This window comes from Pseudomonas sp. JL2 (assembly GCF_031570495.1).
GTDB classification, from domain to species: domain Bacteria; phylum Pseudomonadota; class Gammaproteobacteria; order Pseudomonadales; family Pseudomonadaceae; genus Aquipseudomonas; species Aquipseudomonas rhizophila.
This window is the reverse complement of the sequence record NZ_JAKUDH010000017.1, coordinates 57,672-144,374: the sequence shown is the minus strand read 5'-3', so window position 1 is coordinate 144,374 and position 86,703 is coordinate 57,672. Positions and strand designations below refer to the sequence as shown.

Annotated in this window: 70 protein-coding genes, 1 pseudogene and 1 riboswitch (1 of these 72 cut by a window edge); of the genes and pseudogenes, 37 read left to right on the top strand and 34 right to left on the bottom strand. The window is 61.1% G+C overall.

Features of this window, described 5'->3' with window-relative positions:
• Positions 1-195: 195 nt before the first annotated feature.
• The 3 genes from cpdA to MKS85_RS20750 all read right to left on the bottom strand — a co-directional run bounded on the left by cpdA (position 196) and on the right by MKS85_RS20750 (position 2,195).
• The gene (gene cpdA / locus MKS85_RS20760) at positions 196-1,011 is read right to left on the bottom strand and encodes a 3',5'-cyclic-AMP phosphodiesterase (protein WP_310663119.1); all 816 of its coding nucleotides are present in this window, start codon (positions 1,009-1,011) and stop codon (positions 196-198) included.
• 123 nt (positions 1,012-1,134) lie between these two features.
• On the bottom strand, positions 1,135-1,587 hold the full coding sequence (locus MKS85_RS20755; RefSeq protein WP_047225883.1) for a DUF1249 domain-containing protein: 453 nt from the start codon (positions 1,585-1,587) through the stop codon (positions 1,135-1,137).
• The gene (locus MKS85_RS20750) at positions 1,578-2,195 is read right to left on the bottom strand and encodes an NUDIX domain-containing protein (RefSeq protein ID WP_139048582.1); all 618 of its coding nucleotides are present in this window, start codon (positions 2,193-2,195) and stop codon (positions 1,578-1,580) included. The genes MKS85_RS20755 and MKS85_RS20750 overlap by 10 nt, the downstream gene beginning before the upstream one ends.
• Positions 2,196-2,409: 214 nt before the next feature.
• Between MKS85_RS20750 and MKS85_RS20745 the strand changes: the two genes are divergently transcribed.
• The gene (locus MKS85_RS20745; protein WP_139048583.1) at positions 2,410-3,156 is read left to right on the top strand and encodes a DUF3298 domain-containing protein; all 747 of its coding nucleotides are present in this window, start codon (positions 2,410-2,412) and stop codon (positions 3,154-3,156) included.
• Here MKS85_RS20745 and cytX read toward each other — a convergent pair.
• Positions 3,125-4,417: a putative hydroxymethylpyrimidine transporter CytX gene (gene cytX, locus MKS85_RS20740; RefSeq protein WP_188252206.1), complete on the bottom strand. Its 1,293-nt coding sequence runs from the start codon at positions 4,415-4,417 to the stop codon at positions 3,125-3,127. The two genes, MKS85_RS20745 and cytX, sit on opposite strands and share 32 nt — an antisense overlap.
• Positions 4,418-4,587: 170 nt before the next feature.
• Complete coding sequence (gene thiC / locus MKS85_RS20735) at positions 4,588-6,477, bottom strand: phosphomethylpyrimidine synthase ThiC (RefSeq protein WP_188252205.1); 1,890 nt, start codon at positions 6,475-6,477, stop codon at positions 4,588-4,590.
• A 175-nt stretch (positions 6,478-6,652) separates the two neighbouring features.
• Positions 6,653-6,758: riboswitch (TPP riboswitch) on the bottom strand.
• 154 nt (positions 6,759-6,912) lie between these two features.
• Here thiC and MKS85_RS20730 point away from each other — a divergent pair.
• Complete coding sequence (locus tag MKS85_RS20730; protein ID WP_139048584.1) at positions 6,913-8,352, top strand: TolC family outer membrane protein; 1,440 nt, start codon at positions 6,913-6,915, stop codon at positions 8,350-8,352.
• A gap of 70 nt (positions 8,353-8,422) precedes the next feature.
• Here the strand turns inward: MKS85_RS20730 and waaA are convergent, their stop codons facing one another.
• Both waaA and MKS85_RS20720 read right to left on the bottom strand, forming a co-directional pair.
• Entirely contained in the window at positions 8,423-9,697 is a 1,275-nt protein-coding gene (gene waaA, locus MKS85_RS20725; RefSeq protein WP_188252204.1) for a lipid IV(A) 3-deoxy-D-manno-octulosonic acid transferase, read from the bottom strand.
• 22 nt (positions 9,698-9,719) lie between these two features.
• On the bottom strand, positions 9,720-10,610 hold the full coding sequence (locus MKS85_RS20720) for a LysR family transcriptional regulator (RefSeq protein WP_047225890.1): 891 nt from the start codon (positions 10,608-10,610) through the stop codon (positions 9,720-9,722).
• 104 nt (positions 10,611-10,714) lie between these two features.
• Between MKS85_RS20720 and MKS85_RS20715 the strand changes: the two genes are divergently transcribed.
• The 4 genes from MKS85_RS20715 to MKS85_RS20700 all read left to right on the top strand — a co-directional run bounded on the left by MKS85_RS20715 (position 10,715) and on the right by MKS85_RS20700 (position 14,139).
• Positions 10,715-11,047: a multidrug efflux SMR transporter gene (locus MKS85_RS20715; protein ID WP_047225891.1), complete on the top strand. Its 333-nt coding sequence runs from the start codon at positions 10,715-10,717 to the stop codon at positions 11,045-11,047.
• 107 nt (positions 11,048-11,154) lie between these two features.
• Positions 11,155-12,330, top strand: coding sequence for an FAD-binding oxidoreductase (locus tag MKS85_RS20710; protein WP_047225892.1), 1,176 nt, complete (start codon positions 11,155-11,157; stop codon positions 12,328-12,330).
• On the top strand, positions 12,327-13,139 hold the full coding sequence (locus tag MKS85_RS20705; protein WP_047225893.1) for an aldo/keto reductase: 813 nt from the start codon (positions 12,327-12,329) through the stop codon (positions 13,137-13,139). Before MKS85_RS20710 ends, MKS85_RS20705 begins: the two co-directional genes overlap by 4 nt.
• 34 nt (positions 13,140-13,173) lie before the next feature.
• On the top strand, positions 13,174-14,139 hold the full coding sequence (locus MKS85_RS20700; RefSeq protein ID WP_188252203.1) for a metal ABC transporter ATPase: 966 nt from the start codon (positions 13,174-13,176) through the stop codon (positions 14,137-14,139).
• A 152-nt stretch (positions 14,140-14,291) separates the two neighbouring features.
• Here MKS85_RS20700 and hldE read toward each other — a convergent pair whose 3' ends face one another.
• The 5 genes from hldE to MKS85_RS20675 all read right to left on the bottom strand — a co-directional run bounded on the left by hldE (position 14,292) and on the right by MKS85_RS20675 (position 20,674).
• Positions 14,292-15,713 (bottom strand): bifunctional D-glycero-beta-D-manno-heptose-7-phosphate kinase/D-glycero-beta-D-manno-heptose 1-phosphate adenylyltransferase HldE, encoded by a 1,422-nt coding sequence (hldE, locus tag MKS85_RS20695; protein WP_047225895.1) that lies wholly within the window; start codon positions 15,711-15,713, stop codon positions 14,292-14,294.
• Between the two features lie 99 nt (positions 15,714-15,812).
• Positions 15,813-16,409: an adenylyl-sulfate kinase gene (gene cysC / locus MKS85_RS20690; protein WP_139048590.1), complete on the bottom strand. Its 597-nt coding sequence runs from the start codon at positions 16,407-16,409 to the stop codon at positions 15,813-15,815.
• A gap of 42 nt (positions 16,410-16,451) precedes the next feature.
• Entirely contained in the window at positions 16,452-18,242 is a 1,791-nt protein-coding gene (gene msbA, locus MKS85_RS20685) for a lipid A export permease/ATP-binding protein MsbA (RefSeq protein WP_409078021.1), read from the bottom strand.
• 129 nt (positions 18,243-18,371) lie between these two features.
• Positions 18,372-19,568: an O-antigen ligase family protein gene (locus MKS85_RS20680; protein ID WP_188252201.1), complete on the bottom strand. Its 1,197-nt coding sequence runs from the start codon at positions 19,566-19,568 to the stop codon at positions 18,372-18,374.
• Positions 19,562-20,674 carry a capsular biosynthesis protein gene (locus MKS85_RS20675; protein WP_139048593.1) on the bottom strand — a complete coding sequence of 371 codons (1,113 nt, stop codon included), beginning with the start codon at positions 20,672-20,674 and terminating at the stop codon, positions 19,562-19,564. Before MKS85_RS20675 ends, MKS85_RS20680 begins: the two co-directional genes overlap by 7 nt.
• A 282-nt stretch (positions 20,675-20,956) precedes the next feature.
• Here MKS85_RS20675 and MKS85_RS20670 point away from each other — a divergent pair, with 282 nt between their 5' ends.
• A complete protein-coding gene (locus tag MKS85_RS20670; protein ID WP_188252200.1) occupies positions 20,957-21,589 on the top strand; it encodes a toluene tolerance protein in 633 nt (210 codons plus the stop codon).
• Positions 21,590-21,606: 17 nt separating this feature from the next.
• Here MKS85_RS20670 and MKS85_RS20665 read toward each other — a convergent pair whose 3' ends face one another.
• From MKS85_RS20665 to glnE, 11 genes are all read right to left on the bottom strand, one after another.
• On the bottom strand, positions 21,607-22,893 hold the full coding sequence (locus MKS85_RS20665) for a capsule biosynthesis protein (protein WP_139048595.1): 1,287 nt from the start codon (positions 22,891-22,893) through the stop codon (positions 21,607-21,609).
• Complete coding sequence (locus MKS85_RS20660) at positions 22,890-23,792, bottom strand: glycosyltransferase family 2 protein (RefSeq protein ID WP_188252199.1); 903 nt, start codon at positions 23,790-23,792, stop codon at positions 22,890-22,892. Before MKS85_RS20660 ends, MKS85_RS20665 begins: the two co-directional genes overlap by 4 nt.
• A complete protein-coding gene (locus MKS85_RS20655) occupies positions 23,785-25,533 on the bottom strand; it encodes a carbamoyltransferase (protein WP_139048597.1) in 1,749 nt (582 codons plus the stop codon). Before MKS85_RS20655 ends, MKS85_RS20660 begins: the two co-directional genes overlap by 8 nt.
• 252 nt (positions 25,534-25,785) lie before the next feature.
• Positions 25,786-27,225, bottom strand: a complete 1,440-nt coding sequence (locus tag MKS85_RS20650) for a lipopolysaccharide kinase InaA family protein (RefSeq protein WP_188252198.1) — start codon at positions 27,223-27,225, stop codon at positions 25,786-25,788.
• A complete protein-coding gene (locus tag MKS85_RS20645) occupies positions 27,225-27,977 on the bottom strand; it encodes a lipopolysaccharide kinase InaA family protein (protein WP_139048599.1) in 753 nt (250 codons plus the stop codon). Before MKS85_RS20645 ends, MKS85_RS20650 begins: the two co-directional genes overlap by 1 nt.
• Positions 27,974-28,708, bottom strand: coding sequence for a lipopolysaccharide kinase InaA family protein (locus tag MKS85_RS20640; protein WP_076382932.1), 735 nt, complete (start codon positions 28,706-28,708; stop codon positions 27,974-27,976). Before MKS85_RS20640 ends, MKS85_RS20645 begins: the two co-directional genes overlap by 4 nt.
• The gene (gene rfaP, locus MKS85_RS20635; RefSeq protein ID WP_047225907.1) at positions 28,708-29,514 is read right to left on the bottom strand and encodes a lipopolysaccharide core heptose(I) kinase RfaP; all 807 of its coding nucleotides are present in this window, start codon (positions 29,512-29,514) and stop codon (positions 28,708-28,710) included. Before rfaP ends, MKS85_RS20640 begins: the two co-directional genes overlap by 1 nt.
• Positions 29,511-30,635, bottom strand: a complete 1,125-nt coding sequence (locus tag MKS85_RS20630; protein WP_139048600.1) for a glycosyltransferase family 4 protein — start codon at positions 30,633-30,635, stop codon at positions 29,511-29,513. Before MKS85_RS20630 ends, rfaP begins: the two co-directional genes overlap by 4 nt.
• Complete coding sequence (waaC, locus tag MKS85_RS20625; protein ID WP_188252197.1) at positions 30,635-31,693, bottom strand: lipopolysaccharide heptosyltransferase I; 1,059 nt, start codon at positions 31,691-31,693, stop codon at positions 30,635-30,637. Before waaC ends, MKS85_RS20630 begins: the two co-directional genes overlap by 1 nt.
• A gap of 1 nt (position 31,694) precedes the next feature.
• On the bottom strand, positions 31,695-32,729 hold the full coding sequence (gene waaF / locus MKS85_RS20620; protein WP_107321432.1) for a lipopolysaccharide heptosyltransferase II: 1,035 nt from the start codon (positions 32,727-32,729) through the stop codon (positions 31,695-31,697).
• 327 nt (positions 32,730-33,056) lie between these two features.
• Positions 33,057-35,996: a bifunctional [glutamate--ammonia ligase]-adenylyl-L-tyrosine phosphorylase/[glutamate--ammonia-ligase] adenylyltransferase gene (gene glnE / locus MKS85_RS20615; RefSeq protein WP_188252196.1), complete on the bottom strand. Its 2,940-nt coding sequence runs from the start codon at positions 35,994-35,996 to the stop codon at positions 33,057-33,059.
• A 383-nt stretch (positions 35,997-36,379) separates the two neighbouring features.
• Between glnE and aceE the strand changes: the two genes are divergently transcribed.
• The 5 genes from aceE to msrA all read left to right on the top strand — a co-directional run bounded on the left by aceE (position 36,380) and on the right by msrA (position 46,001).
• On the top strand, positions 36,380-39,025 hold the full coding sequence (aceE, locus tag MKS85_RS20610) for a pyruvate dehydrogenase (acetyl-transferring), homodimeric type (RefSeq protein ID WP_047225912.1): 2,646 nt from the start codon (positions 36,380-36,382) through the stop codon (positions 39,023-39,025).
• Positions 39,026-39,036: 11 nt separating this feature from the next.
• A complete protein-coding gene (aceF, locus tag MKS85_RS20605; protein WP_310663118.1) occupies positions 39,037-40,680 on the top strand; it encodes a dihydrolipoyllysine-residue acetyltransferase in 1,644 nt (547 codons plus the stop codon).
• A gap of 311 nt (positions 40,681-40,991) precedes the next feature.
• Complete coding sequence (locus MKS85_RS20600; protein ID WP_188252194.1) at positions 40,992-42,386, top strand: alkaline phosphatase D family protein; 1,395 nt, start codon at positions 40,992-40,994, stop codon at positions 42,384-42,386.
• Positions 42,387-42,580: 194 nt separating this feature from the next.
• A complete protein-coding gene (locus tag MKS85_RS20595; RefSeq protein ID WP_047225915.1) occupies positions 42,581-45,274 on the top strand; it encodes a bifunctional diguanylate cyclase/phosphodiesterase in 2,694 nt (897 codons plus the stop codon).
• A gap of 79 nt (positions 45,275-45,353) precedes the next feature.
• Entirely contained in the window at positions 45,354-46,001 is a 648-nt protein-coding gene (gene msrA, locus MKS85_RS20590; protein WP_047226186.1) for a peptide-methionine (S)-S-oxide reductase MsrA, read from the top strand.
• A 118-nt stretch (positions 46,002-46,119) separates the two neighbouring features.
• On the opposite strand, the gene MKS85_RS20585 is transcribed toward msrA, so the two are convergent.
• The 3 genes from MKS85_RS20585 to MKS85_RS20575 form a co-directional block, all read right to left on the bottom strand.
• Positions 46,120-46,959 carry a 23S rRNA (adenine(2030)-N(6))-methyltransferase RlmJ gene (locus tag MKS85_RS20585; RefSeq protein WP_076382940.1) on the bottom strand — a complete coding sequence of 280 codons (840 nt, stop codon included), beginning with the start codon at positions 46,957-46,959 and terminating at the stop codon, positions 46,120-46,122.
• 94 nt (positions 46,960-47,053) lie between these two features.
• Complete coding sequence (locus MKS85_RS20580; protein ID WP_188252193.1) at positions 47,054-47,788, bottom strand: DUF4123 domain-containing protein; 735 nt, start codon at positions 47,786-47,788, stop codon at positions 47,054-47,056.
• A complete protein-coding gene (locus MKS85_RS20575; RefSeq protein ID WP_188252192.1) occupies positions 47,785-49,842 on the bottom strand; it encodes a type VI secretion system tip protein VgrG in 2,058 nt (685 codons plus the stop codon). The genes MKS85_RS20580 and MKS85_RS20575 overlap by 4 nt, the downstream gene beginning before the upstream one ends.
• A gap of 266 nt (positions 49,843-50,108) precedes the next feature.
• Here MKS85_RS20575 and MKS85_RS20570 point away from each other — a divergent pair, with 266 nt between their 5' ends.
• Positions 50,109-50,603, top strand: coding sequence for a DUF2165 family protein (locus MKS85_RS20570; RefSeq protein WP_076382946.1), 495 nt, complete (start codon positions 50,109-50,111; stop codon positions 50,601-50,603).
• Positions 50,604-50,694: 91 nt separating this feature from the next.
• Here the strand turns inward: MKS85_RS20570 and putP are convergent, their stop codons facing one another.
• Positions 50,695-52,179 carry a sodium/proline symporter PutP gene (putP, locus tag MKS85_RS20565; protein WP_047225920.1) on the bottom strand — a complete coding sequence of 495 codons (1,485 nt, stop codon included), beginning with the start codon at positions 52,177-52,179 and terminating at the stop codon, positions 50,695-50,697.
• A 466-nt stretch (positions 52,180-52,645) separates the two neighbouring features.
• Between putP and putA the strand changes: the two genes are divergently transcribed.
• Together putA and MKS85_RS20555 are read left to right on the top strand one after the other, a co-directional pair.
• Complete coding sequence (gene putA / locus MKS85_RS20560) at positions 52,646-56,599, top strand: trifunctional transcriptional regulator/proline dehydrogenase/L-glutamate gamma-semialdehyde dehydrogenase (protein ID WP_076382950.1); 3,954 nt, start codon at positions 52,646-52,648, stop codon at positions 56,597-56,599.
• A gap of 375 nt (positions 56,600-56,974) precedes the next feature.
• Positions 56,975-58,777, top strand: coding sequence for an acyl-CoA dehydrogenase (locus MKS85_RS20555; protein ID WP_188252191.1), 1,803 nt, complete (start codon positions 56,975-56,977; stop codon positions 58,775-58,777).
• 164 nt (positions 58,778-58,941) lie between these two features.
• On the opposite strand, the gene MKS85_RS20550 is transcribed toward MKS85_RS20555, so the two are convergent.
• On the bottom strand, positions 58,942-59,244 hold the full coding sequence (locus tag MKS85_RS20550) for a cell division protein ZapA (RefSeq protein ID WP_188252190.1): 303 nt from the start codon (positions 59,242-59,244) through the stop codon (positions 58,942-58,944).
• Positions 59,241-59,471: a hypothetical protein gene (locus MKS85_RS20545; RefSeq protein ID WP_047225924.1), complete on the bottom strand. Its 231-nt coding sequence runs from the start codon at positions 59,469-59,471 to the stop codon at positions 59,241-59,243. Before MKS85_RS20545 ends, MKS85_RS20550 begins: the two co-directional genes overlap by 4 nt.
• A 258-nt stretch (positions 59,472-59,729) precedes the next feature.
• On the opposite strand from MKS85_RS20545, the pseudogene MKS85_RS29020 reads away from it, so the two are divergent.
• From MKS85_RS29020 to selO, 5 genes and pseudogenes are all read left to right on the top strand, one after another.
• A pseudogene (locus MKS85_RS29020) lies at positions 59,730-60,452 on the top strand (MCP four helix bundle domain-containing protein); the annotation flags it as partial.
• Positions 60,453-60,482: 30 nt separating this feature from the next.
• Complete coding sequence (locus tag MKS85_RS29015) at positions 60,483-61,355, top strand: methyl-accepting chemotaxis protein (protein ID WP_370695185.1); 873 nt, start codon at positions 60,483-60,485, stop codon at positions 61,353-61,355.
• 291 nt (positions 61,356-61,646) lie between these two features.
• Positions 61,647-63,389, top strand: coding sequence for a potassium/proton antiporter (locus tag MKS85_RS20535; RefSeq protein WP_188252188.1), 1,743 nt, complete (start codon positions 61,647-61,649; stop codon positions 63,387-63,389).
• A gap of 34 nt (positions 63,390-63,423) precedes the next feature.
• A complete protein-coding gene (gene mscK / locus MKS85_RS20530; RefSeq protein WP_188252187.1) occupies positions 63,424-66,786 on the top strand; it encodes a mechanosensitive channel MscK in 3,363 nt (1,120 codons plus the stop codon).
• Between the two features lie 37 nt (positions 66,787-66,823).
• A complete protein-coding gene (gene selO, locus MKS85_RS20525) occupies positions 66,824-68,287 on the top strand; it encodes a protein adenylyltransferase SelO (protein ID WP_107321425.1) in 1,464 nt (487 codons plus the stop codon).
• Positions 68,288-68,411: 124 nt separating this feature from the next.
• Here selO and MKS85_RS20520 read toward each other — a convergent pair whose 3' ends face one another.
• From MKS85_RS20520 to MKS85_RS20505, 4 genes are all read right to left on the bottom strand, one after another.
• Entirely contained in the window at positions 68,412-68,813 is a 402-nt protein-coding gene (locus MKS85_RS20520) for a type II toxin-antitoxin system HigA family antitoxin (protein WP_076382957.1), read from the bottom strand.
• Positions 68,810-69,106 carry a type II toxin-antitoxin system HigB family toxin gene (locus MKS85_RS20515; protein WP_188252186.1) on the bottom strand — a complete coding sequence of 99 codons (297 nt, stop codon included), beginning with the start codon at positions 69,104-69,106 and terminating at the stop codon, positions 68,810-68,812. The genes MKS85_RS20520 and MKS85_RS20515 overlap by 4 nt, the downstream gene beginning before the upstream one ends.
• A gap of 165 nt (positions 69,107-69,271) precedes the next feature.
• A complete protein-coding gene (locus MKS85_RS20510; RefSeq protein ID WP_047225931.1) occupies positions 69,272-69,553 on the bottom strand; it encodes a hypothetical protein in 282 nt (93 codons plus the stop codon).
• Between the two features lie 166 nt (positions 69,554-69,719).
• Entirely contained in the window at positions 69,720-70,625 is a 906-nt protein-coding gene (locus MKS85_RS20505) for a LysR family transcriptional regulator (RefSeq protein ID WP_188252209.1), read from the bottom strand.
• Positions 70,626-70,781: 156 nt separating this feature from the next.
• Between MKS85_RS20505 and ycaC the strand changes: the two genes are divergently transcribed.
• Together ycaC and trxC are read left to right on the top strand one after the other, a co-directional pair.
• A complete protein-coding gene (gene ycaC / locus MKS85_RS20500) occupies positions 70,782-71,408 on the top strand; it encodes an isochorismate family cysteine hydrolase YcaC (RefSeq protein WP_047225933.1) in 627 nt (208 codons plus the stop codon).
• A 173-nt stretch (positions 71,409-71,581) separates the two neighbouring features.
• Positions 71,582-72,004 carry a thioredoxin TrxC gene (gene trxC / locus MKS85_RS20495; RefSeq protein ID WP_171061286.1) on the top strand — a complete coding sequence of 141 codons (423 nt, stop codon included), beginning with the start codon at positions 71,582-71,584 and terminating at the stop codon, positions 72,002-72,004.
• 122 nt (positions 72,005-72,126) lie between these two features.
• On the opposite strand, the gene MKS85_RS20490 is transcribed toward trxC, so the two are convergent.
• Entirely contained in the window at positions 72,127-72,897 is a 771-nt protein-coding gene (locus MKS85_RS20490; RefSeq protein ID WP_047225935.1) for a ParA family protein, read from the bottom strand.
• Positions 72,898-73,255: 358 nt separating this feature from the next.
• Here MKS85_RS20490 and MKS85_RS20485 point away from each other — a divergent pair, with 358 nt between their 5' ends.
• The 15 genes from MKS85_RS20485 to MKS85_RS20415 form a co-directional block, all read left to right on the top strand.
• Entirely contained in the window at positions 73,256-73,975 is a 720-nt protein-coding gene (locus tag MKS85_RS20485) for a beta-ketoacyl synthase chain length factor (RefSeq protein WP_076386490.1), read from the top strand.
• Positions 73,951-74,760, top strand: a complete 810-nt coding sequence (locus tag MKS85_RS20480; protein WP_047225936.1) for a 1-acyl-sn-glycerol-3-phosphate acyltransferase — start codon at positions 73,951-73,953, stop codon at positions 74,758-74,760. The genes MKS85_RS20485 and MKS85_RS20480 overlap by 25 nt, the downstream gene beginning before the upstream one ends.
• The gene (locus MKS85_RS20475; RefSeq protein WP_047225937.1) at positions 74,741-75,001 is read left to right on the top strand and encodes a phosphopantetheine-binding protein; all 261 of its coding nucleotides are present in this window, start codon (positions 74,741-74,743) and stop codon (positions 74,999-75,001) included. The genes MKS85_RS20480 and MKS85_RS20475 overlap by 20 nt, the downstream gene beginning before the upstream one ends.
• Positions 75,002-75,010: 9 nt before the next feature.
• A complete protein-coding gene (locus MKS85_RS20470; RefSeq protein ID WP_030140951.1) occupies positions 75,011-75,265 on the top strand; it encodes an acyl carrier protein in 255 nt (84 codons plus the stop codon).
• Positions 75,262-75,807, top strand: a complete 546-nt coding sequence (locus MKS85_RS20465) for a membrane protein (RefSeq protein WP_047225938.1) — start codon at positions 75,262-75,264, stop codon at positions 75,805-75,807. Before MKS85_RS20470 ends, MKS85_RS20465 begins: the two co-directional genes overlap by 4 nt.
• Positions 75,804-77,483, top strand: coding sequence for an AMP-binding protein (locus MKS85_RS20460; protein ID WP_188252185.1), 1,680 nt, complete (start codon positions 75,804-75,806; stop codon positions 77,481-77,483). The genes MKS85_RS20465 and MKS85_RS20460 overlap by 4 nt, the downstream gene beginning before the upstream one ends.
• A 161-nt stretch (positions 77,484-77,644) precedes the next feature.
• The gene (locus MKS85_RS20455; protein ID WP_188252184.1) at positions 77,645-78,379 is read left to right on the top strand and encodes a glycosyltransferase family 2 protein; all 735 of its coding nucleotides are present in this window, start codon (positions 77,645-77,647) and stop codon (positions 78,377-78,379) included.
• The gene (locus tag MKS85_RS20450) at positions 78,376-79,320 is read left to right on the top strand and encodes a glycosyl transferase (protein WP_188252183.1); all 945 of its coding nucleotides are present in this window, start codon (positions 78,376-78,378) and stop codon (positions 79,318-79,320) included. Before MKS85_RS20455 ends, MKS85_RS20450 begins: the two co-directional genes overlap by 4 nt.
• Positions 79,301-80,845: a histidine ammonia-lyase gene (hutH, locus tag MKS85_RS20445; RefSeq protein ID WP_188252182.1), complete on the top strand. Its 1,545-nt coding sequence runs from the start codon at positions 79,301-79,303 to the stop codon at positions 80,843-80,845. Before MKS85_RS20450 ends, hutH begins: the two co-directional genes overlap by 20 nt.
• Complete coding sequence (locus tag MKS85_RS20440; protein WP_188252181.1) at positions 80,838-81,263, top strand: thioesterase family protein; 426 nt, start codon at positions 80,838-80,840, stop codon at positions 81,261-81,263. Before hutH ends, MKS85_RS20440 begins: the two co-directional genes overlap by 8 nt.
• The gene (locus tag MKS85_RS20435) at positions 81,260-81,853 is read left to right on the top strand and encodes an outer membrane lipoprotein carrier protein LolA (RefSeq protein WP_139048617.1); all 594 of its coding nucleotides are present in this window, start codon (positions 81,260-81,262) and stop codon (positions 81,851-81,853) included. Before MKS85_RS20440 ends, MKS85_RS20435 begins: the two co-directional genes overlap by 4 nt.
• Positions 81,837-84,176 carry an MMPL family transporter gene (locus MKS85_RS20430; RefSeq protein ID WP_188252180.1) on the top strand — a complete coding sequence of 780 codons (2,340 nt, stop codon included), beginning with the start codon at positions 81,837-81,839 and terminating at the stop codon, positions 84,174-84,176. The genes MKS85_RS20435 and MKS85_RS20430 overlap by 17 nt, the downstream gene beginning before the upstream one ends.
• Positions 84,177-84,184: 8 nt before the next feature.
• Positions 84,185-85,330 (top strand): sodium:proton antiporter, encoded by a 1,146-nt coding sequence (locus tag MKS85_RS20425; RefSeq protein ID WP_223194561.1) that lies wholly within the window; start codon positions 84,185-84,187, stop codon positions 85,328-85,330.
• The gene (locus MKS85_RS20420; RefSeq protein WP_188252178.1) at positions 85,317-86,564 is read left to right on the top strand and encodes an NAD(P)/FAD-dependent oxidoreductase; all 1,248 of its coding nucleotides are present in this window, start codon (positions 85,317-85,319) and stop codon (positions 86,562-86,564) included. Before MKS85_RS20425 ends, MKS85_RS20420 begins: the two co-directional genes overlap by 14 nt.
• 10 nt (positions 86,565-86,574) lie before the next feature.
• On the top strand, positions 86,575-86,703 hold the 5' end (the start) of the coding sequence (locus MKS85_RS20415) for a class I SAM-dependent methyltransferase (RefSeq protein WP_188252177.1). The gene runs 600 nt beyond the window's last position; only the first 129 of its 729 coding nucleotides appear in the window; the start codon lies at positions 86,575-86,577; its stop codon lies off the right edge, out of view.

Sequence of the window (86,703 nt, the reverse complement as noted above, 5' to 3'; positions counted from 1 at the left end):
CAGGCCGTTACCGGCCCGCACACAAAAAATCTGACACTCCCCCGTAAGGGCGGAACCATAAGCGGCCGTTACCGCAGAAATGGATATGTACCCGATCAACAAAATCCTGGCCGGCTGTCAGGCCGTCATCGCGAGCAAGCTCGCTCCCACAGTTTGATCACAGTACAACCGGGAGAGACAGGCCGGCTGTAAGCCTTAGTAACCGTTGGAGCCATAGTCAGGAGTGAACGCAAAACCAACCACCCGCTCAACCCCCGTCTCCAACCGCCCATCCGGCAAGAGCCGCAACCACCGATACCCCGGCGCCTGCCCCCCCACCGCAAAATCCTCACTCCCCGGCTCAAACTGAATACAGGTCGAAGGCGAAGCCAACAAACGAACCCCCTCACGCACCTGATCAACCTCCTGATGCACATGCCCCCACAGAACAGCACGCACCTGAGGAAACCGATCCAACACCGCAAACAGCGCCTCAGGATTACGCAACCCAATCGGCTCCATCCACGCACACCCAATCGAAACAGGATGATGATGCAGGCACACCAGGTGATGTCGCTCCGGCGCCTCGCTCAAGGCATTGGCCAACAGAATCAACTGCTCCTCAGCCAAAAACCCCGGCACAGAACCTGGCACGGCAGAATCGAGCATCGTCACCCGCCAATTGCCAATGTCCACCACCGGATCGAGCAACGTACTCTTGACCGCCGCCTCAAGCATCACCTCCGGCTCATCATGGTTACCGGGAATCCACCGCGCCGGCGCATCGATTCGCGCAGTCAACTGCCGAAACGCCTCATAGGACTCCAGCGTACCGTCCTGGGACAAATCCCCAGTGGCAAGCATCAGGTCAATGTTCGGCTGCTGCGTGAGCACCAAGTCAATGACCGCCTGCAGGCTGTCGCGGGTGTTCATGCCCAGCAACGAAGCGTCGGCCTCGGCAAACAGGTGACTGTCAGACAGTTGGACCAGCAGCGCCGTATCGGCGGTGGTCAAGGTGGATACGCTCGGCAAATCGCTCTCTCCCAGGCGCGACTACGCCATTGGATGAAGCGGCAATTATGCTGGGGAAGATCGAAAGGGGAAACCCGCGAACCGGAACCGGTTCACAACCAGTGTCCAGTTTTTGACCGGCAGCTACCGAACAACCTCGAATTCGTGGCCCAGCGCCAGGCAATGACTCAGCCATTCCCCCAGAAACAGGTTCAACTGGGCCTTTTCATCCGGTTGGTGCATCGACGCATTGGGATAAGGATAGATGCCGCGAAAACGTCGCGCATGTTCGGCGCTCACGACTTCGGCCATGCGCGCATCGTGATAGACCTGCACTTCCAGTTGCGGCACCGGCAACCAGGGCAGGCTGTGTTCCTGGCGCACTTGCAAGGTGGTGGTGTATGGGCAGGTTTGCAGCACTTCAATGGCCAGCACGCCGAGCATCTGGTCGCCATGGGTCACGGCGATGCGCCGGGGCGCGGGGTCGTTGCGCATGTCCGGCAACAAGCGCATCAGGCGGGCGTAGTTGGCCTCGCAGGCGGCCTGCAACCCGACCAGATCGACGCGATAACGGTCGCGCAGCTTGCTTAAGACCATAGCCCCCTCACTTCATCGCGATTCAAGGCCAGCCATTGCAAGGCAATGATGCTGGCCGCGTTGCAGATCTGCCCGTCGCGCACTGCTTGCAAGGCATCTTCAAAAGCCCAGACCTTCACACGAATGTCTTCGGCTTCTTCCACAAGCCCATGCAGGCCACCGGCCCCCACACTGTCGCAACGCCCCAAATAAAGATGCACGAATTCATTGCTGCCGCCCGGCGATGGAAAATACTTGGTCATCGGCCAGAGCGCAGCGAAGACAAGCCCAGCTTCCTCCTGCGCTTCGCGATGAGCAACTTCTTCCGGTTGCTCGTCCTTGTCGATCAGGCCGGCCACCAGTTCCACCAGCCAGGGGTTGGTGGTCTTGCCAATGGCGCCGACGCGAAACTGCTCGATCAGTACCACCTCATCGCGTTGCGGATCGTAGGGCAGCACGCACACCGCGTCATGACGCACGAACAGTTCACGGCTGATTTCACGGCTCATGCCACCGGCAAATAACTCGTGGCGCAGGTGGACGCGATCGAGTTTGTAGAAACCCTGAAAGCAGTTTTCACGCTTTACGATGTCCACGGCGCTCGGTGTGGCGTTGGCGAAATCGGTCATGACAGTCCTCGTTTGCAGCGGATCGATGCGAGGTTCCAGCCTCGGCTTCGCGCCATCCTAACGCGCCCGTACCGTTTGATGCAGCCCCTTTCCAGTCATCGGGATAGACGGCTGCCCTCAAAGCCACTCTAATGAGCTTAGTGGCGAACTGATTGCCCTGCCGACAGTCGAAGCGGGTAACTTTTCGCCTTTCCCTGTTTCATGAAGGACGCCCATGTCGCTTTTCAAAACCCTTTGCGTGGCCACTATTGCCCTGACCCTGGGCGCTTGCCAAAGCCTGTTCCAACCCAACTACCGCGCTCCGCTGGAAACTACCCGCGATGCCTCGGAACAACTGCAACCAGGATGCGCCAGCGCCGACTGCCCCCTGGTCAACATTGACACCCTGCGCTTTCCCGCCGAGCCGGCCTTGGACGGCATTATCGAGAAACGCCTGCTGCAAATGACCCGCACCACACCGGACGCCCCGCTGGCGCCGACGCTGGCCGCCTACCGCGAGCAGTTTTTGCGCAGCGCCGCGCCACGCAACAGCAGTTACCTGCAAGCCAAGGTACGGGAGCAGCATGACGGCTTGGTGATCATCGAATTGTCCAGTTACCTGGACACTGGCGGTGCGCACGGTACGCCGGGGCGCGGTTTCATCAACTATTCGCGCCAGCAGCACAAAGTATTGACGCTGTCGGACATGCTGCTGCCGGGCCAGGAAGAGGCGTTCTGGAAAGCCGTGCAGGTCGCCCACAACAGCTGGCTGATCAGCACCAAACTGGATCAGGAACCGGAGTTCGTGAAGCAGTGGCCGTTCCAGAAAACCCCGAACGTGGCGCTGACCTACGGCGGCGTGATCCTCAAGTACCAAGTGAGCACCATCGCGCCATACGCCCTGGGCCACATCGAACTGAAGATCGCTTACCCACGCCTCAATGGCATCCTCAAGCCCGAGCTGTTTCCCGGCCGTAGTTGAAAGCCCGGCCCAGTATCAGTTGCAGCAACCCTGCCAGGACCAGCGACGGCAGGGTGGCGCCGATGTCCGGGTAGAAGTTGGCCAGCAGGTGATAGGTGCTCACCCCGCCCAGCCAGGCCAACAGTGCCGGCCAGCACAACGCCGCTGACACGACCCGGCTGGCGCGCTTGCGCAGGATGAAGTGGTCCACCAGCACCACACCGAACAGCGGTGCGAACACCGAGCCGATCAGCAACAGGAAATTCTGATACTGCGCCAACGGCGCGAAGCAGGCGATCAAGGTGCAGACCACGCCAATCGCCAAGGCCAGGTGCTCGACTTTCAACCCCGTCAGCATGCCGCTGGACACCGCCGCCGAGTGGATATCAGCGAAGGCATTTTCCGATTCATCCAGCAAAATCAGCAGCAGCGGGATACCCAACCCGGCGCCCGCCAGGGCCAGCAACAGCGCGTTGACTTCACCGCTCGGCGCGAACGCCAGGGTGTAGGCCACGCCCAGGCTCATCAGCCAGAAATTACCGATAAAGAACCCCAGCGCGGTGCCGCCGAAGACGTTTTTTGCGCGTTTGCCGAAGCGCGAGTAGTCGGCAATCAGCGGCAACCAGGACAGCGGCATGGCTATCGCAATGTCGAAACCGACGGCAAACGGCATCGAACCATCTCCCGCCCGCGCCCACAACGCCGCCAGATCAGCCTTGGCAAACAGGTTCCAGGTCAGCCAGATGCACGCCGCCAGCAGCAGCCAGATGCCCCACTTGCGCAGGACCTTACGCACGAACGTCAGCGGCCCGCTCACTGCCAGCAGGGTCGCCAGTGCGCCGAAAAACAATGTCCACAACAGTGGGTTCGAGCCCAGGCTGCCTTCGCTAAAGGCCCGGGCGCCGAGCAGGCTGGCGGCGTCACGCATGACGATGATTTCGAATGAGCCCCAACCGATCAACTGCAGCAGGTTCAACACCGCCGGCACGCTCGCGCCCTTGCCGCCGAGGCTGAGCTTGAGAGCGGCCATGGCCGACAGGCCGGTGTCGCTGCCGATCACCCCGACGGCCGCCAGCAGCAGGACGCCCACCAGCGTGCCGAGGAAAATCGCCAGCAACGAACCGCTCAGCCCCAGGCCTGGCGCGAGCAAGGCGCCGACCTGCAAGACCATGAGGCCGATGCCGAGGGAGAACCACAGGGAAAACAGATCGCGGGCGCCGAAGACGCGCCTGTCCAAGGGGACGGCGGTGTCGGGGGAGTAGGTGCTGGGTTGGATGTTCAAAGTTGTTATCTCGGAGGGATATTTGTTGTTCTGATGATTGCTATCGCGAGCAGGCTCGCTCCCACAGGAGATTTGCGGCGAACACAAAATTTGTGAACAACCGAGATCCACTGTGGGAGCGAGCCTGCTCGCGATGACGGCGGTGAAGTCACCGCCGCCCTCAGCACCGATCAGACTTTCTTGTACAGCTGACTACCTTCCTTCTTGAACCGCTCAGCCTGTTCCGCCAAGCCCTGGGCGACATCGACATCCACCGCTTCAATGCGCTGGTTGGCCGCGTACTCGCGCACTTCCTGGGTGATTTTCATCGAGCAGAACTTCGGCCCGCACATCGAGCAGAAATGCGCGACCTTGGCCGAATCCTTCGGCAGGGTTTCGTCGTGGTACGAGCGGGCGGTGTCCGGGTCCAGGCCGAGGTTGAACTGGTCTTCCCAGCGGAACTCGAAACGCGCCTTGCTCAGGGCGTTGTCGCGGATTTGCGCGCCTGGGTGCCCTTTGGCCAGATCGGCCGCATGCGCGGCGATCTTGTAGGTGATGATCCCGGTCTTCACGTCATCCTTGTTTGGCAGCCCCAAGTGTTCTTTCGGGGTGACGTAGCAGAGCATGGCGCAACCGAACCAGCCAATCATCGCCGCTCCGATACCGGAGGTGATGTGGTCATAGCCCGGCGCAATATCGGTGGTCAGCGGGCCGAGGGTGTAGAACGGCGCCTCGTCGCAGCACTCCAGCTGCTTGTCCATGTTCTCTTTGATCAACTGCATCGGCACGTGGCCCGGGCCTTCGATCATGCACTGCACGTCATGCTTCCAGGCGATCTTGGTCAGCTCGCCGAGGGTTTCCAGCTCACCGAACTGCGCTTCGTCGTTGGCGTCGGCAATCGAACCCGGACGCAGGCCATCGCCCAGCGAGAAGCTGACGTCGTAGGCCTTCATGATTTCGCAGATGTCTTCGAAGTGGGTGTAGAGGAAGTTCTCTTTGTGGTGCGCCAGGCACCACTTGGCCATGATCGAACCACCACGGCTGACGATGCCGGTGACGCGCTTGGCGGTCATCGGCACATAACGCAGCAGCACGCCGGCGTGGATGGTGAAGTAGTCGACGCCCTGCTCGGCCTGTTCGATCAACGTGTCGCGGAACAGCTCCCAGGTCAGGTCTTCGGCCACGCCGCCGACTTTTTCCAGGGCCTGATAGATCGGCACGGTGCCGATCGGAACTGGCGAGTTGCGGATGATCCACTCGCGGGTTTCGTGGATGTGCTTGCCGGTGGACAGGTCCATGACCGTGTCCGAACCCCAGCGAATGCCCCAGGTCAGCTTCGCCACTTCTTCTTCGATGGACGAGCCCAGTGCGCTGTTGCCGATGTTGCCGTTGATCTTCACCAGGAAGTTACGGCCGATGATCATCGGTTCCAGTTCGGTGTGGTTGATGTTGGCCGGGATGATCGCGCGCCCCCGGGCGATTTCGTCACGCACGAATTCCGGGGTGATGACTTTCGGCACACTGGCACCGAAGCTGTGGCCGGCGTGTTGCTGGTCCAGCAGGCCGGCGGCGCGGGCCACTTCCAGCTTCATGTTTTCGCGGATGGCGACGTATTCCATCTCGGCGGTGATGATGCCTTTGCGCGCGTAGTGCATCTGGCTGACGTTGGCGCCGGGCTTGGCGCGACGCGGGTTGTTCACATGGGCGAAGCGCAGTTTGGTCAGCTCGGGATCGGCCAGGCGTTCCTGGCCGAAGTTGGAGCTCAGTCCCGCCAGGCGTTCGGTGTCGCCACGGGCTTCGATCCACGGTGAGCGCACATCGGCCAGGCCTTTGCGCACGTCGATGATCACATTCGGGTCGGTGTAGGGACCCGAAGTGTCGTACACCACCACGGGCGCATTGATTTCGCCGCCAAAGTCGGTGGGGGTCACGTCGAGGCTGATTTCGCGCATGGGCACGAGAATATCCGGGCGGCTGCCCTGGACATAGATTTTTTGCGAGCGGGTAAAGGGCTGAACCGATTGCTCATCGACCTTGGCCGAATCACTGAGGTTGGTCGCGTTTTTTGATTTTGTCGTCATCACGGGCTCTCCAGACACACATCCAGGCAGTGGATTTTTGTCGGAGCGAACCTGTAACGAATGGACGCGTCCCTGCACGAGAGTGCGGACGCTGTGCTTGCTGCTCGAGGATGCTCGAAAATCGAAAGTCGATTGTCGAACAACATCCCGGACGAAGCACAAGAGGACTCGCCGGGTGACGAGAAATCTTGTTCCCTACGCAGGCGCTAACCTGATCAGGTTCAACGGGATCCGAAATTATTCGATCTCAGCCTCATAGCAAGGCACCCCGACAAGAACCCGGCCAGTCTAGACATAACCACCGCAGAACGCCATCGCGACGGCAAAAGGCGTGATGAATGGCGCATATACAGGATTGTTGCCGTGCGTGCGCGCAACTACACTCGCTACGCCGCGCCTCTTGTGCGCAATCATTTGAGAAGTAGGGAACGCCTCATGCTGCGCAAACTCTCACTGGCCCTTGCCGTGTCTTGTGCGTCCAATGGAATGGCCTGGGCTGCCGAAGCGCCCTTGACCACCAAAACCGATCTGGTGAGCGTGTATCAGGAAGCGGTGGACAACAACGCCGACCTGGCCGCCGCCCGCGCCCAGTATGGCGCCCAGAAAGAAGTGGTGCCCCAGGCGCGCGCCGGGTTGCTACCCAACCTGTCGGCCGGTGCCGACCTGAACAACACCCGTACCGAGCTCGACGAGCCCGCCATGACCGCCTCCCGTAGCGGTACGGTCTACCAGGCCACACTGTCCCAGCCGATTTTCCGTGCCGATCGCTGGTTTCAGTTCCAGGCGGCGAAGTCGGTCAACGAACAAGCATCGCTGCAACTCTCGGCCACTGAACAGAACATGATCCTGCAAAGCGCCGAGAGCTATTTCAACGTGCTGCGCAGCCAGGACAACCTGGCCTCGACCAAGGCCGAAGAAGCGGCGTTCAAGCGTCAGCTCGACCAGTCCAACGAGCGCTTCGACGTAGGCCTGTCGGACAAGACCGACGTGCTGCAATCCCAGGCCAGCTACGACACCGCGCGAGCCAACCGGATCCTGGCCCAGCGTCAGGTCGACGACGCCTTCGAAGCCTTGATCACCCTGACCAACCGTCAGTACAACTCGCTCCAGGGCATCGTCCACACGCTGCCGATCCTGCCGCCGGCACCGAACGACGCCAAGGCCTGGGTCGATACGGCCGCCAAGCAGAACCTCAATCTGCTGGCCAGCAACTACGCCGTCACGGCCGCCGAAGACACCCTGCGTCAGCGCAAGTCCGGGCATGCCCCGACCCTCGATGCGATCGCCCAATACAAAAAAGGCGACAACGATGGCCTCGGTTTTACCAACCCCAGCCCTACCGGCCAGCGTTATGGTGGCGATGCCGAGCAACGCACCATCGGCCTGCAATTGAGCATCCCGATCTACAGCGGCGGGCTGACCAGCTCTCAGGTGCGCGAATCCTACTCGCAACTGACTCAGACCGAACAACAGCGCGAGGCCCTGCGCCGGCAGGTGGTGGAGAACACCCGCAACCTGCACCGGGCGGTGAATACCGATGTGGAACAGGTCCAGGCCCGCCGCCAGTCCATCATCTCCAACCAGAGCGCAGTGGAAGCCACGGAGATCGGTTACCAGGTGGGCACGCGCAACATCGTCGATGTACTCGATGCCCAGCGTCAGCTGTACACCTCGGTGCGCAACTACAACAACGCCCGCTATGACTACATCCTCGACAACCTGCGGCTCAAGCAGGCAGCGGGTACGTTGAGCCCGTCGGATCTGCAGGACCTGTCGCGCTATCTCAAACCCGACTACAACCCGGACAAGGACTTTCTACCGCCGGATCTGGCACAGGCTGCGGCGGAGCAACTGCGCTCGCGGCCGGCGCAGTAACCCCTCGGAGGGAAGCCCCCTCAGCAACCTCCTGTGGGAGCAAGCTTTGCTCCCACAGATATTCAGTCGCTCAGTCGATCAACCGCCCCAACCCCTCCAGTAACCGCTGCAACGCGCCCTGGTTGGTGCGCATCACCGCAAGCCCCGCCTCGGCCATGCGCTGGGCATCGCGGGGCAGTTCGAACAGGCGTTGTACCGCCAGGGCCAGGCTTTCGGCATCTTCGACTTCCGCCAGCGCCCCGGCAGCCCGCAGTTGCGCGGCGATTTCGAGGAAGTTGAACAGGTGCGGCCCGCTGAGCACCGGCTTGGCCAGTGCCGCCGGTTCCAGCAGGTTATGCCCGCCGTTGGGTACCAGGCTGCCGCCGACAAACGCGCTGTCGGCCAGCGCGTAGAGAAACAACAGCTCGCCCATGGTATCGCCCAGCAGCACCGAGGTCTGGGCAGTGACGGGCCGTGCGCTGGAACGCCGCACCGTGGCGAAACCTTCGTTCTCACACAATTGATGCACTGAATCGAAACGCTCGGGATGGCGCGGCACCAGGATCAGCAACGCATCGGGATAACTGGCGAGCAACCGACGGTGGGCGGCCAGCACCACCTCATCTTCGCCTTCATGGGTACTGGCGGCGATCCACACCGGGCGTTCCGTCGCTTGCCACTCATGGCGCAAGGCGCTGGCGTTTTCCAGCAGTTGCGGGTCGATGGTCAGGTCGAACTTGATCGAACCGGTGACCTCGACGGTTTGCGCCCGCGCACCCAACTGGCGCAAGCGCTCGGCCTCGGCTTCGGTCTGGACAGCGAACAGGCTCATCTCGGCGAGCATTGGCCGGGTGAGTTTGGGCAAACGTGCATAACCGCGCGCAGAACGCTCCGACAGTCGCGCGTTGGCCAGGGCAACAGGAATGCCGCGCCTGGCGCATTGATGAATATGGTTGGGCCACAATTCGGTTTCCATGATCACCGCGAGCACCGGGCGAACCCGATCGAGGAAACGGTTGGCCGCGCAGGGCAAGTCGTAGGGCAAATAGCAATGCTGGATGCGTGGCTCGTTGGCGAACAACGCCTGGATGCGCTCGGAGCCGGTGGGCGTCATGCAGGTGACCGTGATCGGCAGCTGTGGATAACGTTGCAGCAAGGCGCGGATCATCGGCGCGGCGGCAATGCTCTCGCCCACCGATACGGCGTGGACCCAGATGCCTCCCGGCACCATCACCGGCAACCCCCAGGAAAAACGCTCGCCGATGCGCCGGGCGTAGGCCGGCGCCTTGCGTGCCCGCAACCAGAGCCGAATCGCTACCAGTGGCAGCCCCAGATAAAACAATGCGCTATAGAGAGTTCTGTTCATGGCGGCGGAGTTTATCGGGTTTTCAGCCGATCGCCTGCAACTGCACGGCAAAACGTTCCGCCAGCCAGCGCGCGGCCGGGCCCAACGGCTCGTCGCGGCGCCAGACCAGCTCCACCACCAGGGCCGGCGGGGTCCACTCACTGTTGAGCTCGACCATATCCCCCAGGTACGCCGGGTACTGCACCACATGCCGTGGCAGCCACGCCCAGCCCAGGCCGCTTCTCAGCCATTCGGCCAAGACGTAGAAACTGTCGGCGCGCCAGACCTGCGGGCTGGCCTGTTCACTCCCAGGGTAGACACTGGACTGGGTCGCCATGAGCAATTGCCGATGCCGGGCCATTTCCAGGCAGGTCACGTAATCATGGCTCGCCAGTGGATGCCCCCTGCCACAGACCGTGACCATCTCGACGCTGCCCAGCACCCGGCGCTCCAGCGCTTCGGGGATCTGGTCGTGATAAAACAACAACCCCAGATCAGCGCGGCGCTCCACCAGTTTGCGCGCCACATCGCCCTGCGCGGCGCTGGCCAGTTGTACCTCGAGGGTCGGGAACCGCTCGGCCAGGGCCGCCAGGCTGTCGATGACCGGCTGATAGGGCATCGCCTCATCCTGAGCCAGACGCAACATCGCCTCCTGACCGCGCATCAGGGCCAGGGCTCGGCCATTGAGACGCTCACACTGGCGCAGCACTTCCCGCGCCTCTTCCAACAAGGCCTCGCCGGCTTCGGTGAGCTTCGGCTGGCGGCCACTGCTGCGCTCGAACAGCGTCACGCCCAGATCGGTTTCCAACAACGCAATCGCGCTGCTAATGGCCGATTGAGCCTTGCGCTGGTCCCGCGCCACGGCGGAAAACGAACGTTTCTCGGCGACACCGACAAACAGCCGCAGCTGCTCCAGATTCCACAGAACACTCATGACCCGACCTATCTCGTATGCAGATAGGTAATGACTTTACCCCATCTGACAGCGCCCTAAAATGTCCACACAGAAAGACGCACCCTTCAAGAGGATTTTCGCCTATGAACGCTTACTACTACCTGGCCATCGCCATCTGCGCCGAAGTGATCGCCACCGTGTCGATGAAAGCGATCAAAGGCTTGAGCACACCCCTGCCTCTGCTGCTGGTGATCGCCGGCTACGGCATCGCATTCTGGATGCTGACCCTGGTGGTGCGCACCGTTCCGGTGGGCGTGGCGTATGCGGTCTGGGCCGGGATGGGGATCGTCATGGTCAGCGTGGCAGCGCTGTTCATCTACGGGCAGAAGCTGGATGTGCCGGCGATGCTGGGGATGGCGTTGATTGTGCTGGGGGTTGTGGTGATTCAGCTCTTTTCCAAGACGGCCGGGCACTGAAGCTGCAAGCTGCAAGCTGCAAGCTGCAAGCAAAGGCTATCCCTCTTGCTTGTAACTTGCAGCTTGAAGCTTGAAACTTGCCGCTTCATTTCCCGCGAGGTCGCTGCATGCCATCCGTTATTTCCACCGACGTTCTGATTGTCGGCGCCGGAGTCGCCGGCCTCTGGCTGAATGCGCGCCTGCGCCGCCAGGGCTTTTCGACTGTGTTGGTGGAAAGCGCCAGCCTCGGCGGCGGGCAGAGCATCAAATCCCAGGGCATCATCCATGGTGGCGCCAAGTACGCCTTGCACGGTGCCCTCACCGGCGCCTCGGAAGCCATCGCCGACATGCCACGCCGCTGGCGCGAAGCCCTGGCTGGCGAGGGCGAACTGGATCTGTCCGGCGTGCGCCTGCTGTCCGAAGCTCACTACCTCTGGTCTCCCGGCACCCTGGCCGGCAATCTCACCAGCTTCTTCGCCAGCAAGGCCGTGCGTGGGCGGGTCGATCAGGTCAAGGGCGAGCAACTGCCGCCGGCCCTGCAAGACAAGCGCTTCAAGGGCAAGGTCTATCGCCTGGCCGAATTGGTGGTGGACGTCCCCAGCCTGCTTGCACGGCTGGCAGATCTGGCCGGCGATGGTTTGCTGGCCGGCAAAGATATCGAGCCGTTGCGCGACGGCGACGAACTGATCGGCCTCAAGGTTGATGGCCGCGAGATCCGCGCCCAGCGTATCGTCCTCAGCGCCGGGGCCGGCACCGCCGATCTGCTCAGTGCCCTGGGCCTGGAGCAACCGGCCATGCAGCGTCGGCCGTTGCACATGGTGCTGGTCAAGGGACCGAGCCTCAAGCCGCTGTACGCCCACTGCCTGGGGGGCGGGCCGAAGCCGCGCATCACCGTGACCACCCACCCGGCCGCCGATGGCCAATGGGTCTGGTACCTGGGCGGCGACATTGCCGAAGCCGACGGCGTGGCCCGCGAGCCCGCCGCGCAGATTGCTACCGCCCAGAAAGAACTTGGCCAATTGCTGCCCTGGGTCGACCTCAGCGCCGCACAATGGGCCACGCTGCGGGTCGACCGCGCCGAACCGCTGCAATCGGGCCTGACCCGCCCGGACAACGCCTTTCTCGCCGAACAGGATCGCCTGCTGGTGGGCTGGCCGACCAAACTGGCCCTGGCCCCGGACTTTGCCGATCGAGTGATCGCCACGCTACAACGCGATGGCATCACCCCCAGCCATCCGGCGCCATTGCCGGACCTGCCGAAACCGCCCATGGGCATCCCGGCCTGGGAGCAACTGCTGCCATGAGCCAACCGACCCTGCACGACTTGCATCGCCCGCTGGGCAATAACGGCCCGCGGGTTTCACCCCTGGGCCTGGGGACCGTCAAGCTCGGCCGCGACCAGGGGGTCAAATACCCCAACGGTTTCCAGATTCCCGATGACGACGAAGCGCGCATGCTGCTCAAACTGGCGCGTGACCTGGGCATCAACCTGATCGACACCGCGCCGGCCTATGGCCGCAGCGAAGAACGCCTGGGCCCGTTGTTGCGCGGCCAGCGTCAGGATTGGGTGATTGTCAGCAAGGTCGGTGAAGAGTTCAGTGACGGCCAGTCGCACCACGATTTCAGTGCCGCCCACACCCGACTCTCGGTGGAACGCAGCCTCAAGCGCCTGGAAACGGACTACATCGACATGGTGCTGGTGCACTCCGACGGCAACGACCTGGCGATCCTCAACGACAGCGAGGTCTACCCAACCCTGGCGGCGCTCAAGCGCGAGGGCAAGATCGGCGGCTTCGGCTTTTCCGGCAAAACCGTCGAGGGCGGTTTGAAAGCCCTGGAGCAAGGCGATTGCGCGATGGTCACCTACAATCTGAACGAACGAAACGAGAAGACTGTCATTGACTACGCAGCCTTGCATGGCAAGGCCATTCTGGTGAAGAAAGCCTTGGCCAGCGGTCACGTCTGCCTGAACCCGGGTGTGGACCCGGTCCGGGCCAGCTTCGAACTGTTGTTTGAACATCCCGGTGTCGCCAGTGCTATTGTCGGCACCATCAATCCGCTGCACCTCGCCCATAACGTCGCGACCGTAGCCAAGGTCCTACGTAAAAACTGACGCCGCCCTGCGCGGCCTTAAGGAAGGAGCCGACATGCCGCGCACGCTCATCAGAAAAAACCCCAGCAACTTCAAGACCCTGCCCCTGTTCGTCGAAGCGACACCCGAAGGCCTGACTTACCAGAGCGTCGGGATGCCATTGAATTTTTCCCAGACCTTGCAGCGGCGCCGTCCGGTGACGGTGGAGGACCCCGAGCGTTTTTCCCTGGAACTGGCAAACCTTGGTGTCTCGGTGCGCCTGACCCTGCACTGGCAGAACCGCGACTATTGGGTGCTGGTGCGCCAGCGTCGACAAGACCGCGGCGACGTGGTGCTCAAGTTGATTTCCGGTTATGTCCCGGCCCATGAGCTTAACCTGCCGCTGCTCACCGCCATCAGTGAAATTGCCGAAGAATGCCTTCTGGAAACCCCCGAGGGCTGGCTTGGTGGACGCTTCAATGACACCTGGTTGCCCGCGCCCTACGCCACCGCCCTGCATTATCGTGAAGCCTTGCCGTTTCGCCTGACGCCGCTGTCCGGTTCGGCCCGCCCAGTGCGCAGCGCCAACCTGCAACTGATCGAGCGACCACGCGCCTACGTGCACCTGCCGACGGCCTCGCTGCAACTGATTTACGATTTGCGCCTGGATGTGCCCAAGGAAGCCAAGTCCCTGAGTCTGTTTCATGTGGATGAGCGCCTGGAGGGAGACCAACTGGTGGCGCGCCTGGACCGCAAGCGACCCGATCTTTACCTGATGCCGCTACAGGACGGCCAACCCTTGCCCGAGCTGTACACCTTGAAGAAGGATCAACTGTACCCGGCCAGCACCCGCGGGCTGTACCTGGCGGAGAGTTTTGCCAGGCAGGACGGCTGGCTGGTACGAGACGAGCGGATTCGCTGGAAGGATTGGCTGCACCAGCAAGGGCTGACGCCACCGGGCAAGGAGTCGGGGCTGACCCGGCTGAGGGGCAAGGCCCGGCAATTGCTCAAGAAGATCGTGCCGCGCAAGGTGGCTCGTTAACGTCATCGAGTTGATGATGGGCCCTATGGGAGCGAGCCTGCTCGCGATGGCGTTGGACCCGTCAGCCTCGATTTGGCTGACACATCGCTATCGCGAGCAGGCTCGCTCCCACAGGTTGGCGCATTGCCTGACACATTGTCACCAGCAAAGGCTCAGTGATTGCGGATCTTTTCCACAATCGCCGTCGTCGAGCTGTTTTCCACCAGCCCCAACACCTTCACAGTGCCGCCGTAGGCCGCGACAATGTCCGCTCCCACGACCTGATCGATCCCGTAATCACCGCCCTTGACCAGCACATCCGGCTTGACCTCGCGCAGCAGGTTTTCCGGCGTGCCTTCGCTGAAGCTGATCACCCAATCCACCGCGCCAAGACCAGCCAGGACCGCCATGCGCCGGTCGACGCTGTTGATCGGCCGCCCAGGTCCTTTGAGACGACTCACGGATGCATCGTCGTTGACCGCGACGATCAGGCGATCGCCCTGGGCCCGGGCCTGCTCGAGATAGGTCACGTGGCCGGCATGCAGGATGTCGAAGCAGCCGTTGGTGAAAACGATTGTCTCGTTGTGGGCACGGGCGTCGTCGACGGCCAGCAGCAATTGCTCCAGGCCCAGCACGCCCCGCTCGGAGCCTTCTTCGCGCTGGATCGCGCGGCGTAGCTCCGGGGCGCTGATGGCGGCAGTACCGAGCTTGCCGACGACAATGCCCGCCGCCAGGTTCGCCAGGGCCACCGCATGGGGCAGTTCCTCGCCGGCGGCGATGGCCGCGGCCAGGGTGGAAATCACGGTATCGCCGGCACCAGTCACGTCGAACACTTCACGGGCACGCGCCGGCAGGTGCAACGCCGGATGATCGGGACGCAGCAGGGTCATGCCATGTTCGCCACGGGTCACCAGCAAAGCGCCGAGGTCGAGGTCTTGCATCAGCTGTGCGCCTTTGCTCACCAGTTCGTGCTCATCGGCGCAACCGCCGACGATGGTTTCGAATTCGCTGAGATTCGGCGTGATCACGCTCGCGCCGCGGTAGATCGAGAAATCCTTGCCCTTGGGGTCAGCCAGTACCGGAATGCCACGGGCACGAGCGGCCTGGATCAGCGCCTGATGGTTTTTCAACGCACCTTTGCCGTAGTCCGACAACACCAGCACCTTGACGCCTTCGAGCAGGTTATCGACCTCCGCCCCGAGGGCCAGGGGATCGGTGGCGAACGGTTCTTCGAAATCGATCCGCAACAGTTGCTGGTGACGGCTCATGACCCGCAGCTTGACGATGGTCGGCTGGTGCGCAACCCGCTGGAAAATCGCCCGCACGCCGGCGCCATTGAGGCTATTGGTCAGGCTGTCGGCGGCTTCGTCGTCACCGGTCACCCCCACCAGAGAGGCCGGCGCACCAAGGGCGGCGATGTTCAAGGCAACGTTGGCGGCACCACCGGGACGGTCCTCGATGTGTTCGACCTTGACCACCGGAACCGGCGCCTCAGGGGAAATCCGTGAGGTACCGCCATGCCAATAGCGGTCGAGCATGACATCGCCGACCACCAATACAGGGGCTTGATCGAATCGCGGCATGGACAACTTCATGGAGCATCCCACATACAAAATGAACAGGGCCGCGATATTAGCACAGGGTTGAGGAAGGCTCTTGCATGGCTGTAAGCGGATGCGACAGCAGTTCTGGAGTCAGCGCTGCAGCAATGCCCACAACCGCTCGCAGGCCTCGCTCAGCGCTAGCTCGCCCGTGTCGATATCGCAATCGGGCTCCAGGGGGGCTTCGTACGGGCTGTCGAGACCGGTGAAATTTTTCAACCGTCCGGCCCGCGCTTCCCGATAAAGCCCCTTGGGGTCACGCAGGGCACAAACCTCGAAAGACGTGCTGACATAGACTTCAAGGAAAGCACCCTCGGGAAACAACTTGCGTGCCGCTTCGCGGTCGGCGCGAAATGGCGAAATGGCCGCAACGATGACAATCAGTCCGGCGTCGACCATCAACCGTGCCACTTCGGCGATACGCCGGACGTTTTCCTTGCGGGCTTCAGACGTCATGCCCAGGTCGCTGCACAAACCTCGGCGCAAGTTGTCGCCATCAAGCAGACAGGTATGAAGACCACTGCCGTGAAGCCGTACTTCCAGCGCATTGGCCAGTGTCGACTTTCCCGCCCCGGAAAGTCCGGTCAACCATATGCATCGCGGCTGCTGGGATTTGATCGCCGCCCGGGCCTCGGGAGAAATCGAGAGCCCATGCGGCTGTTGTAGCGAGACCTTTACCGTTCCATCCATAGCCGAGCCTCTCGCGAATATTGGAATCGCGCAAAACCGAAATCAGGCGAAGGTACCTTTCGTCACGTCGTCGGTGCCATCGATGAAATCCTTCTCATGCAAGCGGGCGTATAAACCGTTCAGTGCCAACAACTCTGAATGAGTACCTCGCTCGACAATACGCCCCTTGTCCATCAGCAGGATCAAGTCAGCCTTCTCGATGGTAGACAAGCGATGGGCGATCACTAGGGTGGTGCGTCCCTTCATCACTTGGTCAAGAGCTCCCTGGATGTGGCGCTCAGACTCGGTGTCGAGGGCCGAAGTGGCCTCATCCAAAATCAACAGGGGAGCGTTCTTGAGCAGGGCCCGAGCGATCGCCAGGCGCTGGCGCTGACCGCCGGAAAGCAGAACACCGTTTTCGCCCACCAAGGTGTCGTAACCCTGAGGCATTTGCTCAATGAATTCGGCCGCGTAGGCGTCTTCGGCAGCCTTGCGCACGTCCTCGAACGGGGCGCCTGCCAGGTCACCGTAGGCAATGTTGTTGGAAACGCTATCGTTGAACAGGGTGACCTGCTGAGTCACCAGGGCGATGTGACGACGCAAGTTAGTCAGCTTGTATTGCTCGACGTCCAAACCGTCGAGCAGGATCTGACCTTTGTCGTGATGATAAAAGCGCGGAATCAGGTTGGCCAAGGTCGACTTGCCGCTGCCTGAGCGCCCTACCAGCGCGATCATTTGCCCTTCTTCTGCGGTAAAGGAAATGTCGTCGAGCACGAGTTTTTCGGTGCCTGGGTACTGGAAGCTCAGGTTGCGCACCTCCAGGCGACCGTTTACACGAGCGATTTCCTGAGTCCCCGTATCCACTTCCGGCTCTTCGTCTAGTTGCTCGAAAATACTGTCCGCTGCCGCCAATCCTTTCTGGATCGTGGCGCTGACTTCCGACAGTTGACGAATGGGCTTGGGCAGCAAACCCGCAGCAGTGATGTAGGCGACCAGCTCACCGGCAGAAGCATCGCCGCGAAGATAAAGCACCAAGTACATCAGTACGGCCATACCAATATAAATCACCAGTTGCAGCATCGGCGTATAGATCGACTGGGTGCGGGTCATGCCCAGGCTGCGGTTCATATTGTCAGCACTGGCCTTGTGGAACCGTTCGATTTCGTAGGCTTCACCGCCAAAACTGCGAACGACACGGTAGCCCTGGATCGTCTCCGAAGCCACATGGGTCACATCACCCATCGCCACCTGGATTTTCTTGCTCTGCTTGCGAAATTTCTTGCTCGCGCTACTGACCATCAACGCGATGAAGGGAAGGATCGCCAGCAAGACGAGCGTCATTTTCCAGTTGCTATAAAGCAGGTATCCGAAAAGGAATACGACGGTCAGGCCTTCGCGGATCACCACTTTGATCGCATCGGTGGCAGCACCGGTGACCATGGTCACGTTATAGGTAATGCGTGAAATCAGGTGCCCCGAGTTATGGTTGTCAAAATAGCGGTTAGGCAGGGTCAGCAAGTTGTCGAACAGGGCGCAACGCAGGTCATGAACCACGCCACGGGCGACCTTGGCCAAATAGTAGTTACCTAGAAATGAGCCTATGCCTTGATAGACAGCAATGAGCACGATCAACAATGGCACGCCAAGCACCAGTGAAATCCCCATAAACTGGGTGTCGCTGGGCTTTTGCAAAGCGTCGAGAAAGTGCTTGAGCATGTCCGCCAGCATCGGTTGACTGGATGCGAACAGCACGAAGCCGATGATACTGATGGCAAAAGCTCCCCAATAAGGGAGCACGTATTTCAGCAACCGCAGGTAAATCTTCATGCTCGATTGCTGGTCGGGATTGGCCATTCGGTGCGCCTCGGACATTTGAAAAGAGAGACAAGCTGCGGATTGTAACAGCGAACCCATTACAACATCGGCTCAGTCAGGACGGCCGCCAAAAGCACAGAGACAGTGTTCGCATCAGCGCCGCAGGCATCAAGAAACGGAAGCGCTTTGCTTGGCGTCTGTAGTTGCCGTTTTCCCACGAGCAGCCAATACGATACTCACGGCGATCGGCAGCCATGTGATCAACCAGTCCGCGTTGGGTTTGAGCCAAAGACCAATGCCATCCGTCAGTAACGATGCCCCGGAAAAAACCCACAGCGCCAGCAACATTTGCCCCAGCGGTTGCGCTCGCGAAATCCAACCACGCCAACCAACCGCCAGCCACAGCCATCCGAATAACAGCAGACCAGGAACACCGAGGCGCACGCCGATATCCAGGAAGAGGTTATGGGGGTGCTTGAATGAACGTCCGATTTCAGGGATCGGGATGAGATATTCATGGAATCCTAGCCCCAACGCCCAGTGTTCCAGTAGCAATTGAACGCCGCCGCTCCATAGCTCCGGACGAAAGGAAACACCACGCTGGAGAAGGATCTGTGGCTTGTACAGAGCAACAGATGCCACGCCCAGGATTACCAGAAAGATCAAGGCGGCCCACAAGCGTGACGGTCGCGCCGCCCCCATTACAAGTAGACAGGCCAACAAACCGATCCACACACCGCGCGTCTGACTGAAGCCAAGGAACAGGGCATACCCCAGGGCCGGAATCAGCAACAACACCATTACGCGGGGGCTGAACCGTTTGGTCTGAAACGTGAAGGCGCCAATAATCGCCAAGGCCCCCACTGCATGCGCAGCCATGATCGCTGCGTCCCACAAGCCTATGGCAATCACCCGAGCGTTGAATGGCTTGACGGACAGTTGATAGAAGTAGACCCACGAAGCCGCTGCAAAAAAACCTCCGACAATCGATGCGTACAGCAGCATGGACTCGAACCGCCACTTACTGTTCTGTGCAGCCAATAATACGCCCAGCAGAGTTAGCGCAGCGTAAAGTGTCACCTTGCTCTTGCCGAAGACGTCATCCCCCCCCTGCAGCGCCAATACCAGTAGGGTCCAGGCCACAAACAGGATGAAGAGCAGACATTCCGGCTGCCTGAGCAATGAGCGAAAATCCCGACGAAACAGCGCCAACAAGGCGGGTAGCCACAATAGGAAAATCAAACTCTGGTGATAAAGCTTGTTACTCGGTAGTACCCATGCTCCACACAGCAGTATCAGAAATCCGGTCGATGCCCACAACGTCAGTACATCTTTGTCGATGAGCCTTCTCACTGCTGCTAGCACTCGGTTTTCCCCAGCATTCTGTTAGCGACCCGCTGCAACTGGGCGTTGTCGGCATTTTTCCAGCCGCCCTTGATGCAATAGTGTTCAGAGAGGTAGTGAAGGAAGTTGCGTCTCAACTGATCGTTGAGCGGCCATTGCGCAAACGCGCGCGCCAGCCCCATTAGCTGCTCGGCATTATCGGCGTGCATCACCAACCCCTCGATATTGAAGAACGCCTGGCCCAAGGTCAGCACCGGCTTACCCAAAAGCAAAGCCTCAAGGCCCACCGTTGAGTTCAGCGTGACCACAAACTGACTGGCCTCGATCAATTGCTGGGTGGAGTTGCCATTGGCGAACAACAGACGAGCGTGAGTGCGTTCATGCAAATCTGGATAGTGCTGGCGGCTGGATGGATGTTCTTTGAAGACCACTGTCAAACCGGTCTCGTCGGCCAGGCGCTCACCCAGGGCAAACATCTCCCGCATGTTCCGAACCCAAGGAGAAAACAACCGAACCTGACTATCGCGGTCATCCTGAAACGGAATAAAGACGAATTGCTCAGGTAATACTATTGGGGGAGGACCGCTGGCACGGGGCTTACGAGGAATCAGGACAGGCGCCGCCTGATGGTCAGGCACGGGATAAGGATAATTGAGATAAAAATCGACCTCACGCGGAACGGCGTTCAGGAAATTCACACCCTGGGGGTCAACGGTCGTGGTGTCGGGTAACAAGCCATTCTCGAAGAAGAACGTCTTACACCCAGGCGCAGCCAACGCCATTAACAGTTGGCAGTATCGATGTCCCCCATTCCAGAATACCAGCACATCGGGACGCTCGCGGTCGAGCAGGGCCTGGACACGCAACGCAACCCAGAGGAGTTCCAGACGTAACAATAAGCGATACAAGCGACCGGTGCTCTTATTCTTGACGCGCCGTTCCTCGCATTTTCTTTCGATCAGGTTTGGGCTGTCGATTCGCGAAAGCACCCTGGATACTCGTAAGGATCTTGGCCAGGGCATCTCTGAAGGAGTAACGACTGTACCTTGTAGCTCGGTCTCATTAAGCAATCGATTGAAATAAAGCCCCTGATGCTTGGCCAGGGAAATGAACAGCATTTTCGTCATAGGGTGTCCAGAAAGTAGGCCGCATTCACCTACCAAAGTGTTTCATAACCGCCGTGCGACCAGTCCGCAGACATTAACATCCCGCTATTCAACGGCCCGCGCATAGGAGACTGCCAACATGAATCAAAAGATAACTAGTCGGTGGCAATGCCCGGGCAGCCCGCGCAAACAGGGGCATGCACCTCCTGAAAATTGGCACGACTATACCACAGCGGTTTTTTGCAGCATGCACACTGCGGTAACATACCCGGCTGCCCACCACGGGCATGCCTTGGAGCCTTGATGCAAACGCTCGATCACATTTCTTACCTCAACATGCGCGAAGACGCTGACGTTCTCGAAGCCGACGGCAAAGGGGACAAAGTTCTGCGTCTTGCCGATGGATCGATACTCAAGCTATTTCGCCGTAAACGCCTGCTGACCTCTGCCCTCTGGGCACCCTACGCCAAGCGCTTCGCCGACAACTGCAGAGCACTGCAGGAACGAAAAATCGAGTGTCCGAAAATTCGCCGGATTTATCGCATCCCCAGTATCGAGCGCGATGCAGTGCATTACGACCCATTGCCTGGGCGAACCCTGCGTCAGTTACTCGGCGTCGAGGGGAATGATGATCTTCGCGCACGGCTGGGCGAATTCATTGCCGGCCTACATGAAACCGGCATCTACTTTCGCTCCGCACATCTGGGCAACGTGGTATTGACGCCCCACAACACGCTTGGACTGATCGATGTCGCAGACCTGCGCTCTCAATGCAAGCCTCTGCGCAAAGGCCTTCGCCTACGCAACTTCAAGCATATATTGCGCTATCGCCAAGACCGCGAATGGCTGCTCAAGGACAACCAATTTCTTGAGCACTACCTGAACAATCAACACGTCTGCAGCGAGCGTGAACTGAACCAGGTGCTCAACCCCTGAGCCCCCAGCCGCCGACGTCAGCCAGCGGCGGCTAACTTGAAGGTTTCGAAGTTGCACGCAGGATCGGAGCCGCGAAGCAGGTCATCAACCAGCTGGGTGGTCTTCAGCAGTCCTTGGGAACCGTGTACCAAATGATAATCGGCAAAGCGCCGGGCTTGGGCCGAATGCGCTTGGTAATCCTGCTCAAGCGCTTTCAGTTGCCGGGAAAGCCCCTGCCCATCGCTCACTTGAGGCCCGAAAAATAACGAATGAGAGAAAATATCCACATCGCTGCCGGCATTCACGTGAATCACTGGTCGGCCCGCCAGACCCGCCTCAATGCCAGCGTTGGACATGATGTTAATGACGACACTGGCCTGCGCCAAAGCCTGAGCCAGCGAACACTGGCTATCCAGCAACTCGATATTGGTAAACTGCGCAGCGGCATCGCCCCAGAATCTCGCCTTGCTGCGAGGGTGGCGCTTGAACAGCAAACGATAGTCCGGATTTTGTCCGGCCCAATCACGCAGTAACCGATAGGTGTCCTGATAACCCGATTCTTTTTCTCGGTCAGGACCAACCCCCAGAATCAATAACGTTTTAAGAGCCGGATCAGCGCCCGGCAGATCATAAGTTTCGTCAGCAAGGTAAGAACCGACCAACACCACCGTCGACTCACCGAACCGCAATCTTCGCTCTTGCAATGCAACCAGCGAGCTACGACCAAAAACACCATAATAGTCGTAGTCGTTCATCCCCAGTCGCCCTGAAGATTCCAAGGTTGTGGCATGAGCCAGTTGTAGCAGTCGTGCCCCACGCGCAGCAAGCGCCAAACGCAAGAACGGAGCATGAAGACTACCATTGCGTTCATTGATCAGTAACTTGGGTGAATACGTCATCACCAGCCACTGGGCATGGGCAGCGTATGCCAAATAACGTAACGGTACAGACTGCGGCGGCGCCATGAGCATACGTCGGGCACAGGCATCCGACGGTGAGCGTAACGCTGCCTCCGCCAGAAGAAGCCCCCGGCTGCGCAGAGCCTCGATCAGAATATTCTTGCGCTGCAACGCCATGGATTTCGGCGCCGAATGCAGCAACAACACCTCACAGGGCATGGCGACAACCGAATCGCTCAAACAAACCCTTGCGCGAATGCCGATCACGAACTCCACCAGCGCATCACGAACCAACCGTAGCAAGCTGGCGAAGCGACCATGCCGCTGGCGCAGCAGTTTCCAGCGATACCGGTCCAGCTCACGCGCTTTCTGTGCCCAGCTCTCTTGGCCCTGGATCACACTTTCACCGGTGAAAGGCGAGCTCACTTGAAAAGCGACCGAATAGCCTTGCGCGTATAAGTCCAGCGCGTGAGCGAGCGAACATCAGTACGCACGGCTTGAATATAAAAAGCCTTGGCGTTGACATAATCACCAGCGCTGTAGCAAGCGCGGAACAGCGACAGGCAGCGTTGAGCAAGGAAAGCCCGGCGCAGATCCTGCAACTGCGGCTGACGCGCCGGAGAAAAAACCTCGTCAACCATCCCCACGCCAGCCGCCAGGGCTTGCTTGAGGTCATGACGCATGCTGTCGTCATGCTTGTGGATCAGCGCCAGTGGCGCATCGAGCACACTGCATGGGAAACCCGCAAGCACCTGAGCAAACACCGGAATATCTTCGACACAGCGCAAATGCTCCGGGTAGTTGCCTGGCCCGAATACTTCTCGATGCATTGCACAGGCACCGTTGGACAGCGATACCGTCTTGTCCAACAGATAACCACGTACGCGCTCACGCGGGGTGGCGGGCAAGGGTTGTACGGCGTGCAGGACACGACGACCATCAGCGAATACCGACCAGTGACCACCGATAATCATGCGGCTGGTGGGATTGCTGGAGATATGCCGAGTCAACGCAGCCAAAGCACCAGGCGCCATCTCATCGTCGGCATCAAGGAAAATCAGATATGGCCCACGAGCCTCCTCGATCCCACGATTACGTACCGAGGACAAACCACCGTTGGGCTTGCGCAAAACCCGAAAGCAACCGGCATGCTCAACTTGGAGTTGTTCCAGGACTTGTGGCGTTGCATCAGTGGAGCCATCATCGATCACCAGCAACTCCGCCTGAGCATCGCGCAGTTGCCCCACCACCGAGTTCACCGCACGAGGCAAGGTATCGGCGTAGTTATAAGCAGGAATGACGACACTGATCAAAACTTCAGTCATAAACATCCACCCCCTCTTTGACCACCAGAATATCCTCCATGATCAGGTATTGCAGGTCAGAGCCAAAGAACATGTTCAGAGCGTCCGTAGGCGAGCAGATCATCGGTTCGCCACGGCGGTTGAGTGAGGTGTTCAGGGACACGCCGTTGCCGGTCAGTACTTCCAGAGCCTTCATCATGTCGTAATAGCGTGGGTTGTATTCACGCTTGAGTACCTGGGCCCGGGATGTGCCGTCTTCGTGGACGACTTCCGGCACGCGGGTTTTCCACTCTTCAGCCACTTCGAAGGTGAACGTCATGAACGGCGCGGGGTGATCGACCTTGATCATCTGCGGTGCGACCGTGTCGAGCATCGACGGGCAGAAAGGCCTCCAGCGCTCGCGGAACTTGATCTGTTCGTTGATGCGATCGGCCACGCCGCTGGCGCTCGGGCAACCGATGATCGAGCGACCGCCCAAGGCACGCGGGCCAAACTCCATGCGCCCCTGGAACCAGGCCACCGGGTTGCCGTCGACCATGATCTTGGCGATGCGCTCAGGGGTGTTGTCGATCTTGCGCCACGCAGGCTTGCTCGGATGGCGGGCGCAGGCGGCGATGACGTCTTCGTTGCTGTAGGCCGGGCCGAGGTAGACGTGTTCCATCTTCTCCACCGGCACGCCACGGGCGTGGGACACATAAGCTGCCGCCCCCACGGCGGTGCCGGCGTCGCCGGAAGCCGGTTGCACGAACAGTTCCTTGACGTCGTCACGGGCGATGATTTTCTGATTCAGCTTGACGTTCAACGCACAGCCACCGGCGAACGCCAGCTTGCCGGTTTCCTTGAGCACGTCGCCCAGATAGTGGTCGATCATCTGCAGCGCAAGTTTCTCGAACAGCGCCTGCATGCTGGCCGCGTAGTGGATGTACGGCTCGTCGGCGATGTCGCCTTCACGTTTCGGGCCGAGCCATTCGATCAGCTTCGGCGAGAAGTAGAAGCCTTTGCCCTTCTCTTTATATCGACGCAGGCCGATCACGTTGGCGTAGTCGGTATTGATCACCAGTTCGCCGTTTTCAAACGAGGCCAGGCGCGAGAAGTCGTACTTGCTGGCATCGCCGTAAGGCGCCATGCCCATGACCTTGAACTCACCGTCGAGCATCTCGAAACCCAGGAACTCGGTGATCGCGCCATACAGGCCGCCGAGGGAGTCCGGGTCGAAGAATTCCTTGATCTTGTGGATCTTGCCGTTTTCGCCGTAGCCGAAGAAGGTCGTGGCGTATTCACCCTTGCCGTCGATGCCCAGGATCGCGGTTTTCTCCTGGAAGCCCGAGCAGTGGTACGCACTGGAGGCGTGGGCCAGATGGTGCTCGACCGGCTCGATCTTGATCTTTTTCGGATCAAAACCCAGCTGCTCCAGGCACCAGACAATCTTGCGGCGATAGCGCTTGTAGCGACGGTTGCCCATCAGGATCGCATCGAGGGCGCGATCCGGGGCGTACCAGTAACGCTTGGCGTAATGCCAGCGCGCTTCGCCGAACAGGCTGATCGGGGCGAACGGGATTGCCACCACGTCGACGTCGGACGGCTTGATGCCGGCCTGTTCCAGACAGAACTTCGCCGACTCGTAGGGCATGCGGTTCTTTGCATGTTTATCGCGTACGAAGCGCTCTTCCTCGGCCGCCGCGATCAGCTTGCCGTCGATGTACAGCGCTGCGGAGGGATCATGGCTAAGGGCGCCGGACAGGCCAAGAATCGTCAATGCCACAGGGGTCTAGCCTCTTAATGTCTGCATGCGAGGCGACAAACGCCTCGAAAAAAGATGTGCCGCACGCCGGGGCGCGGGGCAGCTAAAGGGCGGGATTATAGCTTAAAAGCGTTGGCAAGCCTCGTAGGAGCTGCCGAAGCTGCGATCTTTTGATTTTGATCTTTCCCTTGAACCTCAAGGGGTAAAACAAAGATCGCAGCCTTCAGCAGTTCCTACACAGAAGACGTGCCAAAGCAGCTATCGGGGCACCCTTCAAAAGCTTTTGGGCAACCGCTGATCAATCACCTGATACAACGCACTGTCTTGCGGCCAGTTGCGCATGAACCGCGCACGATCCCTGGCATAGGCGGGGGTGAAGCTGGAGAGGCTGCGGTGCTGGCACATGGAGTCCAGGTCGATCAGCGCCCAGCGATCGTCCTGCCAGAGCAGGTTGTGGCCCTTGAAATCGCCGTGACTAATACGCTCGCGGATCAGGCCGGCGAACAACCGGTCCAGCGCCAGCAACTCAGGCTCGGGAGCGGCGCCGTTTTCGACGTAAGGGGCCAGGCGTTCGATGATGTCAGGCCCCGACAGGTGCTCGGTCACCAGGTAGGCGCCGCGACGCAGCCACAGAAAACGCTTTTCCAGCAGCGCCAGCGGCTTGGGCGTGGCGATACCGAGGAACGTCAGGCGATGACCTTCGCGCCAGGCATGCCAGGCGCGGCTCGGACGCCAGAAGCGCTTGAGCCAGTGGGCGAAGTTTTTGATGTTGTAGCGCTTGATCAACACAGAGCGCCCGTCCACATCGACTTTACCAACGCTCGCCGACCCACCGGTCTTGTATAAGTGGCCTTGGTCAAGCAAGGCATCGGCCTGCTCCAGTACGGGCGCCATGACCGCCTCTTCATCACGACGAATCGCCCGCAAACCGAACGGACCACGCTGCACGCTGAACAGACTGCACTCACGCCCGACTTTTTCCAGAAAGTCATTCAGGCGCCAGGCGTACACCTTGTCGATCTGTTTTTGCAGCGCCTCCATGGGCAAGGCGTGCTCGGCGTTGCCCAGCAGGTAATGCACCAACAACTCTTCGTTGAAAGGCTCGAGGGATTTGGGCAACTGGGCGAAAAACACCCCCAGGTTTTCGAGCACTTTGTTGCGCGACAATGGCTGGCCCGGGGTTTCGGCGCGGATGCCGCCTCCGTCGATCAAATAGAGTTTGCCGCCGTGACGCAACAGATTGTCCAAGTGCAAATCTTCCTGCCACAGGCCTTTGCTGTGCAGTTGTGCAATCGCTCCCAACGCCTCGGCCAGTACCGCCGTTTGTTCGTCGGCGAGCAGTGGCAGGCCCTCGACCTGTTTCCAGGCGTCCCCGAGGCTTTCGGCCCCCTCGAGCAATTCGAACAGCAGCCAGCCACCCTCGCCTTCTTTCAGGCCATCGGCCAGCAACAGCGGCGTAGTCAGCCCCTGCTCGGCCAGCAGCCGCACGCCTTGCAGTTCGCGGTGAAAGTGCCTGCCCGCTTTGCTGCCGACCAGCAACTTGGCCAACACCGGACGGCCGCGCCAGACGCCAGCACCGACGTAGCGCTGTCCCGGCAACACACGCAACAGGGAAAGCAGCTGCAATTGCGCCGGGCCGGCGGCGTCCGCCAGCTCCAGGCTCAAAGGCAGGTTGGGGCTGCGGCCGGCGTTCTTCAATTCGGATAAATGCATCAACGAGCCTCCTTATGGCTGCGCCGGGCGGTCAGACGAGTCATCCAGCGGTCAACCAGTGCACTCTTGAGCGGTTGATCCAGGTAGGTGCAGAGCATCTGGCGCACATCGTCGTCACTCCAGGCTCGCGCGCGACGCAGCAAGGGCTCCAGGTCCTTGATTCGATCCCGCTGACCGAACAGTAGCGGCCGGGTCTTTTCGAGGTCGATCAACTGCGCCTGATAGCCACTGGCGGTGGCTTGCAAAAAAATGTGCTTGGGGTAGAAGCAACCATGGACCTGGCGCATGCCGTGCAGGCGTCGCGCCAACTGCCCGCAAGCCTGCAGGACGGTGGCGCGTTGCGTCGCCGCCAGGCTGGACCAGCGTTGCAGCAATGAATCCAGGTCATCCCAACCGTCCAGGGCACGCGTCAGCAGAATCGCCCGCACCTCCCCGCCCACGTTGCGCTGACCATAGAACACCGCTTGCAGGGCCGGAATCCCCAGTTGGCGGTAACGCCTGATGTTGCGAAACTCCCGGTAAAAGCTGGGCTCGCCGAAGGGGTGGGACCACGTCCTGGTGAGGTAATTACTCTGGCGCTTGAGGTAATAACCCCGCCCTTCCAGTTCCAGCCGGAAGACACTGCTCCAACCGCCGCCCGCGGTGTTGGGTTCATCCACCGCATCCAATTGCAGGTCCCAAAGGGCTTCGAAGCTATCCAGGCCGTGGCGTTGCAACAATGACTGGTCTTCAGTCGCCAGAAAATCAGTCATTCACGCCCCTCGAAAAATCTCACCACGTGACGGATGCGCTTCTTGTCACACGCATCGAGCCGGTTACGCTGGCGATACTGCAGGTAAAAACGCAGGCGCTGAGTGGCTGACAAATGATACTTGGCCACCTTGTCCAGGCACGCCAGGTCTTTGGTGATGCGATAGTTGAGCCAGAAACCGCGCCAGAAATCGCCGTTGGGGCAATCGATAAAGAACAGCCGTGACTGCTCGTCGATCAGCAAGTTGCGCCATTTCAGATCGTTATGGGTAAAACGATTTTCGTGCATGGTTCGGGTATAGCCGGCCAGTTGCCGACTCACCCCGTCGACCCAGGCACGATTGGCCAGCCTTGGATCGTGACGCCTTGCCAATGCCGAGAGGTCTTCGGTGCCCGGCAGCTCGCGCGTGATCATCGCGCCACGGTCATAGGCTGCGCCACGTCGCTCCAGCCCCCAGGCCACGACTTCGGCAGTGGGGATGCCCCACTTGGCGAAGCGCTTGAGGTTCTGCCATTCGGACTTGACCCGCGGCTTACCCAAGTATCGCCGCAGCCCCTTGCCGGCCCCGGTGTAGCGCTTGACATAGTAATTCACGCCGCTGCGCTGTACCCGAATCACCTCGGACAGCGGGTCCCGCGTCAGACGCTCGCCCTCTAGGGCGAACACTGCATCAAGACTGCCGAAATCCTCTGCCAGCTCAGCGTAGGAAGGCTCCAGTACCCAACCCGACATCAGAGCGCGCCCCCGTACCGCAGCTTGCGCGCATAAAGCCGGTTGGCTTTGCCTTCGAGCCAGGTCAGCAGCGAAGCTTCTTCGGCCAGGATCCGCCGTAGCGGCTGCTGGAAATAGCCCTTGAGGAAGCGCAACTTGTCACGCCGGGTCAGACCGATGTCCAGTGCAGAGAAATACAGCGCCGCCAGGTCCTTGTTGCGCCAACGAAGGGGGATGGCCGGACGGATCTGCGCACGGTGCAGGTCAATCACAGAAAGTTTGAAATCCGTGGCGGTCACGGGCTTATCGGTGTGCAGCAGAAAGTGGCAGATGTAGCAGTCGCGATGGTTGACCCCGGCCCGATGCATCATGCCGGTCATGCGCGCCACTTCGGCGATCAGGGCTCGCTTGAGCTTCGGCTGTGGCGGCTGCTTGACCCAGTCCATGCTGAGATCTTCGAGACTGACGGTCGGCGCCAGTTCTTCGGTGACGATGAACGAATGCTGGTCGGCCGGGTTGCTGCCTTTCTCGCCATAGGCGACGGCGGTCATGGTCGGCACACCGACTTGCTGCAAGCGCTGGATGGCTTTCCATTCCTGTCCCGCACCCAGTACCGGCAACTTGGCGGTCAGCAGGTTCTTGAAGATCTCGCGCCAACCGATGCCACGGTGGATTTTCACGAAAAAGCCACGACCATCCACCTCCGTGCGCAAGGTGCGCCGGGCTTCCAGTTCGCGATAGACCTCGCCCTTGAGCGCCTCGACTTCGGCGAACGCATCGCGTCCGGCCCAAAGGCTCTTGAACGGTTCGGCCAGCATCAATTTCATTGTGCGTGCTCCGCCAATATCACATCGGCCGCGTGCTGCGGCATGCTGTAGAGGTCGGCCGTCTCGGCGAAGGCCAGACCGTTGCGGCTCCAGGCCGCGCGTGCGTCGGCGTCACCCAACATCCGCCCCAGGTACTCGGTGAGCTGCGCCTGTTCGAACGGCTCGTCCAAGACCAGGCCACTGTCGGCCTCGGCGATGTAATGGGCGTATCCACACACCGCGCTGACCAGCACCGGCAAGCCGGCCACCAGCGCTTCAAGCAGTACGGTGCCGGTGTTCTCGTTGTACGCCGGGTGGATCAACAGGTCGGCGCCCAGCAGGAAACGCGGAATGTCGCTGCGGCCCTTGAGGAAGCGTACGTTGTCACCAAGCCCCAACGCGGCGCTCTGCAATTGGAATACTTTGGGGTCGTCCTGGCCGATTACAAACAGGCGGGTGCGTTTTTTAAGCTGCGAAGGTAGCGCGGCCAGGGCCTTGAGGCTGCGATCCACGCCCTTGGTCTTGAACCCGGAACCGATCTGCACCAGCAGCAGGTCATCATCGGCCAGATCGAATTCAGCACGAAACGCGGCGCGAACCTCATCGGCGTCGGCGGGCCGGCGACGATCCTGGGCGATGCCCGGTGGCAGCAGGTGAAAGCGCTCCAGCGGCGTGTCGTAGTGCTTGATGAACAAAGGCTGTTGCACTTCGGAAATCATCAGTATTTCGGTCTTGGCATCCTTGGCGAATACCGCTCGCTCGTACTCGGAAAAGTGGCGGTAACGCCCCCAACGCCGGTACAGCGAATTGCGCAGGTTCTGCGCCTTGTCTTCAAAGCAGCCGTCAGCGGCGTAATACACGTCCAGGCCGGGCATTTTGTTGAAGCCGATCAAACGGTCGACCGGACGCTTGGCCAGGTCATTTTCCATCCACGCACTGAGTTTTTCATTGCGACGGTGGTTGAACAGCGCCTTGACCGGCGCCACGAGCACTTCGAAGCCCGGCGGGACGTCACCTTCCCAGATCAGCGTGTAGACGCGGATCTGGTGACCACGCCGCTGGCATTCCAGGGCGATGCGCATGAAGTCACGCTGCAGGCCGCCGAAAGGGAAGTATTTATAAAGGACAAAAGCCAATTGCATCAGCGCGGCTCCTCAGCCAATAACGTGCTCAAGTGGCTGGCAACACGCTCGGGATTCAGACGCGTGAAGCACAGAGGCTGCTCGCGTTTCAGGTCAAACCGACGGGCATCTTCGGCGGTCGGCGGATAAGTGCATTGTTTCTGCATGCAGGGCGCGCAAGGGAAATCACTGGCGAGGTGAATCTGCCCCTTGCCATAGGCGCCGGTCAGCACCGGGTTGGTGGGGCCGAGCAGTGAAATGGTCGGTACATCCAGGGCCGCGGCCAGATGGCCAAGGCCGGTGTCCACGGCCACACAGGCCTGTGCGCCGGCCAACACCTTGCCCATCCCACCCAGATTCAGCTTTGGCAATACCAGGGCGTTGCGCAGGCCATTGGCAATCCGCTCGGCCCGGGCTTTCTCCAGCGGGCTGCCCCATGGCAGCTTCACCACGACGCCGAACTGCCCCATGCGCTCAACAAGTTGACGCCAGTAGTGCTCAGGCCAGTGCTTGGATTCCCAAGTCGTGCCGTGCAGGAACACCACGTAAGGGTAACTGCGCGGCAATTCAACCAGGCGATCGACATTCAGGCCGTAGCTGCCCATGGTTTTGGGCAGGTCATAACCCAGTGCCACAGCAAACAACTGGCGCACGCGCTCTACCGCATGCTGACCGCGAGCCACGCCCAGGCGACGGGAATAGAAGCGCGCTGCAAGGGGTTCGCGGGCCGATTCTTTATCCAGGCCTGCCACCGGGGCCTTGACGTAGCGGGTCAGCCAGGCGCTTTTCAGCAGGCCTTGGGCGTCGATCACCAGATCGTACTTCTTGGCACGCACGCTTTGCTTGAAACGTCGCCACTCGCCGCTTTTGATGGTTTGCCAGAGGTTCTTGCGCCAGCGACGAATCGCCACCGGAATGACTGTATCCACCGCCGGATGCCAGGTAGGAATTTCGGCAAAGCCTTCTTCCACCACCCAGTCGAACCTGATGCCGGGAATCGCCCGCGCCGCGTCGGTCAGCGCCGGCAGGGTGTGAACCACATCCCCCAGCGAAGAGGTCTTGATCAGCAATACCCGCAAGTTACTGAACCTCCACCGGTGCGCCCTGCAAACGCCCCAGGGCATCGTTCACCGACGGCGGCATGAGCTGGCGCAGGCAGTTGTAATGACCGAAGCGACAGGTGCGGTCGAAGCATGGGCTGCATTCGATGCCCAGGCGTACGACTTCGACTTTTTCGGCCAGCGGCGGCGTAAAGCCCGGCGAAGTGGAACCGTACACGGCCACCAGTGGCCGGTTCAGGGCGGCGGCCACGTGCATCAGGCCGGAGTCGTTGGACACCACCGAATCGGCGCAGGACAACAGGTCGATGGCTTCGGCCAGGGAGGTATCGCCGCTGAGGTTCACCGACTCCTCCCGCAGGCCCGGGATCAGGCGCGAGCGGATGTCCTCGCCCACCGAATGATCGTTTTTCGAACCGAACAACCAGACCTGCCAGCCTTCGCGAATCTTCGTCTCGGCGACCTGGGCGTAATGCTCCGCCGGCCAGCGCTTGGACTCACCGAACTCAGCGCCTGGGCAGAGAGCCAGCACCGGGCGGTCCAGGCTCAGACCGAACTTGGCCAGCGCCGCTTCGCGGGTCACCGGGTCGATCGCAAGGCTTGGGCGCGGATACGGCTTGGGCAACTCGGCACCTGGCTCGTAGGCCAGGGCCATGAAGCGCTCGATCATCAGCGGGTAGCGTTCTTTGTCCAGCGTGCGCACGTCATTGAGCAAGCCGTAGCGGAACTCGCCACGCCAACCGGTGCGTTTGGGGATACTGGCGAAGAACGGCACTAGTGCCGATTTCAACGAATTGGGCAACAGGATCGCCTGGTCGTACTGACCGGCCAGGGACTTGCCGATGCGTCGACGGGTCGCCAGCTCCAGCACACCGTGGCCGAGCGGGAAGCTCAAGGCCTTGCGCACCTGGGGCATGCGCTCAAGAATCGGCCGACTCCACTCGGGGGCCAACACGTCGATTTCGCACTGTGGGTGGCGCTGCTTGAGGCACTGGAACAGTGTCTGCGCCATCACCATGTCACCGACCCAACTGGGCCCTACGATCAGAATATTCATGTGGCTTCCAAAAACGATGCGGGGAGGCCTACGCCTCCCCGCCTCGACAATCACTGTGGCTTAGGACGTTGCCTGCTGCCGTCACTCTACAACTGCGGGAGCGAGCCTGCTCACGATGAGGCTCTCACATCCAATATCAATGTCGCCTGACACTCCGCTATCGCGAGCAGGCTCGCTCCCACAGGGAAATTCATCTACTTCAAGTATGGTGCAGCACCACAAATCAATTGTGGGAGCGAGCCTGCTCGCGATGGGGCCGGCACATCCAACATCAATGTCGCCTGACACTCCGCCTTCGCGAGCAAGCCCGCTCCCACATTTAAATCTTCAGCTCAGCCCCAGTTCTCGCCAGATTCGCAGCACCTGCCTGCGCTCATCCACAAACTGGTCGCCTGCAATCACCCCGGCGTCTTTCTGTAGAGCCTGGCGGTGGGCGGCTGAGCGGTAGGCTTTGTAGGCCTCGCGCAGCAGGGTAGCGTCTTCGACCGGCATCAGCCCGACGTCCTGCAACCCTTCCAGAATGCGGATGTTATCGGTGTAGCGCAGCAGCGACGGGTGCTCCTCGGACCACGCCAGGGCCGCGTATTGCACCATAAATTCAATGTCGACGATACCTCCGGCATCCTGCTTGAGGTCGAACGGCGCCGTGGCTTCGAAGGCATTCGCTGCGGTTCCGGCAGCGGTGGCCTTGCTGCCGAGGTTATCGCGCATCTTGGCGCGCATCTCGCTGACTTCCTGGCGCAGCGTCGACAAATCACGCTTGCGCCCCAGCACCTGGGCACGAACTTTCTCGAACGCCTGACCCACGTCCTGGCTGCCCACCAGCACCCGAGCCCGCACCAAAGCCTGATGCTCCCAAGTCCAGGCCTCGTTCTCCTGATAGCGTGCAAAAGCCCCGAGGGAGCTGACCAGCAACCCCGACGCTCCGGACGGCCGCAAGCGCATGTCCACTTCGTAGAGCTGTCCAGAATTGGTCTGGGCCGTCAGCAAATGGATGATTCGCTGGCCGAGCCGGGTGAAAAACTGCGCGCCGTCGATGGGTTTCGGGCCATCGGTTTCCGCCTGCGGATCGCCATCGTGGATGAACACCAGATCCAGGTCGGAACCATGCCCCAATTCCAGACCGCCGACTTTCCCATAACCGACAATGATGAAGCCCGGATCGCACAGGCTGCCGTCAGTGCGCAGCGGCACGCCATACTTGGCCACGGTCTGACGCCAGGCCAGGGCCAGCACTTGTTCAAGAATTGCTTCGGCGAGCCAGGTCAGGTAATCGCTGACTTTCATCAACGGCAGGCTGCCGGCAATTTCCGAGGCGGCCACCCGCAAACGATGCGCGAGCTTGAAATGCCGCAACGCCTCCATCTGCTGCTCGAGATCATCCTCGGGGATGCGCGTCAGGCGTTCACGCAACTCCGCCGCCAGTTCCGGCGCCAGGGGCGGCTTGAAAAGTCGCCCCTCGTTGAGCAATTCATCGAGCAACAGGGGAAAGCGGGTGATCTGCTCGGCAATCCAGGGGCTCGCCGCGCACAGTGTCAGCAGGCGTCGCAGGGCACCGGGATTTTCCGTCAGCAGCACCAGATAGGCCGATCGGCGCGCCACGGCTTCCACCAGCGGCAATACGCGCTCAAGCACCAGGTCCGGATTGGCATGCTCCACCGCCTGGGCCAACAGGCGTGGAATGAATGCATCCAGACGCTCACGCCCCAGACGCTGCATGGCGCGCAATTGCGCACTGCCGCGCAGGGCGGCCAGGGCTTTGAGCGCCTTGGGTGCATCGGCGAAGCCGCCCTCCTCCAGTTGACGACACGCCGCCCCTTCATCCTGGCTGTCTTCCCACAGCGGCAACCATTCGCCGCCCACCGTTACTTCGCTTTCACCGTCCTGCTCTTCATCCGGATCGGCGATGACCTGGCCGAAGTGCCAGGCTACGCGACCACGCCAGTACATCAATTGCTCATGGAAGGCCGCCCAGTCGGCAAAACCCAGCATGAACGCGATGCGCGCCTGATCCTGCGGGGTGTCCGGCAGCATCTGGGTCTGGCGGTCGGCGATGGCCTGGATCGCGTGTTCGGTGTAACGCAAGAATTCATAACCCTGGCGCAGCTCATCGACCACCTTGGCCGGCAGATAGCCCTGGCCTTCCAGGGTCGCCAGCACTTTCAACAACGGGCGCTGCTGCAAACTCAAGTCACGACCGCCATGGATCAACTGGAACGCCTGGGCAATGAACTCCACCTCGCGGATGCCGCCCGAACCCAGCTTGATGTTGTCGGCCATGCCCTTGCGCCGCACTTCCTGCTGGATCAACTGCTTCATGGTGCGCAGCGCTTCGATGGCGGAAAAATCCAGGTAACGGCGATAAACGAACGGACGCAGCATGTCGAGCAGTTGCGCGCCGGCCACCTGGTCACCCGCCACCACCCGCGCCTTGATCATCGCGTAGCGTTCCCAGTCACGGCCCTGATCCTGGTAATACTGCTCCAGCGCGTTGAAACTCAGCACCAGCGCTCCGGCCGAACCATAGGGGCGCAGACGCATGTCGACGCGGAATACGAAACCGTCGACGGTCATCGGGTCCAGGGCCTTGATCAGGCGCTGCCCCACACGAATGAAAAACTCCTGGTTATCCAGGGCCCGCTTGGCGCCAACGGTCTCGCCGCCCTCGGGGTAGGCGAAAATCAGATCGATGTCCGACGACAGGTTCAGCTCCACCGCGCCAAGCTTGCCCATGCCCAGGATAACCATGTGCTGCGGTTCACCACTGCGCCGCCCGGTAGGCGTACCGAATTGCTGACTGTGGCGCTGGTACAGCCATTGATAGGCCTGGTCGATGCAGGTATCGGCCATGTCGGAGAGATCGCGACAGGTCTGGACCAGGTCGGCCTGGCGGGTCAGGTCGCGCCAGATGATCCGCACCTGTTGGCGGCTGCGCTGGCGACGCAGGATGCGGCCCAGTTCGTCTTCGGTCTCGGCGGCCTGGACGGCTGCGCCAATCTGAGCGCACATTTCGCCGGGAGCCAGGTGGCGGTCCAGTTCGCCGCTGCGCACCAGTTCCAGCAACATCGAGGGGTCACGAACACTCTGCTCGATAAAAAAATCACTGGCGGCGGCGACACGGTTGAACTCGCTCCAGCGTTCGGGCGCCCAGGTGGACAGCCCGTGGTCGTCGTCCAGGGAAGCGACCGCCGTACGGAACGACTGCTCGGCACGACTGACCAATGACTGGAGAATTGCCGGAACTTCGGTAAGCGGGGGCAGGCTCATGGTCTATCCTTGATCGGCGCGGGGAAAGGCTGGATGTAGTGTTTTTTCAACTGCCACTACCTGATCGACTGTCGAACAAAGATGATAAATAGCTGAAAATCTGATTTTATTGGCAGCCGACATCAAGTTTTTACCTGTACGAGTTGGCTAACGACCAACAGTAACGATTATTCTCACAACGAAACGAGGGGCCATAAGCCGCTCATGTGTAGTTTTACTACTCGTCTATACATTCGAAAGGCTGAAACGGCCGACGATTTGTAGTAAAACTACACGCCGCCGAAACAACCTTCGGCAATCCAAGAATTTATACCGTCTGCCCACAAGGCCAGTCGCAAACTCAGGCAACCGATTCTGGTAGCCTTTCCGCCCTGGAGCAAGCCATGCAAGACCTCGATCCCGTCGAAACCCAGGAATGGCTGGACGCCCTGGAATCGGTTCTCGACAAAGAAGGCGAAGACCGTGCTCACTATCTGATGACCCGTATGGGCGAACTCGCAACCCGCAGCGGTTCGCAATTGCCTTACGCCATCACCACGCCATACCGCAACACAATCCCCGTTACCCACGAAGCACGCATGCCCGGCGACCTGTTCATGGAACGCCGCATTCGCTCGCTGGTACGCTGGAACGCGATGGCCATGGTGATGCGTACGAACCTGAAAGATTCTGACCTGGGCGGTCACATCTCCAGCTTCGCCTCCAGCGCAACCTTGTACGACATCGGCTTCAACTATTTCTTCCAGGCCCCGACCGACGAACACGGCGGCGACCTGATCTACTTCCAGGGCCACACCTCGCCAGGCGTTTACGCCCGTGCATTCATGGAAGGCCGCATCAGCGAAGAGCAGATGAACAACTTCCGCCAGGAAGTGGATGGTCAGGGCCTGTCGTCCTACCCGCACCCTTGGCTGATGCCTGATTTCTGGCAGTTCCCGACGGTATCCATGGGTCTGGGCCCGATCCAGGCCATCTACCAGGCGCGTTTCATGAAGTACCTGGAAGCCCGCGGCTTCATTCCCGAAGGCAAGCAGAAAGTCTGGTGCTTCCTGGGCGACGGCGAGTGCGACGAGCCGGAATCCCTGGGCGCAATCTCCCTGGCTGGCCGCGAGAAACTGGACAACCTGATCTTCGTCATCAACTGCAACCTGCAGCGCCTCGACGGCCCGGTTCGCGGCAACGGCAAGATCATCCAGGAACTCGAAGGCGTGTTCCGTGGCGCCCAGTGGAATGTGACCAAAGTCATCTGGGGCCGTTTCTGGGACCCACTGCTGGCCAAGGACGTCGACGGCATCCTGCAGCGCCGCATGGACGAAGTCATCGACGGCGAATACCAGAACTACAAGGCCAAGGACGGCGCGTTCGTCCGTGAGCACTTCTTCAACACCCCTGAACTCAAGGCAATGGTTGCCGATCTGTCCGACGACGAGATCTGGAAGCTCAACCGTGGCGGCCACGACCCGTACAAGGTCTACGCGGCGTACCACGAAGCAGTCAACCACAAGGAACAACCGACCGTCATCCTGGCCAAGACCATCAAGGGTTATGGCACCGGTGCCGGCGAAGCGAAAAACACTGCGCACAACACCAAGAAAGTCGACGTCGACAGCCTGAAGTTGTTCCGCGACCGCTTCGACATCCCGGTCAAGGACGAGGAACTGGAAAACCTGCCGTTCTTCAAGCCGGAGCCCAACAGCGCCGAAGCCCGCTACCTGAGCGAGCGCCGCACCGCACTGGGTGGTTTCGTGCCCCAGCGCCGCGCCCAGAGCTTCAGCGTGCCGACCCCATCGCTCGATACCCTCAAGGCGATCCTTGACGGCTCGGGCGACCGTGAAATCTCCACCACCATGGCCTTCGTGCGGATCCTCGCGCAACTGGTCAAGGACAAGGAAATCGGCCCACGCATCGTTCCAATCATCCCGGACGAAGCCCGTACCTTCGGTATGGAAGGCATGTTCCGTCAGTTGGGCATCTACTCCTCCGTCGGCCAGCTCTACGAGCCAGTCGATAAAGACCAGGTGATGTTCTACAAGGAAGACAAGAAGGGCCAGATCCTCGAAGAAGGCATCAACGAAGCAGGCGCCATGAGCTCCTTCATCGCTGCCGGTACTTCGTACTCCAGCCACAACCAGCCGATGCTGCCGTTCTACATCTTCTATTCGATGTTCGGTTTCCAGCGTATCGGCGACCTGGCCTGGGCCGCTGGCGACAGCCGGACCCGTGGCTTCCTGATCGGCGGTACCGCCGGCCGGACCACGCTCAACGGCGAAGGCCTGCAACACGAAGACGGTCACAGCCACATCCTGGCTGCCACCATCCCGAACTGCCGCACCTTTGATCCAACCTACGGCTACGAGCTGGCGGTGATCATCCAGGACGGCATGAAGAAGATGACCGAAGAGCAACAGGACGTCTTCTACTACATCACCGTGATGAACGAATCCTACCAGCAGCCAGCCATGCCGGCCGGCGTGGAGGAAGGCATCATCAAGGGCATGTACCTGCTCGAAGAAGACACCCGCGAAGCGGCGCACCACGTCCAGCTGATGGGCTCCGGCACCATCCTGCGCGAAGTGCGTGAAGCAGCGAAGATCCTGCGTGAAGAGTTCAACGTCGGCGCTGACGTATGGAGCGTTACCAGCTTCAACGAACTGCGTCGCGATGGCCTGGCCGTGGAGCGCAGCAACCGTCTGCACCCGGGCCAGAAGCCGAAACTGAGCTACGTCGAAGAATGCCTGAACGGCCGCAAAGGTCCGGTCATCGCCTCTACCGACTACATGAAACTGTTCGCCGAGCAGATCCGTCAGTGGGTTCCTTCCAAGGAATTCAAGGTGCTGGGCACCGACGGTTTCGGCCGTAGCGACAGCCGCAAGAAGCTGCGTCACTTCTTCGAAGTCGACCGTAAGTTCGTTGTGTTGGCAGCCCTGGAAGCCCTGGCTGACCGTGGCGATATCGAACCCAAGGTGGTGGCCGAGGCCATCGTCAAGTTCGGCATCGATCCGGAAAAACGCAACCCACTGGACTGCTGAGGAGAATTTCCGTGAGCGAACTCATTCGCGTACCTGACATCGGCAGCGGTGAAGGTGAAGTAATTGAACTGTTTGTGAAGGTCGGCGACCGTATCGAAGCCGAGCAGAGCATCCTGACGCTTGAATCGGACAAGGCCAGCATGGAAGTGCCTGCGCCGAAGGCCGGTATCGTCAAAAGCCTGAAAGTGAAGCTGGGCGATCGCCTGAAAGAAGGCGACGAACTGCTGGAGCTGGAAGTCGAGGGCGCCGCTGCCGCGCCTGAGGCGGCTCCTGCTGCCCCGGCGGCGGCTGAAAAGCCTGCCGCCGCACCGGTTGCCGAGGCGGCTCCCGCCCCTGCCGCCGCGCCTGCCGCTGCCACGGTCCAGGACATTCATGTTCCGGACATTGGCTCCTCGGGCAAGGCCAAGATCATCGAAGTGCTGGTCAAGGTCGGCGACACCGTCGAAGCCGACCAGTCGCTGATCACCCTGGAATCCGACAAAGCCAGCATGGAAATCCCGTCGCCGGCCGCCGGCGTGGTGGAAAGCGTCGAGATCAAGCTGGAAGACGAAGTGGGCACCGGCGACCTGATCCTGAAGCTGAAAGTGGCCGGTGCTGCGGCACCTGCTGCCCCAGCCCAGGCTGCTGCGCCTGCCGCCAAGGCCGAAGCCGCTCCAGCTCCAGCTGCCGCGCCTGCCGCCAAGGCCGAGACAGCTCCTGCTCCTGCTCCTGCTCCTGCCGCCACACCTGCACCCAGCGGTGCCAAGGTGCATGCCGGCCCTGCGGTGCGTCAGCTGGCCCGTGAATTTGGTGTCGAGCTGTCCGCCGTCAGCCCAAGCGGCCCACACGGCCGCGTGCTGAAAGAAGACGTGCAGACTTACGTCAAGGCCATGATGCAGAAGGCCAAGAACGCTCCGGCCGAAGGCGCCACGGGTGGTGCGGGCATCCCGCCGATCCCGACAGTGGATTTCAGCCGCTTCGGCGAAACCGAAGAAGTGGCAATGACTCGCCTGATGCAAATCGGCGCGTCGAGTCTGCATCGCAGCTGGCTGAACATTCCACACGTGACTCAGTTCGACCAGGCCGACATCACCGAACTGGAAGCTTTCCGCGTCGCGCAGAAAGCCGTGGCCGAGAAGGCTGGCGTCAAGCTGACCGTGCTGCCCCTGCTGCTCAAGGCCTGTGCGCACCTGCTCAAGGAATTGCCGGACTTCAACAGCTCGCTGGCCCCAAGCGGCAAGGCTGTCATTCGCAAGAAATACGTGCACATCGGGTTTGCCGTCGACACCCCGGAAGGCCTGCTGGTACCGGTCATCCGCAACGTCGACCAGAAGAGCCTGCTGCAACTGGCTGGCGAAGCCGCTGCCCTGGCCGAAAAAGCCCGGAGCAAAAAGCTCACCGCCGACGACATGCAGGGTGCCTGCTTCACCATTTCCAGCCTCGGCCACATTGGCGGTACCGGCTTCACGCCGATCGTCAACGCGCCGGAAGTGGCGATCCTGGGAGTCTCCAAAGCCACCATCCAGCCCGTCTGGGACGGTAAAGCCTTCCAGCCGAAGCTGATGCTGCCACTGTCGCTGTCCTACGATCACCGTGTGATCAACGGCGCCGCCGCTGCACGCTTCACCAAGCGTCTGAGCGACCTGCTGGGCGACATCCGTACCATCTTGCTGTAACACCGGGCGACCCTCCTCACGGAGGGCCCTTCGGACCGCTGTTTTCCGAGCGCCACGCTCGTACCTCAACCCCGCCCGTTTGGCGGGGCTTTTTTTTGCCTGAAATAAAGTCGAACTTGCAGAGCAGCCCGTTCCAGGGCCCAACTTTCCTACTGCACTTCACCTAGATGACTACGTCATCTATTGGACGTTTCCCACAACACACGCCCCCTCTCCTATCAATATTTATCCCATGCATCGCTTTAGGATGAGTTCAGGGAAGCCATTAACTACTTACCTAAAAAAACTTTAACTTCGAATGGACTCGAATGATGTTCAAACCCACTGTTGGCCCTATTGTCGGCCACACGACACCTCATCACACGCGGATATTCCTGCGAGGGGATAACGATAAGAACAGCCTGGTATTTGCCGCCATCCGTTACCGGCGCCAGGGAGATTCAATCTGGTCGAAAGGACACTTTGTTCAGTTGCATGCTTACCGCGACATGTCCGATGTCATCGTATTGAAGAACCTTCAAGCCGATACCGCCTATGAATACCAAGCCGGCTGGTTCAGCCGCCTGAGCCCTACTCATACAATCGAAACCGTCCAGGAACTGCCGCTGCAATGGCCTCGGGATATTTACCAGATGCGCACGCCGTCCAGCAAAATCAGTGCACCGCGCAGTTATATCGTGGGTTCCTGCCGCTACCTGCGGGTGACGGCCGGCGTCCCCTCCAGACCTGAACTGGGCGACCGGACTTTCGCTGGCATCAACCGCATCGTGGCCCAGGCCGACCCGCCGATCAGTGCTGTAGTGATGACCGGCGACCAGGTTTATCTAGACGATTTGAATATTGTCGCCCCGGACCGGAACCCAAAGGATATTCTTTTCAAATACCGCACCGCCTTTTCCCAGCCGCATATTAGAAAGTTGATGGCGGGAACACCGAGCTACATGATTCTCGACGATCATGAAATCAAAGATAATTGGCCTGCCAGCAAGAAAAAAGGCGACGAAAACTTTTATGCCAATGCCATGGATGCCTATGCGCTTTATCAAGCCAGCCATAGTCCGGCACATGAACTGTTAGGTGACGGAACATTAAGCAAACCATTGAGACAATGTTGGTATCAGTTCGCTCACGGCGATATCGAATGGTTCGTCACCGACAGTCGGACCCAGCGCAATCTGTCGGCGGATGATCGACGTATCCTGGATCAAGCGCAGGAACGATCGCTGATCAAATGGCTGGTCAACAGTCCGGCGCGGGTCAAGTTCATCGTGACCGGCGTGATGTTCTACCCGGACCGCAAGCTCAATACCTCGGACGCCTGGCAGGCCTTCCCGGAACAGCGTCTGCGCCTGCTGGAAACCGTTCGCCGCCATCGGATCAAGAACGTTATTTTCGTGTCCGGCGACGTCCATGGCTCTCTCACCAGTCGCCTGAGTCACAGCCAGGACCCTGACTTCGAGGTACATACCATCGTTTCCTCGCCGTTTTGCAACAGCAAACTGCTTCCTTATGCCAGCGCCGCGAGTTTTATTTTTGGTGATGCCATGGCTCGGACGCCCAGCGGGGACTATCGCTATGGGTTGAGCGGCAAGGTCATCAGCCAGGACAACTTCGCCCACCTGAAAGTCACGGCGCAGAGCGTTCAGGTCACGTTTCACGACCGTGATGGCAGCCCATTACAGACAGTAGATATCCCGCTGCGCTGACGGGTGGTATAACCACCCATGCCGTCTGATCGGCGGGCGACTGGAGAAATCCCTTCGTCGGCCGATAAAAGGTTTATAGCACTTGGCCTTCATCTCTCTTGTCAGCCAGTGCCGCAATGATGCAACCTTGCGGCAGTCCGTAATAACGAGGGCGTCAGCCCGGCGCGATCAGCATTTTCGAAGCGAGTTTCCCCATGAAAAGCCAACCCGATGCCGCCAGCCGTATGGCGGCCGAGGTAGTGACGCAGTTACCGGTGCCCTCGCGGCTCGGCATGTTGCGTTTCGAACGGCTGAATGAAGCAAGCTGGGCGCTGCTGTTCCTCGACCCCAACTGCGAGCGTTACTTCGGTCTGCCGGCCGTCGAGCTTTGCTCGCTGGTCAGTTCGCCCTACGCCAGCCTGATGGAGCCCGAAGCGCGCTATCAACTCCACGATGCGATCCAGCAGCAGTTGGCCCAGGCCCCGCATTACCTGATCCGCTACACGCTCCACACCGCCAAGGGCGCCATGAATATGCTGGAAATGGGCGAGCCCTATAAACAGCACAATCGCCATCTACTACGCGGCTACCTGCTGGCCGTGGACGATTTGCTGGCAAGCGAGCCGTCGATGCCGGCCTTGGACCTGGAAACTCAAAACTCGCGCCTGCAAATTGCCCTGGAACTGAACCAGCGCGCCCAGCAGGAGCAGCTGCAACACCTGGACCGGGTGCGCGCCCAGCAGGACCTGATCCTGCTGCTGACCCGCCAGCGCTACAGCGCCAACAATTCCCTGCAGGAAGCCGCCGAGCTCATCACCCGCAGCGCCTGCGACATCTACCAGATTGATTGCGCCAGCATCTGGAACCTGGAAGATGGCCAGTTGGTGCCGATTTCGGCTTATAACCGCGCCTCCCAAGACTACTTTCTGCCGGACGTGATCAACGCCAACGAGTTTCCTGACTACATGGAGGCGCTGCAGACCTGCCGCGCCATCGACGCGCACAATGCGATGCGCGACCCGCGTACCCGGGAAATGGCCGCAAGCCTGCGCACCCGCGAAGTCAACGCCATGCTCGACGCCAGCGTTCGTATCGACGGCCAGGTGGTGGGCGTACTGTGCCTGGAGCAGATAGGCGTCACCCGCGCCTGGCAGTCCGACGAGATCGCCTTCGCCGGTGAACTGGCTGACCAGTTCGCCCAGGTCATCAACAACCACAACCGCCGGACCGCCACCAACGCCCTGCACTTGTTCCAGCGCGCCGTGGAGCAAAGCGCCAACGCGTTCCTGCTGGTCAATTGCGACGGCGTGGTGGAATACGTCAACCCCAGCTTCACCGCCATCACCCAATACTCCACCGAGGAAGTCCACGGCCAGCGCCTGTCGGAACTGCCGGCCCTGGAAAACCTCAGCGAGCTGCTGTTCGATGCACCGTCGGCCCTGGCCCAGAGCAATAGCTGGCAAGGTGAATTCAAGAGCCGGCGCAAGAATCTGGAACCCTACTGGGGCCAATTGTCGATTTCCAAGGTCTATGGCGATAACCGTGAACTGACCCACTACATCGGCATTTACGAAGACATCACCCAGACCAAACTGGCTCAGCAGCGCATCGAACGCCTGGCCTACACCGACAACCTGACCAACCTGGGCAACCGCCCGGCGTTCATCCGCAACCTCGATGAACGCTTTGCCCGGGACAGCGATTCGCCCATCAGCCTGTTGCTGGTGGACATCGACAACTTCAAGCGCATCAATGACAGCCTCGGCCATCAGACCGGCGACAAGCTGCTGATCAGCCTGGCCCGCCGCTTGCGCAACAGCTTGAGCCCCAGCGGCAGCCTGGCACGGTTCGCCAGTAATGAATTCGCCGTACTGCTGGACGACACCGACCTGGAAGCCGGGCAGCAGATCGCCAGCCAGTTGCTGATGACGCTCGACAAGCCGATGTTCGTCGATAACCAACTGATCAGCGTGACCGGCTCCGTGGGCCTGGCCTGCGCGCCACTGCACGGCCGCGACCCCCAGACCCTGATGCGCAACGCCGGACTCGCCCTGCACAAGGCCAAAGCCAACGGCAAGCATCAGGTCCAGGTATTCACCGAGGCGCTGAACGCCGAGGCCAGCTACAAGCTGTTCGTGGAAAACAACCTGCGCCGCGCCTTGACCCAGAACGAGCTGGACGTGTTCTACCAGCCAAAACTGTGCCTGCGCAGCGGTCGCTTGCTGGGCATGGAGGCGCTGCTGCGCTGGAACCATCCCGAGAAGGGCATGATTCGCCCGGACCAGTTCATCAGCGTGGCCGAAGAAACCGGCCTGATCATCCCCATCGGCAAATGGATCGCCCGTCAGGCATGCCGCATGAGCAAGCAATTGACCGCCGCCGGCCTGGGCAACCTGCAAGTGGCGATCAACCTCTCGCCCAAGCAGTTCTCCGACCCGGACCTGGTCGCCTCGATCGCCAGCATCCTCAAGGAAGAACAACTGCCGGCCCGCCTGCTGGAACTGGAACTGACCGAAGGCCTGCTGCTGGAGGCCACCGAAGACACCCACCTGCAGCTCGACCAACTCAAGCGCCTGGGCCTGACCCTGGCCATGGACGACTTCGGCACCGGTTACTCATCCCTGAGTTACCTGAAAAAATTCCCGATCGACATCATCAAGATCGATCGCAGCTTCATCCACGAGATCCCGGACAACCAGGACGACATGGAAATCACTTCCGCGGTGATCGCCATGGCCCACAACCTGAAACTCAAGGTGGTGGCCGAAGGTATCGAAACCGCACAGCAACTGGCGTTCCTGCGGCGCCACCGCTGCGACGTCGGCCAGGGCTACCTGTTCGACCGACCGATCCCCGGCGCGGAGCTGATCGAGAAGCTCAAGCGTTATCCGCGCGGCCCAATTGCCTGACAAGCGGTGTAACACTTGGGCACACTGACGGTCTCATTGCTTACATTCGCTCAACTCAATCTGACTGAGAGGACTGATGATGGTCTTGCGCTCGGAAATCCTGGTGAACAAAAACGTGCTCCCTACTCAAGAACAAGCTCTGCCTGGCCGCGAAACCCCAATGACCGTGCCGGAAAAACACTTCGTCCACGATGCGCCGCTGCTGGGTCCGTTTGCCATGGACGTGGATTTCGCGATCTTCGGCCTGGGCTGTTTCTGGGGCGCGGAACGCAAGTTCTGGCAGCGCGAAGGCGTGGTCAGTACAGCGGTGGGTTACGCCGGTGGCTTTACGCCGAACCCGACGTACGAAGAAGTCTGCTCGGGCCTTACCGGCCACAGCGAAGTGGTCCTGGTGGTCTACGAGCCAGAAAAAGTCAGCTACGAGCAGCTTCTGAAGATGTTCTGGGAGCTGCACAATCCGACCCAGGGCATGCGCCAGGGCAATGACATCGGCACCCAGTACCGCTCGGTGATCTATGCCACCAACCCAACCCAACTGGCTGCCGCCAAGCACAGCGCGCAAGTATTTCAGGCTGAATTGACCAAGGCCGGTAAAGGCGTCATTACCACCGAAATCGAAGAAGCCCCGACGTTCTTCTTCGCCGAGGCCTATCACCAGCAATACCTGGCGAAGAACCCTGAAGGTTATTGCGGAATTGGCGGTACGGGCGTGACTTGCCCGATCTGACTTTTTGCCGCTGAAAAGCTTCGCGAGCAAGCCCGCTCCCACATGGTTCTGAGTCTGACCAATGTGGGAGCGGGCTTGCTCGCGAAGGCGCCCTATCAGACGGTATCAATGCATCTGATCAGCTTTCAGCGATCAACCAATCCATCTGCCAGCCGCCCTGGGTCTGCCCAAGCTTCTTCGACAACCAAGGCAGCAGCTCGCGCAATTCCTCCTCCAGCCCCCATGGCGGATTGGCAATCGCCAAGCCGGAGCCGTTCAGGCTATTGGGCGTGGCCAGCGGATGCACCAGCAATTCCACTCGCAACAATTTCGGCGCACCGGTGCCGGCCAAGTCCTGGTAGAAGCGGCGCAACATCCGCTGGTCTTTCACCGGGTACCAGATTGCTGCCACTGTCTGGCGCATCCGGCCGATGGCCTCCTTGAGTGACGCCGCACAGCGTTGCATCTCGTCCAGCTGTTCAAAGGGCGGATCGATCAGCATCAGGCCGCGCTTTTCCGCCACCGGCAGCAGCGCCCGGGGCACATGCCAGCCTTCGCCCAAGTGCACCGCCACGCGACGATCGCCTTTCATGTTGTCCTTGAGCAGCACACCGTCTTCTGGATGTTTTTCGTTCAGAAGTACCCGATCCTGCGGACGGGTCAGGCGCCGCGCCAGTTCCGGTGACCCCGGGTAGTAACGCAACTGCCCGTCCGGGTTCATTTCGTGCAGCACTTTCATGTAGTCGGCGGTCAACGCGGGCAGATCCTCCTGGCCCCACAACCGCGCGATGCCTTCAAGGTATTCGCCGGTACGATTGGCCTGGTCGCCCTGCAAGTCGTACAGCCCGATGCCCGCATGGGTATCGAGATAGGCGAAGGGCTGCTCCTTGCGCGACATCAAAGCGATGAGACGGGTCAAGGTCAGGTGTTTGAACACATCGGCGTGATTGCCGGCGTGGAAGGCGTGGCGATAATTCATGGCGGCTCCTGCGAAGGCCGAGGAGTTTACCTTGAAGCGCGCCCAACGTCAGGGGGTCGCAGCCGAGCGGACGGGCCGTGACCACACCCGGTGGTCATCTGCCCAATTCCTGCATCAAGTATTCTTGCAGGGGGGCTTTTGGCCCATGGACCATCCCTGGCTCCCCAAGAAAATGCCTGATCTTGCAGCGCAGGATGCTCTCGTCGGCCTGTTCGAACAGATACGGATGCTCTTCGCTCAACCACTTGAGCAAGTTATTGAGCAGGCAGTCCGTCGTATCCCCGGCCAGTTCCTGCAACAACAGCGCAGGCACTTCCCACCAGGGGAACGCCCGGGCCGGGCGCAGGGCATTTCCCGGGATCTCGAAAGACCGACCGTTGATCAGGCAACGGCTGATGGCGGGCAACAGCTGGCTGACCTCCACCGCATCCGATCGCAGGATCGGCTGGATAAAACGCCCATCCCAAAAGCGGAAAAAAACCGACTTGCCACCGGGCAGCAGAACCTGGGTGAGCCCACGCAGATGTTCGGCAAGGCTTTGCTGGCTGCAAGCGGTCACCGCCAGCCAGCCCCAATCAAGCGAGTCGGTCGTCGCGACCCAGTCAAGAAACTCGCTGTCCGGGTCGACAGCTCCGACATAGGGCATGACCGTTTCCCAGTCGGCGTAAGGCGTATCGGCCCAGATCGGGTTGGGCGCCACCGTCATCGAACGCCTCCAGGCCATCAGCGGCCCGGCGGTGCTGGCGCTGCTGAAAATGGCGTAGAGCTGCTCGGATGCCTGCAAGGGCTGTTGCTCAAGCCAGGCGCGGGGAGATTGACCGGTACTCATGGACGCTCCTGGACACCAGCCCGCCTGGGCATCACCGGCAATGGTTCGCAGACGCCTTCTTTGCAACGCTCACACTCCTCACAGAATGGCGCCTGGCCCTGCAGGCTGAAAACTTGCGCGAGGGAAAGTTGCGCGGCTGCGGCCGCGACAAGTGTTTCGGGACAGCCGGGTAAACCTGGCGCGGCACTCCTGGCCGTCATCGGTGCCCCACCCACCTGGATCGGCACGCTGCTGAAGATTCCCCCAGCCCCGATGTTGATCCAATGCCCACCGGCCTGAATGGTCGCGCTGACGCCGCCATCCAGCACCACTTGCTGCCCGGCGCTGACGTGAAATTGCTGGGTGGCATTGAGGGCCTGACTGGTTACCCGAATATGCCGCTCGCCGGCCACCACCAGATGATCATCCTGCCTGACCTCAACCTGGCGCTGACCATGGGTGATGCGCAACTCATCGGCCTTGAGCTCATGCCGCGCGGTGCCGGTGACGACGATGCTGCGTTCGTGATCAACCTGAACCCGCTGATCATGCAGCACATGCTGGGTCCAGTTGCGTTGAGCCCGCAGGTAAATCTCCTCGGCGCCCTGGCGATCCTCGATGCGCAATTCGTTATAACCGCCCCCGCCAGGGCTGCTCTGGCTGCGCAATATGCTGCGGGTTTTATCGGCCGGCAGGTCCATGGGCACCGGGGTCGCGCCGTTCGGCAGGCAGCCCACGACCAATGGCTTGTCCACATCACCGTCGATGAAACCCACTAGCACCTCCATGCCGACCCGGGGAATCATCACGCTGCCATAGCGATCATGGGCCCAACCCGTGGCCACCCGTAGCCAGCAACTGGAGTGCTCGTCGCGCTGACCGTGGCGATCCCAGATCAGTTGCACCTTGACCCGTCCGTATTCGTCGCAATGGATCTCGCTGTCCACCGGCCCCGTCACCACCGCCGACTGATAACCGTGGGCGGCTGGCTTTTCGTGGGACAGGGGCGGACGAAAGAAAACATCCCACGGGATGGCGAGGAACGTATTGCTGTAGCCCTGGAACTCATCCGGACTGTCACCGACCGTTTCCTCCAGCACTTGTGGCTGGCGCCCATGGTGGGTGACTTGCGTGAGCAGCCAGAGATCGTTCCATTGCGCTCGAGGATGCCCGTTGATTTGGAGGAAGTGCCCACTGACGAGTGCGCATTGGTCGCTGCGCCCCTCGGCCAGACGGTGGTCGGCGCCATGGCGCTCCAGTGCGCGCCGGGTAAGGTGCCGGCCATGGTCGCGATCGGAAAACCGGCCGGGGTAGTGATACGCCTCCAGAGCCGGTTGCTGCTGACTGTCCAGACTGGTTTGCAACAGCAGACCGGGCTTTTGAAAATCGTAGTCACGCAGCGTCACCGCCGTGGTCCGGGTCTGTAGACGCACAGCCAGGCGCTTGATCGCCGGCTCGCTGGCGGCCATGCCACTGCCGGGCAGATACAACGTCGCCTCGGGCAGGCGGGGAAACACCGTCTGGTCGTCACCGAACACCAACAGATGGCCGTCGCGGCTGTGCCGGAAGTGATAATGGATCCCGGCCTCGGCGCAGATCCGCCCGATGAAGGCCAGGTCGCTTTCACCAAACTGCACACAGTATTCGCGTTCGGGGTATTGCCCACCGAGGTTGAACTGGAACGCGTCACCCTGAATCCCGTGATCCGTCAGGATCAGGGTAATGATTGCCGGCACGCTCAGGTGCTGGAAAATCCGCTGGTTGATTCGATGGTCCAGGTAAGCCAGGCGTGGTACCAGTCTGATCTGGTAACGGGTCAAGCGCTTGCCCGAGTCGCCTTGGGCCGCGCTATAAACCTGGCCGTGTATGCCCCGCCCCTGATCATCAAAAGCCAGAAAGGCCTGACGATGCAGGAGCTCTTCCAGCGCCAGATCCGGCCGCTCACTGACCAGTTCCAGATCAAAGCAATAGGGTTGACTGATGGCTTCCTTGCCCCTGAACTCAAGCACCTTGAGTTCATTCGGCCCGCTGTCGAGTGCCAGGGTGAAACGTGGTTGGTTGGCAGGCGCGAACATCCGATGTGCCTCTGCTGAATAAAAGCGGGCGATTCTGCATGAGCACCAGGGAGAGTTGATCGGACCTCAGGAAAAACAGAATTGCCTTACATTCAAGGAGATTAAAGCCGCATTGTCCGCTGCGTTTTCCGACAGACATTCCGCGCATGGTGGTGACCGAAGTCGCCGCAGGAAACAATCAGCAAATTCCTACAACCTGACGGCCTCAGGACCGCACTGGGCCGTGCTAACGTCCTTTCGTCGCAAAAAAGCAAAGGACGCAACCCATGACGACTCGCTACGCAAAAATCGCAATGACCCTGGCTCTCGCCGCTTTCGCCTTGCTGACCGTGTTCAACAACATCACGGACTACCATTCCAACTTCAATTTCGTCCATCACGTGCTGAGTATGGACACCACCTTTCCCGACAATGCCGCGCGCTATCGCGCCATCGACCAGCCTTGGGCATGGCACGGCGCCTACTGGCTGATCATCCTTGGCGAAGCGCTCACCGCAGGCTTGCTGGGCTATGGCGCGCTCGAACTATGGCAGGCACGTAAAACCCCGAGCGTGGTTTTCGCTCAGGCCAAACGCTGCGCCATCATCGGTTTGACGGTGGGTTTCTTCGTCTGGTTCTTTGGCTTCATGGTCGTCGGCGGGGAATGGTTTCTGATGTGGCAATCAGAAATCTGGAATGGCCAGGACGCAGCCTTCAGGTTCTACATGGCGCTACTGGGCGTGCTGATATTTCTCAATCAGCCCGACACAGAGCTGGACTGATGCCCATAAAAAACGGCCCGTCTCCATGGGAGGACGGGCCGTTTCTCTATTCAGAAGCTTCGCGCGAGCCGTCAAGGCCTCGCTGGAGGTCTTACTGGTTCAGGCGGAAATCTTTCTCAGCCGCTTCGAAGCGCTGCAGCATACCGGCGGTAGGCGAGCCCATCTTGCTGACGAAGTAGATAGCCAGGCTGGCGAAGATGAAGCCTGGGATGATTTCGTACAGGCCCAGCAGCTCGAAGTGTTTCCAGACGATCACGGTGATCGCCCCCACCAGGATGCCTGCAAGCGCGCCGTTACGGGTCATGTTTTTCCAGATCACCGAGATCAGGACAACAGGACCGAAGGCAGCACCGAAACCGGCCCAAGCGTAGCTCACCAGACCCAGGACACGGTTCTCCGGGTTGGCAGCCAGGAAGATGGCAACCACTGCCACCAGCAACACCATGGCGCGACCGACCCAGACCAGCTCCAACTGGGAAGCATGCTTGCGCAGGAAAGCCTTGTAGAAGTCTTCGGTCAGGGCACTGGAGCACACCAGCAACTGGCAGCTCAGGGTGCTCATGACAGCTGCCAGGATCGCCGACAGCAGCACACCGGCCACCCATGGGTTGAACAGCAGCTTGGCCAGCTCGATGAACACACGCTCAGGGTTCTCGGTCACGGGGCCGGCCACTTCCGGGTGCGCCGAGAAGTAAGCGATACCGAAGAAGCCGACAGCCACGGTGCCGCCCAGGCAGAGAATCATCCAGGCCATCGAGATACGACGAGCCTTGGCGATGGACTTGACCGAGTCAGCAGCCATGAAACGCGCCAGGATGTGCGGCTGGCCGAAGTAGCCCAGGCCCCAGCCCATCAGCGAGATCACGCCGATGAACGTGGTGTTTTTCAGCATGTCGAAAGCAGTAGGATCTTTCGCTTCGATGGCCAGGAACGTGGTGTCCACGCCGCCGGTCGCCAGCAGCACGATGATCGGCGTGAGGATCAGCGCGAAGATCATCAGGGTCGCTTGTACGGTGTCGGTCCAGCTCACGGCCAGGAAGCCACCAATGAAGGTGTAGGCAATGGTTGCCGCCGCACCGGCCCACAGCGCTGTCTCGTAGGACATGCCGAAGGTGCTTTCAAACAGACGGGCACCGGCCACGATGCCGGAAGCGCAGTAGATGGTGAAGAACACCAGGATCACCACCGCAGAGATGATCCGCAGCAGGCCGCTGGTATCTTCAAAACGGCTGGAGAAGTAATCCGGCAGTGTCAGCGCGTCACCGTTGTGCTCGGTCTGTACCCGCAGGCGACCGGCCACGAACAGCCAGTTCAGGTAGGCACCGATGATCAGGCCGATGGCGATCCAGCCTTCCGACAGGCCGGACATGTAGATAGCACCGGGCAAGCCCATCAACAGCCAGCCGCTCATGTCGGAGGCACCGGCGGACAATGCAGTCACGACGCTGCCCAGGCTGCGACCGCCCAGGATGTAATCGGAAAGGTTATTGGTGGAGCGATAAGCCATCAGGCCGATCAGGACCATTACAGCGATATAGATCACGAAAGTGATCAGGGTGGGATTACTAACACTCATGAGTTACGCCCTGGCTTTGTTTTTATGTAGCGGTGGCAGTAGGAAGCGTCGACAAGACAACCATAGACCTTGCTTGACGTTTCCAGGACCCGCGAATTTATGACTGATGTTTCCCCAGGAAAGCCATCAGCCGATGCCCCTCGGCTTCGAGCCGGTTGCACCTTGGCGACGAATGCTATTCAACAAATGAAATAAGGTGCAACCAGTTTCGCTCGAATCAGTTGCACCCAGTCGGTTTTTTCGCCAAATGACCGTTTTTTGCTCCCTTTTAGTGCGGTATCAGCCTTTGGCTAGAAGCCAATGCACTAAGCAGAAGCACCGCTCAAGCCGCGAATTTTGCTTTCCTGATGAGCTGCTTATTTTTTCGACGAAAAAAGGTTGCACCCGGTTGCACCTCGGCCAGCTCGCAGCTAATCTTGCCGCCAGCTGATGCCACGCAATACGTGGTAAACATGAGGATAAAAATATGGCTACCACCACCCTTGGGGTCAAACTCGATGACCCAACCCGCGAACGCCTCAAGGCGGCCGCAACCTCGATTGATCGCACGCCCCACTGGCTGATCAAGCAGGCAATTTTCAATTACCTGGAAAAACTCGAGGGTGGTGCAACCCTGACCGAACTGAACGGTTCGACCCGCGCCGACAACGATGAAGCCGGCGACGTCCAGGTCGACCACGCGCACCAGTGCTTCCTGGAGTTTGCCGAAAGCATTTTGCCGCAATCGGTCCTGCGCGCCTCTATCACCGCCGCTTACCGTCGTCCGGAGCCGGAAGTGGTGCCGATGCTGATCGAGCAGGCGCGCCTGCCGGCCGACATGGCCGAAGCCACCAACAAACTGGCCTCCTCGATTGCTGAAAAACTGCGCAACCAGAAGAGTGCCGGCGGCCGTGCCGGTATTGTTCAGGGGCTGTTGCAGGAGTTTTCCCTGTCGTCCCAGGAAGGCGTGGCGCTGATGTGTCTGGCCGAGGCGCTGCTGCGCATCCCGGATAAAGGTACTCGCGACGCACTGATCCGCGACAAGATCAGCACCGGCAACTGGCACCCGCACCTGGGCAACAGCCCATCGCTGTTCGTCAACGCCGCCACTTGGGGCCTGCTGCTGACCGGCAAACTGGTCGCCACCCATAATGAAGCGGGCCTGACTTCCTCCCTGAGCCGCATCATTGGCAAGAGTGGCGAGCCGATGATCCGCAAGGGCGTCGACATGGCCATGCGCCTGATGGGCGAGCAGTTCGTCACCGGTGAAACCATCGCCGAAGCCCTGGCCAACGCCAACAAATTCGAGACCAAGGGTTTCCGCTATTCCTACGACATGCTGGGTGAAGCCGCACTCACCGAACATGACGCCCAGAAGTACCTGGCCTCGTACGAACAAGCCATCCACTCGATCGGCAAGGCGTCCCACGGCCGCGGGATTTATGAAGGTCCGGGCATTTCCATCAAGCTCTCGGCCCTGCACCCCCGCTACAGCCGCGCCCAGTACGAGCGCGTCATGGAAGAGCTGTACCCGCGCCTGCTGTCGCTGACCCTGCTGGCCAAGCAATACGACATCGGCTTGAACATCGACGCCGAAGAAGCCGACCGCCTCGAACTGTCCCTGGACCTGCTGGAACGCCTGTGCTTCGAACCACAGCTGACTGGCTGGAACGGCATTGGCTTCGTGATCCAGGCCTATCAGAAGCGTTGCCCGTACGTGATCGACTACGTCATCGATCTGGCCCGCCGCAGCCGTCACCGCCTGATGATCCGCCTGGTGAAAGGCGCCTACTGGGACAGCGAGATCAAGCGCGCCCAGGTCGAAGGCCTGGAAGGCTATCCGGTCTACACCCGCAAGGTGTACACCGACGTGTCCTACATCGCCTGCGCCCGCAAACTGCTGTCGGTGCCGGAAGCCATCTACCCGCAATTCGCCACGCACAACGCCCATACCCTGTCGGCCATCTACCACATCGCCGGTCAGAACTATTACCCGGGCCAGTATGAGTTCCAGTGCCTGCACGGCATGGGTGAACCGCTGTACGAACAGGTTGTAGGCAAAGTTTCCGAAGGCAAGTTGAACCGTCCGTGCCGCGTGTACGCTCCGGTCGGCACCCACGAGACGCTGCTGGCTTATCTGGTTCGTCGCCTGTTGGAAAACGGTGCCAACACCTCGTTCGTCAACCGCATCGCCGACCAGTCCATCTCCATTCAGGAGCTGGTGGCCGATCCGGTTGCCAGCATCGAGCAGATGGCAACCCTGGAAGGCGGCTTCGGCCTGCCGCACCCGCGCATCCCGCTACCGCGTGACCTGTATGGCAGCGAACGCGCCAACTCCAGCGGCATCGACCTGGCCAACGAACATCGCCTGGCCTCGCTGTCCTGCGCCCTGCTGGCCACCGCCCATAACAACTGGAAAGCCGCGCCGATGCTCGGTTGCGCAGCCAGCGAAGAAACACCGGCACCGGTGCTGAACCCGTCCGATCACCGTGACGTGGTCGGCCATGTGCAGGAAGCCACGGTCGCTGACGTCGACAACGCCATCCAGTGCGCCCTCAACGCGGCGCCGATCTGGCAGGCCACGCCACCGGCCGAACGCGCTGCGATCCTGGAGCGCGCCGCCGACCTGATGGAAGGCGAGATCCAGCCGTTGATGGGCCTGCTGGCCCGCGAAGCCGGCAAGACCTTCGCCAACGCCATCGCCGAAGTGCGTGAAGCCGTGGACTTCCTGCGTTACTACGCAGTGCAGGCCCGCAACGACTTCACCAACGATGCCCACCGCCCACTGGGCCCGGTGGTCTGCATCAGCCCGTGGAACTTCCCGCTGGCGATTTTCAGCGGACAAGTGGCCGCCGCGCTGGCCGCCGGTAACCCGGTACTGGCCAAGCCTGCCGAGCAGACGCCGTTGGTGGCTGCGCAAGCCGTGCGCCTGATGCTCGAAGCCGGCATTCCGGAAGGCGTGCTGCAACTGCTGCCGGGCCGTGGCGAAACCGTCGGTGCCCGCCTGGTGGGTGATGATCGGGTCAAAGGCGTGATGTTCACCGGTTCCACCGAAGTCGCTCGTCTGTTGCAGCGCAACATCGCCGGGCGCCTGGACAACCAGGGGCGTCCGATCCCGCTGATCGCCGAAACCGGTGGCCAGAACGCAATGATCGTCGACTCCTCGGCCCTGACCGAACAAGTGGTCATCGACGTGGTGTCTTCAGCATTCGACAGCGCCGGCCAGCGTTGCTCCGCTTTGCGGGTCCTGTGCTTGCAGGAAGACTCGGCCGACCGCGTCATCGAAATGCTCAAGGGAGCCATGGCTGAATCGCGTCTCGGCAACCCTGAGCGCCTGTCGGTAGACATCGGCCCGGTGATCGATGCTGAAGCCAAGGCCGGTATCGAGAAACACATCCAGGCCATGCGCGACAAAGGTCGCACCGTGTACCAGATGGCAATCGCCGACAGCGCCGAGTGCAAACGCGGCACGTTTGTGATGCCGACCCTGATCGAGCTGGAAAGCTTCGACGAGCTGCAGCGTGAGATCTTTGGTCCGGTGCTGCACGTAGTGCGCTACAAGCGCAAGGAACTGGATCAACTGATCAACCAGATCAATGCCTCCGGTTATGGCCTGACCCTGGGCGTACATACTCGCATCGACGAGACCATCGCCAAGGTGATCGATAACGTCCATGCCGGTAACGTCTATGTGAACCGCAACATCGTGGGTGCCGTGGTCGGCGTGCAACCGTTCGGTGGCGAAGGCCTGTCGGGCACCGGTCCCAAGGCCGGTGGTCCGCTGTACCTGTACCGCCTGCTGTCGACACGGCCTACCGATGCGATTCAGCAGTCGTTCGTCCGTGACGACGCCCTAAACGCGCCAGACCTGCGCTTGCGTGACGCCATGAGCAAGCCGCTGACCGCCCTGCAAGCCTGGGCAGACAGCCAGAAACTCGCCGAATTGAGCGCCCTGTGCGTACAGTTCGCGGCTCAGTCGCAAAGCGGTATCACCCGCCAACTGACCGGCCCGACCGGCGAACGCAACAGCTACGCCATTCTGCCCCGCGAGCACGTGCTGTGCCTAGCGGACGTAGAGGGCGATCTGCTGACGCAACTGGCCGCGGTGCTGGCGGTAGGCGGCTCGGCTGTTTGGCCGGAAACCGACACCAGCAAAGCTCTGTTCGCACGCTTGCCGAAAGAAATTCAAGCGCGCATCCAGCGGGTTTCCGACTGGGCCAAGGACGAAGTGGCTTACGACGCCGTCCTGCATCATGGCGACTCGGATCAACTGCGCAGCGTTTGCCAGCAAGTGGCCAAGCGTGCCGGCGCCATTGTCGGAGTCCAGGGCTTGTCCCAGGGCGAAACCAACATCGCACTGGAGCGCCTGGTGATCGAACGTGCGTTGAGCGTCAACACCGCTGCGGCGGGTGGCAACGCCAGCCTGATGACCATCGGCTAAACCGCTGTAGACCAGGCATCTGCAATGGGTGCCTGGTCATCGANCACTGGAGCGCCTGGTGATCGAACGTGCGTTGAGCGTCAACACCGCTGCGGCGGGTGGCAACGCCAGCCTGATGACCATCGGCTAAACCGCTGTAGACCAGGCATCTGCAATGGGTGCCTGGTCATCGAAATCCCTGTGGGAGCGAGCCTGCTCGCGATAGCGGTGGATCAGTCGACAACATTCCTGACTGACCCACCGCTATCGCGAGCAGGCTCGCTCCCACATTTTGATTAGCGTCGCCCTCTCTCCTCCATCACCCAAATCAATCATCCTGTTCAGCCTCTATTGCCACGCCTAGACTCGGCCCATTCCAAAAAAAGGTAAGCCGCCATGTCCGAGACGTTGCTCAGTTCCCGAAATCTGGCTTTCGAGCTGTATGAAGTCCTTGATGCCGAGGGCTTGACCCAGCGCGAGCGGTTCGCCGAGCACAATCGCGAAACCTTCGACGCGGCCATCGGCACCGCCCGCGGCATCGCCGAAAAATATTTCGCACCGCATAACCGCAAGAACGATGAAAACGAGCCGCGCTACGAGGACGGTCAGGCGATCCTGATTCCGGAAGTAAAGCCGGCGGTGGATGCCTTCCTGGAGGCCGGTTTTCTCAATGCCGCACGCAGTTTCGACGCCGGCGGCATGCAATTGCCGACGCTGCTGTCCCAAGCCTGCTTCGCGCACTTTCAGTCGGCCAACGCCGCTTCGACCTCTTACCCGTTCCTGACCATGGGCGCGGCGAACCTGATCGAAAGCTTCGGCAGCGAGGAGCAGAAACAACGTTTCCTGCAACCGATGATCGATGGTCGCTTCTTCGGCACCATGGCCCTGACCGAACCCCACGCCGGATCTTCGCTATCGGATATTCGTACCCGTGCGGAGCCGACATCCGACGGCACTTATCGGCTCAAGGGCAACAAGATCTTCATCTCCGGCGGCGATCATCCGCTGTCGGAAAACATCGTGCACATGGTCCTGGCGAAACTGCCGGACGCGCCACCCGGCGTTAAGGGCATCTCGCTGTTTATCGTGCCCAAGTTCCTGGTCAACGACGACGGCAGCCTCGGCCAGCGTAACGACGTGCTGCTGGCCGGGCTGTTCCACAAGATGGGCTGGCGCGGCACCACCTCCACGGCGCTGAACTTCGGCGACAACGGCGAATGCGTCGGTTACCTCGTGGGGAAACCGCACCACGGCCTGAGCTACATGTTCCAGATGATGAACGAAGCGCGGATCGGCGTTGGCATGGGTGCGGTCATGCTGGGTTACGCCGGCTACCTGTATTCCCTTGAATACGCCCGCGAACGTCCGCAGGGCCGGGTGCCCGACAGCAAGGACCCCACCACCGCTCCCGTGGCGATCATCCAGCACGCCGATGTACGTCGCATGCTGCTGACCCAGAAGGCCTACGTTGAAGGCTCGTTTGACCTGGGCCTGTACGCCGCACGCCTGTTCGACGACACCACCACCCTTGAAAGCGAAGCCGAGCGCAGACGCGCCCATGAGTTGCTGGATCTGCTGACCCCCATCGTCAAATCCTGGCCATCGGAGTTTTGCCTGAAGGCCAACGAACTGGCGATCCAGATTCTGGGTGGCCACGGCTATACCCGCGAATACCCGGTCGAACAGTATTACCGCGACAACCGCTTGAACCCGATTCATGAAGGTACTCACGGCATCCAGTCCCTGGACCTGCTGGGCCGCAAACTGGCGCAGAACGGGGGTGCAGGGCTCAAGCAACTGATCCGCCTGGTGGCCGACACCAGCGAACGCGCCCAGGCGTACGAATCATTGGCGGCGTTGCGTCAGCCGCTGGAAGCCCTGGTGGCGCGCCTGCAAACGGTGACCCTGGGCCTGCTGACGGACCTGGCCCAAGGCAAGGTCAACAGCAGCCTCGCCAACTCGGCGCTGTATCTCAAGGTGTTTGGGCACATGGTGATTGGCTGGCGCTGGCTGGAGCAGGCGATTCGGGCCGAGGAAGGCCTGGCCAAGGGGAACGCGACGGACACCGACTTCTATAAGGGCAAGCTGCAAGCGGCGCGGTATTTCCTGACCTGGGAAGTGCCGGGTTGTCAGCATGAGCTGGCGCTGCTTGAGGCGCGGGATGATACCTGCCTTGGGATGCGGGAGGAGTGGTTCTGATCCAGTTCTTGCGGCGCGGCTGAAACCCAATCGCGAGCAGGCTCGCTCCCACAGTGGATCGGCGATGAACGCGGATATTGCGTTCACTCAGCCCCATGTGGGAGCGAGCCTGCTCGCGATGACTTAAGAACAGACAACGACGCTTTATAAGCCAAGTCGCGACTTCAAGCCTGTTGAATCGTCTTGGAAATGACCTCGACCGTGGCGCTGACTTGCTCTTGGTAACGGTCGAGTTCCGCTTGATGTTGCTTCTGCATTTCCATCTGCTGCGAGCACAGGTTCATGGCCGCCAATACCAGCAGACGATCACCGATCAGCGTCGGGTATTTCCTTTTGGTGTCGGCCAGAGCGGCCTTGAGCATCGAAGCGGCGTCCAGCAGGGCCTGTTCCTGCCCGGCCGGCGCCTTGATTGAATAGTCCTCTCCCAGAATCGAGACGACCGTCACCCCGTCGACGTCATGCTTCATGCGCTGACAGGACCGGCGCTGGCGCGCTCGATCAGGGCCTGGATGCGCGCGGCGGTGGTGCCGTGCAGCTCTTCCTGTTCCATCAGGCTCAGTTGCAGGCTTTCATTTTCATCCTTGGCCTTGGCCAGTTCCGCGTTCAGGGTCTCATTCAGGCCGGCCAGTTGACGGTTCTGTTGCACCAGGTCGTTGACCAGTTGTTCCAGTTGGCTGAGGGATGTTTCCAACATATTGATTTCCAGGCTTTTTCAAGGGGGCGCGTACGATAAAGAAAAGTCACCGTCAATGCCACGACTTGGGGCGGCGGTGCTTCGCTGGCGAGCTGTAAAGACTGTGAATGGAAGATCTGGTTCCCGCCCTTCGTCGCGCAGCAGGCGCTGCCCTGCGACAAAAGCACGCAGCGACTCAAGACTTTAGTCGTATGACCGATAAGTCAGGGAACACCTGTCACCACCCCCGCACGGACGCGCCCCCTTCCGGTACTTTCCATGTCCCTACGTAATATGAATATCGCGCCGCGGGCGTTCCTGGGGTTTGCCCTGATCGGCGCCCTGATGCTGGCCCTCGGGGTGTTCGCCCTGAGCCAGATGAGCAAAATCCGTGCATCCGGCGAAAGCCTCGTCCAGAACAGCGTGCCCAGCATCAAGGCCCTGGATGAATTCACCTCGCTGACCCTGCGTCTGCGCGTGCTGTCCTATCGCTTGCTGGTCAACCGCGAACCGGACATCCAGCAGAAAACCTTCAGCTTGTTCGAGCAACGCAACCAGCAGATCCAGACGGCTCAAAGCGCCTACGAAAAACTCATCAGCTCCCCGCAAGAACGGGCCGCCTACGATCAGTACGTTCAATTGCTGGGCCAATACCGCCAGCTCGAAGAGCGGATGAAAACGTTGTCGAGCAACAATCAGCTCGATGAACTGCGTGCATTGCTCAACACTGAACTGCTGAGCAACTCAGACGCCATCAACGCGGCGATCGCCCGCTTGGTGGACATCAACAACCAGCAAGCCGAGGCCCTCAATCAGGGTGCGACCCAACAATATTCAACGGCCTTCAATTGGGTAGTCACGCTGCTGGTCATCGCCACCGGCCTGACCCTGCTGTTCGCCTGGATGCTGACCAACAGCATTACCCGTCCGATCGGCAGCGCCCTGGACGCCGCCGAAGAAATCGCCAAGGGCAACCTGACCCGACCGATTACCGTGGATGGCAACGATGAAGCTGGTCGCCTGCTGCGGGCGATGTCGACCATGCAGGACAAACTGCGCGACACCCTGCAGCGGATCTCCGGTTCGGCCACCCAACTGGCTTCCGCCGCCGAAGAGCTCAACAGCGTCACCGACGAAAGCGCCCGTGGCCTGACCCAGCAGAACAATGAAATCGAACAGGCCGCCACCGCAGTCAACGAGATGACCAGCGCCGTCGAAGAAGTGGCGCGCAACGCGGTCAGCACCTCCGAAGCCTCGAAAGACGCCACCGCCTCTGCCGGTGACGGTCGCGACCTGGTACAGGAAACTGTCAGCGCCATCGAGCGCATGAGCGCCGATGTGCAAAGCACCGCCACGTTGATCGGCGACCTGGCCAACGAGTCTCGTGACATCGGCAAGGTGCTGGACGTGATCCGCGGCCTGGCTGACCAGACCAACCTGCTGGCCTTGAACGCCGCCATCGAAGCGGCCCGCGCCGGTGAGGCCGGTCGTGGTTTCGCCGTGGTGGCCGACGAAGTGCGCGCTCTGGCCCATCGCACCCAGCAGTCGACCAGCGAGATCGAACGCATGATCGGCAGCATCCAGAGCGGCACCGAACACGCTGTGGATTCGATGCGCAACAGCACCGAGCGTGCCGAGTCGACACTGAACATCGCCCGTGGTGCCGGCCTGTCCCTGGACACGATCAACACCGCCATCGTCGAAATCAACGAACGCAACCTGGTAATCGCCAGCGCCGCCGAGGAACAGGCCCAAGTGGCCCGTGAAGTGGACCGCAACCTGGTGAACATCCGCGACCTGTCGGTGCAATCGGCCACTGGCGCTAACCAGACCAGCGCCGCCAGTGCCGAACTGTCGCGTCTGGCCGTGGACTTGAACAGCATGGTTGGGCGGTTCAGCCTTTAACCCGCGTAACGGTTGATCGTCCACAGACCGTGCGCGATCAACCCTCCAGCTTTTGTGGCGAGGGAGCTTGCTCCCGCTGGGCTGCGAAGCGGCCCCATAACCTCAAAAGCGACGACTGCTTCGCAGCCGAACGGGAGCAAGCTCCCTCGCCACGGTATTGCTGCCGCGCTTGTACCCCACAATCCGCCAACCTTTTTTGACAGCATCACATTTCAACAGGTTAGAATCGCTGGCACGCAGACTGCATGGTCAGTCTGCGCCCGCCCCCCACGCTTGCTCGGAGTACTGCCTTTGACTGCGACGACCATCAACAGCCTGTTCTTGATCGGCGCGTTGCTGGTAGGTGCGAGCATTCTGGTCAGTTCTCTTTCGTCCCGCCTGGGCATCCCGATTCTGGTGATCATCCTGGCCGTGGGCATGCTCGCCGGTGTCGACGGCGCCGGGATTCTGTTCGATAACTACGCCACAGCCTATCTGGTCGGCAACCTCGCGCTGGCGGTCATTCTGCTGGACGGTGGCCTGCGCACGCGGGTGTCGAGCTTTCGCGTGGCGTTGTGGCCAGCATTGTCGCTGGCCACCGTTGGCGTCCTGATCACCACCGGGCTGACCGGCCTGGCGGCGGCGTGGCTGTTCAATCTGAACCTGATGCAAGGTCTGCTGATTGGCGCCATCGTCGGCTCGACCGATGCCGCGGCGGTGTTTTCGCTGTTGGGCGGCAAGGGCCTGAACGAGCGGGTCAGCGCGACACTGGAGATCGAGTCCGGTAGCAACGACCCCATGGCGGTGTTCCTGACCGTAACCCTGATCGGCATGCTCGCCAGCGGTGAAACCGGTCTGCATTGGAACCTGCTGGGGCACTTGTTGCGTGAATTCGGCATCGGCGGGGTGATCGGCCTGGGTGGTGGCTGGCTGATGCTGCAACTGGTCAACCGCATCAACCTGGCCAACGGGCTCTACCCGATCCTCGTCATCAGCGGCGGCCTGGCGGTGTTCGCTCTGACCAATGCCCTGCACGGCAGCGGCTTCCTCGCGGTTTACCTGTGCGGCCTGGTGATCGGCAACCGCCCGGTGCGCAGCCGTCATGGCATCCTGCACATGCTCGATGGCATGGCCTGGCTGGCGCAGATCGGCATGTTCCTGGTGCTGGGGCTGCTGGTCACGCCCCATGACCTGTTGCCGATCGCCCTGCCGGCCCTGGGCCTGGCCTTGTGGATGATCCTGATCGCACGTCCGCTGTCGGTGATGGTGGGGCTGTTGCCGTTCAAGGCTTTCCATGGCCGCGAGAAAGTATTCATTTCCTGGGTCGGCCTACGCGGCGCGGTGCCAATCATCCTGGCAGTGTTCCCGTTGATGGCCGGCCTGCCCAACGCCCAGCTCTACTTCAACCTGGCGTTCTTTATCGTGCTGGTGTCGTTGCTGGTGCAGGGTACGAGCCTGCCGTGGGTCGCCAAACTGTTGCACGTTACCGTCCCGCCAGAACCCCTGCCGATCTCCCGGGCAGCGCTGGAGGTCCACGTCACCAGCGAGTGGGAACTGTTCATCTATCGCCTCGGCGCGGAGAAATGGTGCATCGGCTCGCCCCTGCGGGATCTGAAAATGCCCGACGGTACACGGATCGCGGCACTGTTTCGTGGCCAGCAACTGCTCCATCCGTCGGGTAGTACGGTGCTGGAAGTCGGTGATTTGCTGTGTGTGATCGGCCATGAACACGATTTGCCGGCCCTTGGAAAACTGTTCAGCCAGGCACCGCAAAGGGGCTTGGATCTGCGCTTCTTCGGCGATTTCGTACTCGAAGGAGACGCCCAGCTGGCCGCGGTTGCGGCCCTGTACGGGCTGAAGCTGGACGGCATCGATCCGGACATGTCCCTGGGCCGTTTCATCGCCCAGAAAGTCGGTGGCGCGCCAGTAGTCGGTGACCAGGTGGATTGGAACAACACCCTTTGGACCGTTGCGGTCATGGACGGGAACAAGATCGGCAAAGTGGGCGTCAGATTCCCCGAAGGAAGTCGCCCGGGTCCCGGCTTGTTCCTCTAAACTGCTCCCACTTTCACTTGCTCGACCGGTCTCTATGCCTACCCTGCGCTCCTTTTTAACCATTGCCCTGCTGGGCCTGAGTCTTTCCGTCTGCCCACTGCAAGCCGCCGAACCGCTCACCAGCGCTTCGGTCCAGGCCAGCCTGGACAAAATCGCTGACCGCAAACTGCCGGAAGCCGAGCAGAAGGCCTTGCAGGAGACCCTGCAAAAGACCCTGGCACAGCTCACCAGCAAGGCCGAATACGAGCAGAAGCTGGTCGATCTCAAACAGCAGCTGGCCAGTGCCCCCAAGCAAAACATTGAAAACCAGCGCGAGCTGGCCCGGCTCAAGAGCACCCCCGTGGTGCCGGTGGCACAGCGTTACGCCAACCTGCCGGTGCCCCAGCTCGAACAGATGCTGACGGACCGTTCCACCCAGCAGAGTGACCTGCAAAAAGCCCTGGCCGATGCCAACAGCCTGATCATCACCGCCCAGACCCGCCCCGAGCGCGCCCAGGCCGAAATCGCCAGCAGCCAGACCCGCATCCAGCAGATCAACACCATCCTCAAGACGGGCAAGGATGCCGGTAAAACCCTGAACGGCGAACAGCGCGACCAGCTCAACGCCGAACTGGCCGCACTCAATGCCCTGATTCCGCTGCGGCGCCAGGAACTGGCCGGCAACAGCCAGTTGCAAGACCTGGGCAACAGTCAGCACGACTTGCTGACGGAAAAGATCGACCGCATGGAGCAGGAAATCCAGGACCTGCAGACGCTGATCAACCAGAAGCGACTGGCCCAGTCCCAGGAAACGGTGACCCAGCAATCCATCGAAGCCCAGAAGGCCGGCGGCAGCAGCCTGCTGGCGACCGAAAGCACGGCCAACCTGAAACTTTCCGACTATCTGCTCAAAAGCACCGACCGCCTCAATGAGGTCACCCAGCAGAACCTGCAGACCAAGCAACTGCTGGACAGCGTTACCCAGACCGACGCGGCCCTGGACGAGCAGATCAGCGTACTCAAGGGCAGCCTGCTGCTGTCCAAGATTCTCTACAAACAGCGCCAAACCCTGCCGCGCCTGGAACTGGACAAGAATCTGGCGGACCAGATTGCCGACATCCGCCTGTACCAGTTCGAAGTCAGTCAACAACGCGAACTGCTGAACAACCCAAGCGCCTATGTCGACAATCTGCTGGCCTCGCAGCCTGCCGAGCAAGTCACGCCGCAACTGCGCAAGACCCTGCTGGAACTGGCCCTGACCCGGGTCGACCTGCTGGAAAGGCTGAACCGCGAGTTGAGCGCGGTGCTTAACGAATCCATCACCTTGCAGCTCAACCAGAAGCAACTGCTCAGTACCGCCCAAAACTTGCGGGCGACCCTGGAAGAGCAAATGTTCTGGATTCCCAGCAACAAGCCGCTGGATTTCGAATGGATGCGGGGCGTGCCGGCGCGCCTGGAAAAACAGATCGACTCGCTACCCTGGGCCTCGAGTCTCAGTGAGCTGGCGGACGGCCTGACCCAGCGGCCGCTGCTGTTCCTGCCCCTGGCGCTGCTCATCGGTGCTCTGCTGTGGCGACGCAAGAATCTGTATGCCCGGCTGAACAAGGTTCACCAGGACGTCGGCCACTTCAAGCGTGACAGTCAGTGGCACACCCCCCAGGCGATTCTGATCAATATCCTGCTGGCGATGCCGGTAGCCCTGGCGCTGGCCCTGTGCGGCTACGCCCTGCAGATCGACGCCCGGGGCCAGAACGCCAACCTCGGCGCGGCGCTGCTGCAGATCGGCCAGGCCTGGCTGGTGTTCTATACCGCCTATAGGGTGCTGGCGCCCGGTGGCGTGGCCGAGTTGCATTTCCGCTGGGAAAAACCCCAGGTCGAATTCCTCCAGGGCTGGATCCGCCGGCTCGGGCTGGTGGTACTGGCGCTGGTCGCGGTGGTGGCCGTGGCCGAATTGCAACCCTCGGCCCTGGCCGACGATGTATTGGGCATGCCGGTGGTGCTGACCTGCTACGCCCTGATGGCCTGGCTGCTCAGCCGCCTGTTGCTCAGCAGCCCGACCCACCAGAACACCTCGCTGTTCCGCAAGGCCGTCGGGGTGATGTTCACCGCGCTGCCCATCGCCTTGTTCGTAGCCGTGTGCTTCGGCTACTACTACACCGCCCTGAAACTCAGCGACCGACTGATCAATACCCTGTACCTGCTGATGTTCTGGCTGGTGATCGAGGCCACCTTCGTGCGCGGCCTGTCCGTCGCGGCGCGGCGCCTGGCCTACCAGCGCGCCCTGGCCAAGCGTCAGGCGACCAAGGAAGCCGGTGATGGCGAAGCAGTGGTCGAGGAACCGACCCTGGACATCGAAAAGGTCAACGAACAGTCCCTGCGCCTGATCCGCCTGGCGCTGCTGGGCGGTTTCATCGCCGCGCTGTACTGGGTCTGGTCGGACCTGATCAGCGTGTTCTCCTACCTGGACAACATCACCCTCTACGAGTACACCAGCGGTACAGGCGCCGCCATGAGCATGGTGCCCATCAGCATCGGTGACATGCTCGGCGCCCTGATCATCATCGGCATCACCTTCGCCCTGGCACGTAACCTGCCGGGACTTTTGGAAGTGTTCGTCCTGTCCAAGCTCAACCTGGCCCAGGGCAGCGCCTATGCCGCCACCACGCTGCTGTCCTATGTGATCGCCGGCATCGGCTTCGTCACCACACTGTCCACCCTGGGCGTGAGCTGGGACAAGCTGCAATGGCTGGTGGCCGCGCTCTCAGTCGGCCTGGGCTTCGGCATGCAGGAAATCTTCGCCAACTTCATCTCCGGGATCATGATCCTGTTCGAACGTCCGGTGCGGATCGGCGACACCATCACCATTGGCAACCTGTCGGGCACGGTCAGCAAGATCCGTATCCGTGCCACCACCATCACCGACTTCGACCGTAAAGACATCATCGTTCCGAACAAAACGTTCATCACCGGACAGTTGATCAACTGGTCGCTGACCGACACCGTCACCCGAGTAACCCTCAAACTGGGTGTCGACTACGGATCAGACCTTGATCTGGTCAAGGAACTGCTGCTCAAGGCTGCCCGCGAGAACCCGCGCGTGCTGAAAGAACCAGAACCACTCGTGTACTTCCTCAACTTCGGGGAGAGTACCCTGGACCATGAGCTGCGCATGCATGTGCGCGACCTGGGTGACCGCAATCCTGTGCTGGACGAGATCAACCGGTTCATCAGTCGCGAATTCAAGAAGCAGAACATCAGCATTGCGTTCCGGCAGGTAGAAGTTTCCTTGAAAAATCTTCAAGGCCTCGAATACAAGCTGACACCTGTCTTGCCTGGAGACAAAACCGCGACGCCTGAGCCTCCCCTCACGCCAGGGCCCAAGTCCTTGCCAGAGCCGCCGGCAGCCACCCTCGACTGATCGCGCGAAGCCTGCGGGCATCGCGCCGGAGACGGCCATGAAAACCCTGGAAACATTGACCTTCGATAACCGCTTCGCCCGTCTTGGCGACGGTTTCTCGGCCCACGTGCTACCCGAGCCCATCGACAATCCCCGGCTGGTCGTTGCCAGCGACCAAGCCATGGCATTGCTGGACCTGGACCCAGTCGAAGCCCAGGCACCGCTGTTCGCCGAGCTGTTCGGCGGACACAAGCTGTGGGCTGAAACCGAGCCACGGGCGATGGTGTATTCGGGCCACCAGTTCGGCCATTACAACCCACAACTGGGGGACGGCCGCGGGTTGCTACTGGGGGAGGTATACAACGAGGCCGGGGACCACTGGGACCTGCACCTCAAGGGCGCCGGCCAGACACCGTTCTCACGCATGGGCGATGGACGGGCGGTATTGCGCTCCTCGATCCGCGAGTTCCTGGCGTCCGAAGCGCTGCACGCCCTGGGCATACCGACTACACGCGCCTTATGCGTGATCGGTTCCGACACCCCGGTATGGCGCGAAAAGCAGGAGCGCGCCGCCATGGTGTTGCGTATGGCGCCGAGCCATGTGCGCTTCGGGCATTTCGAATACTTCTACTACACCAAAAAGCCCGAGTTGCATGCCACCCTCGCGGAGCATGTGCTGAACATGCACTTTGCCGAGTGCCGCGAACAACCGGAGCCGTACCTGGCGATGTTCCGCGAAATCGTCGAGCGCAACGCCGAATTGATCGCCAAATGGCAAGCCTACGGCTTCTGCCACGGTGTGATGAACACCGACAACATGTCGATCCTGGGCATCACCTTCGATTTCGGGCCGTTCGCCTTCCTCGACGACTTCGACGCCAACTTCATCTGCAACCACTCCGACGACCAGGGCCGCTACTCGTTTAGCAACCAGGTGCCAATCGGCCAATGGAACCTCAGCGCACTGGCCCAGGCCCTAACGCCGTTCATCAGCGTCGAGGCCCTGCGTGAAACACTCGGTTTGTATTTGCCGCTGTACCAGGCCCACTACCTGGACCTGATGCGCCGCCGCCTGGGCCTGACCAGCGCCGAGGAGGATGACCAGAACCTGGTGGAGCGCCTGCTGCAATTGATGCAAAACAGCGGCGTCGACTACAGCCTGTTCTTCCGCCGGCTAGGCGATCAGTCCCCCGAACAGGCCGTCGCCGCCCTGCGTGATGACTTCGTCGACCTCAAGGGCTTCGACGCCTGGGGCGAGCTATACGTTGCCCGCGTCAGCCGCGAAGGCCCTGTCGATCAAGACCTGCGTCGCGTCCGCATGCACGCGGTGAACCCACTGTATGTGCTGCGCAACTACCTGGCGCAGAAAGCCATCGACGCCGCCGAGGCAGGCGACTACGAAGAAGTCCGCCGCCTGCACACGGTGCTGAGCAGGCCGTTCGAAGAACAGCCGGGCATGGACAGCTACGCGCAACGTCCGCCGGAGTGGGGCAAACATCTGGAGATCAGTTGTTCGTCGTAAAACCTTCAGTCTTGCGAGGGCAAGGCATGTGGGAGCAAGGCTTGCCCGCGATGAAAACAACTCGGTCTTCCCCATAAACCGAGGAGCCTGTATCGCGAGCAAGCTTTGCTCCCACAGGGAAACGTCAAATAAAGGTTTCAACCGACACGCCGAAGCGCCCCGCCAGCCAGCGGATCTGCCTCAAATTGAGCTGGCGCTTGCCGCTTAACACCTCCGATACCACCGACTGGGTGCCGACGCCCGGCAAGTCGCTCTGGCTCATCCCATGCTCGCGCATCAGGTAGCGAAGTGTCTCGACGCCGCTGGCCTTGGGCATTGGCCGATGTTGGTGATCCCAAGCCTCGATCCATTCGCCGATGATGTCCACCAGGCTCATAAGGGGATGGGCTTCGTCTTCACCAATCAATTCCAGCAATTCATCGAGAGCTGCGACCAACCGGTCGTAGTCCTCCTCGTTCCTGGGTTTGCGCAGCAGGGGCGACACAAACTCCCAATGGGCGGCGACTTGTTCGATTAGTGCACTCATCCCTTTTCCTCCTTCCACTTGCCTCTGTCGTATTCCTGATGATCCAGCACGCATTTGATGTACAAGCGCTGAGGCCGATAGCGAACCACGGCAATCAGTCGCAATTTATTGCCACCAATATCGAACACATGTAGCGGACCGACCTTGTCGGTTGCGGGAAAAATGGATTTCATCGCAGCGAAGTCAGCCGGGCTGTTGCGTTTGATAAGCCGATACCATTGATCCAGCGAATTGGCGCAGCGCGGCCATTTTTCCTTGGCCTCCCAGATGCGCTTCTCAGTGATCACATGCATGCAATGTCCTTATCGCATTTTGCTATGGAGGAGTTAAACACAGATCGGACGCATCGCAAATTGCGATAGAGCCGAATAGACAGAAGGTTGCCGAAGTGTTTTTTTAGCCTAGTCACTCAAGGCTTCAAGACTTCGGCAAAAAATGTGAGCGGATGTGAGCCCTGCTCACCCCACCTTATCGTTGCCCTGCTCAGGCGTCTCGATGCCCGGTTCTGCCTCGCCACTCTCTGCTTCACCAGCCGGTTTGGCCGGCGGTTTTTTCTCGGGGTAGCCGGGCATGCCGCGGGCGTCTTCGGGAGTCAGTTCATCCCGTTCGTGGCGACGGTCGATGGCGTAGGACGGGGCGGCGTTCGGGTCTTCGTCGCGGCCGGCAGTGCCGAGTACGAAGCCGTCGTCGTTAGGGTTCGTTGGTGCCTGGGGGATGGTCGGGTCTTGAGGATTGCTCATGGGGCCTCCTGGGTTGCGAACAGGTGCTGTGTGTTTTTTTGAGGGCCTGGGGGGTTTTCAGTGCGGCGCACCTGATGAATGGCAGTCTTGATAAATGTCCTGGGAAAATGCCTGGATTGTGAGCCCGCTCCCACAAGGGAAATCCGGTGGTAATGCTGCCTGCGCCCTACGCCATATCACTCTGGCTGAATTCTTCGGCCAGAAAATCAATCAGCGTGCGCACCGACGGCAGCAACCCGCGCCGGGAGGCGAAGATCGCATGGACGATCCCGCACTTGGGCGTCCAGCCCGGTACCAATTCCACCAGCCGGCCAGCAGCCAGGTCTTCGCGCACCACCACGGCGGGCAGATGAGCGATGCCGATACCCGCCAGTACCGCGTGACGCAGGGCCAGCAGGTCATCGGTGACCATGCGTGGTTCATGGCGAATCAACGCGCTGGCGCCGTCCGGGCCGAACAATTCCCACTGGTATTCACGCTGCGCCGCCCCCCAGTGCACGCTCGGCAAACCGTGCAGGTCCGCCGGTGAAGCGGGTGAGGACAGGCGCTCGCGGTAGGCCGGGCTGCCTACCAGGCACTGGGTGCTGTTGCCCAGTACTTTCATGACCATGTCGGTGTTTTCCAGCGGCGGAAAGCGTACCCGCAACGCGATATCGAAACCCTCATGGATCAGGTCGACCCGGCGGTTGGTGCTCTCAATGAACAACTCCACCCGTGGGTACTTGAGCATGTAGCGGGTCAGCATCGGCCCGACCCAGCTGTTGAGCAACGCTGTCGGGCAACTGATACGCACCAGGCCCTGGGGCTCGGAGCGGTTGCGCTCGATCACTTCGGCCGCGCTCTCGGCCTCGACCCGCATCGCCAGGCAGCGCTGGTAGTAGGCCTGGCCGATCTCCGTCAACGAGCAATGACGACTGGAGCGATGGATCAACCGCACCCCAAGGCGTTCTTCCAGTTGGGCAATGCGCCGGCTGAGCTTCGATTTGGGCATGTCCAGCGCTCGGCCGGCGGCGGCGAAACCGCCGTGCTCGACCACTTGGGTGAAGTAGTAAAGCGTATTGAGGTCTTCGATGATCGTTCTCCAAATAGAACGCTAAGGCTGATTTTTGCAGTCTAGCGCATCAAAGGTGCCAGTTTTAATCTATGTCCATCGCTTAGCAACACACCAACACTGAAAACTTTAACCACGCCGAACCGTTCGGCAGCCAAAACTTAGAGGACTAACGCCATGACCACTTCCTACAAGCGTCTCGACAAAGATAACGCCGCCGTTCTGCTGGTGGACCACCAGGCTGGCCTGCTGTCGCTGGTGCGTGACATCGACCCGGACCGCTTCAAGAACAACGTGCTGGCCCTGGCCGACCTGGCCAAATACTTCGAGCTGCCGACCATCCTCACCACCAGTTTCGAAACCGGCCCCAACGGCCCGTTGATGCCCGAGCTCAAGAGCCTGTTCCCGGACGCGCCGTACATCGCCCGTCCCGGCCAGATCAACGCCTGGGACAACGAAGATTTCGTCAAGGCGATCAAAGCCACCGGCAAGAAGCAACTGATCATCGCCGGCGTCGTCACGGAAGTCTGTGTAGCCTTCCCGGCACTGTCGGCCCTGGCCGAAGGTTTCGAGGTGTTCGTGGTCACCGATGCCTCTGGCACCTTCAACGAGCTGACCCGTCAATCGGCCTGGGACCGCATGTCCTCCTCGGGTGCGCAATTGATGACCTGGTTCGGTCTGGCCTGCGAACTGCATCGCGACTGGCGCAACGATGTAGAAGGGCTGGCGACCTTGTTCTCCAACCACATCCCGGACTACCGCAACCTGATGACCAGCTACAACACGCTGACCAGCGCGAAGTAACCGGCAACGCGTAACCCCTGTGGGAGCGAGCCCGCTCGCGATGACGGCAGGACAGTCAATGATGTATTGACTGTCAGGCCGCAATCGCGAGCAGGCTCGCTCCCACAAGTGTTTGCGGTGTGCTCTACACGGTGGTCAAATCTTTACCAATGATCTTTTCCGGAGTTGTCCCAATGCTGATCCCCTGCCCCCACTGCAACGGGCTCAACCGCATCCCCGCCGAACGCCTGGGCGATGAGCCCAAGTGCGGGCGCTGCAAGGCCCAGGTGTTATTGAGCAAACCGTTCGAACTCAAGCAAGGCGACTATGCCAGCCAGATCAAGGGTGACCTGCCGTTACTGGTGGATGTGTGGGCCGATTGGTGCGGGCCATGCAAATCCTTCGCGCCCGTGTTCGAACAGGCTGCCACGCAACTGGTGGGTAAATGCCGCCTGGCCAAGCTCGACAGCGAAGCCAACCAGCAGCTATCGGCACAGCTGGGGATCCGCTCGATACCCAGCCTGATCCTGTTCAAGGACGGCCGCGAAGTGGCGCGCCAGAGCGGGGCATTGCCGTTGCCGCAGTTGATGAGTTGGTTGCGCGGCCAGGGGATTTGACCTCAGCACTGTGGGAGCGAGCCTGCTCGCGATAGCGGACTGCCTGGCTACCTCTATGTTGAATGTGCCACCGCAATCGCGAGCAGGCTCGCTCCCACAGTGGACTTGTATACGCCCGTCAATCAGGCGCTTTCCAGCAAGCTATGCAACTCCATGAACTGCTGGGTCAGCTTGTGACGCGGGTCCAGATGGATCAGGGGCAAGCTCGCCTGATGGGATTCTCGCATGCGCACCGAACTGCTCAGGTACACCGGCAAAACCGGCAAGCCTTCGGCAATGAGTTCGTCAAGGATCTGCTGCGGCAGGCTGGCCCGCGCCTGGAACTGATTGACGACGATGCCTTCGACTTCGAGCCCTTCGTTGTGGTCGTCCTTGAGCTCTTCTATTTCCGCCAACAGACCGTACAACGCCTGACGTGAAAAGCTGTCGCAATCGAAGGGAATCAGCACACGATCAGCGGCGATCAGTGCCGAAACCGCATAGAAGTTCAAGGCGGGCGGGGTATCCAGATAGATCCGGTCGTAATCCTCGCCCAGCTCTTCGAGCAACTTGCGCAGTTTGTTGATCTTGTGTTTCGCCTCAAGCTTGGGTTGCAGATCCGTCAGCTCGGCGGTGGCAGTGATGACGTGCAGGTTGTCGAACGGTGTTTCGTAGATATCCACCTTGTTCTTTTTCGAGAAGGGCCCGGACGACAGGGTTTGCTTGAAGAAATCGGCGATACCCATGGGGATGTCGTCGCCGGTAAGGCCCGTCAGGTATTGAGTCGAATTGGCCTGGGCATCCAGGTCCACCAACAGCGTGCGATACCCCTCGCTGGCACTGACCGCTGCCAGATTGCAGGCGATGCTGGACTTGCCCACGCCACCTTTCTGATTGAATACCACGCGCCGCATGTCAAAACCTCCGTGTATCAAAGATTCCCGAGTGTAGTAGGCCTCGATACCCCTTCGCTACCTTCGCTGCGGACGGACTACGACGCCGGAGGTTTTTTCCACCCCTGAAGCATCAACTTGGCGCAAGAGTGACAGAAACGTCCGACAGACATACTCGTCATAATCGCGACAATGGCTCTTGTCTGCGCCTGGACGAACGAACCGGTACATTTCGCTGAGCAAAATGTAACCAGCATTTGCTACAAGCCAACCGCACCCGGATAATGCGCGCCACTTGGGTCGCAAGACCATGCAGGGTTGGACGCGGGTCAAACCACTGAACCGTGACAATAAAAGCCCGCAGGGGTGGGGTGTATTTGTGATCAATTTCAACATCGCCCAATGGCGCGCGTGGGCCCCTGGGCTCGAAAGCGTGGACGACTGGCAGGCATGGAGCCGACAGCCGGTCGTGTTGCCCGCCAGCGATGCCGCCCCTGACGTTTCGTTTCTGCCGGCCATGCAGCGCCGTCGCCTCAGTCGCCTGGCGCGGATGGCCTTCAGCGTGGGCTGGCCGCTGGCCGAAGGCCGGTCGAACCTGCCGTTGGTCTTTATTTCCCGTCACGGCGAAACCCCGCGTACTTTTGAGATTCTCAAGGACCTGGCAGCCAACCAACCGTTATCGCCGACTCAATTCAGCCTGTCGGTGCATAACGCCGTGATCGGCCTGTGGTCGATCCTGCGCGGCGAAACCAGCGAAATGACCGCCCTGGCGGCCACGGGCGACGGGCTGGAACACGGGATCCTGGAAGCCGTTGCGCTGCTGAACGAGGGAGCGGCGGCGGTGCTGCTGGTGATCACCGAAGAGCAGCCACCCCAGGTGTACGCTCCCTGGGTCAACGATGTGCCCTTCCCCTATGCAGTGGGCTTGCTGTTGACTCCAGGCGACGATTGGCAACTGGACCTGTCCACCCAGGCCGGTCAAAGGCCCGCCAGCGACTGGCCCCATGCCCTGGGTTTGTTGCGTACGCTGCTGAACAACCTATCCACCTGCCAACATGCCTGGAAGAATCGTGTATGGACCTGGCAACGCAACCGGTGAACGGTAAACATCGCGACGCCTACTACTGGCGCCTGATCGCGACTGCGGCAAGCTTCGTCCTGTTCGGGCTAGGCGGGCTGTGCCTGCGATTGCTGGTGTTTCCATTGCTGGCCTGGCTGCCCGGCGACGCCCAGGCCCACCGCCTGCGAGCCCGCCGCACTGTGGGGCGACTGTTCTGGTTCTTTATCCGTTTCATGGCCCGCACCGGCGTGCTCACCTATCAGATCGACGGCGCGGAGAAACTCGGTCGCCCCGGGCAAATGATCATCGCCAACCATCCGTCGCTGATCGACGTGGTGTTCCTGATCGGCCTGGTGCGCGACGCCAACTGCGTGGTCAAGCAGAGCCTGTGGGAAAACCCCTTCACCCGCGGCCCGCTGCGTTCGACCCAATACATCAGCAACGACGGCAGCATGGACATGCTTGATGCCGCCAGCGACGCCCTGCAGGACGGCCAGAGCCTGATCGTGTTCCCCGAAGGCACCCGTACTCGGCCAGGCCAACCACCGGCCTTTCATCGGGGCGCAGCGGCCATCGCGCTGCGAGGTGCGAAAATCCTCACTCCGGTGACCATCAAGGTCAGCCCCACCACTTTGACCAAGGCCGAACCCTGGTATCGCATCCCTCAGCGCCGCGTGCACTTCAGTTTCCACGTGGGGGCCGATATAGATCCACAGGCGTTCGCCGCGCTCGGCCCTGCGCCGCAGGCTTCGCGCAGGCTCAACGATTTTCTGCATCACTATTACATCAAGGAGCTCGCCGAAGATGAGCGATCTGCACCATGACATCAAACAGCTGATCATCGACGCCCTCGGCCTGGAGGACATCAGCACCGACGATATCGGCGACCATCAGACCCTGTTCGGCGAAGGCCTGGGCCTGGACTCGGTGGATGCCCTGGAGCTGGGCCTGGCGATCCAGAGGGAGTACGGGATCAAGATCGATGCCGACGCCAAGGACACCCGCAACCATTTCAGCAATGTGGCAAGCCTTGCGGCCTTCGTCACTGCAAATCGCGTAGCCTGAGACCGGACCATGCAAACTCGTGACGACATTTTCAATACCCTGCGCGATGCTCTGGTCGAGCTTTTCGAGCTGGACCCTGAGCGCGTAACGCTGGAGTCGAACCTGTATCAGGACCTGGAAATCGACAGCATCGACGCGGTCGACCTGATCGACCACATCAAGCGCCAGACCGGCAAGAAGATCGCCGCCGAAGAGTTCAAGTCGGTGCGCACCGTCAACGACGTGGTCGAGGCGGTCTATCGACTGGTTCAACCGGCCGCATGACCCGGCTGATTGGCCTCGGCCTGCTGCTGGTGGGCCTGTTGTACCCCTTTGCGGTGTATTTCGGCATGGAGCATTTCGCCCCATGGCAGTTCGGCCTGCTGCTGGGTAGCCTGTGGCTGGCCCGGGCATTGCTCGGTAAAAGCGGGCCCGGCAGCCGCTGGATGGCGGTTACGGCAATTGCCTTCAGTGTTTTGCTCGCGCTGTTCGACAGCCCGCTCCTGCTGCGCTGGTATCCGGTGCTGATCAGCGCCTTCATGCTCGGGCTGTTCGCCCTGAGTCTGAAATACGGTCCGCCGATGGTCGAGCGCCTGGCGCGCCTGCGCGAACCGCAGCTACCGGCCAACGCGGTGGTGTATACCCGCCAGGTCACGGTGGTCTGGAGTGTGTTTTTCCTGTGTAACGGCTTGCTCGCCGCCGCCCTCACCCTCTGGGCGCCGCTGAGCTGGTGGATGTTGTACACCGGCCTGATTTCCTACGGATTGATGGGGCTGCTGTTTGCCATTGAATGGCTTATACGACAACGGGTAAGAGGCCGCCCATGAATTGGATAACACTTGAGCAGATGTTGCTCAGAGCCCAGCCGGACCGTGCTGTGGCCGTCGACCCGGCGCTGAGCCACTCGCAACTGCGGGACGCGGCGCTGGGCCTGGCCGCCGGTCTGCAGGCCCGCGGCGTACGGCGCATAGCGGTGCACCTGGAAGACGCCGCCGACCTGGCGGTGGCCCTGCTCGGTGCCTGGCGCGCCGGGGCCAGCGTCCTGCTCCCGGCCGACCTGCAAGCCCAGACCCGCCAGCGCTGGTCGGCGGACGTCGACCTGTGGTTGACCGATCAACCCACGGACATCCGTCTCGACGACCTGCGACAAGCCCCCCTTGAGGCCACTGAACTGGACCTCGATCAGTGCTGGCTGAGCCTGTGCACCTCCGGGTCAAGCGGCGAGCCCAAGCGCATCGAGAAAAATCTGCGTCAGTTGAGCAACGAAGTCCAGGCCCTGGAACAATTGTGGGGCACCGACCTGGGCCCGGCCTGCGTGATCGGCAGCGTCGCCACCCAGCACATCTATGGCCTGCTGTTTCGGGTGCTGTGGCCGCTGTGTGCCGGGCGTACATTCGTGCGCCGGCAACTGGCTTTTCCCGAAGACCTGCAACGCGCCAGCCGTCAGTACCCGGCTTTTGCCTGGGTCGCCAGCCCGGCCTTGCTCAAGCGCATGGGCGATAACCTCGACTGGCCAGCCTTGAGCTGCGTACGCCGGGTATTCTCCTCCGGTGGTGCCTTGCCGACCGAGGCCGCCCAAAGCCTGCACCAGCGGCTGGGGCAATGGCCGACGGAAATCTTTGGCAGTTCGGAAACCGGCGGCATCGCCTGGCGTCAGGGCGCAGGCTTATGGCAGCCCTTCGCCGACGTAAAGCTGAGCCAGGACAGTGACGGCGCCTTGCTGATCGCCTCGCCTTATCTGCCGGCCGGCCATGTGGAACACACCGCCGACGCGGCGCGGATCGCCGGGGATGGACGCTTCGAACTGCTCGGGCGGCTGGATCGCATCGTCAAGCTTGAAGAGAAACGCATCTCCCTGCCCATGCTGGAACAGGCGTTGATGGCCCACGACTGGGTCAGCGAAGCCCGACTGGGGGTGGTCCAGGAAAACCGCGCCTCCCTCGGGGCGCTGCTGGTGCTGAGCGAAAGCGGCCTGCACGCCTTGCGCAACCTGGGTCGACGCGCCGTGACCGAGGCCTTGCGCCGTCACTTGAGCGAACACTGCGAAACCCTCGCCTTGCCTCGGCGCTGGCGCTGGCTGCGGCAGTTGCCGCTCAACGCCCAAGGCAAGCTGCCCCAGGCCGAAGTCGAAGCCCTGCTGATGGCTGCGCGCCCCAAAGCCCCGCAAGTGCTCGAACAGGTCGAAACCGACGGGCAATGGAGCCTGCAACTGCTAGTGCCCCCGGACCTGGCGTATTTCAGCGGCCACTTTCCCACCGCACCGGTCCTCCCCGGCGTGGTGCAGGTCGACTGGGCCTTGAGCCTGGGCCGACAACTGATGGACCTGCCGCCGCGGTTCGTCGGCATGGAAGTGCTGAAGTTCCAGCAACTGATGCGCCCCGGCGATGAAATCCAACTGCACCTGCGTTTCGACCGCGAGCGCGGCAAGCTGTACTTCGCTTATCGCAATGACACGGCGGCCTGTTCGAGTGGGCGGATTGTCCTGGGGGTGGCCGATGATTGATTGCACCGCCCTCCTGTGGCGAGGGAGCTTGCTCCCGCTGGGCTGCGAAGCAGCCCCAAGCGTTTCAAATCGCCGGGCGAGTGCTGCGCACTCGAGCGGGAGCAAGCTCCCTCGCCACAATAAGCGCCCTGTTCACAATGGATCGGTGGAAGGCGCAAACCATGCATAACCCCTGCGCCGTCATCCCGGTCTACAACCACGAAACCGCCGTCGCGACCGTGGTGCAAGCGCTGCTCGCCAACGGCTTGCCCTGCGTGCTGGTGGACGACGCCAGCAGCCCGGCCTGCGCGGCGGTATTGGAGCGGCTGGCCGAGGGCGAACAGGTCCATCTGGTCAGGCTGGCGGTCAATCAAGGCAAGGGTGGCGCGGTGATGACCGGCCTGCGGGAAGCGTCGCGCCTGGGCTTCAGCCACGCCCTGCAGGTCGATGCCGACGGGCAACACGATCTTGGCGACGTAAGGAACTTCATCGAGCAATCCCGCGCTCACCCGGAGGCGGTGATCTGCGGTTATCCCCAATACGATGAGAGCGTGCCCAAAGGCCGCTTGTATGCACGCTACCTGACGCATGTCATGGTCTGGATCAACAGCCTGTCCCTGCAAATCCGCGACTCGATGTGCGGGTTTCGGGTCTACCCGTTGCCACCGGTCCTGACGCTGATCGATTCGGCGAACATTGGCAAGCGCATGGATTTCGACTCCGACATCCTGGTGCGCCTGGCCTGGCGCAATCAACCGATGCGCTGGTTGCGTACCCGGGTTCACTACCCCTTGGACGGGGTTTCGCACTTTCGCCTGTTCCACGACAACGTACTGATTTCCAGCATGCACACCCGGTTGTTCTTCGGCATGCTGGTGCGCTCCCCCCTGATTCTCTGGCGACGGTGGCGAACATGAGCCTTGAGACAGACAAGCAGCACTGGGCCGACCGCCAGGAGCGCGGCAGTTTCTGGCTGATGAAACTCACCGCGTTCGCCGCCAAGGTGTTGGGCCGCCGCTTATTGAGCCCGTTGCTCTACGGCATCGTCCTGTACTTCTTCATTTTCGGCCGCAGCGCCCGGCAGGCAGCCTGGCAATACCAGCAGCGCCTGGCCGACTGGAGCGGCCGCACCGAGCTGCGCCCAAGCCATTGGCGAGTGTTCGGGCAGTTCATGGCATTTGCCGACTCCCTGCTGGACAAGCTCGACGTCTGGAACGGCAAGCTGAGCCTGGAACAGATCGAAATCGTCGATCCGGCATTGCTGCGCGATCACTTGCGCGACGGCCGTGGGCAGATGCTGGTGGGCGCACACCTGGGCAACCTGGAAATGTGCCGGGCCCTGGCCGAGCTGGGCGAGAAAGTGACCATGAACGTGCTGGTGCACACCAAGCACGCCGAACAGTTCAATCGTTTGCTGGGGGAAGCCGGCGCCACGCATCTGCGGCTGATCCAGGTCAGCGAGCTGGACCCGGTGATCATGCTGCAACTGAGCGAACGCCTGGAACGCGGCGAGTGGCTGGCGATAGCCGGCGACCGCATACCGCTGCACGGCGCACGCACTGTGACCGTGGACTTCATGGGTCGCCCGGCGGCATTTCCCCAAGGGCCCTGGCTGCTGGCCGGGCTGCTCAAATGCCCGATCAACCTGCTGATGTGCCTCAAGCACGAGGGACGCTATCGGGTCACCCTCGAACCCTTCGCCGAGGCCGTGGTGTGGAAACGCAGCGACCGCGAGCAGGTCATCACCCATTGGGCCGGCCTCTACGCCCAGCGCCTGGCGCACTATTGCCTCCAGGCACCGCAACAGTGGTTCAACTTTTACCCTTTCTGGAAGACCGATGACGATGCCCACTCTTGAGCCGGTAACCTTCGGCGAACGCCCCTTGCGCATCGAGGACGTACTGGCCCTGGCCAATCGTCAGGTGCAGACGCGGTTGCAGGACGATCCGACATTCCGCCAGCGCATCGCCAAGGGTGCGCAATTCCTCGACTCTTTGCTGGACAAGGAAGGCGTGATCTACGGTGTGACCACCGGTTACGGCGACTCCTGCGTGGTGGCCGTGCCGTTGCACCACGTCGAGGCCCTGCCCCGTCACTTGTATACGTTCCACGGTTGCGGCCTGGGCAAACTGCTGGACCCGCAGGCCACCCGCGCCGTGCTGGCCGCGCGTTTGCAGTCGCTGTGCCACGGCGTGTCCGGGGTGCGCGTGGAACTGCTGGAGCGACTCCAGGCCTTTCTCGAACATGACATCCTGCCGCTGATTCCGGAAGAAGGCTCGGTGGGCGCCAGCGGGGACCTGACGCCGCTGTCCTACGTCGCCGCCACCCTCTCCGGCGAGCGGGAAGTGATGTTCGCTGGCGAACGCCGCCTGGCCGCCGATGTGCACCGCGAACTCGGTTGGACTCCGTTGGTGCTGCGGCCCAAGGAAGCCCTCGCGCTGATGAACGGCACCGCCGTGATGACCGGCCTGGCCTGCCTGGCCTTCGCCCGCGCCGACTACCTGTTGCAACTGGCAACCCGCATCACCGCGCTGAACGTGGTCGCGCTGCAAGGCAACCCGGAGCACTTCGACGAGCGCCTGTTCGCCGCCAAGCCGCATCCGGGGCAAATGCAAGTGGCCGCGTGGCTGCGCAAGGACCTGGCGATCGACGCCCCCACCGCGCCGCTGCATCGCCTGCAGGATCGCTACTCCCTGCGCTGCGCCCCCCACGTGCTCGGCGTGCTGGCCGACAGTCTGAACTGGCTGCGTTCATTCATCGAAATCGAGCTCAACAGCGCCAACGACAACCCGATCATCGACGCCGAAGCCGAGCGCGTACTGCACGGCGGGCATTTCTACGGCGGGCATATCGCCTTTGCCATGGACAGCCTCAAGAACCTGGTGGCCAACGTCGCCGATCTGCTGGACCGCCAGCTCGCGCTATTGGTCGACGAACGCTACAACCACGGCTTGCCGAGCAACCTGTCCGGCGCCAGCGCCGAGCGAGCGATGCTCAACCATGGCTTCAAGGCGGTGCAGATCGGCACCAGCGCCTGGACCGCCGAAGCCTTGAAAAACACCATGCCGGCCAGCGTGTTCTCGCGCTCCACCGAATGCCACAACCAGGACAAAGTGAGCATGGGCACCATCGCTGCCCGGGATGCGATCCGCGTGCTGGAACTGACCGAACAAGTGGCCGCCGCGACGCTGCTGGCCGCCAACCAGGGCGTGTGGCTGCGCAGCCGTGCCGAAGATGCCCGACCGCTGCCGTCGGCCTTGGCCGACATGCACGAACAATTGGCCGTGGATTTCCCGCCGGTCATCGAGGATCGCGCCCTGGAAGGCGAATTGCGCCTGTGCCTGCAACGCATCGCCGAACAACACTGGAGGCTGCATGCGTAGCCAAGGGGTGTTGCACGTCGAAACGCAGATCGTGGTGCCGTTTTTCGATGTCGATTCGATGAACGTGGTCTGGCACGGTCATTACGTCAAGTACCTGGAAGTGGCCCGCTGCGCCTTGCTCGACCTGATCGGCCACAACTACAACGACATGCTCGCATCCGGCTATGCGTGGCCGGTGATCGACCTGCAACTGCGCTACGTGCGCAGCGCCGTGTTCGGTCAGACCCTGACCGTGCGCGCCAGCCTGGTGGAATGGGAGAGCCGCCTGAAGATCAATTACCTGATCAGCGACGCAGCCACGGGTGAGCGCCTGACCCGCGCCAGCTCGGTGCAAGTGGCGGTGGACGTCGCGAGTCGCGAAATGCTGTTGGCCTCGCCGCGGGTCTTTGTCCAAGCCGTTGAAAGGAAATTACCGTGAAGCGCCTGTTCATCTGGCTGCTGCTGTGGGGCCTGGCGCCCTTTGCCCAGGCGTTCGACTTGCAACAGTTGAGCGAACAACTGGCGCGCCCGGACGTGATCCACGGCCAGTTCATCCAGGAAAAACACCTGCGCGCCCTACCCCAGCCGCTCACCAGCAAGGGCCGTTTCGTATTGGCAAAAAACCATGGCCTGCTGTGGCTGCTGCAAACCCCGCTGCAGCAGGATTACCGCATCACCCCCCAGGGAATCGCCCGGCGCGATGGCGACACCTGGCAGACACTGCCGAACAAGAGTGCCGGCGCCGAGCAGAATCGGTTGTTCCTTGCGGTGTTACAGGGCGACAGCAGCGGCCTGCAACGAGACTTCGACCTCAGTCTGTCGGGCCAACCGCAGCAGTGGAAGCTCACCTTGACCCCGCGCTCGGTGCTGCTCAAACAAATCTTCAACCAGATCAACATCGATGGCGGCGAACTGGTGCAGCGTATCGAACTGCTGGAAACCCAGGGTGACCGTACCGTGCTGCGCATGCAGGACAGCACCAGCGCGAAAGCCTTGAGCGAAGCGGAGCAACATGACTTTGCCGAGTGAACACAAGCTGCCGCGACTGTTCCTGATTCTGCTGTTGGCGGTGCTGGCGCTGGCCGGTTGGCAGTGGCGCAATGGCGCGCCGCTGTCGGCCAACCTCATGGAGCTGGTGCCCGGTACCGCTCCTGATGCGCTTGAACTCATCGCCGAACAACGCATGCAAGAACCCCTCAACCGCGAGGTGCTGCTACTGGTCGGGCACACCGAGCGCCAACAGGCGATCGCCCTGGCGCAAACCCTTGGCGAGCAATGGCAGGCCAGCGGTTTGTTCGACAAGGTCCAGTGGACGTTGCAGACCGATCTGCCGGCATTGCGCATGCAATTGCTCAAGGGGCGACTGGCGATGCTCTCGGCCGCGGATCGGCAACAACTGATCGATCAGCCCCAGGCTTTCATTCAGCAACGGGTGCAGGCGCTCTTCGATCCGTTCAGCGGCTTCAGCCTGGTGCCGAGCCAGGACGACTGGCTGGGCCTGACCGGGCGCATCCAGAACAGCCAGCCCCAACGCGGTGCGATACAGCTGGATGTGGGCAGCGGCGCGCTGATCGCTGAAGCCGACGGCAAACACTGGGTGCTGTTGCGCGCCCGCACCCATGGCAACGCCTTCGACATGGACCTGCCGCTGCAAGTGGCCGATCTGCTGCAACGCAGCCGTGATCAGGCGGGCCAGACCCAAGGGCAATTGCTGGCGGCCAGCGGCCTGCTGTACGCCGCCAGTGGCCAACAACAGGCTTCGCGGGAAATCACCTGGGTGGGCGGCGGGGCGACAATCGGCATTTTGCTGTTGCTGTTGCTGGCCTTCCGACGCTTGCGAGCGTGGCTGGCATTCGTACCGGTACTGGTGGGTATCCTGTTCGGCGCGGTGGCCTGCGTGGCGCTGTTCGGTCGCATGCATGTCATGACCCTGGTGCTGGGTTCCAGCCTGATCGGTGTGGCGGTGGATTACCCGCTGCACTACCTGTCCAAAAGCTGGAGCCTCAAACCGTGGCGCAGTTGGTCGGCCCTACGCCTGACCCTGCCGGGACTGAGCCTGAGCCTGGCGACCACCTGCATCGGCTACCTGGCCCTGGCCTGGACGCCGTTCCCGGCCCTGACCCAGATCGCGATCTTTTCCGCCGCCGGTTTGATCGGTGCTTACCTGACAGCGGTTTGCCTCTTGCCGGCACTGCTCAAGGGCGTGGACTTACACCCGGCCCAGTGGCCGCTGCGGCTGTGCGAACACCTGCTCAGGGCGCGCGAAGCGCTGCTGGCGCGGGTGCGAACACCGGTCTTGTTGGGGCTCTTGCTGATCTTCTGCGCCGGCGGCCTCTGGCAACTGACCACGAAAAACGACATTCGCCAATGGATCGGCACGCCTGAGCAGTTGACCGACGAAGCCCAGGCCATCGCCCGTATCACCGGCTTCCAACCCACCAGCCAGTTCTTCCTGATCCGCGCCGATAACCAGTCACACCTGCTGGAACGTCAAACGGTGCTCAACGAGCGGCTGGAGCAGTTGATTGGCCTGGAGAAGCTTGAGGGCTACCTGTCGCTGAACCAACTGGTCAGCCCGCCCGCCGAACAGCAGAAAGTGCGTGACGCCCTGGCCCGGTTGCCGGCGTTCTGGCAACCGCTGCTGGACCTGGGAGTGCCGGTCGCCGCACTGCAAGCCGAACTGACGCAATTGCAGGCCTTGCCGGTGACCGACATCGATACCGCACTGGCCGGCCCCCTGGCCGAACCGTACCGCACACTCTGGCTCGGCCCGACGGCGGAGGGCGTGGCGGCGGTGGTCAGCCTGCAAGGCTTGAATGATGCAGCGCTGCTCAGGGTGCAGACGCTGGATCTGCCCGGCGTACAACTGGTCGATCGTCTGGGGGACCTGAACCGGGTCTTTGCCGCCACGCAAGTCAGCGCCGCCGAATTGAAACTGGCCTCCTGCGTGCTCATCTTGCTGTTATTGACCTGGCCGTTCGGTGTCGGCGGCGCCCTTCGCGTCGTCGCCCTGCCGTTGTTGGCGGCGCTGTGCAGCCTGGCGAGCCTCGGCTGGCTGGGCCAGCCACTGACCCTGTTCGGTCTGTTCGGTCTGTTGCTGGTCACCGCCATCGGTGTCGATTACGCGATCCTGATGCGCGAACAGATAGGCGGCGCCGCGGTGAGCCTGCTGGGCACCCTGCTGGCGGCAGTCACCACCTGGTTGTCGTTCGGCCTGTTGGCAGTTTCCAGCACGCCGGCGGTGAGCAACTTCGGCCTGGCGGTCAGCCTGGGGCTGGCCTTCAGTTTCATGCTAGCGCCGTGGGCCGGACATCAGGCCCACGCGGCAGCGGTTACGGAGCCGGCCCAGTGATCATCCTGATGTTCTGGCTCATGGCCCTGGGGCTGTTCGCGGTGGCGACAGTCATCGGTCGTCGCTTCGGACTGATCCCGATTGTCAGCCAACTGCTGTTTGCGACGCTTGGCCTGCCGTTGCTGATGTACTTCTGGATCGAACCAGGCTGGCAGCTCAACGGCGCGCAACTGGTGGCGCCGGTGTGGTTGAGCAATCTCTACAGCCTCGCCTTCGCCCTGTTGCTGGGGCACATCCTCAGCGACGTGATCGACCTGCGGCTGGACCTCCAGAGCGTGAAAGTCGCCCTGCCCAGCTTCGGCGTTCCATTCGCCTGCGGTTTGGCGACCGCGCTCTGGCTGCTACCGCCCCAGCCCTGGATCAGTTCCCTGGCGGTGGGGCTGCTGTTTGCGATCACCGCCATCCCGGTGCTGTACCTGTACCTGCGTCACATCGACTACCCGCCCGCCGCTACTCGGCGCCTGGTGCAAACCGCGATTCTGATCGACTTGATCTGCTGGAGCCTGTTCGCCCTGGCCCAAGGCAGCCTGCACCTGGCCAGCCTGTTGCTGCCGTTGGCCGGTGCCTGTGTGCCGCTGCTGTTGCGACTGCTTGGCCTGCGCCAGCCGCTGCTGCACAGCGGGATCTTTTTCGCCTTGCTGGTGGTGGCCGAACACTACCGGCTCAACGCGCTGATTGTCGGCATCGGCTATCTGCTGTGCATGGCCGCGCTCAAGGTGCCGCTGGTGTTGCCGCTCAACACGAACTGGATGCAAGGTTTGCAGACCTACCTGGCGATCCCGCTGATCCTCACCTTCGGCATCGTGCAGATCAGCGTCCACAGCGCCCTGAGTCGCCTCGACTGGCTCCAGATCGGCGCATTGCTGCTGCTACCCATCGCCAGCAAACTGCTGGGCAACTGGCTGGGATTGGGCTGGGCCGGGGCCTCGTTCCCTGGCGCCAGTCGCTGGCGCGAAAGTGTCTTGCTGAATATTCGCGGCTTGAGTGAAATCGTGTTCCTCAACCTGCTGTTACAACAACAGCTCATCAGCCCGGCGGTGTACTTTGCGCTGATGCTGATGGGCCTGATCGCGACATTGCTGCCGGCCCTGGCCGGCTTCCACCGTATTCCCTCGATTGCCGTCCCGGCCAGGAGCTCCAGTGCCAACAGTTGAAATGGAACGTCGACAGGTCGTCGTCATCGGCGCAGGTCCCTCTGGCGCCATCGCCGCCGCGCTGCTCAAGCGCAAGGGCCACGATGTGCTGGTCATCGAGCGCCAGCATTTCCCACGGTTTTCCATCGGCGAAAGCCTGTTGTCCCATTGCCTGGATTTCGTCGAAGAGGCCGGCATGCTCGAGGCGGTGAATGCCGCCGGGTTTCAGCGCAAGAATGGCGCGGCGTTCGCCTGGGGCGAGCGCTACAGCGCCTTCGATTTCGGCGATACCTTCAGCAAAGGCAAGCCCACCACCTTCCAGGTGCAGCGCGCCGACTTCGACAAGCTGCTGGCCGATCAGGCGGCGTTGCAAGGTGTCGAGATCCGTTATGGGCAGGCCATCACCGGCGCCGACTTCTCACTTGCCAAACCACAACTGGGCGTCCAGCGTGAAGACGGCAGCGCGTACCTCGTCGAAGCCGATTTCGTCCTCGACGCCAGCGGCTATGGCCGGGTCTTGCCACGCCTGCTGGACCTTGAGGCACCCTCGAACTTTCCGCTGCGCCAGGCGGTGTTCACCCACATCGAAGACTGCATCGATGCCCCGACCTTCGACCGCGAAAAAATCCTTATCACCACGCACCCGACCCAACGCGATGTGTGGTTCTGGACCATCCCGTTCAGCGACGGGCGCTGTTCAGTCGGCGTGGTCGCGGCGGCGGAACATTTCGCCGGTCGCACTGACGATCTTGACGCTTGCCTGCGCGGCTTCATCGACGAAACACCAAGCCTGGCCGGTGTACTCAGCAACGCGATATGGGACACCCCGGCGCGAACCATCGGCGGCTACTCGGCCAATGTCAAAACGCTGCATGGCCCAGGCTTCGCCCTGCTGGGCAACGCCGCGGAGTTCCTCGACCCGGTGTTCTCTTCCGGCGTGACCATCGCCATGCGCTCGGCCAGCATGGCCGCTGGGGTGCTGCATCGGCAGTTGCAAGGAGAAAGCGTGGACTGGCAAAGCGAATTCGCCGAGCCACTCAAACGTGGCGTCGACACCTTCCGCTGCTACGTCGAGGGCTGGTACGCCGGTACCTTCCAGGACGTGATTTTCTACACCGACGGCTCGCCAGACATTCGCCGCATGATCAGCGCGATCCTGGCCGGTTACGCCTGGGATGAGCGCAATCCGTTCGTTAGCGAACCCAAGCGGCGCCTGCGCATGCTGTCGCAAATCTGTGCGAGCCCGGCACCATGAGAAAGCAGCCATGAGCTACCTGAGCGACAACTACGTCGAAGAGACCCGCTTCGGCTTCTGGTTCCTGCGCAGCCACACCTGGCAGCACCATGTCTTGCGGGTGGCGATCAATGACCTGCGCAACCTTTTCAGCGGCCCG

Coding starts and splice junctions, on each gene's coding strand:
- MKS85_RS20545 (WP_047225924.1), bottom strand. CDS start 59,471: ATGTTGGAAACATCCCTCAGCCAACTGGAACAACTGGTCAACGACCTG.
- hutH (WP_188252182.1), top strand. CDS start 79,301: ATGACGATGCCCACTCTTGAGCCGGTAACCTTCGGCGAACGCCCCTTG.
- MKS85_RS20475 (WP_047225937.1), top strand. CDS start 74,741: ATGAGCGATCTGCACCATGACATCAAACAGCTGATCATCGACGCCCTC.
- MKS85_RS20570 (WP_076382946.1), top strand. CDS start 50,109: ATGACGACTCGCTACGCAAAAATCGCAATGACCCTGGCTCTCGCCGCT.
- MKS85_RS20700 (WP_188252203.1), top strand. CDS start 13,174: ATGCCGCGCACGCTCATCAGAAAAAACCCCAGCAACTTCAAGACCCTG.
- MKS85_RS20745 (WP_139048583.1), top strand. CDS start 2,410: ATGTCGCTTTTCAAAACCCTTTGCGTGGCCACTATTGCCCTGACCCTG.
- putA (WP_076382950.1), top strand. CDS start 52,646: ATGGCTACCACCACCCTTGGGGTCAAACTCGATGACCCAACCCGCGAA.
- MKS85_RS20705 (WP_047225893.1), top strand. CDS start 12,327: ATGAGCCAACCGACCCTGCACGACTTGCATCGCCCGCTGGGCAATAAC.
- cysC (WP_139048590.1), bottom strand. CDS start 16,409: ATGGATGGAACGGTAAAGGTCTCGCTACAACAGCCGCATGGGCTCTCG.
- waaA (WP_188252204.1), bottom strand. CDS start 9,697: ATGAACAGAACTCTCTATAGCGCATTGTTTTATCTGGGGCTGCCACTG.
- rfaP (WP_047225907.1), bottom strand. CDS start 29,514: ATGAAATTGATGCTGGCCGAACCGTTCAAGAGCCTTTGGGCCGGACGC.
- MKS85_RS20670 (WP_188252200.1), top strand. CDS start 20,957: ATGCAAACGCTCGATCACATTTCTTACCTCAACATGCGCGAAGACGCT.
- MKS85_RS20755 (WP_047225883.1), bottom strand. CDS start 1,587: ATGGTCTTAAGCAAGCTGCGCGACCGTTATCGCGTCGATCTGGTCGGG.
- MKS85_RS20460 (WP_188252185.1), top strand. CDS start 75,804: ATGAATTGGATAACACTTGAGCAGATGTTGCTCAGAGCCCAGCCGGAC.
- thiC (WP_188252205.1), bottom strand. CDS start 6,477: ATGACGACAAAATCAAAAAACGCGACCAACCTCAGTGATTCGGCCAAG.
- glnE (WP_188252196.1), bottom strand. CDS start 35,996: ATGAGCCTGCCCCCGCTTACCGAAGTTCCGGCAATTCTCCAGTCATTG.
- MKS85_RS20510 (WP_047225931.1), bottom strand. CDS start 69,553: ATGAGCAATCCTCAAGACCCGACCATCCCCCAGGCACCAACGAACCCT.
- MKS85_RS20465 (WP_047225938.1), top strand. CDS start 75,262: ATGACCCGGCTGATTGGCCTCGGCCTGCTGCTGGTGGGCCTGTTGTAC.
- ycaC (WP_047225933.1), top strand. CDS start 70,782: ATGACCACTTCCTACAAGCGTCTCGACAAAGATAACGCCGCCGTTCTG.
- MKS85_RS20575 (WP_188252192.1), bottom strand. CDS start 49,842: ATGTTCGCGCCTGCCAACCAACCACGTTTCACCCTGGCACTCGACAGC.
- selO (WP_107321425.1), top strand. CDS start 66,824: ATGAAAACCCTGGAAACATTGACCTTCGATAACCGCTTCGCCCGTCTT.
- waaF (WP_107321432.1), bottom strand. CDS start 32,729: ATGAATATTCTGATCGTAGGGCCCAGTTGGGTCGGTGACATGGTGATG.
- MKS85_RS20595 (WP_047225915.1), top strand. CDS start 42,581: ATGAAAAGCCAACCCGATGCCGCCAGCCGTATGGCGGCCGAGGTAGTG.
- MKS85_RS20550 (WP_188252190.1), bottom strand. CDS start 59,244: ATGAAGCATGACGTCGACGGGGTGACGGTCGTCTCGATTCTGGGAGAG.
- MKS85_RS20645 (WP_139048599.1), bottom strand. CDS start 27,977: ATGACTGATTTTCTGGCGACTGAAGACCAGTCATTGTTGCAACGCCAC.
- MKS85_RS20720 (WP_047225890.1), bottom strand. CDS start 10,610: ATGAGTGTTCTGTGGAATCTGGAGCAGCTGCGGCTGTTTGTCGGTGTC.
- MKS85_RS20710 (WP_047225892.1), top strand. CDS start 11,155: ATGCCATCCGTTATTTCCACCGACGTTCTGATTGTCGGCGCCGGAGTC.
- MKS85_RS20630 (WP_139048600.1), bottom strand. CDS start 30,635: ATGCAATTGGCTTTTGTCCTTTATAAATACTTCCCTTTCGGCGGCCTG.
- msrA (WP_047226186.1), top strand. CDS start 45,354: ATGGTCTTGCGCTCGGAAATCCTGGTGAACAAAAACGTGCTCCCTACT.
- MKS85_RS20470 (WP_030140951.1), top strand. CDS start 75,011: ATGCAAACTCGTGACGACATTTTCAATACCCTGCGCGATGCTCTGGTC.
- putP (WP_047225920.1), bottom strand. CDS start 52,179: ATGAGTGTTAGTAATCCCACCCTGATCACTTTCGTGATCTATATCGCT.
- MKS85_RS20600 (WP_188252194.1), top strand. CDS start 40,992: ATGTTCAAACCCACTGTTGGCCCTATTGTCGGCCACACGACACCTCAT.
- mscK (WP_188252187.1), top strand. CDS start 63,424: ATGCCTACCCTGCGCTCCTTTTTAACCATTGCCCTGCTGGGCCTGAGT.
- MKS85_RS20480 (WP_047225936.1), top strand. CDS start 73,951: ATGGACCTGGCAACGCAACCGGTGAACGGTAAACATCGCGACGCCTAC.
- MKS85_RS20515 (WP_188252186.1), bottom strand. CDS start 69,106: ATGCATGTGATCACTGAGAAGCGCATCTGGGAGGCCAAGGAAAAATGG.
- msbA (WP_409078021.1), bottom strand. CDS start 18,242: ATGGCCAATCCCGACCAGCAATCGAGCATGAAGATTTACCTGCGGTTG.
- MKS85_RS20430 (WP_188252180.1), top strand. CDS start 81,837: ATGACTTTGCCGAGTGAACACAAGCTGCCGCGACTGTTCCTGATTCTG.
- hldE (WP_047225895.1), bottom strand. CDS start 15,713: ATGAAGTTGTCCATGCCGCGATTCGATCAAGCCCCTGTATTGGTGGTC.
- MKS85_RS20750 (WP_139048582.1), bottom strand. CDS start 2,195: ATGACCGATTTCGCCAACGCCACACCGAGCGCCGTGGACATCGTAAAG.
- MKS85_RS20440 (WP_188252181.1), top strand. CDS start 80,838: ATGCGTAGCCAAGGGGTGTTGCACGTCGAAACGCAGATCGTGGTGCCG.
- MKS85_RS20660 (WP_188252199.1), bottom strand. CDS start 23,792: ATGACTGAAGTTTTGATCAGTGTCGTCATTCCTGCTTATAACTACGCC.
- MKS85_RS20425 (WP_223194561.1), top strand. CDS start 84,185: ATGTTCTGGCTCATGGCCCTGGGGCTGTTCGCGGTGGCGACAGTCATC.
- MKS85_RS20585 (WP_076382940.1), bottom strand. CDS start 46,959: ATGAATTATCGCCACGCCTTCCACGCCGGCAATCACGCCGATGTGTTC.
- MKS85_RS20730 (WP_139048584.1), top strand. CDS start 6,913: ATGCTGCGCAAACTCTCACTGGCCCTTGCCGTGTCTTGTGCGTCCAAT.
- MKS85_RS20715 (WP_047225891.1), top strand. CDS start 10,715: ATGAACGCTTACTACTACCTGGCCATCGCCATCTGCGCCGAAGTGATC.
- MKS85_RS29015 (WP_370695185.1), top strand. CDS start 60,483: ATGTCGACCATGCAGGACAAACTGCGCGACACCCTGCAGCGGATCTCC.
- MKS85_RS20450 (WP_188252183.1), top strand. CDS start 78,376: ATGAGCCTTGAGACAGACAAGCAGCACTGGGCCGACCGCCAGGAGCGC.
- MKS85_RS20650 (WP_188252198.1), bottom strand. CDS start 27,225: ATGCATTTATCCGAATTGAAGAACGCCGGCCGCAGCCCCAACCTGCCT.
- MKS85_RS20490 (WP_047225935.1), bottom strand. CDS start 72,897: ATGCGGCGCGTGGTATTCAATCAGAAAGGTGGCGTGGGCAAGTCCAGC.
- MKS85_RS20455 (WP_188252184.1), top strand. CDS start 77,645: ATGCATAACCCCTGCGCCGTCATCCCGGTCTACAACCACGAAACCGCC.
- trxC (WP_171061286.1), top strand. CDS start 71,582: ATGCTGATCCCCTGCCCCCACTGCAACGGGCTCAACCGCATCCCCGCC.
- MKS85_RS20675 (WP_139048593.1), bottom strand. CDS start 20,674: ATGACGAAAATGCTGTTCATTTCCCTGGCCAAGCATCAGGGGCTTTAT.
- MKS85_RS20640 (WP_076382932.1), bottom strand. CDS start 28,708: ATGTCGGGTTGGGTACTGGAGCCTTCCTACGCTGAGCTGGCAGAGGAT.
- aceE (WP_047225912.1), top strand. CDS start 36,380: ATGCAAGACCTCGATCCCGTCGAAACCCAGGAATGGCTGGACGCCCTG.
- MKS85_RS20580 (WP_188252193.1), bottom strand. CDS start 47,788: ATGAGTACCGGTCAATCTCCCCGCGCCTGGCTTGAGCAACAGCCCTTG.
- MKS85_RS20555 (WP_188252191.1), top strand. CDS start 56,975: ATGTCCGAGACGTTGCTCAGTTCCCGAAATCTGGCTTTCGAGCTGTAT.
- MKS85_RS20520 (WP_076382957.1), bottom strand. CDS start 68,813: ATGAGTGCACTAATCGAACAAGTCGCCGCCCATTGGGAGTTTGTGTCG.